71 protein-coding genes and 1 pseudogene are annotated in these 84664 nt (G+C 64.8%); 40 read left to right on the top strand and 32 right to left on the bottom strand.

Annotation, left to right across the window (positions count from 1 at the left end; translation table 11 throughout):
- Nucleotides 1-383 precede the first annotated feature (383 nt).
- From C515_RS0106765 to groES, 3 genes are all read right to left on the bottom strand, one after another.
- Complete coding sequence (locus C515_RS0106765; protein WP_028454911.1) at nucleotides 384-779, bottom strand: hypothetical protein; 396 nt, start codon at nucleotides 777-779, stop codon at nucleotides 384-386.
- A 207-nt stretch (nucleotides 780-986) separates the two neighbouring features.
- Complete coding sequence (groL, locus tag C515_RS0106770; protein ID WP_028454912.1) at nucleotides 987-2624, bottom strand: chaperonin GroEL; 1638 nt, start codon at nucleotides 2622-2624, stop codon at nucleotides 987-989.
- Nucleotides 2625-2677: 53 nt separating this feature from the next.
- Complete coding sequence (gene groES / locus C515_RS0106775; RefSeq protein WP_028452172.1) at nucleotides 2678-2965, bottom strand: co-chaperone GroES; 288 nt, start codon at nucleotides 2963-2965, stop codon at nucleotides 2678-2680.
- 200 nt (nucleotides 2966-3165) lie between these two features.
- Between groES and C515_RS19940 the strand changes: the two genes are divergently transcribed.
- Nucleotides 3166-3831, top strand: coding sequence for a histidine phosphatase family protein (locus tag C515_RS19940; RefSeq protein ID WP_081686802.1), 666 nt, complete (start codon nucleotides 3166-3168; stop codon nucleotides 3829-3831).
- On the opposite strand, the gene C515_RS0106785 is transcribed toward C515_RS19940, so the two are convergent.
- A complete protein-coding gene (locus tag C515_RS0106785) occupies nucleotides 3762-5147 on the bottom strand; it encodes an aminotransferase-like domain-containing protein (protein WP_043648499.1) in 1386 nt (461 codons plus the stop codon). The genes C515_RS19940 and C515_RS0106785 overlap by 70 nt on opposite strands.
- Nucleotides 5144-5716 (bottom strand): MarR family winged helix-turn-helix transcriptional regulator, encoded by a 573-nt coding sequence (locus C515_RS19945; protein ID WP_051304711.1) that lies wholly within the window; start codon nucleotides 5714-5716, stop codon nucleotides 5144-5146. The genes C515_RS0106785 and C515_RS19945 overlap by 4 nt, the downstream gene beginning before the upstream one ends.
- 77 nt (nucleotides 5717-5793) lie before the next feature.
- On the opposite strand from C515_RS19945, the gene C515_RS0106795 reads away from it, so the two are divergent.
- Nucleotides 5794-6669, top strand: a complete 876-nt coding sequence (locus C515_RS0106795; protein WP_028454914.1) for an EamA family transporter — start codon at nucleotides 5794-5796, stop codon at nucleotides 6667-6669.
- Nucleotides 6670-6736: 67 nt separating this feature from the next.
- Nucleotides 6737-7348: a nitroreductase family protein gene (locus C515_RS0106800; RefSeq protein ID WP_028454915.1), complete on the top strand. Its 612-nt coding sequence runs from the start codon at nucleotides 6737-6739 to the stop codon at nucleotides 7346-7348.
- Between the two features lie 30 nt (nucleotides 7349-7378).
- Here the strand turns inward: C515_RS0106800 and ccoG are convergent, their stop codons facing one another.
- From ccoG to C515_RS0106825, 5 genes are all read right to left on the bottom strand, one after another.
- Nucleotides 7379-8761 carry a cytochrome c oxidase accessory protein CcoG gene (ccoG, locus tag C515_RS0106805; RefSeq protein ID WP_051304712.1) on the bottom strand — a complete coding sequence of 461 codons (1383 nt, stop codon included), beginning with the start codon at nucleotides 8759-8761 and terminating at the stop codon, nucleotides 7379-7381.
- 90 nt (nucleotides 8762-8851) lie between these two features.
- Nucleotides 8852-10615: a SulP family inorganic anion transporter gene (locus C515_RS19950; protein ID WP_051304713.1), complete on the bottom strand. Its 1764-nt coding sequence runs from the start codon at nucleotides 10613-10615 to the stop codon at nucleotides 8852-8854.
- Nucleotides 10616-11034: 419 nt separating this feature from the next.
- Nucleotides 11035-12210, bottom strand: a complete 1176-nt coding sequence (locus tag C515_RS0106815; RefSeq protein ID WP_028454917.1) for a L,D-transpeptidase family protein — start codon at nucleotides 12208-12210, stop codon at nucleotides 11035-11037.
- Nucleotides 12204-13553, bottom strand: a complete 1350-nt coding sequence (locus C515_RS0106820) for an HD-GYP domain-containing protein (RefSeq protein WP_028454918.1) — start codon at nucleotides 13551-13553, stop codon at nucleotides 12204-12206. Before C515_RS0106820 ends, C515_RS0106815 begins: the two co-directional genes overlap by 7 nt.
- Before the next feature lie 166 nt (nucleotides 13554-13719).
- Nucleotides 13720-14898: a response regulator gene (locus C515_RS0106825; RefSeq protein ID WP_028454919.1), complete on the bottom strand. Its 1179-nt coding sequence runs from the start codon at nucleotides 14896-14898 to the stop codon at nucleotides 13720-13722.
- A 146-nt stretch (nucleotides 14899-15044) separates the two neighbouring features.
- On the opposite strand from C515_RS0106825, the gene bioA reads away from it, so the two are divergent.
- The 3 genes from bioA to hemF are packed head-to-tail and all read left to right on the top strand — an operon-like array spanning nucleotide 15045 to nucleotide 18962.
- Entirely contained in the window at nucleotides 15045-16361 is a 1317-nt protein-coding gene (bioA, locus tag C515_RS0106830) for an adenosylmethionine--8-amino-7-oxononanoate transaminase (protein ID WP_028454920.1), read from the top strand.
- A 16-nt stretch (nucleotides 16362-16377) separates the two neighbouring features.
- Nucleotides 16378-17934 (top strand): cyclic-di-GMP receptor FimW-related protein, encoded by a 1557-nt coding sequence (locus C515_RS19955; protein WP_043648500.1) that lies wholly within the window; start codon nucleotides 16378-16380, stop codon nucleotides 17932-17934.
- Nucleotides 17935-17993: 59 nt separating this feature from the next.
- Nucleotides 17994-18962, top strand: a complete 969-nt coding sequence (hemF, locus tag C515_RS0106840; RefSeq protein WP_028454921.1) for an oxygen-dependent coproporphyrinogen oxidase — start codon at nucleotides 17994-17996, stop codon at nucleotides 18960-18962.
- Here hemF and C515_RS0106845 read toward each other — a convergent pair.
- The 5 genes and pseudogenes from C515_RS0106845 to C515_RS19960 form a co-directional block, all read right to left on the bottom strand.
- Complete coding sequence (locus C515_RS0106845) at nucleotides 18954-19490, bottom strand: hypothetical protein (protein ID WP_028454922.1); 537 nt, start codon at nucleotides 19488-19490, stop codon at nucleotides 18954-18956. The genes hemF and C515_RS0106845 overlap by 9 nt on opposite strands.
- A 3-nt stretch (nucleotides 19491-19493) precedes the next feature.
- Nucleotides 19494-19760, bottom strand: a pseudogene (locus tag C515_RS24900) (methyl-accepting chemotaxis protein); the annotation flags it as partial.
- Nucleotides 19761-20310: 550 nt separating this feature from the next.
- Complete coding sequence (locus C515_RS0106855; RefSeq protein WP_028454924.1) at nucleotides 20311-20676, bottom strand: response regulator; 366 nt, start codon at nucleotides 20674-20676, stop codon at nucleotides 20311-20313.
- Nucleotides 20677-20712: 36 nt separating this feature from the next.
- Nucleotides 20713-21702, bottom strand: coding sequence for a chemotaxis protein CheX (locus C515_RS0106860; protein WP_028454925.1), 990 nt, complete (start codon nucleotides 21700-21702; stop codon nucleotides 20713-20715).
- The gene (locus C515_RS19960) at nucleotides 21699-24170 is read right to left on the bottom strand and encodes an ATP-binding protein (protein WP_081686803.1); all 2472 of its coding nucleotides are present in this window, start codon (nucleotides 24168-24170) and stop codon (nucleotides 21699-21701) included. Before C515_RS19960 ends, C515_RS0106860 begins: the two co-directional genes overlap by 4 nt.
- 219 nt (nucleotides 24171-24389) lie before the next feature.
- Here C515_RS19960 and C515_RS0106870 point away from each other — a divergent pair, with 219 nt between their 5' ends.
- The 3 genes from C515_RS0106870 to panD all read left to right on the top strand — a co-directional run bounded on the left by C515_RS0106870 (nucleotide 24390) and on the right by panD (nucleotide 27457).
- Nucleotides 24390-26237, top strand: a complete 1848-nt coding sequence (locus C515_RS0106870; RefSeq protein ID WP_028454926.1) for a ribonuclease catalytic domain-containing protein — start codon at nucleotides 24390-24392, stop codon at nucleotides 26235-26237.
- Between the two features lie 36 nt (nucleotides 26238-26273).
- On the top strand, nucleotides 26274-26837 hold the full coding sequence (locus C515_RS0106875) for a hypothetical protein (RefSeq protein ID WP_028454927.1): 564 nt from the start codon (nucleotides 26274-26276) through the stop codon (nucleotides 26835-26837).
- A 239-nt stretch (nucleotides 26838-27076) separates the two neighbouring features.
- Complete coding sequence (gene panD / locus C515_RS0106885; RefSeq protein ID WP_028454928.1) at nucleotides 27077-27457, top strand: aspartate 1-decarboxylase; 381 nt, start codon at nucleotides 27077-27079, stop codon at nucleotides 27455-27457.
- A gap of 199 nt (nucleotides 27458-27656) precedes the next feature.
- Here the strand turns inward: panD and C515_RS0106890 are convergent, their stop codons facing one another.
- Nucleotides 27657-28571 (bottom strand): PP2C family protein-serine/threonine phosphatase, encoded by a 915-nt coding sequence (locus C515_RS0106890; protein ID WP_028454929.1) that lies wholly within the window; start codon nucleotides 28569-28571, stop codon nucleotides 27657-27659.
- A 172-nt stretch (nucleotides 28572-28743) separates the two neighbouring features.
- Nucleotides 28744-29709, bottom strand: a complete 966-nt coding sequence (locus C515_RS0106895) for a serine/threonine protein kinase (protein ID WP_028454930.1) — start codon at nucleotides 29707-29709, stop codon at nucleotides 28744-28746.
- Nucleotides 29710-29873: 164 nt separating this feature from the next.
- On the opposite strand from C515_RS0106895, the gene C515_RS0106900 reads away from it, so the two are divergent.
- Nucleotides 29874-30743: a YicC/YloC family endoribonuclease gene (locus C515_RS0106900; RefSeq protein WP_028454931.1), complete on the top strand. Its 870-nt coding sequence runs from the start codon at nucleotides 29874-29876 to the stop codon at nucleotides 30741-30743.
- A 106-nt stretch (nucleotides 30744-30849) separates the two neighbouring features.
- Here C515_RS0106900 and C515_RS0106905 read toward each other — a convergent pair whose 3' ends face one another.
- Both C515_RS0106905 and C515_RS19965 read right to left on the bottom strand, forming a co-directional pair.
- Nucleotides 30850-35712: a PAS domain S-box protein gene (locus C515_RS0106905; RefSeq protein WP_051304715.1), complete on the bottom strand. Its 4863-nt coding sequence runs from the start codon at nucleotides 35710-35712 to the stop codon at nucleotides 30850-30852.
- A gap of 22 nt (nucleotides 35713-35734) precedes the next feature.
- Nucleotides 35735-38221, bottom strand: a complete 2487-nt coding sequence (locus tag C515_RS19965; protein ID WP_043648502.1) for a two-component system response regulator — start codon at nucleotides 38219-38221, stop codon at nucleotides 35735-35737.
- A gap of 337 nt (nucleotides 38222-38558) precedes the next feature.
- Between C515_RS19965 and C515_RS0106920 the strand changes: the two genes are divergently transcribed.
- Nucleotides 38559-39773, top strand: a complete 1215-nt coding sequence (locus C515_RS0106920; protein WP_028454934.1) for an MFS transporter — start codon at nucleotides 38559-38561, stop codon at nucleotides 39771-39773.
- A gap of 72 nt (nucleotides 39774-39845) precedes the next feature.
- A complete protein-coding gene (locus C515_RS22380; RefSeq protein ID WP_051304716.1) occupies nucleotides 39846-41384 on the top strand; it encodes a YiiX/YebB-like N1pC/P60 family cysteine hydrolase in 1539 nt (512 codons plus the stop codon).
- Nucleotides 41385-41444: 60 nt separating this feature from the next.
- Here the strand turns inward: C515_RS22380 and C515_RS0106930 are convergent, their stop codons facing one another.
- From C515_RS0106930 to C515_RS22385, 4 genes are all read right to left on the bottom strand, one after another.
- Nucleotides 41445-42914: an ATP-binding protein gene (locus tag C515_RS0106930; protein WP_245574999.1), complete on the bottom strand. Its 1470-nt coding sequence runs from the start codon at nucleotides 42912-42914 to the stop codon at nucleotides 41445-41447.
- On the bottom strand, nucleotides 42901-43611 hold the full coding sequence (locus C515_RS0106935) for a response regulator (RefSeq protein WP_028454936.1): 711 nt from the start codon (nucleotides 43609-43611) through the stop codon (nucleotides 42901-42903). Before C515_RS0106935 ends, C515_RS0106930 begins: the two co-directional genes overlap by 14 nt.
- Nucleotides 43589-44785 (bottom strand): ABC transporter substrate-binding protein, encoded by a 1197-nt coding sequence (locus tag C515_RS0106940; RefSeq protein ID WP_081686805.1) that lies wholly within the window; start codon nucleotides 44783-44785, stop codon nucleotides 43589-43591. The genes C515_RS0106935 and C515_RS0106940 overlap by 23 nt, the downstream gene beginning before the upstream one ends.
- 510 nt (nucleotides 44786-45295) lie before the next feature.
- Nucleotides 45296-48358: an EAL domain-containing protein gene (locus C515_RS22385; RefSeq protein WP_144290383.1), complete on the bottom strand. Its 3063-nt coding sequence runs from the start codon at nucleotides 48356-48358 to the stop codon at nucleotides 45296-45298.
- A 245-nt stretch (nucleotides 48359-48603) separates the two neighbouring features.
- Between C515_RS22385 and C515_RS0106950 the strand changes: the two genes are divergently transcribed.
- Entirely contained in the window at nucleotides 48604-49218 is a 615-nt protein-coding gene (locus C515_RS0106950) for a LysE family translocator (RefSeq protein WP_028454938.1), read from the top strand.
- A gap of 64 nt (nucleotides 49219-49282) precedes the next feature.
- Here the strand turns inward: C515_RS0106950 and panC are convergent, their stop codons facing one another.
- The 5 genes from panC to pcnB form a co-directional block, all read right to left on the bottom strand.
- Nucleotides 49283-50122 carry a pantoate--beta-alanine ligase gene (gene panC, locus C515_RS0106955; RefSeq protein ID WP_028454939.1) on the bottom strand — a complete coding sequence of 280 codons (840 nt, stop codon included), beginning with the start codon at nucleotides 50120-50122 and terminating at the stop codon, nucleotides 49283-49285.
- 12 nt (nucleotides 50123-50134) lie between these two features.
- The gene (locus C515_RS0106960) at nucleotides 50135-50746 is read right to left on the bottom strand and encodes a transglutaminase-like domain-containing protein (protein WP_028454940.1); all 612 of its coding nucleotides are present in this window, start codon (nucleotides 50744-50746) and stop codon (nucleotides 50135-50137) included.
- A gap of 14 nt (nucleotides 50747-50760) precedes the next feature.
- Nucleotides 50761-51549: a 3-methyl-2-oxobutanoate hydroxymethyltransferase gene (gene panB / locus C515_RS0106965; RefSeq protein ID WP_028454941.1), complete on the bottom strand. Its 789-nt coding sequence runs from the start codon at nucleotides 51547-51549 to the stop codon at nucleotides 50761-50763.
- A gap of 115 nt (nucleotides 51550-51664) precedes the next feature.
- Entirely contained in the window at nucleotides 51665-52162 is a 498-nt protein-coding gene (folK, locus tag C515_RS0106970; RefSeq protein ID WP_043648506.1) for a 2-amino-4-hydroxy-6-hydroxymethyldihydropteridine diphosphokinase, read from the bottom strand.
- 99 nt (nucleotides 52163-52261) lie between these two features.
- Entirely contained in the window at nucleotides 52262-53584 is a 1323-nt protein-coding gene (gene pcnB, locus C515_RS0106975) for a polynucleotide adenylyltransferase PcnB (RefSeq protein WP_028454943.1), read from the bottom strand.
- Between the two features lie 179 nt (nucleotides 53585-53763).
- On the opposite strand from pcnB, the gene C515_RS0106980 reads away from it, so the two are divergent.
- The 6 genes from C515_RS0106980 (at nucleotide 53764) to lipA (ending at nucleotide 59149) form a co-directional block, all read left to right on the top strand.
- Nucleotides 53764-54603, top strand: a complete 840-nt coding sequence (locus C515_RS0106980) for a PhzF family phenazine biosynthesis protein (protein WP_028454944.1) — start codon at nucleotides 53764-53766, stop codon at nucleotides 54601-54603.
- A gap of 139 nt (nucleotides 54604-54742) precedes the next feature.
- Nucleotides 54743-55882: a D-alanyl-D-alanine carboxypeptidase family protein gene (locus C515_RS0106985; protein WP_144290384.1), complete on the top strand. Its 1140-nt coding sequence runs from the start codon at nucleotides 54743-54745 to the stop codon at nucleotides 55880-55882.
- 227 nt (nucleotides 55883-56109) lie between these two features.
- Entirely contained in the window at nucleotides 56110-56991 is an 882-nt protein-coding gene (locus C515_RS0106990) for a D-amino acid aminotransferase (protein ID WP_028454946.1), read from the top strand.
- Nucleotides 56988-57287, top strand: coding sequence for a YbeD family protein (locus C515_RS19980; RefSeq protein ID WP_051304720.1), 300 nt, complete (start codon nucleotides 56988-56990; stop codon nucleotides 57285-57287). Before C515_RS0106990 ends, C515_RS19980 begins: the two co-directional genes overlap by 4 nt.
- Before the next feature lie 148 nt (nucleotides 57288-57435).
- Nucleotides 57436-58083, top strand: coding sequence for a lipoyl(octanoyl) transferase LipB (lipB, locus tag C515_RS0107000; protein ID WP_211234004.1), 648 nt, complete (start codon nucleotides 57436-57438; stop codon nucleotides 58081-58083).
- 94 nt (nucleotides 58084-58177) lie between these two features.
- On the top strand, nucleotides 58178-59149 hold the full coding sequence (gene lipA / locus C515_RS0107005) for a lipoyl synthase (RefSeq protein WP_028454948.1): 972 nt from the start codon (nucleotides 58178-58180) through the stop codon (nucleotides 59147-59149).
- A 179-nt stretch (nucleotides 59150-59328) separates the two neighbouring features.
- Here the strand turns inward: lipA and C515_RS0107010 are convergent, their stop codons facing one another.
- Entirely contained in the window at nucleotides 59329-60636 is a 1308-nt protein-coding gene (locus C515_RS0107010; protein ID WP_028454949.1) for an MFS transporter, read from the bottom strand.
- 311 nt (nucleotides 60637-60947) lie between these two features.
- Between C515_RS0107010 and C515_RS19985 the strand changes: the two genes are divergently transcribed.
- Nucleotides 60948-62252 (top strand): GGDEF domain-containing protein, encoded by a 1305-nt coding sequence (locus tag C515_RS19985; protein ID WP_051304721.1) that lies wholly within the window; start codon nucleotides 60948-60950, stop codon nucleotides 62250-62252.
- Between the two features lie 210 nt (nucleotides 62253-62462).
- Here the strand turns inward: C515_RS19985 and C515_RS0107020 are convergent, their stop codons facing one another.
- On the bottom strand, nucleotides 62463-63878 hold the full coding sequence (locus C515_RS0107020; RefSeq protein ID WP_028454950.1) for a cryptochrome/photolyase family protein: 1416 nt from the start codon (nucleotides 63876-63878) through the stop codon (nucleotides 62463-62465).
- A 93-nt stretch (nucleotides 63879-63971) separates the two neighbouring features.
- Here C515_RS0107020 and C515_RS0107025 point away from each other — a divergent pair, with 93 nt between their 5' ends.
- The 6 genes from C515_RS0107025 (at nucleotide 63972) to C515_RS0107050 (ending at nucleotide 68456) form a co-directional block, all read left to right on the top strand.
- The gene (locus C515_RS0107025) at nucleotides 63972-64541 is read left to right on the top strand and encodes a YqgE/AlgH family protein (RefSeq protein WP_211234001.1); all 570 of its coding nucleotides are present in this window, start codon (nucleotides 63972-63974) and stop codon (nucleotides 64539-64541) included.
- Between the two features lie 75 nt (nucleotides 64542-64616).
- On the top strand, nucleotides 64617-65084 hold the full coding sequence (gene ruvX / locus C515_RS19990; protein ID WP_043648508.1) for a Holliday junction resolvase RuvX: 468 nt from the start codon (nucleotides 64617-64619) through the stop codon (nucleotides 65082-65084).
- The gene (locus tag C515_RS0107035) at nucleotides 65077-66042 is read left to right on the top strand and encodes an aspartate carbamoyltransferase catalytic subunit (RefSeq protein ID WP_028454952.1); all 966 of its coding nucleotides are present in this window, start codon (nucleotides 65077-65079) and stop codon (nucleotides 66040-66042) included. The genes ruvX and C515_RS0107035 overlap by 8 nt, the downstream gene beginning before the upstream one ends.
- Entirely contained in the window at nucleotides 66039-67313 is a 1275-nt protein-coding gene (locus tag C515_RS0107040) for a dihydroorotase (RefSeq protein WP_028454953.1), read from the top strand. The genes C515_RS0107035 and C515_RS0107040 overlap by 4 nt, the downstream gene beginning before the upstream one ends.
- Nucleotides 67314-67375: 62 nt before the next feature.
- Nucleotides 67376-67612 carry a hypothetical protein gene (locus tag C515_RS0107045; protein ID WP_028454954.1) on the top strand — a complete coding sequence of 79 codons (237 nt, stop codon included), beginning with the start codon at nucleotides 67376-67378 and terminating at the stop codon, nucleotides 67610-67612.
- 226 nt (nucleotides 67613-67838) lie between these two features.
- Nucleotides 67839-68456 (top strand): 3'-5' exonuclease, encoded by a 618-nt coding sequence (locus C515_RS0107050; RefSeq protein WP_051304722.1) that lies wholly within the window; start codon nucleotides 67839-67841, stop codon nucleotides 68454-68456.
- A 187-nt stretch (nucleotides 68457-68643) separates the two neighbouring features.
- Here the strand turns inward: C515_RS0107050 and C515_RS0107055 are convergent, their stop codons facing one another.
- Nucleotides 68644-69414: a DUF2189 domain-containing protein gene (locus C515_RS0107055; RefSeq protein WP_028454956.1), complete on the bottom strand. Its 771-nt coding sequence runs from the start codon at nucleotides 69412-69414 to the stop codon at nucleotides 68644-68646.
- Between the two features lie 227 nt (nucleotides 69415-69641).
- Here C515_RS0107055 and coxB point away from each other — a divergent pair, with 227 nt between their 5' ends.
- From coxB to C515_RS0107085, 6 genes are read left to right on the top strand one after another with little or no spacing between them, the layout of a single operon-like run.
- Nucleotides 69642-70748 (top strand): cytochrome c oxidase subunit II, encoded by a 1107-nt coding sequence (coxB, locus tag C515_RS19995; RefSeq protein WP_081686806.1) that lies wholly within the window; start codon nucleotides 69642-69644, stop codon nucleotides 70746-70748.
- A gap of 11 nt (nucleotides 70749-70759) precedes the next feature.
- Nucleotides 70760-72379 (top strand): cytochrome c oxidase subunit I, encoded by a 1620-nt coding sequence (ctaD, locus tag C515_RS0107065; RefSeq protein ID WP_051304723.1) that lies wholly within the window; start codon nucleotides 70760-70762, stop codon nucleotides 72377-72379.
- Nucleotides 72372-72470: a cytochrome oxidase small assembly protein gene (locus C515_RS24350; protein ID WP_211234002.1), complete on the top strand. Its 99-nt coding sequence runs from the start codon at nucleotides 72372-72374 to the stop codon at nucleotides 72468-72470. Before ctaD ends, C515_RS24350 begins: the two co-directional genes overlap by 8 nt.
- 1 nt (nucleotide 72471) lies before the next feature.
- Nucleotides 72472-73002, top strand: coding sequence for a cytochrome c oxidase assembly protein (locus C515_RS22390; protein WP_028454958.1), 531 nt, complete (start codon nucleotides 72472-72474; stop codon nucleotides 73000-73002).
- Nucleotides 72999-73226 carry a DUF2970 domain-containing protein gene (locus C515_RS24005; RefSeq protein WP_028454959.1) on the top strand — a complete coding sequence of 76 codons (228 nt, stop codon included), beginning with the start codon at nucleotides 72999-73001 and terminating at the stop codon, nucleotides 73224-73226. Before C515_RS22390 ends, C515_RS24005 begins: the two co-directional genes overlap by 4 nt.
- A 4-nt stretch (nucleotides 73227-73230) precedes the next feature.
- Nucleotides 73231-74097, top strand: coding sequence for a cytochrome c oxidase subunit 3 (locus C515_RS0107085; RefSeq protein WP_028454960.1), 867 nt, complete (start codon nucleotides 73231-73233; stop codon nucleotides 74095-74097).
- A gap of 51 nt (nucleotides 74098-74148) precedes the next feature.
- On the opposite strand, the gene C515_RS24010 is transcribed toward C515_RS0107085, so the two are convergent.
- The gene (locus tag C515_RS24010; RefSeq protein WP_028454961.1) at nucleotides 74149-74337 is read right to left on the bottom strand and encodes a DUF2909 domain-containing protein; all 189 of its coding nucleotides are present in this window, start codon (nucleotides 74335-74337) and stop codon (nucleotides 74149-74151) included.
- On the opposite strand from C515_RS24010, the gene C515_RS0107095 reads away from it, so the two are divergent.
- The 8 genes from C515_RS0107095 to C515_RS24905 form a co-directional block, all read left to right on the top strand.
- Nucleotides 74336-75037 carry an SURF1 family cytochrome oxidase biogenesis protein gene (locus C515_RS0107095; RefSeq protein ID WP_043648510.1) on the top strand — a complete coding sequence of 234 codons (702 nt, stop codon included), beginning with the start codon at nucleotides 74336-74338 and terminating at the stop codon, nucleotides 75035-75037. The two genes, C515_RS24010 and C515_RS0107095, sit on opposite strands and share 2 nt — an antisense overlap.
- Nucleotides 75037-75489 (top strand): hypothetical protein, encoded by a 453-nt coding sequence (locus C515_RS0107100; protein WP_028454963.1) that lies wholly within the window; start codon nucleotides 75037-75039, stop codon nucleotides 75487-75489. The genes C515_RS0107095 and C515_RS0107100 overlap by 1 nt, the downstream gene beginning before the upstream one ends.
- Nucleotides 75486-76508, top strand: a complete 1023-nt coding sequence (locus C515_RS20005) for a COX15/CtaA family protein (RefSeq protein ID WP_081686808.1) — start codon at nucleotides 75486-75488, stop codon at nucleotides 76506-76508. Before C515_RS0107100 ends, C515_RS20005 begins: the two co-directional genes overlap by 4 nt.
- A gap of 213 nt (nucleotides 76509-76721) precedes the next feature.
- Complete coding sequence (cyoE, locus tag C515_RS0107110) at nucleotides 76722-77624, top strand: heme o synthase (protein WP_051304724.1); 903 nt, start codon at nucleotides 76722-76724, stop codon at nucleotides 77622-77624.
- 512 nt (nucleotides 77625-78136) lie between these two features.
- Nucleotides 78137-79294 (top strand): efflux RND transporter periplasmic adaptor subunit, encoded by a 1158-nt coding sequence (locus tag C515_RS20010; RefSeq protein ID WP_051304725.1) that lies wholly within the window; start codon nucleotides 78137-78139, stop codon nucleotides 79292-79294.
- Nucleotides 79295-79363: 69 nt separating this feature from the next.
- A complete protein-coding gene (locus C515_RS0107120) occupies nucleotides 79364-82471 on the top strand; it encodes an efflux RND transporter permease subunit (RefSeq protein ID WP_028454965.1) in 3108 nt (1035 codons plus the stop codon).
- 215 nt (nucleotides 82472-82686) lie between these two features.
- Nucleotides 82687-84306: a methyl-accepting chemotaxis protein gene (locus C515_RS0107125; protein WP_028454966.1), complete on the top strand. Its 1620-nt coding sequence runs from the start codon at nucleotides 82687-82689 to the stop codon at nucleotides 84304-84306.
- 140 nt (nucleotides 84307-84446) lie between these two features.
- On the top strand, nucleotides 84447-84664 hold a 218-nt coding region (locus C515_RS24905; RefSeq protein WP_211234003.1), incomplete at its 3' end, for a transposase domain-containing protein.

Raw genomic sequence — 84664 nt, forward strand, 5'->3', positions numbered from 1 at the left:
CGCCGGCGGCGGTATTGGGAAAGACCTTGGATTTGCAGGCGGTCTTGTGCGGATCACGCAGAAGGGCGCAATCCAGTTTGGCCTTGGCGACATCGATACCGAGATAGATCATGCTTGTTTCCAGTGATTGCGTTTGCCAACTTCACCCACTTGCCTTGTGCATGCAGGGTCTGGGCCCTTGGCTACCGTTCAGTGTTCAGGCTGGCGAAGAGGTGGGAGAAGGGCTTGATCTGCGATACAAGGTTTGGACCTTAAGGGCATCCACAAGCTGTCCTTCTCCCGATTGGCGGAAGCTAACCGCCAAGTACTGCGAGATACAAGGGAATCCCCGCGGGGCGCGGGAGTGACGACTCGTGCCTTGCTGAGCCAGCGGCCCAATCAGCTCAATTCTTGCGCATGCCCTGGCGCCCGCCGGGGCGCGACTCCCAGTCATTCAGCGCATGCCGCCAGGCCAGCAGCAGCGCCGCGCCAGCCAGGAAGAACGCCGTCTGCTGCAGGCCAACGGCAAAACTGCCCAGGCAGAACAGCAGAATGGCGCACAGCAGGCTATCGGCCACCAGCGTCAGCACCGTACCGCGCAAGGCCAGCCTGGGGCCATCCACGCGGTGCAGAGACTGGTAATCGTTGAGGCAGTGCCGGCCCGCCAGCAACAGCATGGACAGACTGAGCAGCAGCTCGGTGTGCTGTCCGCGGCGGGCAAACTCAAATGAACAGCCTGCCAGCAGCAGCAGGGCCAGAACATCAATCACGTAGGCACGTGGGCTGGCGCGCAGGTTCATGGCACTTCCTCCTTGGCAATGCGAACGAGACATAGTTATCACATAGCTCGCCTCCCTCAAGGCATTTGTCCGCAGCGGAATATCCAGCGATGGATGGTCAGCCGGCCGACCAGCGGCTGGCACCAAGAACAACGCCACCCGAAGGTGGCGTTGTCGTTGGCTGCGTGTACTACTACAGCAGGCGTTTCAGGTCGGTCTGACCGGCAATTACATCATGCCGCCCATGCCACCCATGCCACCCATGTCCGGCATGGCCGGCGCATCCTTCTTCGGCAGCTCGGCCACCATGCAATCGGTGGTCAGCAGCAGGCCGGCGATGGACGCAGCGTGTTGCAGCGCGGAGCGGGTCACCTTGGCCGGATCCAGCACGCCCTGCTCGACCATGTCACCGTATTCACCGGTAGCGGCGTTGTAGCCGTAGTTGCCCTTGCCGGCCAGGACGTTGTTGATGACCACGGACGGCTCGTCGCCGGCGTTGGCCACGATCTGGCGCAGCGGTGCTTCGATGGCCTTCAGGACGATCTTCACGCCCTGTTCCTGGTCGTGGTTGGAGGTAGCCACTTCACCGAGGTTGGCGCGGGCGCGCAGCAGGGCAACGCCACCACCGGCCACAATGCCTTCTTCCACGGCAGCGCGAGTCGCGTGCAGTGCATCTTCCACGCGGGCCTTCTTTTCCTTCATTTCAACTTCGGTCGCAGCGCCAACCTTGATCACGGCAACACCGCCGGCCAGCTTGGCCACGCGCTCTTGCAGCTTTTCACGGTCGTAGTCGCTGGTGGCTTCGTCGATCTGCTTGCGGATGGTGGCAACGCGGGACTTGATGGCATCTTCAGCGCCAGCGCCGTCGATGATGGTGGTGTTTTCCTTGCCCACTTCGATGCGCGCAGCGCGGCCCAGTTGGTCCAGGGTTGCCTTTTCCAGAGTCAGGCCGACTTCTTCGGCAATCACGGTACCGCCGGTCAGGATGGCGATGTCTTCCAGCATGGCCTTGCGACGGTCGCCAAAGCCCGGAGCCTTGACGGCAACAGTCTTCAGGATGCCACGGATGTTGTTCACCACCAGGGTAGCCAGCGCTTCGCCGTCCACGTCTTCGGCGATGATCAGCAGCGGGCGGCCAGCCTTGGCAACTTGTTCCAGTACCGGCAGCAGATCGCGGATGTTGCTGATCTTCTTGTCGAACAGCAGCACGAAGGGGTTTTCCAGCGCAGCAATCTGCTTGTCCGGATTGTTGATGAAGTACGGGGACAGGTAGCCGCGGTCGAACTGCATGCCTTCAACCACGTCCAGCTCGTTGTTCAGACTCTTGCCGTCTTCAACGGTGATCACGCCTTCCTTGCCAACCTTGTCCATCGCGTCGGCGATGATCTGGCCCACGTCAGCGTCGGAGTTGGCGGAAATGGAACCAACCTGGGCGATTTCCTTGGAGGTGGTGGTCGGCTTGGCGATGTTCTTCAGTTCGCCTACCAGGGCCACAACAGCCTTGTCGATACCGCGCTTCAGATCGGTCGGGTTGAAGCCGGCAGCAACGTACTTCATGCCTTCCTGAACGATGGCCTGAGCCAGAACAGTAGCGGTAGTGGTACCGTCACCGGCGATGTCGGAAGTCTTGGAAGCCACTTCCTTCACCAGCTGGGCGCCCATGTTTTCGAACTTGTCTTCCAGTTCGATTTCCTTGGCAACGGAAACGCCATCCTTGGTGATGGTCGGCGCGCCGAAGGAGCGATCCAGCACCACGTTACGGCCCTTCGGGCCCAGGGTTACCTTAACCGCGTTAGCCAGTACGTTAACGCCGTTGACCATCTTGGCACGGGCGTTGTCACCAAACAGAACTTCTTTTGCAGCCATTTTCAATTACTCCGTATTCGATAAAAAACGTGTTGAAGAGCGGATGCGCTCGATTATTCAACAACGGCGAAGATGTCTTCTTCGCGCAGGACGGTCAGTTCTTCGCCATCCAGCTTCACGGTCTGACCGCTGTACTTGCCGAGGATGACCTTGTCGCCAACCTTGACCGACAGGGCACGCACGGTGCCGTCATCCAGCAGCTTGCCAGTGCCCACGGCAACGACTTCGCCCATGTCCGGCTTTTCGGCAGCAGCGCCCGGCAGCACGATGCCGGAGGCGGTCTTTTCTTCTGCTTCAACGCGCTTGATCACGACGCGGTCATGCAAGGGACGAATTTTCATGGTCTTACTCTCCTGATGAATGAGGTGAGAATGGTAAAAGCTTGCAAATCAATGATTTGATTCGGGCAGTTAGCACTCTCGGCTAACGAGTGCCAATGATATGGGCGGGTTTTCCGCTTTTCAAGAGGCGAAAGCGCAAGTTTTGCGCAGAGGCCGTTCCCGTGCGGCGCTAAACTGGTCCTTTGCCGCCGGAGGTATGCATGTCCCACACGATTTATCTGCTGCGCCACGGCCAGACCGACTACAACCGCGAACGGCGGCTGCAGGGTCACTGCGATTCGCCGCTGACCGCTCTTGGCGAAAGCCAGGCCCGCGCCATGGGTGCGACGCTGCGCGCCGAAATCGGCGATCCCGCGCACTGGCGGGTGCTCGCCAGCCCGCTTGGGCGCGCCAGGCAAACCGCCGCGCTGGTCTGCGCCGAGCTTGGCTTGCCCGCAGGCAGCGTGCAAAGCGATGAGCGCCTGATCGAAGTCGCCTTCGGCGCTTGGGAAATGCTGGAGGTCGAGGCACTGCACAGCCGGCACCCGCAGCTGGCGCACCAGCCCGACTGGCATTTCCAGGCGCCGGGCTGCGAGCCTTATCCCGCCGTGCTTGCACGCATCAAGGCCTGGCTGGCCGACACCAGCCTGCCGCCCAAACTGATCGTCGTTGCGCACGGCCTGCTCGGGCGCATCCTGCGCGGTGTGTACGCCGACCTGGATCACCCGGCGATCTGGCAGCAGGACATGCCGCAGGATGCCTTCTTCCGCCTGCAGGGCGGCACCATCACGCGCATCGCCTGCCTGCCCGCCGCTGATTACGCGGCCAGTGCTTCCTGCAGCCAGATCCCGAGTTTTTGCAGCAGGGCTTCGGTTTCCGGGGTGTAAAAACTCGCATTGAGCCGCAGTGTGGCGCACGCGTCCGGCTGGCCATCGGGCAGGCACAGGCTGCCCGGGGCGAAATGCAGGCCGACGGCGCTGGCGCGCTGCAGCAGCGCCGTCTGATCGCAGACCGCCGGCAGCGTTATCCACAGCAGATAGCCACCGGCCGGCTCGCTGACCTGCGTGCCGGCCGGAAAATGCGCCAGCACGGCGTGGCGCAGCAGGCTGCAGCGTTGCTGCAGTGCACGGCGCAGAGGCTGCACCAGACGCGACGCCTGTTCACTGGCCAGCAAGGCGGCCAGCGCCAGCTGGCTGGGCAGTGGCGAACTGAGCGTCGAGCACAGCTTGAGCGCGCGCACGCGTTCGTGATAGCGGCCCGGCTCCAGCCAGCCGACACGGTAGCCCGGCGCCAGCGTCTTGCTGAATGAGCCACAGTGCAGCACCCGCCCGTCGCGGTCGCCGGCCTTGAGCGGCAGCGGCGCCTGCGTGCCGAAATGCAGGGCGCGATAGGTGTCGTCCTCGATGATGGGCACATCGAAGCGATCAGCCAGAGCAAGCAGCGCCTGTCTGGCGGCGTCGTCGAGGCACTGCCCGCTGGCATGGCGGAAATTCGGCATCAGCAGCAGCGCCGCCAGTGGCCGGCTGGTCAGCAGGGCCTCCTGCTCTGCCGGCGCCTCGGGCAGCGCGACGATGGCCACGCCCAGCTGGCGCAGCAGATTCAGCGCACCGGGAAACGCCGGCGTCATCACCGCGATGCAGGGCGGACGACCGTCCTGCAGCACGGCCTGGATGGCGAGCGCCAGTGCCTCCATGCCGCCGCAGGTAATCAGCAGGTTTTCCCAATGCAGCGACACGCCTTCGGCGAGGTACAAACGGCTGATCTGCCTTCGCAGGGTATCCAGCCCAAACACAGGAGAGTGATTGGCTGCAGAGGCATACCCCTTTATGGCACGCGCAAGTTCGCGATTGAGCACGCGCAGGTCGAAGAGCGCGGGATTCACGAAGGGCGAACCCAGCGGTGCGGGCAGACGACTATCCAGCAAGAGTTCGTCCAGCGAGCGCGCGGCCGCGCCATCCGCCCCGCAACCGGCCGGCCGGCTCAGCAGGCGAAAGCCGGCGCGCGGCACGGCAGCGATATAACCCAGGCGCTCCAGCTCGTGAAAGGCCTTCTGCGCGGTATTCATGCTGACCGCATGTGCGCGGCAGACGTCCCGCAGCGAGGGCAGGCGATCACCGGGCTGGTAGTCGCCCGCGGCAAAGGCGGCGACAAAGACATCGGCCAGCTGGCGAAACTTGTGCTGCGCGGCCGCGCCAGCGCTCATGGGGTCGCATCCGGTGCGTCCAGCGTCTGCAGCAGCGTGCGCAGGCCCTGGTCCAGTCCCGCCAGCGCGGCGGCAGGCAGGCCGGCCAGCAGGCGCGCTTCGGTAGCAACATGGGCCGCCACGGCCGCGTCGATCAGCGCCAGCCCGGCGGGGCTCAGCACGACCAGCTGGCTGCGCGCGTCGTCCGGATTGGCCTGGCGCGCGATCAGGCCGCTCGCCTCCAACTTTTGCAGGCGGTGGGTCATGGTGCCGGAGGTAATCATCATCGCCGAGAACAGCGCGGTCGGCGTCAGGCTGTAGGGTGCGCCGCTGCGCCGCAGCGTCGCCAGCACATCGAACTCCCAGCCCGTCATGCCAAAGCGGGCAAAGGTGGCGTCCAGCTCGCGGCGGATCAGCGCGGTGCAGCGCCCCAGACGGCCAAGAATGCCCATCGGGCTGGTATCGAGATCGGGACGCTCGCGCTGCCACTGGGCAAGGATGGCATCAACAGCGTCGGTGGGCTGCGGAGCGGACTGGAAATCAGCCTGGGGAGCGGCTTGGAAATCGGACAGCGCATTCGGATCGGGCATGAGGGGCTCGCATTTTATCTTGACATCAAGACAAATACGGTCGCACACTGAATTTGTCTTGATTTGAAGATAATACCATGACCACCTCCCCCCTGCGCCAGTTTGCCCTGCCCGTCCTGCTCACCGCCCTGGCCCCGCTGATCTGGGGCTCCACCTATCTGGTCACCACCGAGCTGCTGCCGGCCGACCGGCCACTGACCGCCGCGCTCTTGCGCACGCTGCCCGCCGGCCTGCTGCTGCTGTTGGCAAGCCGGCAGCGGGACATCGGCTGGCCGCGTCTGCTGCTGCTGGCCGCGCTGAACATCGGCGGCTTTCAGGCCCTGCTCTTTATTGCCGCCTATCGCCTGCCCGGCGGGCTGGCGGCCGTGCTTGGCGCCATCCAGCCCCTGCTGGTGCTGGGGCTGGCCTGGTCGATGGATGGCCAGCGCCCGCACTGGCAGGCCCTGCTGGCCTGCTGCACCGGGCTGGCCGGCATGGCGCTGATGCTGCTCACGCCGGACAGCCGCGCCGATCAGTACGGCATTGCCGCCGCGCTGGCCGGCGCCGCCTGCATGGCCACCGGCACCTTTCTCGCCCGCCGCTGGCAGGGCGCAACGCCGCTGCTGGCCTACACCGGCTGGCAACTCGTGCTGGGCGGCCTGCTGCTGCTGCCGGCGGCGCTGTGGCTGGAGCCGGCCCTGCCCAGGCTGGGCTGGCCGGCGCTGGCGGGCTACGCCTACCTCTGCCTCTGCGGTGCGGCGCTGGCCTATGTGCTGTGGTTTCGCGGCGTCGCCCTGCTGCCGCCGGTGGCGCTGTCGGTGCTGGGTCTGCTCAGCCCGCTGTGCGCCGTGCTGCTGGGCTGGCTGGTGCTAGGCCAGGCCCTGCGCGGCCAGGCACTGCTGGGCATGGCGCTGGTGCTGGCCAGCATCGTCGCCGTGCAGTTCGCCAGCGCCGGCTGGCGCAAGCCGCACTGATCCACTCTTCGCCCTCCCCCAATTCAGTTCAATTCAAATCCAAACCAAACCTGTCAGGAGAAAACCCATGTCCGTCGCCAACGCCATCGAATCGCGCCGTTCCTGCCACCTGTTCGACCCGGAGCAAGCGCTCGACGACGCCGTGATCGCTCGCCTGGCCACACTGGCCAGCCGCGCGCCCAGCGCCTACAACTGCCAGAACTGGCGCTTCATCGCCGTGCGCTCGGCCAGCGGCAAGGCCGCACTCGCCGCGGCCGCCTACGGGCAGCGCAAGGTCAGCGATGCGGCGGTCACCTTCATCATCTGCGGCACGCTGCCGCCGCAGCACGGCCTGGCCGCCGCGCTGCAGCCGGCCGTGCTGCGCGGCGATGTCAGCGCAGCGCTGGCCGCCAGCTGGGTCAGCCAGGCCAGCGACACCTTCCACGACCAGCCGCAGTTGCAGCGCGAGGAAGCCATCCGCTCCGCCTCGCTGGCGGCGATGACGCTGCTGCTGGCCGCCGAAGGCGAAGGGCTGGCCAGCTGCCCGCTCAGCGGCTTTGACGCCGCCGCAGTCCGCCAGGCCTTTGCCCTGCCGCCCGAACAACTGCCGGTACTGCTGGTGAGCATCGGCCACGCCGCCAGCGGCAACGCCCCGCAAAAACCGCGCAAGGCGCTGAGCGAGCTGCTGCAGCTGGCGTGATCACCGGGCAGCAAGCCATTATCAGAGACCTCAGCGTGGCGGCAGGCCGATGAAGCGGCTGGACGTTCGCACGCGCCAGTCCGGGTGGCTGCGGCTTTGTGCGATCAGCGTGATGGGGGAGCTGGGCTGGCCGGCGGGCGCCGTGAGTGTGAGCGCCCACTGCGCATTGCCGCCAGCGTCGATGCGCCTGACCGGCGGCGTGCCCAGCAGGCGGATGCCAGGCGGTGCCTGCAGCTGCAATTCCACGTCCTGCGGCACGCCGGCGCTGTTGCCCAGCTGCAGCAGGTAGCGGTTTTCCACCTGCCCGTCCGCCGTTTCGCGCGCCAGTTGCTGGCGGTCGCGCGCGACATCGAGCTTGAACGGCTGGCGCTGCATCAGTGCGATGCCGGTTGCCAGCGTGACGGTTAATAACAGGACGGCATAGAGGCTGGCGCGCGGGCGCAGCCAGTCGCGCAGCGTAAAGGCAGCCGAGCCAGGCTGCTGGCGGTGGGTATCGCTGCTGAAGCGGATGAGTCCGCGCGGCTGGCCAAGCTTGTCCATGACGATGTCGCAAGCATCGATGCAGGCCGCACAGCCTATGCACTCGTATTGCAGGCCCTGGCGGATGTCGATGCCGACCGGGCAGACCTGCACGCAGATGCCGCAATCGACGCAGGCGCCCTGCGCGCTGGCGGCCTTGCGCAATGCGCCGCGCGGCTCGCCACGGGCGCTGTCATAGTCGACCACCAGCGTGCGTGCGTCGAACATGCTGGCCTGAAAGCGCGCATAGGGGCACATGTGCTTGCACACCTGCTCGCGCAGATGGCCGGCCAGTACATAGGTAAAGCCGCCGTAACCGGCGATCCAGCCCCATTCGAGCGCAGTCAGCCCGGCCGGCAGCCGTGCCACCACCTCGCGCAGCGGCACGAACCAGCCCAGAAATGTGACGCCGATCCACGCGCACAGCAGCAGCATCAGCGCGTGCTTGACCCCCTTGCGCGCCAGCCATTCCGAGCTGCCACGCCGCGCCGCCAGTCTGGCGCGGGCGATGTGATTGCCCTCGACGAGCCGATCCAGCCACAGCATCAGCGTCGAATACACCGTCTGCGGACAGGCGTAGCCGCACCACACGCGCCCGGCCAGCGTGCTGGCCCAGAACAGCAGAAAGGCACAGGCCATCAGCAATGCGGCCAGATAAATGAAATCCTGCGGCCAGAAGTTCAGCCCGAACACGAAAAACTGCTGGCGCGCCACGTCGAACAGCACCGCCTGCCGGCCGTCCCAGTTCAGCCAGGGCAGGCCGAAAAACACCGCCTGCGTGACGACGATCAGCGCCACGCGCCAGTTGTTGAAGCGCCCGCGGGTCAGGCGCGGCTGAAGGGCGGTGGCAGAACCGGGGGCAGGATGGATGGGAATGGTGCGGGCGGCGGGCATAGCGGGGTTCGCAAGACAAAATCCACCTTATAGCGAGCCTTAGCGCTGGCGCACAGCAACAGGAACGGGTCAAAACAGGGGTACAGCGGCTCAATGCTCCTGCCGGCGCTCGATGCCGTCCCAGCCCAGCGTGGGCGCCAGCTCGGGCCCGACATCGGGATGGCGCTGGCGATATTCGTCGATGGCGTCGTGCACATGGGCAAAGAAACTGTCGGCACCAATGGCCGAGGTGACGCCGTAGCGGTCGAGCGCTTCGCGCAAGGGCCGGTTGCAGCGGGCAAACTTCAGGTCGATGCCGGCCTCTTCCAGCTGGCGGTTCAGCCGCAGCAGCTGCTCGGCGGCGGTCACATCGAGAAAGGTGATGGCCTGGGCATCGATCAGCACCCAGCGTGTGTCGCCGTCATCGGCCACCAGCTGGCTGATGCGCTCGCTGAAGTAGCCGCTGTTGGCAAACAGCAGCGGCGCATAAAAGCGGTAGACGAGCAGCCCCTGCAGATAGCGCGAATGGCCGCTGAGGCCTGGCGCCCCCGCATCGTGAAAGCCCTTGCGGCCCTCGACGTTGCTCAGCACCGCATCAAAGGGGCGTGACATGAATTGTATGAGGTATGCCAGCGAGAGCGATATTCCCACTATGATGCCGGGCAATACCCCAACCAGTAACACGCCGGCAGTGGTCACCAGCGAGAACAGCGCGGCGGTGCGGTCGACACGGTACATTTCCTGCCATTCGCGCACGTCGATCAGGCCAATGCCGGCAAAGATCAGCAGCGCCGCCAGCGTGGCCACCGGCAGGTAGCGCAGGGCGTCGGAAAGAAACAGCAGGAAGAGCAGCAGCAGCAAGGCGGCGAACAGGCCGGACAGCGCCGACTGCCCGCCGGCGGCATCGTTGATGGCCGTGCGCGACTGGCTGGAGCTCAGCGCGAAGCCCTGCCAGCAACTGGCGGCCACATTGGCCAGCCCCATCGCCGCCAGCTCGCGATTGGGCTGGATTTCATAGCCGTTCTTGCGGGCGAAGGCGCGCGCCAGCAGGATGCCCTCGGGCATGGCCAGCAGCGCGATGCCGGCGGCGGCGGGCAGCAGCTGGGTCAGCTCGGCCAGCGACAGCGCGGGCCAGTGCGGCGCCGGCAAGCCGGCCGGCAGGCTGCCCAGCAGCGCCACGCCGTGTTCGTCCAGCCGCAGCAGCCAGGCCAGCACGATGGCCAGCACAAACACCGGCAGCGCCGCCGGCCAGGCGGGTCGCCAGCGCCGCAGCGCAAACAGGCAGGCCAGCGACAGCAGGCCGGTCAGCAGCGGCGCAGCCGCCATGTCGCCGCTGCGGCGGGCGATTTCCCACAGGCGCGGGAAAAACTCGCCATGCTGCAGTGTCAGGCCGGTGAACTTGCCGAGCTGGCTGGCGATGAGGATCAGCGCGGCGCCATTCATGAAACCGAGCAGCACGGGCTTGGAGAGCAGGTCGGCCATCACGCCCAGCCGCGCCCGTGCGGCCAGCAGCATGAGCAAGCCCACGAGCAGCGCCAGCACGGCGGCCAAGACGGCATAGCGGGCGGGATCGCCGCCGGCCAGCGGCGTAACGGCGGCGGTGATCAGCAAGGCCACGGCGGCATCCGGCCCCACGATCAGCTGGCGCGAGCTGGTGACCAGGGCAAAGACCAGCATGCCGGCCAGCGCGGTGTAGAGGCCGGTTTGTGCCGGCATGCCGGCCAGATCGGCATAGGCGATGCAGGCGGGAATCGACACGATGCAGACGCTGAGCCCGGCGAGCAGGTCATGGCGCAGCTGCGCGGGGCTGCGCAGCGTCAGCGCACTGTCGCGCCAGAGTGTGGCCAGCTGCTCCCGCCCCGGAAATGACCGCATCGCGCCCTCCTCGTCCTGCTGCGACCGCTGCCCGCGCGGCCCCTGTTGCGAGTGTAGTCAGAATTGGCGCGCGCGGTGTTACAGCGCGCGCCAGGCTGCCTTGCGCTGCGGGTTTGCCTAGCGGCGTGCGGGGTTTCATCCACCAGGCGTCTGCCTGCGGTCGGGGTGGATCAGGCGAAAATGGCAACAGGATCGGGGATCGGCCAGCCGGCTCGGGAAGTCGTCATGTCGGTGTCCCATGGGAATGTCCTGTGGTCACAACCAGCATCCTGAGCGCCCCTCGAACAGGCGTTGGCGCTGGATTCCCGCTTGCGCGGGAATGACGCATGGTCTTTGCCAAGGGCGCCAGCCAATCACCTCAGGGTATGGCCGCCAAGCCCATTCCAGTAAAAGGCTGCATGGCAATAGGCACACATGTATCAAAGCCCGCCCGGCGCCTTGCGCGCCTGCCCTGCCAGCTGACGGGGCGGTGAGTGGCGGGCGATGGCGTTCACGCCCTCTTCGCGCAGATAGCGCCCGTAAATGTCGTCGCGCCAGCGCAGCTTGCCGTCCTCGACCTCGGCCGGCCAGTAAACCAGGTAGACCTTCACCGGCTCGGCCAGCGGCAGATAACGACTGCGCCCGGAAGCCACCCGCGCGCCGATCTCTTCCGGTGAGGTTTGCGCCACCCAGCCGGCGAGCGCCTGCCAGTGCTGCACGCGCACGCAGCCGGACGAGGCGGCGCGCGTTTCGCGCTCGAAGCCGCTTTTCTGCGGCGTGTCGTGCAGATAAATGCCGTTGCTGCCGGTCAGCACGAATTTCAGCCGCCCCAGCGCATTGCGCTCGCCGGGCTGCTGGTAGTAGCGGTAGGCCAGCAGATTGGCATCGGGATCGGCGGCGACCTGCTCGGGATCGACCACCGCGCCGTCCGCGTCCAGCATCTGCAGGCGTTTTTCGCGCAGCTTGCCGGTGTCGAGCCGGCCATCGCGCGTCAGGTCCTTGCGGATCACCGTCGGCGGCGCCGTCCACGAAGGATTGAATTGCAGGGCGACCAGCCGGGTGGCCAGCAGCGGCGTTTGCCGGTCGGGGCGGCCGATCACCACGCGCGAGCCCAGCACCGGCCGGCCCGCTTCATAGGCCGTCAGCATGAAGGCCGGGATATTGACGACCACGTGCCGCTCGCCCCCGGCGCTGGCGATGGCCTCCATCTGCGGCAGCTGCCATTGCAGCAGCGCCAGCTTGCGCGCCGTGTCGAGGTTGAGGTTGTAGCGCGTCTGGCGATCCACCACCCCATCCTCCTTGAGCCCCTGCTCGCGCTGGTAATCGCGCACGGCCAGCGTGATCGCGGCGTCGAATTCGTCGCCGGGCGCGGCCGGGTAGCCGAGTTCGCGCAGGCGCTTGCGCAGGCTGGCCACATCGGGGCCGCGCAGGCCCTCCTTCAGCGCCCGTTTGCCGTCCAGCTGCGTTTGCGCGGCGGGCGGCAGCGTCTGCAGGCGGGCAATTTCGGCGCGCACGCGCTCGATGGGTGTGGGCTCGGCGGAGGCCAGGGCGGCACGCGGGAGCAGGGTCAGCGCCAGCAACAGGGCGGCGCAAGGCAGGCGCAGAAGGGTCAGCATGGCAGGGTTGGCAGCTCGCGGTGAACAATGGCCTCCAGCGCGGCAAAGCAGGCAGGATCGATGGCCGGCCCCACATTGCCGCGCATGATGTCCAGCGTGGCCTGCGGGGAGTTGGGGGCGTGGTAGGGGCGCTCGGCGCTGATGGCGTCGAAAATGTCGGCGGTGGTGATGATGCGGGTTTCGAGGCTGATGGCGTCGCCTTGCAGGCCGCGCGGATAACCGCCGCCATCCAGGCGTTCATGATGCGCGCCGGCGATGCGCGCCAGCTCGCTGAAGTGCGCGATGCGGCCGAGGATTTCCTCGGTGTAGCGTGCGTGCAGCTGCACGGTCTGCCATTCGTCAAGCTCCAGCTTGCCGGGCTTGTCGAGGATGCTGTTGCTCACGCCGAGCTTGCCGACGTCGTGCAGCAGCGCAGCGCGCCTGAGCCAGCGGCGGCGTGGCGCGGGCATGCCCAGTCCGCTGGCGATCAGCTCGGTATAAAAGCCGACGCGCTCGCTGTGCCCGGCGGTGAACGGGCTTTTCGAATCGACCACCTGGCCGAAGGCGGCGGCAATTTCGTCCATATAGTCATCGTCCAGCGGCACGACATGATTCGCCGGTTCCAGATGCAGCACGGCATCAGTAATCGCCGGATCGGCCAGCATGGCCCAGAAGGCGTCGTCCGCCGCCACGGCGGCAAAGGCGTCCACCAGCGCCGGATCGAACCATTGCCCGGCGCGCAGCCGCGCCTCCGCCAGCGCCGCTGCGCGGCCGTGCGAGAACTGGAACACATCGATCACCTGCGCCAGCAGCGCGATGCGCGCGAACAGCGGAATCGCCTCGCCCTGCAGCCCTTCCGGGCGGCCGCTGCCGTTCCAGTGCTCGTCCAACGCATGAATGCCCTGTGCGACGGCTTCGGGAAAACGCAACTGCCTGGCAATCGCCGCGCCGCGGTCGCAGCGTGTCTGGATCAGTTCGGCGGCCAGCTCGTCGCCATTGCGCAGGATGTTGAGGATGGCGCTCAGGCGCTTGCTCCAGTTGCTGCTGCGCCCGGTGTGCGCGAACACGAAACCCAGCACCTGCGACAGATTGCTGCCGACCAGCTTGAAGTCGCGCTTGAATTCGCGGTCGTCGGTCAGATACAGCTCGCAGATGCGCGCGGCATTGCTGCTGCAGCCCAGGTCCTTGAGCAGCAGCGTGTAGTACAGCTGCCAGAGTTCGCCATCGGGCAGGCCGATCTGGCGGCCGATGTGGATGCCGATCCAGCAGCAGCGCACGCAATGGCCCTCGGGCTGCCCTTCGGTAATGTCGAGCGCATAACTGAGCGAGCCGATCAGTTCGGCCATTTTCAGGGTATCGGGCATGCGGCGAGGGTCTCGTGCGGGAAACATGCTTTATCGTAGGCGGGGAAACGCGGCAGCGCCGGCTGGGCGGCAAGGCCGCCAGCAAGCCTGTGGCGATCAGCAAATGAAACAAGTGTATTGGCCTGCAGCCATTCATTTGCAAGGGCTGCAGGCCAATACCCTTAAATCAGAACAGCAGAATGTCGCTGTCGTCGGTACTGTCGCTGGCTTGCGGGGCTGGTGCCTCGCTGGCCACCAGGGTCGAGAGCTCCGCCAGGATGCCGTCGAAGTGGTTGTCCAGCATCAGCCCGGCCTCATAGAGCGCACCGGCGTCCTGCACGGCCTGGTCGATCAGCTGCAGGATGGCCTGCTCCTGCTGCTCGGTCAGCCCGAGACTGGTCAGCAGCGGGTCGAGGCTGTAGCGCATCTGGTCGAAGAGCTGCATGGTGCTGGACTGCTGCTGCTTGTAATTCTGTTCCAGTATGCCGATCACATCGCGCAGATGGCGCAGCGACTGCTGGATCATCAGGCTTTGCTGGCGGTTCAGCGCCTCGATCTGGATGCCGTGCACGCGATGATCGGCCGCCTCGACCATGATGGCGAGGTGGTCGCGCAGGCGCCCGACATAGGCTTCGTCATCGGGCAGGTCCTTGACCTGCAGGATGCAGGTCGGGTAATTGATGATCAGGCGGTGGCCATACTGGAAAATGCGCCGCGTTTCCTGCGCATGATTGGCCAGCATTTCGGCTTCCAGCGGGCTGGAGCGTCCTTCGGTATTCAGCGTCTTTTGCTGGCCGTCCAGCCGCACCTGCGCCGAGGCCTTGAGGCCAAAGCGGCTCGACAGCGTCGAGAGCAGCGTCTTCAGCAGCATTTCGCCGTCATTGCAGCCCATGGCGCGCTTGATGAAATCGATGACACCGCCCATCTCGCTGGTATTGGTGATCGCCAGCATGGCGACCGAGTTGGCTTCCTGCAGCGAGGTTTGCAGGCGCTCGGCATCCTCGATCACGCGCAGCAGCAATTCGACCTTGCGCTGCAGCTCCTCGACGGGAAAGGGATATTCCAGAAAATCATCGGCGCCGGCCATATAGGCATCCATGCGCGCCGCCTCGTCCTCGCCCTGCGGGGCGACAAACAGGATGCGCGTATCGGGACGCGCCCGCCGCATGCTGCGGCACAGGCCATAAGGGTCGCTGCCGTCCTGCGTGACGCCGAGCAGCACGATGGCGGGCTGCAATTCCGCCAGATCACGCAGCGCGGCCGCGGCGCCGGAGCACATGGCCACTTCGGCCAGACCGGCAAGGCTGTCCTGCAAACGCTCGGCCGAGGCCCTGCCACTTTCCACGATCAGAATGCTGTGTGCCATCACAACCCCTAGCTTTCAACATTTCAGATTGATTACTTACCCATGGGTAAAGATAGAGCACGCGCAGAAATATGACAGCCATGGAACGCGCTATCAGGCTACCGACGGCTGATGCACAATGCGGGCTTTGATTGCGGAGTACGCCCATGAGCAATGCATCCCTGCTGGCGCGCAGTCTGGCCGCCGTGTGGCACCCGTGCACGCAGATGCAGCATCATGAACAGCTGCCGCTGCTGCCGATCACCGGCGGCGACGGCCCCTGGCTGATCGACGCCGACGGCCGCCGCTATCTGGACGCGGTATCGAGCTGGTGGGTCAATCTCTTTGGCCACAATGAGCCGCGCATCAAGGCGGCGATCACGGCACAACTGGAGCGCATCGAGCATGTGATGCTGGCCGGCTTCACCCACGAGCCGGTGGTCGAACTGTCCGAGCGCCTGGGCGCGCTCACCGGGCTCGGTCATGCCTTTTACGGCTCGGATGGCGCCTCGGCGACCGAAATCGCGCTGAAAATGGCCGCGCATTACTGGCGCAATCGCGGCCAGCCGCAGAAAAACCGCTTTGTCTATCTGCAGGACAGCTACCACGGCGAAACGCTGGGTGCGCTGTCGGTCACCGACGTGCCCATCTTCCGCGACGCCTACGCGCCGCTGATCCGCGCCAATTTCATGGTGATGAGCCCGGATGCGCGCCAGGCGCAGGAAGGCGAAACCGCCGCCGACGTCGCCGAGCGCGCCGCGCTGGCACTGGAAACGACGCTGGCCGCCCATCACGAGGAGATCGCTGCGCTGATTGTCGAGCCACTGGTGCAGGGCGCCGCCGGCATGGCGATGTACGACGCGCAGTATCTGCGGCGCGCGCGCGCGCTGTGCGAACGCTATGGCGTGCTGCTGATCGCCGACGAGATCGCCGTGGGCTTTGGCCGCACCGGCACGCTGTTCGCCTGCGAGCAGGCCGGCATCAAGCCTGACCTGCTTTGCCTCTCCAAGGGCATTACCGGGGGGTATCTGCCGCTGGCCGTTGTGCTGTCTAGCGATGAGATCTATACCGCCTTTTATGATCAGGATGTGCGACGCGGCTTCCTGCACTCGCATTCCTACACCGGCAACCCGCTGGCCTGCGCGGCGGCGCTGGCCACGCTGGACATCTTCGCCAGCGACGATGTGCTCACCACCAACCGCGCCAAGGCTGCGCGCTGGAATGCCGGACCATTTGCCGCGCTGGCCAGCCACCCGCGCATCCGTCACTGGCGCACCCAGGGCATGATCTGGGCCGGCGATGTCAGCACGGCACCGGCCGGCTTTGCCCGGCGGCTCTTTCTGGCGGGCCTGCAACAGGGCGTGCTGTTGCGCCCCATCGGCTCTACCCTCTATTTCATGCCGCCCTATATACTGCGGGATGCCGACGCCGACCGGCTTGCCCAATGCACGCTGGCGGCGCTGAACACCGTGCTGGCCGAATAAACCCGTTGACACCACTATGCCCCTGCAGCTGAACCTGCCCGACTATGACCCCGCGCTGTCCGGCGCGGTGGAAACCAATCCCAAGAAGGTCAAGGATTGGCTGATTGCGCTGCCGACCGGCAATGTGCAGGAAGCCGGTCGCCAGATTCACGATGCACTGGTCTCGCTGAACCGGGTCAAGCTCGACGCTGACGACCGTGCAAAACTGCTGGGCGAGTTTCAGACCGCCCTGGAACTGCTCTCGGGCAGTTTCGAGCTCTGCTACGCCGCCAGCGGCCTGCCGCTAAAGGATGCCGCCAAGGCCGCCGCCCAGCTGGTGCGCAATCTCTGGCAGGAGCTGGCCACGGGCTGGAAGCGCGCGCTGCTCGACCGCAGCGAAAAGCGTTTTGTCATGAACAATGGCAAGGTGCTGCCGGGCTTTGTACTCAATGTGCTGCATTGCTACTGGCGGCTGTATCAGGTGAGCTGCCGCCTCTACATGACGCTGCCGCCCGGCATCTGGAGCGAAGCACACCAGATGTTCCTGCTGGCCGTCGAAGGGCGTTACCTCGACGAGCCCAAGGAGAACGGCCCGGAGCGCTGCATCGGCGGCCTCTACAAGCGCCTGCTGGTGCTGTCGCTCGCCGACCCGCTGCGCTTTGCCGGACCGGAAGTCGAAAAGGTGCTGGAACTGACGGAAAACTACGCCCACCACGCGCATTTTCAGCCGGTCACCAAGCTGAGCAACGAGCCGGGCTTTTTCCTGATCGAGCTGGAAACCGACAAGCCGGCGCAATACATCGGCAACCGCAACATCGAATTGTCAGACGGCAAGCTCATCCTGCTGGACACCACCGACCTCGCCAAGAAAATCCGCCGCGTCGAGCAGGGCATCGAGGAAAAGGCGCCCACCGCCAGTGATCGCGCCAAGGTGCTGGCCTGGCTGGAACTGGTGCGCCGGGTGGGCCGGCAATGGACCATCACGCCACAGCGGCTCTACCAGCGCATTCCGGCCGAAGCCACCGTGCAGATTGCCGCCGGACTGCGTTCGGCCACGTTTACACTGAACCACAACGACGCCATCATCGCCGTGCTGGACGACGGCAGCATGCCGGACATCACGCTGCCCATGCCGGGCGACCTGCAGCACTCCACCTGGCAGGTGATCAACGAAAGTCCCGGCGGTTATGCCGTGCGCCTGGCGGCCTCGGCCAGCGAAAAACTGCGCGCCGGCGAAATCGTTGCGCTGCGCAGCGGCTCGGAAGCCGGCTGGCTGGTGTGCTCGGTGCGCTGGCTGCAGCAACACGAGGATGGCGCGATCGAAATGGGCCTGCAGGTACTGTCCGCGCGCGCCGTGCCGCTGCTGCTGCGCCCGAGCATCGGTGCCGAGCACCTGCCCTTCCTGCCCGCCCTGCTGTTGCCGGAGATTCCGGCGCTCAAGCAACCGGCCCGCATCGCCGCCAGCAAGGGCGTGTACACGCCCTTGCGCGAGCTGGTGCTGGTCAACAGCGATGGCGAGAAGCGCGTGCGCGGCAACAAGCTGTGCGAGCAGCAGATGGGCTACGACCTCTTTGAATTCCAGCCGTCCGAATAAGGCGGCACGCACACAAAGCAGGGTATAACCCTGCAAGCCATCACCAGATTGGATTTACAGTGAATACCCTGCAAGTCAAGGATTACCTGCTCACGCTGCAGCAGAACATCGTCGCCACGCTCGAACAGCTGGATGGCGGCTGTTTCCATACCGACAGCTGGGAGCGTCCCGAAGGTGGCGGCGGCATTACGCGCGTCATCGAGGGCGGCCAGCTTTTCGAGCGCGGTGGCGTCAATTTCTCGCACGTGATGGGCAAGAGCCTGCCACCGTCGGCCTCCGCCCACCGCCCTGAGCTGGCGGGGCGCGGCTTCGAGGCCATGGGGGTGTCGCTGGTGCTGCACCCGCGCAATCCCTATATCCCCACCGTGCACATGAATGTGCGGATGTTTGTCGCCAAGCCCGTTGCCGGTGAATCGGCAAAGAATGCGGGAACGAGCCAAGGCGGCCACGAAGACGCGACGCAGCCGATTTTCTGGTTTGGCGGCGGCATGGATCTCACCCCCTACTACGGCCACGAGGCCGACGCCGTGCATTTCCACCAGACCTGCAAGGACGCGCTCGACCCGTTCGGCGCGCGCTACTACTCGGATTTCAAGGCCTGGTGCGACCGCTACTTTTTCCTCAAGCACCGCCAGGAGCCCCGCGGCGTCGGCGGCATCTTTTTCGACGATTTCAGCGAACTGGGCTTTGATGGCAGCTTTGCCCTGATGCAGGCGGTCGGCAATGCCTTTCTGCCCGCCTACACGCCCATCGTCGCGCGCCGTCGCGAACTCGCATACGGCGCGCGCGAGCGCGACTGGCAGGCCTACCGGCGCGGTCGTTATGTCGAATTCAATCTGGTGTTCGATCGCGGCACGCTGTTCGGCCTGCAGTCGGGTGGGCGCACCGAATCCATCCTGATGTCGCTGCCGCCGGTGGTGAACTGGCGTTACGACTACCACCCGGAGCCCGGCACCCCGGAGGCGCGCCTGTACAGCGATTTTCTGTGCGAACGCGACTGGCTGGGCCGGCAAGCCGCCTCAGAATAACTCCAGCTCGCCGCTGCCGGCCGCCTGGGCCACGGGCGCCGCAGCAAGACGGAAGTCGATGGCCGAGTCCTTGGCGGCAAACAGGCAAATCAGGCAGGCAAACGCCTCGCCATCGCCCATCGCAACCTGCAGCCTGCGCTGCGCATCGGGGGCAATGGCTGCCACGTGTTCCAGGCAATTGCCGTCGATCAGGATGGGCGTCGACATGCCGACATGCGGAAAAGTCTGCCCCAAACCCCGCTTCGCCGAGCCGCAAATCATGTTGACCAGCTCGGCCCGGGCGTCAAGGCACGGCGCCGGCATGCCGCCGCGTCCCGCGGCGGGCTCGCGCCCCTGCGGTTTGCCGGCGTCTGCCGGAAAATCGAACAGCAGCACGATCTTGAACAGATACGACGAAATGCTGAGCACGATGGCATTGCGGGCGCTGGCCGCTACCGTCGTCACGGCGCTGTCGGGGCTGCCGCCATGCTCGCGGATTGCATTGCGGAACAGCGTTTCGATGGCGTCAATGCTGGCTGGCGTAAACATCGCTCACCCCGCCGTCTGCATGGTCTGCTGAACGCGCTCCGCCGTGGCGCGCAGGCTGAACACGGCCGTGCGGATCATGTTGCTGCTGGCCTGCATGTCCTGGAAAGTGGTCGTGGTAATCAGATCGTTGACCTCCAGATTGCGGCGGTAATCGTCGGCCACGCGGGCGGATTGCAGGGCCAGTTCGCGCACGCCGTCGGCGACCACGGCAAAGCCCCGGCCATGCTCGCCAGCCCGTGCGGCCTCGATGGCTGCGTTCAGCGCCAGCATCACCACGTTCTTGACGATTTTGGTGAATTCATCATTCTGCGCCTTGAGCAGCCGGTTGTTGCCGACGATGCGCTGCAGCTCCTCATGCCAGCGTTCGGCCGTCCGCACGATATCGTGCAGCGCATCGATGTCCTGCTTCAGATCGGCATACTCGGCGGCGAGCTCGTCATGCACCAGCCCCAGCTGCACCTCATGGTCGGCACGCTGGCGCGCCAGCGCGTCGCTCTCGGCACGACTGGCCTGTTCGCGCACGGCGGCGAGCTCGGCGGCGTGCTGGCGCGCGAGCTCGGTCAGGCGAGCCTCCAGCGCGGCAATGTCGGCGGCGTGGCGCTGCAGAGCCGTATCCAGTGCATCGCGGGTCGGCCGCTGCGCCAGCTCGGCGATGCGTGCCTCCCTCGCCTGCACGGCGTGGCGCAAACGCTCGCGCTGCACGCTGGCCCAGACCCCGAGCGGCAGCCCTGCCAGCAGCATGCCGCCCAGCACGGCCAGCCAGATCCAACCGTTCATATAAAGCCCCTGCCGTCAGCAGGCCGATCAGCTCGCACCGCCATCAGGCCAGCAGCTTCTTGAAGGTGGCGAGCACGGCAGGCCCGTTGAAGGGCTTGACGATCCAGCCCTTGATGCCGGCGGCCTTGCCGCGCTCCTTCATGGCAGGGCTGTTTTCGGTGGTCAGCATGATGATGTTCACCGCCGCGTTGTTCAGTTCGCCACGGATTTTCTCGGCCATGGTCAGGCCATCCATGTTCGGCATGTTGACATCGCTGACCACCAGCCTGATCGCGGCATCGGACTTGAGCTTGGCCAGACCGTCGCGGCCATCGACGGCAACGCTGACCGTCAGGCCGTTGCTTTTCAGAAATTCGCTGACTTCGTTGCGAACGGTACTCGAATCATCAACTACCAAGACTTGCGCCATGGGCATTCCTTTATTGCATGACAGGGGTAAAACGGATCAGAACAGTTCCAGCTCGCCCGACTCGACCAGCGCATCCACCGGATTCTGGCCGCGGTAGGCTTCCGGCTTCCAGGCCAGGTTGAAAACGAGGCGCAGCAGGACGGGGACCGGGCGCGCGAGCGGATTGTCGCGCTCGTTCAGGGTGAGCCTCAGGCACAGGTGGGCGTCATCCGCACCGAATGACACATAGCGGCGCTCGTGATTGATGACGATGGGAACCTGGCTTTGCAGGCTGGGCAGGCCGGGTTCGGTCTCCTGGGCGAAGCGGTTCTTGAAGCCGCCCCAGATCAGGTTGGTGGCCTCGGCCAGCACATTGTTCAGGCCACGGAAGTTGGCCTGTTCCGCCGGCAGGCTCGCGCAGCGGCTCGCCAGCGCCAGCAGCTCCTGCTCGGCGGTCTGCAGCAGCAGGTAGCCGCGGCACCAGCCGGCATCGACGCTGATCAGCGTCGAGATTTCCCCGTAGATCAGCTTGTCCTGGACCAGATAGGGTGGCTCCACCCCGATGTCGCAGCCGGCAAACAGCGCCTGCAGGGCTTGGCGGCTGATTTCGGCAAGCGCGCGCACCATTTCGGTCGGATAGATGCGGCTGAAAATCGAGCTTTCCAGCGAGGCGACAAAGGCTTCGGGGTCGGCCAGCGTGAACTGGCAGCGAAAGAGCGCGGCATCCTGCCCGGCCAGCGCCTCCACCGCCGCGTCGGCGCGCCGCAGGAACAGCGGTAACTCGGGTCGCAGCTTGCGGATGGTGCCGGCCAGCGCCAGCGCGCTGGCGAGTTCGCCGCCATACGCCTCAAACAGCAGGATGCCGCCAAGGTCGACATTGCTTTTCAGCAGGCTCATCACGCCGGCCAGATCCAGCCGCTGGGGGCGGATGCCGACCAGGCCGCACGCCTCGCACAGCTGGCGCAGGCGCTCGAAATCGGCATCGCTGTCATCGAGCACCAGTATCTTGCTGACGAGCTCGCCCGGCCACTCCCTCGTTGCATTCATGCCTTGAATCCTTGTTCGGAGCTTGATTCGATGGGCGCCTGCGGCGCGCGATCCGGCACGGCCTGCCCCGGCACGGGCAGTGGCACAGCAGGAGCAGGCGGCGGCGCGTCGCCGGCCAGCATCGCCGGCGCCAGCGCCAGGCCCTCCAGCTGCTCGGCGAGCATTGCCGGCAAGGTGATCTGCATGGCAAAGGGCCTGAATGCCGCGCCTTCGGACTGATCGGTGAAGACGATGCGGATGTGGCCGCCCTCGCGCTGCACGAACTCCTGCACCGCATCCATGCCGACGCCACGGCCCGACACTTCGGTAATCTTGCTGGCGGTGGAAAAGCCGGGGCAGAAAATCAGCTGGGCCAGCTCGGCGTCGTCCAGCCGGGCATCGGGCGCGATCAGCCCTTTGCGGACGGCAATCTCGCGGATGCGCACCAGGGCCAGCCCGCGGCCATCGTCGCCGAGGGTAAGGCGCAACTGCTCGTCACTCACCTCGACATCCAGCCTGATCTCGCCCGCGCTGCGCTTGCCGCAGGCAAGACGTTCGGCGGCAGGCTCGATGCCGTGATCGACGGCATTGCGGATCAGGTGCATGAAGACATTGCGCAGCATGCCGCCAGCCTGGGCATGCAGCACGTAACCGTTGTCGCGAATCTTCAGTTGCGGCGCATCCTTGTTCAGCTCCGCCGCCAGCGCCGGCAGGCCCTCGATCACGCTGCCGAGGATTTCTTCCATGCTTTCGGTGCCGAGCAGGCGCAGTGTGTGGCGCACCGCGTCGCGTGCGGCCACCAGCTCGTGCAGGCTGTTCGGATTGACGCTTTCGAGCTGCTGCAGCGTTGCGCGGATCTGGTTCTTGTCAACCAGCAGATAGCGTTCCACGCTGCCCTGGCGACCCGGGCCCTTGCGCCCCAGCAGCACCTCGTTGATGCGTGCATAGTTTTCGACAGCGGCGCGCACGGCAGCCAGCTCGCCCAGCAGCTGCTGCTGGTCCCAGACCAGGCCGGGGCGCGATTTGCGCAGCTCCTCGTAGGTCTGTTCGGCGGCATGGACGATGCTGGTCAGGCGCGTGAGGCCATAGGTGCGCGCATTGCCCTTGATGGTGTGCATGTTCCGGAACAGCTCGACCAGCGCCCCGGCATCGGGAAGCGGGTGCGAACGGATCAGGATCTCCGACTCGTCGATGAACTTGATGGCGCTCACGATGAATTCATGGAACTTGTCCTGATTCACGGCCAGGATTTGTCCGATCATTTCCAGCTCCTGCCGCTGCTCGCTGGCTTCGGCAGCCAGCTTGCGCAGTTCGGTCACATCACGCACGCACAGCATCAGCCGGGCGGTATTGCCGGCCCCATCGCCGATCGGCGACCAGTTGAGCTCCAGAATCTTCACGCGTCCGCCGGGCATGGTTTTCTGGATTTCGTCGACCAGCAGGTGCGCATTGAAATCGAAATTCATCTGGTCCTCGCCGATGCAGGAATCGGCCATGGCCTCGATTTGCGCCAGTTCGTCCGCGCCTAGGTTGCTGCCGGCAAACACCAGCTCGATGAAATTGCGCCCGGCGATGTGTTCGGTTTCCAGAATCGTGGCGAGGTAGGCCGAATATTCCGGATGCACCCGCTTGTCCGGCTCGACCGTCAGAACGCCTTGCGGCATGTTCAGCAGCATGGCCTCGATGTCGTTGGTTTTCTGGCGCAACAAGGCCGAGCTTTCCTCGATTTTCCCGATCATCACGTTGAAGGCGCGAATGGAGCGGCCGATTTCGTCGTCGCGCCGCACCGGCACCCGCCGCGAGAAATCCTGGCTGCCGGCGATGTCGCTCATCATCTGCTGCATGTCGCGCACGGGGTGGGTGATCTGCCGGTAGAGCACGGCGCCAAACAGGGCCAGCAGGCTGATCGCCAGGGCGGTGACCAGCAAAATGATGGTCAGCGTCTTGCTCATGCTCGCCTTCAGCGCGGCAATCGCGGAATCCTTGGTGCGGTTTTTCTCGACGCGCAGCGTGTCGATGATCTGCTCGAGCTCGCCCTGGTACTGCGCCACCGAGGCAAACAGCGCGGCAATCGCCACCTCCTGCTGCCCGGCCAGTTTCAGCTGCACCGTTTCATCGATGGCATGAAAGTAGTTGCCCAGCGTTTCCTTGGCCTGGGCGGCCAGCCCTTGCTGGGTCTGGCTGTTGGCGCCGGCCAGCTGCAGCTCGAGGCTTTCCCGCAGGCGCTCCTGCTGGGCGGCCAGCCGGTTGCGGGCCTGCAGGGTTTCATTCTCGTCCGGCGCGTACACCAGCGTTTGCGTCACCAGCTGGACATCCTTCAGCCGGGCGACCAGATCGGCCGAGGCCAGCGCGCTGGGCACCACCCCCTCGGTGACGATGCGGACATCGGCGGCATTGAGGCGGAACTGGTACCAGGCCACCCCGCCCAGCGTCGCAATCGCGAGAAAGGCCAGCACAACCAGCAGGGCAATACGTTGACCGATGGACATGGGAGACACCCGGGCAGAATGGAGGGAAATGGCAGCGGCGATAAATTAGGCTTGGCTGATACTAGCGTGGCCATATTTCGCCGGCGTGACATGTCCTCCGGCGCCGCCGACGTCCATCGGACAGCGTTCGCAGCACCGCGTCCGGGCGCTGCATTTGCAATCGGACGGCAAGGGGGCTCTGCTATAATTCCGCTCTTTTCCGCGCAGAAGCCCCATCTCATGAATGTGTTTTACGAAGAAGACGGCCATTTCCGGGTCGCCACGATCAAGGACGAGCAACAGGCCAGCCTGATGGTGGAAGATGCGCGCGGCAAGCGTTCGAAAATCAAGACCGCCAATGTGCTGCTGCGCTTCGAGCGCATGGGGCTGGATGAATTTCTGGGCGCGGCGCAGGCCGAGGCCGACGGCATCGACGTGGATTTCCTGTGGGAATGCTGCGGCAGCGACGAATTCGCCTTCCAGGACATCGCCGCGGAATACTTCGGCGCCAAGGCCACGCCCCAGCAGCAGGCCGCCGCGGCCATTCGCCTGCATGGCGCGCCGATGTACTTCTATCGCAAGGGGCGCGGCCGCTACAAGGCGGCGCCGGAAGAAAACCTGAAGGCCGCCAAGGCCGGCGCCGAGCGCAAGGCGCGCGAGGCCGAGCAGATGGCCATCTGGCAGGCCGAGCTGCAGGCCGGCACCCTGCCGGATGCCTTCCAGCCCATCATCAACAAGCTGCTGTTCCGCCCCGACAAGAACGGCATCGAATGGAAGGCGCTGGCCGCCGCCGCCGATGCCGCGCAACTGTCGCCGCTGCGCCTCTTGCAGAAGGTGGGCGCGATTCCCGATATCGAGCGCTATTTCTTCGACGAATTCCAGCACGAGAACTTCCCCAAGGGGCTGGACTTCCCCGAATTTCCGGAGCTGGGCCGTCCGGACGATCTGCCGGTCGCCGACGTGGCGGCCTTCAGCATCGACGACGCCACCACCACCGAAATCGACGACGCCTTCAGCCTGCAAAAGCTCGGCAATGGCAACTGGCAGGTCGGCATCCACATCGCCGCGCCGGTGCTGGGCATCGCGCCGGGCTCGCCGCTGGATCAGGTGATTGCCGAGCGGCTATCCACCGTGTACATGCCGGGCAACAAGATCACCATGCTGCCCGATGCCGCCGTCGAGGTCTTCACGCTTCAGGAAGGCGCGGCGCGCCCGGCGCTGTCGATGTATCTGGAAGTCAACGCCGGTTTCGAAATCCTCAGCCACCGCTCCTGCATCGAGCTGGTACCGATTGTCGCCAACCTGCGCCATGACCAGATCGAGCCGCTGTTCAACGAGGAAACCGCCGGCCGCGCGGATGCGCCCGACTTCCAGTGGAAGGACGAGCTGACCTGGCTGTGGCGCTTCGCCGGCGAGCTGGAAGGCCGCCGCGGCAAGGCGGAAAACCAGATCCAGCGTCTCGATTACAGTTTTTACATCGACCGCGACGCTGAGACTGCCCGCGTGCGCATCGTGCCGCGCAAGCGCGGCGCGCCGATGGACAAGCTCGTCGCCGAGCTGATGATTCTGGTCAACAGCCAGTGGGGCAAGGATCTGCGCGACGCGCAGGTGGCAGGCATCTACCGCGCACAGGTCGCCGGGCGCGTGCGCATGACCACGCAGCCGGGCCAGCACATCGGCCTGGGCGTGGAATGCTATGCCTGGTCGAGCTCGCCGCTGCGTCGCGCGGTCGATTTCGTCAACCAGACCCAGCTCGTCGCGCTGCTGAAGAATGAAAAGCCGCGCTTTGCGAAAAACGATGCCGAACTCTTCACCATCATTTCCAGCTTCGACACGGCTTACGCGGCCTACGCCGATTTCCAGGACAAGATGGAGCGCTACTGGTGCCTGCGCTATATCGCACAGGAAGGCCTGAAAGAGCTGTCGGCCAGCGTCATCAAGGAAAATCTGGTGCGCATCGACGGCATGCCGCTGGTCATCCGCGTGGGCGGACTGCCGGAGCTTCCGGCCGGCACCAACGTCAAACTGCAGGTGATGGCCATCGACTATCTGGACCTGCAGCTGGATACCCGTCTGGCTACCCTCTGATAACCCATACTGCAATTAGGCTACAGGCATATACCCATGCTTCCGAATCGCCCGCTCAACGAGTCCCTGCCGCTGAAATTCGCCAACGGTGAACAGGTGCGGCAATTCTCCAAGCCCTGCGTCTCCTGCGGCAGCATGCTGCACGCCCGCAATATGCACGGCGTGGCGCGGCTGGTGGAAGACCATATCGCCATTGCCGCCAAGGCGCATTGCCCGCAATGCCGCACCAGCTTCGGCGTCACCTGCGTGATCGACTGCAACAAGCAGGTGCGCCGCGTCATTCTGCCGCGCCTGCTGTTCAATCTGTATCTGCGCAATCTGCCGGTGCAGGACGGCGAACGCGGCCCGGAGCAGCGTCTTGACGAAGCGGCCATCACGCCCGCCAGCCCCGCCGCCGCGCCGCTGCCGGCGGGTGGCGAACTGGTGGCGCGCGCCGAGGAAAACGTCGGCCGTTACCAGGATCGCCCGATTCCGGCCTGGATCGAAGTCGGCGGCGCCCGCCTGGCCTTTGACCGCGTGGCCCCGGATGCCCGCATCGAGCGGGGCGAATACCTGCTGGACGGCTGCCTGGTGTACCGCTCCGACAGTCATCCGGCGTGAATAGTCCTTATCCCGAATGCTTGGCTTTTGGGCCAAGCGTTTTATAATCGCAGCCTTTCCGTATTCATCAGCGCGACGGCGAAGACGGCGTCTTCCCGTAGCCGAGCGGTTCCGGGCCTGGCCCGGTACAAGCCGATCAGCCAAAGGCTTTTCATCTTTTTCATGCGGTTTCCCCGGCCGACCGGAAAACCGCAATGCCGACCGGCGTTTCCCCGGCCGGCACACGGCAGGAGTCAACCATGCAACGCTCGATGCTCAAATCCAAGATTCACCGTGTCACGGCCACGCACGCCGAACTGCACTATGAAGGTTCCTGCGCGATTGACGAGGACCTGCTGGAAGCCGCCAATATCCGCGAGTACGAAGAAATCCACATCTGGAACATCAACAACGGCGCACGCTTCTCGACCTACGCGATCAAGGGCGCACGCGGTTCGGGCATCATCTCGGTCAACGGCTCGGCCGCCCGCCACGCCCAGGTTGGCGACCTGCTGATCATCGCCACTTTCGCCCAGTACAACGAGGCCGAACTGGGCGAGCACCACCCGACCCTGGTCTACGTCGACAGCGCCAACCGCATGACGAATGTGAAGAATGCAATTCCGGTGCAGAAAGCGTGAGGTGTGAGGTGTGAGGTGTGAGGTGTGAGGTGTGAGGTGTGAGGTGTGAGGTGTGACCAGAGCATACCCATGAACCCATTTCGCCAGAGCCCAACACCTTAAAGGGCCACAAGCACATACCCAAAGAAGCCGTCATTCACATGACGGCTTTTTCACATTCTGGTGTCAAGGCAGCGCCCCCCTCCGCACGCCTCACCCGCTACGGCTTCGAGTACTTCTGGATGGCGTTCTGGATTTCCTGGATCGCGCGCTCGATGTCGTCGTCGGTAATGTCGGCGGCCTGCTTGATCGTCAGCGGGTCGACGTGGGTGCTGATGGTGTGGTGGTCGAGCTTTTGCGTGGAGATGAAGGCCGGGTCGTCGGATTCGGCGCTGATGTCGTCATGCCAGTTGATGGCCAGCGCGGTCAGATTGTCACCATGCCGGCCACCGCGCAGTTCGGCGCGGTCCATCAGTTGCGGAATGGCGAACAGCACCGGGAAGGACGAGAGGAAATGCGTCATTTCCGCTTCGACCGAGGGCCCCCAGAAGCCGTCGGTGCACAGCAGGATGCAGTCGCTGTCCTGCAGCGGGATTTTGCCGCCCAGCTCGATTTCCGGCGTGAGGTTGCCGCCCAGGCAGTTGTAGATCTTGTTGCGCTCGGGATGCACCATGGCCTCGGCCGGCGTGATCATGCCGGCGTCGACCAGTTTGCGCACCTTGGAGTGGTCGCGCGTCTGCGCAACGACAGTGGAGCGGCGAATCAGGTAGAGCCGCGAATCACCGACATGTGCCCAGTAGGCCATGCCGTCCTGCACGATGCAGGCCACGGCGGTCGTGCGCGGCACTTCCAGCAGATGATGGTTGCCCGCGTAGTTGTAGATGGCGTCGTGGCTTTTCAGCAGCGCGGCTTCCAGAAACTCCAGCGGGCGATGGATGATGGGGTCCGCCTTTTGCTGGAACTGGTCGGACAACAGCTGCACGACGATCTGCGCGGCCACCTCGCCATGCAGATGCCCGCCCATGCCATCAGCCACCACCAGCAGCAGCGAATCGCGGCTGTAGGAATAACCGACCCGGTCCTGATTGTATTTGCGGCCACCCTGGCGGCTATCCTGATAGACGGTAAATTTCATTGCGACTCTCACTCGCAGGCTGTTGCACAACAGCCTGCGCTTCGTTTTTCCCGGCCGTGCCGGGAAAAAGGCATCAAAAGCAACAATCCGCCCCTGATGGCCAAGGAAATGATTGGTGTCGGGCTTTGCCCGAGGCCTGCCAGCCCTGGAAAAGCCATTCCTTCCATACCGGCTACGCGCGCCCGCGCGGTGCGGTCAGATTGATCCAGGCCCGTTTCAGCGTGGTCACCAGCGAGCTGCGTCTGGCGGGCGGCGAGGCCGGCTCCAGCAGCATTTTCTGGATTTGCGGCACGCTTTGCGGGCGCAGCGTTTCATCGAGTTGCAGGCACTGGTGAATCAGGTCGAGCAGCTCGGGCGAATACTGGTCGCCATATTTTTGCGACAGGTGTTCGAGCTTGTCTTCTTTCTCGCGCGCATCGGCGGCTTGCGGCGCGGTACCGGCGATGCAGGCATACATCGAGGCCCCGACGCCGTAGATGTCGGTCCAGGGCCCCAGCTGTTCTTTCTTGCGGTATTGCTCGGGAGCGGCAAAGCCCGGCGTGTACATGGGCGTGAGGCGGCTGTGCTCGGCGGTGAGCGTCTGGCGGGCCGAGCCGAAGTCCAGCAGCACCGGCGAGCCATCCTTGCGGATGTAGATATTGGCCGGCTTGATGTCCAGGTGCAGCAGCTTGTTGAGGTGCACTTCGCGCAGGCCGTTGAGCAGATGGAAAAAGACGTGGCGGATCAGGTTCTCGTCCACGCCCTCGCGGCCGAACTTGAGCTGGATTTCCTTTTGCAGCGTGCGGCCGCGCTCGTATTCCATCACCATGTAGACGGTGTCGTTGGCGCGAAAGAAATTGATCACGCGCACGATGTTGGGATGCTGGATGCGCGCCAGCGTCTTGCCTTCCTCGAAGAAACACTTCAGGCCATGACGGAACAGCGCCAGGTTTTCCTCGCTGGTCGCCTGCACGACCGCAATGCCTTCGCGGCGCAGCGCCAGCGAATTGGGCAGGTATTCCTTGATCGCCACCGGATAGTCGTTTTCATCATGCGCCAGATAGACGATGCTGAACCCGCCGGCCGACAGCAGCTTGGCGATGGTGTAATTCTGAAGCTGGAAACCGCGCGCGAGCGGTTGATTGCTAGGGGTGGCCATCCTCTGCTTTCGTTATACTTGTGGAGCCTGATTGGAATTGTGATTGCTGCACTGCCCAAATGTAAAGGAGAGTCTGAGCGCCTCCCGCCCGGCAGTACAGGCTGGCAGCCTGCCGGCGGCAATTCCATCCCCCGTTTCCCTTACCGCATTACTGGAATCACACCATGATCTATAGCATGACTGGCTACGCCAGTGCCCAGCGCGAACTGGCCCAGGGCGTCCTCGCGGTCGAGCTGCGCGCGGTCAACCACCGTTTTCTCGATGCCACCTTGCGCCTGCCGGAAGAATTCCGTGCCCTGGAAGGCGCCATCCGCGAAAAACTGGCCGGCAAACTGCAACGCGGCAAGGTCGAATGCCGGGTCAATTTCAATGCACGCGCCGGCGCCGGTGGCAGCCTGCGCCTGAACGCCGGCCTGCTGGCCGAACTGTTGCGTTTATCCGACGAGCTGCGCGAGCACCAGCCCGGCGCCGGTGAACTGAAAACCGGCGAGCTGCTGCGCTGGCCCGGCGTGATCGAGTCGGATGCCCTGCCCATCGAGGCGCTGCAGGCCACGGCACTGGAGCTGCTGGATGCGGCGCTCGACGATTTTCTGGCCAGCCGCGGCCGCGAGGGCGAAAAGCTGGCAACGATCCTGCTGGAACGCGCCTGCGCCATGGAAGAACTGGTCACGGGCGTGACACCGCTGATTCCGCAGATCGTCGCCGACTATGAGGCGCGGCTGACCCAGCGACTCACCGAGGCGCTGGGTGGTGGCGCCGATGACGAACGCATCCGCCAGGAAGTCGTCGTCTTCGCCCAGAAGGTGGACATCCAGGAAGAGATCGACCGCCTGCACACACACATTGCCGAGCTGCGCCGCATCCTCAAGAAGGGTGGCTCGGCCGGCAAGCGCCTGGATTTCCTGATGCAGGAACTGAACCGCGAAGCCAATACGCTGGGCTCGAAATCCGTGTCCAGCGAGACCAGCAAGGTATCGATGGAACTGAAGGTGCTGATCGAGCAGATGCGCGAACAGGTGCAGAACATCGAGTAAGCCGGCCACCCGCGCCACATACCCAGCCACCTACTTGCCGCCAGCCAAATTTGGAAAATGGCTGCAGCCACATACCCAAAGGACTGCCAGCATTCACTGGCCGCGTTCAGCGGCGGGCCAGCAGGTCCAGCACCGTCTGGCGCGCCGCGGCAAAGTCCAGCGCCTGCAGCTGCGTGCCCAGGCGCTGCAGCGCGGCATCCCCGCTGGCGGCCGGCTCGGGGTGCCAGCCCTCCCAGAGATCGAGCGCCTGCATGCTGCTGGCGGCCAGCAGCGGCAGGAGGCTGTCGAGGCGCTCGCGCCATAGCGCATCATCCGGCATGCCTGCGACAGCGGCCGGGCCAGCACCGGCCTCGGCCGGCAAGGCGGCCTGCAGCTGCGCGCACGCGGTCTGCAGCAGACGCTCCAGTTCCTGCCGCTGCGCGTCGTCCAGATAGGCCGCCAGCGCGGTCCGGTCAGCATGGCGCAGCTGCTGCTCCAGTTCGGCCGCGCATTGCGCCAGCGCACGTGCGCCCAGTGTGCCGGCATTGCCCTTGATGGTGTGCAGCGCATGCAGTGCAGCCTCTGCACTGCCGCCGGACACGGCCTCTGCCAGCTCGCGCAGCAATTGCTGCTGCTCCGGATAAAAGCGCTGCAGCGCTGAACGATACAGCGCGAGATTGCCGCCAAAGCGCCCGAGAATCGATGCCAGTGCTTCGATCTCCGCATCGGCATGCCCGCCGGCTTCGGGCACAGCGCCAGCAGTCACCGGCGGGCCGGCATGCCGCCTGAGGGCGGCAATCAGCTGCGGCAGGTCGATGGGCTTGCCGACATGATCGTTCATGCCGGCGGCCAGACAGGCGATGCGGTCGCTATTGGCGGCATTGGCCGTCATGGCGATGATGGGCAGTGCCGCAAAACGGGCATCGGCACGAATGCGCCGGCAAGCCTCCAGCCCGTCGATGTCCGGCATCTGCACGTCCATCAGCACGGCATCGAAGGGCCGGTCGCCATCCAGCACCAGCGCAACGCCGGCAATGCCGCCTTCCGCCAGGGTGACATCGGCGCCCTCGCCAACCAGCAGTTCGCCGGCGATCTGGCGATTGAGCGCATTGTCTTCCACCACCAGCAGGCGCATTCCGGCCAGCGGCAGCGGTTTGCGGCCTTGCTCCCCGGGCGCGTCGCCGGCCAGTCCGGCGACCGCACGGCTGATGGCCTGCAGAAGCTGCTGTGGTGTCACCGGCTTGGTCAGCGTATCGACAAAGGGGTGTATCTCGTCCTGCAGCGCGGCGGCGAGCATTTCCTGATCGTAGGCGGTCACCATGATGATCAGTGGCGCGGTCTCTCCGGTGCTGTTCTCACGGATGATCCGCGCCGCCTGCAGGCCATCCAGATCGGGCATCTTCCAGTCCATCAGGATCACGTCGAAGCGCCGGTTTGCGCGGCGCGCCTGCTCGACGGCCGCGACAGCGGCCAGCCCGCCGGGCGCATGCACGGCCTCCCAGCCCAGCGCCGCCAGCGTGCGCACCAGCTGCTCGGCCACCATGGCATTGTCTTCGGCCACCAGGATATAGAGAGGGTGATCCGGGGCTGCCGGCAGGCTCAACTGCGAGGCCGGGTCGGCCACCGGCAGGCGCAATTCGAACCAGAAGCAGCTGCCCTCGCCCGGCGCGCTTTCCAGCTCCAGCTCGCCCCCCATCAGCGCCACCAGCCGACGGCTGATGACCAGCCCCAGGCCGGTACCGCCGTAACGCCGGCTGGTGGATGCCTCGGCCTGGGTGAACCCGTCAAAGATGCGCGCCTGCTGCTCGGCGCTGATGCCGATGCCATTGTCGCGCACGCTGAAGCGCAGACAGGCTTCGCCGGCCTCGGCCGGCAGGCGCTGCACCTGGATCTGCACCAGCCCCCTGGGGGTGAATTTCAGCGCATTGCCGGCCAGATTGGTCAGCACCTGCTGCAGGCGCAGGCTGTCGCCCAGCAGAAGCCGCGGCAAATCGGGATCAATGTCGAACACCAGCTCGACATCCCGCTCGCCCTGGCTGCCGGCCAGCACGGCCGCCAGATTGCGCAGCAGGTTTTCCAGCTCGAAGGGGTGCGGGTCGATCTGCAGCTTGCCGGCCTCGATCTTTGAATAATCCAGAATGTCGTTGAGCAGGCCCAGCAGCACCGAGCCGGCGCCCTGCGCCTTGCTGATGTAATCGCGCTGTCGCGCGCTCAGCTCGGTTTGCCCGACCAGCTGCAGCATGCCCAGCACCGCATTCATCGGCGTACGGATTTCGTGGCTCATATTCGCCAGAAAGGAGGACTTGGCCGCGCTGGCGGCATCGGCCAGCGCCTTGGCCTGCTGCAGGCCGGCCTCGAACTCGCGCTGGGCGGTAATGTCGCGATTGATGCCCGTCACCCGGATGGCATTTCCTGCCGCGTCACGCTCGATCTGGGCGCCGGCCTGGATGTAGCGCACGCTGCCATCCGGACGCACGATGCGGAAAATCGGCTCGTAGCGGCACTCCCCCCGCACGGCGCCATGCAGGCTGGCTTCGGTGGCCTCGACATCCTCGGGATGCACGCGCTCGCGCCAGTGCTCATAGCGGACTCCCGTTTCCTGCAGGCTCTCCGCTTGGGCGTACAACTCGAACATCCGGGCATTCCAGTGCAGGGTGTTGTCGGCCAGATCCCAGCTCCAGACGCCCAGCTCGGCGACATCCGCAGCCAGCTGCAGCTGGTCGCGCGCCGCGATCAGCGCGGCGCGCTGCGCCTCCTGCTGGCTCAGGTCGGTCAGCACGGCCACCCGCAGCGGCTCGGCATCCGTGCGCATCTGGCCGAGGCTTATCTGTACCGGGAACACGCGGCCATCGGCGGCGCGGGCCTGCACCTCCAGCCCCTGCCCGCCGCCCTGCGTATCGTCCGCCGCCAGCAGGCGGCACAGGGGGGGGCCGGCCTGCGCGGCCTGCGGCAACAGGCGGGCAATCGCTTCGCCCTGCATCTGGGCCGCGGTACTGCCGAAAATGCGCTCGGCAGCCGGATTGACGGAGCGCACGCGGCCCGCCTGATCAAGGGTGAGAATGGGGTTGGGCGCGGTATCGAGAATGGCCTGCGTGGTCTGCAGGCTGGCCGCCAGCAGCGCTTCGGCTTTGCGCCGCTCGCTGATGTCGATGCCCACGCCCAGGTAACCGGTCACGACACCGTCATGGTCGCGCATTGCGGTGACCGCAAGACGGACGGGAACCGCCGAGCCATCCTTGCGCAGATAAGTCCACTCGCGGGTTTCCGCGCCTTCCGCAGCCAGCCTGTGGACAAACACATCGATGCCCTCGACCGGATGACCGCAGGCCTCGCTCAGCTCGCGTCCGCGCGCGGCGACTTCGGCCGGGTCATGCAGGACATCGGGGCCGCAGCGCCCCAGCAACTCCTCGGCGCGGTAGCCCAGCATGCGCTCGGCGCCGCGATTGAACACGGTGATCAGCCCCCGGGGGTCGGCGGCGATGATGGACACCTCGGTGGCGGCCTGCAGGACATTGCCCAGCAGCAGGTTGACCCGGCTCAGCTCGGCGGTCCTGAGCTGCACCTCGTTTTCCAGATTGGCATTAAGCAGCTGGATGCGCGCCTCGGCGTCCTTTTGCCGCGTGATGTCGCGCACCGTGATCGACGCCCCCGCCACCTGCCCCTGCGGCGAGAAAATCGGCGACACCGTCAGCGAAACATCCAGCAAGCGGCCGTCGCGGCAGCGCCGGCGGGTTTCGAAATGCGGCACGGACTGGCCTTGCCGCACGCGCTGCAGGATGTCCGCGTCTTCCGCGCGCAACTCAGGCGGCGCCAGCACATCGACGCGCCAGTGGCCGATCACCTCGTCCGCGCGATAGCCGAACAGCTGCTCCGCTGCGGGATTCCAGTCGGTGATCTCGCCATCCTGATTGACGCCGATGATGCCATCGGCCGAGCTGGCCACAATGTCGGCCAGACGCTGCTGGCCGGCATGCAGCTCCTTGCGGCGCTGCCGGCTGATCGTCATGACGCCGGCCAGACAGGCCAGGATCAGGCTGCACAGGGCGCCGGCCATGAAGTAAGCCAGCGGCGCGGGCTGATGCAGGCGGGCCACAAACCCTGGCTGGGCACTGAGCGCCACCTGCCAGCGCCGCCCGTAGATTTCGACATCCCGGCTGACGGTCAGCACATCGGCCGTAGTCGCTCCGGGCGGGACGGACTGGTAGAACATCACCTGACTGCCGCGCGTTTCATCGGTCAGCCGCAATACGAACAGGCCGGGGTCAAGACGCAGGCCGGCCAGCATTTCTTCGGTCAGCAAAGGGGCGAAGGTCCAGCCCACGCCTTGCCGGTAGCGTTCCTGCGCATTGCCGGGAACGCTGCCGCTGCGGTACACCGGCAGGAGGATCAGGAAGGACTGCTCGGGCTTGCCGGTAGCCTGAACGAGGGTAATCGGCGCCGTCAGCCGGACTTCGCCGCTTTCCAGCGCGGCCAGCGCGGCATTGCGACGGTTAGGCTCGGAGGCGATGTCGAGGCCGATGGCCTGCATATTGCTGGCGACCGGCTCCAGATACTGGATCACGAAGCGCTCGCCGGGATGCTGCACCAGCTGTTGCAGCGTGAACTCCGGCCAGCCATCGGCGCGCGCCTCGGCCAGGAAGCGGCTTTCGTCGGCGACCGGCACACGCCGGATGAAGCCGAAACCGCGCGCGCCCGGAAATTCCTGCTGCGGATCGCGCGTGCGACTGTAGGCCTGTACCACTTCACGATCCAGATTGTCGCCTGCGGTGATGATCGCGCCGCGCAATCCGCGCAGACCATACTGATAGAGGCGGAACTGCTCCAGCACGCGGGCGGCCAGCTCGTCCGCCTCGGCACCGAGGCTTTCCTGCAGGTGGACGTGATTGCTGCGGGCTAGTTGCCAGGCAAGCAGCACGCTGACGATCAGCCCCAGTACGAGCACCAGTCCCGCATGCAGGTAAGCCTTGTGCAGGTGTTTGCGCAGCAGCATGCCCTCTCCCGGTAAGCGTGATTCAGCCCGTCCGCCGGCCCTGCTGGGCAGGCAGGCCGGTCTGCAGGAAGTCGCTCATGTCCGGCCCGGTCAGCGGCCGGCAATAGTAAAAGCCCTGGATGATGTCGCACCCCATCGCCAGCAGCGTAAGCATCTGCGCCTCGGTCTCGACGCCTTCGGCGACCAGCTGCAGATTCAGCGTCGAACCCAGCTTGACGATGGCCTCGACAATCGCCATTTCGCGGGAACTGTGCAGCATTTCCCGCACGAAACTCTGGTCGATCTTCAGCACATCGACCGGCAGGCTCTTGAGGTAGGACAGACTGGAATAGCCGGTGCCGAAATCATCGATTGCCATGCGCACGCCCAGCTCGCGCAGATCCTGCAGCAACTCCTGGGCGACCCGGATGTCCTGCGCCAGCACGCCCTCGGTGATCTCCAGCTCCAGCAATTTGGGCCGGATGCCGGAATCCTGCAGCGCCTGCTGCACCATGGCCAGAAAACCCGCCTCCCGGAACTGCACGGCGGAAATATTGACGCTGACGGCAACCTCGAAGCCCCGGGCATGCCAGGCCACGGCATCTTCGCAGGCCTGCTGCAGCACATACTTGCCAATGGGCACGATCAGCCCGGTTTCCTCCGCCAGCGGGATGAATTCGGCGGGTGAAACCAGGCTGCCATCGGCCTTGCACCAGCGGATCAGCGCCTCGACCCCGGTGATGCGCTGCTGGCGGGCATCGACCTTGGCCTGGTAGTAAACCCGGAAGATGCCTTCTTCCAGGGCATGGCGCATGTGCTGCTCCATCAGATGGCGTGCACGCATCGAATGCTCGATGTCCGCCGAGAAAAAGCGCACGCGCTGGCGGCCTTCCTGCTTGGCGCGATGCATGGCGGAATCGGCGTGGCGGTAGAGTTCCTCGGCATCCGCGCTGTCGTCCGGATACAGGCTGATGCCGATGCAGCCCGATAGATCATAGCGGTGCTGGCCCAGCCAGAACGGCTCGGCCACCCGCTCCAGCAGCAGCTGGGAGAAATCCCCCACCGCTTCCAGGCTGGTGACTTCGGGCAGCAAGAGGATGAATTCATCGCCGCCCTGCCGGCTGACCGTATCGCCCGGGCTGCAGGCGGCCAGCAGGCGCTGGGCAAGCTGCTGCAGCAGGGTGTCGCCGGTAGCGTGGCCGATCGAGTCGTTGATGCTCTTGAAGCTGTCCAGATCCAGCAGCAGCATGGCCACGCGGGTTTCGTTGCGGATGGCCTGCTGCAGGGCCTGCAGGATGCGATCCTGCAGCAGCAGGCGATTGGGCAGATTGGTCAGGGCGTCGTGATAGGCCAGATGCGTCATCTTCACGGCCATTGCGCGCGCTTCGCTGACATCGTGAAAGACGATGATGGTACCGATCAGCCGGCCTTGCTGGTTGCGGATGGGCGCGGCCGAATCTTCGACATCGAAAAGCTCGCCATCGCGGCGGCGCAGCTTGCAGTTGAGCGCCATGCCCACCACGCGCCCTTCCTGCAGGGCCAGGCGGATGGGGTTCTGCAGGTCGTAATCATCGCTGCCGTCGCGCAGCGGCATGATGGCTTCAATCGGCGCGCCGATGGCCTCGCACTCCTGCCAGCCCGTCAGCGCCTCGGCGATCGGATTGACGAAGGTCACGCGCCCCTGCGTGTCGGTGGCGATGACGGCATCACCAATCGAATGCAGCATGACGCGCATGCGCTCCTTTTCCTCGAACAGTGCGGCTTCCGCCCTTTTGCGCTCCGAAATGTCCACCAGCAGCAACAGGAAGCCGCAGCAGACGTCCGCGCTGAAGCGGGCCAGCAGCGTGGCATGCGCGTGCCGGGCCTCACCCTGCGGGGACGCGAGCGCGATGTCGAAACTGCAGGGTTGGCCGGCCAGCACGGCCGGCAGGTTCGCGTCGATCAGCGCGGCCATCTCCGTGCCGAGCAAGGCCGCCAGCGCCTGTCCGGCCATGGCCGGCGCGGGAATGCCGAACCATTCGCCGTGGCGGTCATTGCTGAACAGGCAGCGCAGCCCGGCATCCCAATAGGCAATGAAAGCGGGCAGGTGGTTGATCAGGTCTTCCAGATTGTGCCTGGCCAGCGCCAGCTGCTTGCCCTGCTGGCGCAAGGCGAGATGCGTCCTGATCCGGGCCCGGGCTACCGGCAGATTGAGCGGCTTGTGCAGGAAATCCTGGGCCCCGGCCTCCAGTGCCTGGATTTCGTCGGCCACGCTGGTGTGCGCGGTCACGAAGATGATGGCGACACCGGCCAGCCGCGCCTCGTCCTTGATCGCCCTGCACACGGCAAAGCCATCCATGCCCGGCAGCCCGATGTCCAGCAGGATGACATCGGGCAACACTTGCCGTGCGACGTGCAGGGCGGCCTCGCCGTCCATGGCGAAATACACCTCGCCCAGATCGCGCACCGCCTCGCGCAACAGATGCACATTGCTGGCCTGATCATCCACCACCAGGATGACGGGCGTTGGCGGCAACACGGCGTCCAGCATCGCTCCTCCGCAGACTCGTAATTCAAAAGAAGGATAACAGTCAGAAATGAAAAGCAAACAGTAATCAGTCGATTGTAGGAAGCACCGGGCCGCAGGCAAAGCCTGCTGGCACCGCCGAGCGCCCGACGGGCGGAAGCCTTACAGGAACGGCCACATACCCATACACCCTTCAAGCCAAAGCCAAACGCCAAAAAAGGCTGCAAGGATATACCCTGCAAACATCGACTTGCCGACACACCTGAACCACCCCGGCCTTGTCAGCTGCGCAATTTCGGAAAGGAATTCGCACATGCGGCGACTTACCATGACTGCAGTCGCTTCACTCTTCAGGTCTTGCATGCCGCGCCTTCCCGCCCTCTTCCATAACCGCAACTTCCTGCTGCTCTGGCTGGCCAGCGTCATCGGCAACTTCACGCTGGCGGTCGCCATGCTGGCCGAGACCTGGTATGTGGTAAAAACGCTGGGCGCCAAGGAGCAGCTCGGTTACGTGATGATCGCCGGTTCGGTGCCGCGCATCCTGCTGATGGCGGTCGGCGGCGTGCTGGCGGACCGGATCAAGCGCAGCCACATCATTCTGGTTTCGCTGGCGGTGCGTGTCGTGCTGCTGTTTGCCCTGGTTGGCCTCTTGCACATCGGCCAGCTGGGCATTGTCGCGATGACGGTCTTCGCCTTTCTGTATGGCGCGCTGGATGCCTTTTTCTGGCCGGCACAGGGCGCCATCATCCCCAGCATCGTGCCGGAGCAGGAGCTGGGACGCGCCAACTCCATCATGCTGACAACCAACCAGATCGGCCTGGTGTTCGGCCCGGTGCTGGGCGGCATGATGCTGGCCTGGCTCAGTTACGAATGGGTTTTCGGTCTTTCCGGCCTGGGCCTGCTGGCCGGCGCGCTGTGCATGCTGTTCCTGCGCGAACCGCCGGTGAATCCGCACAAGACGCACAGTCCGCTGTTCGTCGAACTGAAGGAAGGCATCAGCTACACCGTCGCCACGCCGGAACTGCGCGCGATGATGATCATTTATGCCTTTGCCAACCTGCTGTTCATGGGCCCGCTGGCGCTGGGCATTCCGCTGGTCGTCACCGAACACCTGGATGCGCAGGCCGGCACGCTGTCGTGGCTGCAAAGCGCCGGGGCGGCGGGCATGGTGGCCGGCGGCCTGCTGCTGACCCTGTACCCGCCCGTGCGCAAACGGCTGCTGATGATTGCCGCAGTCATCGCCGTCGAGGGCGTGCTGCTGGCCTTGCAGGGGCATACCTACTGGGTCTGGGTCGCGGTGCTGGTGCAGTTTCTGATCGGGCTGGGCATCGCCAGCAACAATGTGCCGATGATGTCGGTGATCCAGCAGTACTCGGACAAGAACAAGATCGGCCGCGTGATGAGCCTGAACACCATGGCCTCGATGGGACTGTCGCCGATTTCCTACGCCATGGTGACCGGCCTGCTCTCGATGAAGGTCAGCATTGCCTGGATCATGCCGCTCTTCGGCCTGACCATGTCGGCGGCGATGATCTGGTGCATCCTGGCCATGCCGGTGGTGCGCCGGGCCGATTGAGGATGGCGGGCAACGGCGCTTCTTTACACGAGCGGTCAGTGCGGGCAGGATGCCGGCTTGTGGAGGAATCTCATGTTGCGCGCCGTCCTGTTTGCCCTGTCCTGCCTTGTCCCGCTGGCGGCGCTTGCCGCGCCGGATCCTGCCCGCTTCCAGCAGCAGGTCGGCGAGCTGATCGAGCTGCGCTCCAGCGCCTACCGGCTGGCGCAGGAGAGCGGGATCATCGGCAACCCCAAGCCCAAACTGACGCGCGCGCAGAGCAATCAGCTGCGCGACATGGCGCAGCGCTACATCGACCTGCGGGCAGGCCTGCTGCCCAATGCCACGCGCATGGCGCCCTATTTCGAGCCGGGTGCGCGACTCACGCTGGTCGGCGACCGGCCGACGCTGGAAGAAAGCCGGGCCTTCACGATGAGCAGCTCGCGCGGCGCGCTGCAGCGCCAGGTGTGGATCAACCCGCGTGACGCACAGGGCCGCCAGCTGCTGCTCGACATCCAGTACGGGCTGACCACCGCTCTGGTGCTGATGGACAGCTACCAGATCGCCGTCGAACCGTATGCCCGCAACCCCAGCACGGCCTACGTGCTCAATTACGACGTGGGCAATGCCACCCGGCTGCGCGAGCTGGCCGACAACTACCATTCCACCGGCTTTCGCTACCAGCTCAGCAATGCCACGCGCTTTGTCGACGACTACATGGGCTGGCTGCGCGCCAACCAGCTGACGCCCAGCGCCGAGGAGAGCCACCTCTACGCGCTGGCGCAAAGCACGGTCTGGTATGTGAGCCTGCATCAGAAGAAAGGCAGCGATCTGGGCGAGAAGCTGAACTACCTCGCGCGCGATCTGGAAATCCGCAACCGCAGCATCAGTGACACGCTCAGCCATGGCGTCAGCATGGGCTTCGGCAATATGGTCGGGCTGGTGCAGACGCGCAAGGGCAAGCTGGCGCAATTGAGCGCACAGCAGCAGGCCGCGCTGGCCGGCGAGCTCAAGCCGCTCGATATCCTGCTGGAAAAAACCCCTTTCCGGCTCACCGACAAGATGATTCCCGGCCATTACGGCCATGTTGCGGTCTGGCTGGGCAGCGAAGAGGAGCTGCGCGCACTGGGCGTGTGGGAGCGCATCGCCCCGCACTACCAGCAGCAGATTCGCAAGGGTGGCCGCATCGTCGAAGCGCTGCGCGGCGGCGTGACGATCAGCACGCTCGAACATTTCCTCAACATCGATGACCTGCTGGTGCTGCGCGACCGCCGCACGCTCAGCCCGCAATACCGTCGCGATGCCGTGCTGACGGCGCTGGAGCAGGTTGGCAAGGAGTACGATTTCAACTTCGACGTGATGACGCACGAACGCATCGTCTGCTCGGAGCTGGCCTATGTCGTTTTCCCCGACATCGCCTGGCCGCTGGATCGCACGCTGGGCCGCTACACGATCAGCCCGGACAATGTCGCGCAGCTCGCCGTCAGCAACCAGCCGGTGTTCGACCCGGTCATCGTCTATCGCGACGGCAAGCGCCTGGACAGCCAGCTGCGCGAAACGCTGCAGGCGCTCCTGAGTCGTGAAAAACCGCCGGGCCTGCTCAGCGGCGTGTTCGGCGAAACGGCCAGACGCTGATACCCACCACCCCATAAGCCAGCAGCCATTATTCTAATTAGGCCAGCAAGCAATACCTCATCAGGATGGCAACATGATCTGCACCAGCAAGCCGCCCTGCGGGTGATTGCTCAGCTCCAGCGTGCCGCCGTGCGCCTGGATGATGCTGCGCGCGATACCCAGCCCCAGGCCCATGCCGCCCTGATTGCTCTGCCGGCCGTGGTCCAGGCGCACATAGGGCTGAAACAGCCGCTCGATCTGCTCTTCGGGAACACCGGGGCCATGATCGCGCAGGCTGATCACCACCTTGCCCACGCCTTCATCGACACGGATTTCCACCTGCCCGCCATACTTCAGGCCGTTGTCGAGCAGATTGGACAGCGCGCGCTTCAAGGCCAGCGGTTTGGCCTGCACGGTCAGCAGGCAGGGCGTGTAGCTGGCGGCCAGGCCGGCCAGCTGGGCATCGCGCACCAGCCGCCCCAGCAGTGCGTCGAGGCTGACGCGCGTGCGGTTCTCGTGGATGTCGCTGTCCTTCACCGTTTGCAGCGCGCCCTTGACCATCACGTCCAGCTCGTCGAGGTCTTCGTGAAACTCACGGCGCACTTCGTCGTCATCGAGCATTTCGGCGCGCAGCTTGAGCCGCGTGATTGGCGTGCGCAGATCGTGCGAAATGGCGGCAAACAGCTTCTCGCGGTCGTCCAGATAGCGCTGGATGCGCTCCTGCATCGCGCCAAAGGCGCGCGCGGTGCGCACGTATTCGCGGCTGCCGGTCGCCGGCAGCACCGGTGCATCACCCTTGCCGAAGGCCTCGGCCGCATCGGCCAGCGCCGCCAGCGGCCGGGTCAGCCAGCGCACCACCAGCAGCGACAGCAGCAGCACCGAGGCCAGCGTCAGCCCCTGCAGCACGATGCGATCCAGCGTCAGGGCATTGTTGTTGTCGAGGAAATACGGATCGGGCATCAGCGTGGCCAGATACAGCCAGTTGCCCGGCTCGATTTCGGCCTGGATGACCAGTACCGGCGCCGGGCGGGGGCGCACGACCAGCGTATGCTGCACCCAGCTGTCGGGCAGGTCCTGCACGGTAACGCGATCATCCGATACGGGCAGGCTTTCCAGCGGCGCGAAGGCAATTTGGAATTGCGTGTTGGGCGGCAGCTCGCGCCGCAGACTGGCGGCGACTTCGCTGGTCACCAGCGTCGCCAGCGGCTGCTCGATGCGAAACGGCAGAAACACCGGCTCGCGATTCACATTGATGAAAAAGCGCGTGCCGCCCATCTCGTGCAGCTGCTCGAGCATCAGCGAGCGATAGTTGGCGGGCAGGCTGCGAAAAAAACGCAGCGCACTCGCCGCGCTGAAGCCGATATGCTGGGCGGCGGCACGGTTTTCGGTTTCCGCCGTCAGCCGTACCTGCTTGGCCCACAGGGCGCTGACCAGCAGCTGCGTGCCCAGTACGCCGGCCAGCATCACCAGCACCAGCCGGCCATAGAGTGAATCGGGCCAGAAGCGGCCCAGCCAGCCCAGCCCCCGCGGCAAGCGGTCAGGCGTGGGCAACGCTGACCTCGGCCGAGAACACGTAACCGGCGCCGCGCACGGTCTTGATCAGCGCGGGCTGCTTGCCATCGTCATTCAGGCGCTGGCGCAGGCGGCTGACCTGCACGTCGAGCGAGCGGTCGAGCGGGCCGGCATCGCGCCCGCGCGTTTCTTCGGCCAGCTGGTTGCGGTCAAGAATTTCGCCCGGATGCTCAAGGAAGAATTTCAGCAGCTGGAAATCCAGCCCGGTCAGCTTCACCGATTCACCGGCCGGGTCGGTCAGGGTGCGCTCGACCACGTCGAGCTGAAAGCCGAGAAAACGGAAATAGCGCGGCGGCGCGGCGCTGTCGCCGCCGGTGCGGCGGTGGATGGCCTTGATGCGCGCCAGCAGTTCGCGCGGGTTGTAGGGCTTGGCGATGTAATCGTCGGCGCCCATTTCCAGCCCGACGATGCGGTCGGTCTCGTCCGAACTGGCGGTGAGCATGATGATGGGGACGCTGCTGCGCTTTCTGACCATCTGGCACAGCGCAAAGCCGTCGGTGTCGGGCAGCATCACATCGAGAATCACCAGCGAGAGTTCGTCGCGATAGCGTTCGAATTCGGCGGTGAAGCTTTCACCGTCGTGGGCGAGCCGCACCTCGTACTGGTTTTTCTCCAGATAGGTTTTCAGCAGGGCCCGGGTTTTCTGGTCGTCATCAACGATCAGGATTTTGCGCATGCTTGCCTCCTCCTTCAGTGCCCAGCGCGCGCGCCAGCGCGGCGAGCCGTCGCTGCACTTCGGCAGCGTTGACTTGGTCATCGATAAAATAGCGGTGGATCTGCGCCACCACCGCGTCCTTGAAGGCCTCCTCGCTGGCCATGCGGTGCACGAGGCTGGGCGCCTGCATGCCGGGGCCGCGGGCAAAGGCCTGCCAGGATGCGCGCGCGCAGACATCCAGCGCGGCCGGATCCAGATCGCGCCGCACCGGCACCGAGCCTTTCAGGCGGTTATAGCCCAGCTGTACGGCCGGCTGCACCAGCAGGCGGGCCAGTTTCTCCTGAGCGGACTGCCGGCTGCCGTCACCGCGAAACATCACCAGTGTATCGATGCTGTACAGGTGGTAATCGTGCGTTCCCGGCACCGGCACGCAGCTGAAGCCCTCGCCGGTGACCAGGCCCAGGCTGTTGAGCTCGGCCTTGGCCCAGTCGCCCATGACCAGCATGCCGGCTTCGCGCCGCGCCACTTGCTGGGCCAGCTCGGGCCACGGCCGCTCCTGCGGGTTCATCCAGCGTTTGAGCTGGCGCAAGCGCAGCAAGGCCCTGGCCATACGCTCATCTGTATAGGCCCGTGGGCTGCGCTGCACAAAGGCTTCACGGTAATACTCCGGGCCGCCCTCACCCAGCACCAGGGTTTCAAAGAGGGTGGCCACCTGCCAGGGCTCGCTGCTCTGGGCCAGCGGGACGATGCCGCGCGCCTGCAGCTGACGGGCCACCTGCTCGAATTCGCCCCAGTTGCGCGGCACTGGCAGCGCGAGTTCTTCAAACAGCCGCCGGTTGTAAAAAAGGGTATTGATGCGGTGGATGCCCAGCGGCACGCCCAGCGTATGCCGGCGATACTGCACCAGCCGCCAGGCTGTCGGAAACAGCTGTTCGCGCCAGGCTTCGCCGCGCGCTACGGTGTCGAGTTCCAGCAAGAGCCCGAGGCGTCCCCATTCATTGATGGCCGGGCCGATCAGCTGCGCCACCGCCGGCGGCTTGCCGGCCAGCGTGCGGCTTTTCAGCACCTTGACCGCGCCGGTGCCCGCCCCGCCGGGTATCGCGGCATCCTGCCACTCCAGGCCTTCGGCGGCCAGCTGCTGGGCGAGGTAATCGGCAGCGCGCCGCTCGCTGCCGGAAGTCCACCAGTGCAGCACGTCCAGCGTCTGGGCCAGTGCGGCTGTAGTCAGCAGGCAGGCTGATACGCAGAGCGCGCCTCCGCGCCGCCCCCATCGCCATCGCTTGCTGCATGCTGCCCTGTTGTGCACCCAGACCTCCCCACGGTAAGCGCAAGACTATAGCGTAAGCAATTCCTAGACAACGTAAAAAAACATCTGCTTATCTTGCAAATCGCCTGACAGACCATCCCCGGGCCGGCCGGGCAAGACCGCCGGCACGTGCACCACGTAACAAAACCTTGCGAAAGCTGGCGTCACGCAATTTTCACCATGAAAATCAAGGAGATGCACAGAAACCGCAGCAGAACGCCGCAGCTTGCCGCTCGTTCGCGAAGGCAGTAGGCTGCCAGCATGTAGTCGGGCAATCGGGTGATACACGGATGCACATCCGGCATGACCTGCCGGCCCGACCGCATGCGTATCTCTACCCTCGATTCGATGTGTTGCGGCCGGAGCCTTCCGGCCGTTTTTTTTGCCGCCGCGGCCGGCTCAGTCTTCGAGCGGCAGGCGGGCCTGCTGCCGGACCAGCGCGACAAAATCGCGCTCGGGCAAGGGCCGGCTGAACAGATAGCCCTGAATCGAATCGGTATTGGCCTGGCGCAGGAAGGCCAGCTGCGCGCGGGTTTCCACCCCTTCGGCCAGCACGGCCATGCCCAGCGTTTTCCCCAGGCCGATGATGGCCAGCACGATGGCGGTATCGTTGGGGTCGTCGGACAGGTCGCGCACGAAGCTCTGATCCACCTTGAGCTTGTCGAAGGCAAAGCGCTTGAGATAGGAAAGACTGGAGTAGCCGGTGCCAAAATCATCGATGGACAGCTTCACGCCCAGCGCATTGAAGGCATCCAGTGTCGCGGCTACCTGCTCGACGTCCTGCATCACCACCGACTCGGTCACTTCCAGTTCCAGCTGCTGCGCCGGCAGGCCGGTGCTCTCCAGGCAATCCTTGACCTGCTGGACGAGATTGGGCTGGCCGAACTGCACCGGCGACAGATTCACCGCCACGGTGAGCGCCGGCATGCCCTGCTCGCGCCAGGCGGCCGCCAGCTCGCAGGCGCGGCGCAGCACCCAGCTGCCCAGCGGCACGATCAGCCGGCTTTCCTCGGCGACCGGAATGAACTTGCCCGGCGGGATCATGCCCTGCTCGGGGTGATTCCAGCGGATCAGCGCTTCGGCGCCGACAATCGCGCCGTCAGTCAGGCTGACCTGGGGCTGGAAGTACAGCTCGAATTCGCCATGCTCAAGCCCCCTGCGCATGCTGCTCTCCAGCACCAGGCGCTCGGAGGCGCGTGCATTCATGTCGGCGGTGAAAAACTGGTAGTTGCCGCGCCCGTTGGCCTTGGCCTGGTACATCGCGACATCGGCATTGCGGATCAGCTCGTCCGGGTCAGCACCGTCGTCGGGGAAAATGCTGATGCCGATGGAGGTCGACGAGGCAAAGCCGCCGGCCTCCAGCTCGAAGGGTTCGGCAAACGATGCCAGGATGCGGTCGGCGATGGTGCCGGCCGCCAGCGGGCCGCTGATGTCGTTGAGGACGACCACGAATTCGTCGCCGCCCTGGCGCGCCAGGATGTCGGTCTTGCCCACCACCGAGCGCAGGCGCTGCGCCACCTGCGAGAGCACCATGTCGCCGGCGGTATGGCCCAGCGAATCGTTGATGGTCTTGAAGCGGTCCAGATCCAGAAAGAGTACGGCCAGCTGGCGGCCAAAGCGCTCGGCCGCAGCCAGCGCCAGGCGCAACTCGTCGCGCAGCAGGTTGCGGTTGGCAAGGCCCGTCACCGCGTCGAAATTGGCCAGCTCGACAATGCGATCCTGCGCTTCCTTGCGCTCGGTGATGTCGGTCATCGTGCCGATCAGCCGCGTCGGCTTGCCGCGATAATCGAACTCGACAAAACGCCCGCGCGAGAGAAACCAGCGGAACTCGCCATTTTTCAGGCGGCGGCGATACTCGACGGCAAACTGGGTGGAATTGCCGACGAAATAATCGCGCAGCGCGGAAATCGTCTGCTCGCGATCCTGCGGGTGGACCTGATCTTTCCACTTGTCGAAGGTCTCGCCCAGCTCGCCGGGTTCGTAACCCAGCAGGCGGTCGTACTCGGGGCTGGTCACCGCATTGCGGCGGCCTTCCAGCGGCATGTCGAAGAGGCCGGTGTTCGAGGCCTCGAGCGCCAGACGCAGTTGCTGCTCGCTCTTGACCACCGCCTGCTCGGCCAGCCGGCGCTCGGAAATGTCGCGCACCACTGCGCAGTTGTATTCCTCGCCCTTGAACTGCACGTAATTCGAATAGGCCTCCACCGGAAATACCTCGCCAGCGCGCGTGCACAGCTCCAGCTCGTCGAACAGGTGCTTCTTGCCGCGCAAGCCCTGCCAGAAGCGCGGCCAGGCATCGGGGTGGAAATCCGGATTGATGTCCTTGAAACGCATGTTGAGCAGTTCCTGCTCGCTGTAGCCGAGCCGGCTGCAGGCCGTGGCATTCACATAGCGGATATGCCCCTGCGGGTCGAGCCAGATCGCCATGTCGGCGCCACGCTCGACGGCGACCTTGGTCAGGTAGAGATCGGCCTCGGTGCGCTCCATGCGCCGCAGCTGCGTCAGCAGATAAAGCAGCAGCGCCAGCGAGCCGGCGCACAACAGCACGGCGACGCCGGCATTCACCGCGATTTCCTGATACCAGGACTGCAGAGCTGCGTCGGTGTTCTGCGTCAGCAGCACGCCGACCGGCCAGCCATCGATGCGGCGCCAGGCCAGCAGACGATTCACCTCGTCGATGCGGCTGGTTTCGTAATCGATGCCGGAATTGCGTTCGCGGAAAGGGCCGGAGAAAAAACCCATATGGGCAATGCTGCGCCCGATGTCGGCATCCAGCGGCGGGTAGCGCAACAGCGTCACGCCATCCTCGCGGAACAGGCGGGCAATCACGGGACGGTCGGCCACCAGGCTGGCCAGATAATCCTGCAGCGGCTGGGCATTGACGCCGGCCACCAGCACGCCGACAAACTCGCCCTGGCGATTCAGCAGCGGCACGCCCAGCTGGATGCCGTCGCGCATATTGGCCGGGTCGGGCATGAACTCGCCCAGTACGAAGGGGCGTTCGGGGCGTGCGCGTGCGGCACGGAAATACGGATACTGGCTGAGGTTATAGGCCGGAATCGGATACTGCCCGCTGCTGGCGAGCAGATTGCCCTCGATGTCGACAACCGCCAGCGAATTCAGCGCCGGCAGCGTATTGAGCCGGGAATTGAGGTAGGCATGCAGACAGGCCTGATCGGCGTTTTCACGGCACAGGCGAAACACGTCGTCGCTGCGCATGGCCTGCAGGCCATGCAGGCTGAACTCCAGCGTGCGCGCCACATGTTCCTGCACGGTCAGGCTGAGGATATCGAGCTGGGCTTCGGTGGAGGCCAGCGTATCGCGATAATCGCGCAGGCTCGACCAGGTCACGACCGACAGCGCGGCCAGCAGCACGGCGATGGACAGCCCGGCCAGCAGGCGGCGCATGCGCGAAAACGAGCGCGCATGTTCTTCGCTGTTCTGCATGGAAGGTGTTCGCGTCAAGATGCATTCCCTGGATTTATTGTGCGCGGGGTCGGGTTCTGTTGATCCACACGCCGCTTTATGGACTCTCCATGTTCAGAAATTGCAGCGGGCAATGCAAGCGGAAACTGGCAGGACGCCGCAATAAGCCGCAGAAAGCGGCGCCGAGTCGGGCTGGCAACTGCGGCCTGAGACGGCAATGAATGCTACCTGACAGCGTGGCGAATTCTGGCGCATACTGGACGACCGTTTTCCGGAATACGCCGATGACCCTGGAACTCTTCCTGGCCTATCTGGCCACCACACTGTTCATTTCCGCCACACCCGGCCCGAACATGCTGCTGATGCTCAGCCATGGCGCGCGCTATGGCTGGCGCGCGACGCTGGCGACGATGGCCGGCGCGCTGTCCGGCCTGGCCCTGCTGATCGGTCTGTCCGCGCTGGGGCTGGCAACGATTCTGGCGACCTCGGCCGAGCTGTTTGTCGCGCTCAAGCTGATCGGCGCCGCCTATCTGGTTTACCTGGGCTGGCAATGCTGGAAGGCCGGCGTCGAGCTGAAGCTGCCGGCGGCGCTGGGCGAAACGGCGCTGGCGCGCTATCGCACCGGGCTGGCGGTGGCGCTGTCCAACCCCAAGGCCATCCTGTTCGCCGGCGCCTTCCTGCCGCAATTCATCAACCCGCAGCTGCCGCAGGGGCCACAATGGACGGTGGTGCTGCTGACTTTCTTCATCGTCGAATCGAGCTGGCAGCTGGCCTACGCCATTGGCGGCGTCGGCCTGGCGCGCTGGCTCAGCAAGCCGGCGCGGGTGCGCTTTTTCAACCGCGGCTGTGGCGTGGCGTTCTGGGCGGTGGGCGGCATGCTGGCGCTCGCCAGGAAATAAGGGTAAACACCACCACGTATTGACCTGCAGCCCTTCAATCAAAAAGGCCACAGGCCAATACCCATCAAACAACAAAATCCAGATTGTCGATCAGCCGCGTCTTGCCCAGCCGCGCGGCGACAAGGATCACCAGCTCGTGATCGGTGTGCGTGGCGGGTTTCAGCGTCCTGCTGTTGCGCACCTCGATGTAATCGACCTCGCCCCAGCCGCGCGCCTTCAGGTCGGCAATCGCTGCGTCGGCCAGCTGCGCATAGTCGCGCTCGCCGCCTGCGATGGCCGCTTTCATGCGCGCCAGGTGGTAATGGATGCGCGGCGCCTCGGCGCGCTCGGCCTCACTCAGATAACCGTTGCGACTCGACAGCGCCAGCCCGTCGGCGGCGCGGCCGGTATCCACCGGCACGATACGCACCGGCATGTTGAGATCCTCGACCATGCTCTGGATGACGAAGAGCTGCTGGAAATCCTTCTTGCCGAAGCAGGCGACATCCGGCTGCACGATGTTGAAGAGCTTGGTGACAACGGTGGCCACGCCGCGGAAATGCCCGGGACGAAAGGCGCCGCACAGCTCGTCCTGGATTGCCGGCGGCTCGACCTTGTATTGCTGGATCACGTGCGGATACAGCTCCTTTTCGTCCGGCGCGAAGATCACTGCGTTATCACAGTGCGTCGCCACCAGCGCGGCGTCCTGCTGCAGCGTGCGCGGATAGCGGTCGAAATCCTCGCCCTGGCCGAACTGCAGGCGGTTGACAAAAATGCTGACAACCACCGCGTCCGCATGTTTTTTCGCCTCGTCTACCAGCGCCATATGGCCGGCGTGCAGATTGCCCATGGTCGGCACAAAGGCCACGCGGGATTGCTGTTGGCGCCAGGCGCGCAGCTCGGCGATGGTATGGATGATTTGCATGGTGGAGATCACTCAGAGTTCGGTAGACAGGGTCAGTCCCTGCGGGACCAGATCAATCGGGTACTGGCGAAAGGTACTGGCCGCCGGCAGCGCGCGCAGCGCGGCGAGCAGTTCGGCGGGCGGCTCGACCCACAGGCCGGGATACGTGCATTCGCCGGGGTGCTCGACCGGATAGGCCAGATGCTCGTGGCCGGGGGTGAATTCGCAGTGAATGCCCGGCTTGCTGTTGCCGCGTGCATCGCAGCGATACCAGCCAAATCCGTCCAGCCACACGGCGGCAAAGCCGTGCACACAGTACGGCGGCCTCGGGCCATCGAGCGTCAGGCGCTGATAGCCCAGCGCCGCCGGCAGGCCGTTGGCGCGCCACAGCGCGACGAGCAGATGGCTCTTGGCATAGCAGAAACCGGTGCCCGCCCGCAGCGTTTCCGAGGCGCTGACCGGCACCTCGTCGCGCTGGAAGTCGAGGCAATGCTCGATGGAATCGCGCACCCATTCGAAACAGCGGCGGGCTGTCGCGCCGGCATCGTCAGCTCGCAATTCCTGCGCCAGCCCGGCAATCCTCCAATGGTCACAGTCGATGACCTCGCTCGCGGCCAGGCATTCGGCCGGATCGGGGCAAGCCATCGAAAGCGCTTCCATCAAAAGCTGTGCTCTTCGGCCGGGAAGGCCATGGACTTCACCGCCTGGACATAGTTTTCCACCGCGCCCTGGATGCTGGCGGCGCCCATCATGAAGTTCTTCACAAAGCGCGCTTTCTTGCCCGGATACACGCCCAGCATGTCGTGCAGCACCAGTACCTGACCATCGGTATGCACGCCGGCGCCAATGCCGATGGTCGGCACACCCACCGCTTCGGTGACCGCGCGGCCCACGCTGGCCGGCACCATTTCCATCAGGATCATGCCGGCGCCAGCGGCTTCCAGCGCCTTCGCGTCAGCGATCAGCTCGGCACCGCCGTCGTCCTTGCCCTGCACCTTGTAGCCGCCATAGGCATGCACCGACTGCGGTTGCAGGCCGATATGCGCACAGACAGGTATACCCCTGGAAGCCAAGAAATCCACAGTCTCCAGCATGATACCCCCACCCTCGATTTTGACCATCTCGGCCCCGGCGGCCATCAGCTCGGCCGCATTGGCAAAGGTCGCCTGCGGGCTGACCTGCGAAGTGCCAAAACTCATGTCGGTCAGCACCAGCGCCTTGCTGTTGCCGCGCGCCACGCAGGCAGTGTGATAGACCATGTCGCGCTGCGTGACCGGCAAGGTAGAGCCGTGCCCCTGGATCACATTGCCCAGCGAGTCGCCAACCAGCAGGATATCGACACCGCAGCCATCAAGCAGCGCGGCAAAGCTGGCGTCGTAACAGGTGAGCATGGCGATTTTCTGGCCGTCCTGCTTCATCTTGGCCAGCGAGGTGAGCGTGGTTTTCATGGGTGATGGTCCATTTTTGCGGAGGTGGCGGCCGGCTTGTGGCCGGCGATACCGGAGTTCGTCAATGGTGCAGCGCCGGATGCTGCGCTGCGCAAGGCATGCAGTGTACCCAGCCTCAGTCCAGCCGCGTCAAGTTCTGGTCAGCAACCGCAGGTAAAAAGGCCGCAGCGGCACCCAGACCCGGAATCTGCAGGCCGGGGGCGATTTCCAGCAGCGGCAGCAGCACAAAGGCGCGCTCGTGCATGCGCGGGTGCGGCAGCGTCAGCGTTTCGGAAACCAGCACGCTGTCGTCATACAGCAGCACGTCCAGATCCAGCGTGCGCGGCGCATTGCGGAAGGTGCGCACGCGGCCGAGCTGCTGCTCGATCTGCAGCAGCGCCGCCAGCAGGCCGGGCGCGCTCAGGCTGGTCGCCACCCGCGCCACGGCATTCACGAAATCGGGCTGGTCGGCATACCCGACGGGCGCGCTGGCATAAAGGCTGGATGCCGCCTGCAGTTCGATCTGCGGGTGCGCGGCAATGGCCGCCAGCGCAGCGCGCAACTGGGCCTGCGGATCGCCCAGATTGGCGCCCAGCGCGATGTAGGCAATGGATAATTGAGGAGATGTCAGCATAAAAACCCAACGCAGCGGCGCAAAATGCAGAGGAGAACAAGGGCAAGGCCCGCCTATCAGCTGCTTTCTCTGCGCCTCTGCGTCTGTGCGTTGAGCGTTTTATTCGCCGGCCGGCTTGCGGCGGCGCGGTTTGCGGCGCTTGCCGGCGGGTGCGCTCTGCTCGTCGCGCGGCGCGCTGGCGATCAGGCTGGAGCGCGTGGCGTCGTCGGCGAACTGGAATTTTTTCCACCAGTCGGCCAGTTCTTGGTCGGCCAGGCCGCATTCGGCGCGCAGCTCGAGAAAATCATAGGCGGCGCGGAAGCGCTGCTGCTCCATCAGGCGGAACGGCCGCTGGCCGACGCGCTGCTCGAAGCGTGGCTGCAAGAGCCAGATTTCCTTCATCGCCGCACCGTAGCGGTTGGGGATGGCCAGCCGGCGCGTCACCTTGGCCTCGACGTCGTTCATGGCGTCGACCAGCGCCGGCACATTGTGCTCGCCGGCGGCTTTTTTCTTCTGCCACAGCGCTTCGACCTCGTGCCACAGCAGCGTCGCGAACATGAAGCCGGCGGAAACCGGCTTGTCATCGCGGATGCGCGCGTCGGTATTGTCGAGCGCCTTCTTCAGGAAGGCGGCCGTTTCGTTCTGCGACACCAGCTTGTCCAAGAGCGGGAACAGCGGCTTGTGCAGGCCGTTGGCACGCAGGGCCGTGAGGCAATCCCAGGCGCGGCCGGACAGCAGCAGCTTCATCATTTCGTCGAACAGCCGCGCCGACGGGATGTTTTCCAGCAGGCGGGCATGCTGGGCAATCGGCGTTTGCGTGGCAGGCGCAATCTTCAGATCGAGCTTGGTCGCCAGGCGCACGGCGCGCAGCATGCGCACCGGGTCTTCGTGATAGCGCTTGACCGGGTCGCCGATCATGGCCAGTTTCTTCGCTTCCAGATCGGCCACGCCGTGGTGGAAGTCGATGATGATTTCCTTGTTCGGATCGTAATACAGCGCATTGACCGTGAAATCACGGCGCGAGGCGTCTTCTTCGATGCTGCCGTAGACATTGTCGCGCAGGATGCGGCCGGCATCGTCGGTCGGCGCGTCGCTGGCGCCGCGAAAGGTGGTGACCTCGATGATTTCCTCGCCGCCGCGTTCGAAAAAGGGCACGTGGACGATGCGGAAACGCTTGCCGATGATGCGCGAGCGGTGAAAGACATGGCGCACCTGCTCGGGCGTGGCATTGGTCGCCACGTCAAAATCCTTGGGCGACTTGCCCAGCAGCAGATCACGCACGGCGCCGCCGACGATGTAGGCGTCAAAGCCGGCATCCTGCAGCCGGTCACAGACTTTCAGGGCGGCGGAATGCAATTGCTCGCGGCGGATGCCGTAATGCTTGGCATGCAGCACCTGCTTGCCGGGACGGCGCAACACCTTGCCGATCAGTTTGCGGATCATGGGCGACTCGAAGAAGAACAAGCGATAAAACCCGACATTATACCGTGTGTGCACGACAGCACGCGGATTCTCGCGTGCGACTGTTCCGCCCTGCCGACGGGTGTGCTGTTGCTTGCCGCGCTCCGCGCTCTCGCCCATGCTGGATTGCCCCTCCCCTTATCCATTCTGGAGCCTAGCCCATGCCGGCCTGCTCATACCACCTGCTCAATGTCTTTGCCCCCAGCCACTTCAGCGGCAATCCGCTTGCAGTCTTCCCCGACGCGCGGGGGCTGGATGACGGCACCATGCAGGCCATCGCCCGTCAGCTGAACCTGTCGGAAACCACCTTCGTCACGCCATCAGCCAGCGCCACGGCCAGGGTGCGCATCTTCACCCCCGAATACGAAATGCCCTTTGCCGGCCACCCGACGCTGGGCACGGCCTGGCTCGTCAACCGGCTCAAGCACTGCAATGGCCGCGTCACGCTCGAATTGCCGGCCGGCATCATTCCGGTGACGCTGGACGACGCTGGCGCCACGCTGACCGCAAACCCGCCATCCTGGCGCCCCGGCCCCGCGCGCGCCGACTTTGCCGCTGCGCTGGGACTGAGCAGCGCCGATCTTGCCGGCGACCCGCTGTTCGTCGACACCGGCACCGAGCAGCTGATCGTGCCGCTCGCCGATGCCGGCCTGCTGGCGCGACTCAAACCCGACCTGCCGCGTTTTGCCGAGCTGAGCCGCAATCGCCAGGGCCACAACCAGGCCTTCTGCTGGGCGCCGGCCGAACCAGCCTGGCTGGCGCGCTTTCTGTGGGTGCAGCAGGGCCAGCTTGCCGAGGATTTCGGCACCGGCTCGGCCTGCGCCAATCTGGGCGGGTGGCTGCTGCAAGCAGGACAAAGTCTGCCCTTTGCCACGAACATCATCCAGGGGCATCTGACGGACAGGCAGGCGCTGATCGGGCTCGCCATCGACGCCGGGCAGCGCATCCAGGTCAGCGGCCAGGTCAGGCAGGTCGGCAGCGGCGAACTGCTGCTGCCCTGAACGGCTGCGACCCTGAAGCCGACGCGCGGCGCCAGCACATCGCCGCGCCCGCAGCAAGGGAACCGTTTGGCGTGGGCAGGGTCGGTTGCTGCACGTATAATCCGCGCCTTTCCCTTGCACCCTGCCCGAGTTGTTGCCAATGATGCCGCGTCGCCTGCTTCTTACCGCCTCCCTCCTGCTCGCCGGTCTCGCCCAGGCCTTCACGCCCCCTCCGCCCGACATTGCCGGCCGCGCCTGGCTGCTGGTTGACGCGCAAAGCGGGCAAACGCTGACCGCGAAGGACGAAAACACCCGCATCGAGCCGGCCTCGCTGACCAAGCTGATGACGGCCTATGTGACCTTCAAGGCGATCAAGGAAGGCAAGCTGAAACTCGACCAGCAGCTCACCGTATCGGAAAAGGGCTGGAAGACCGAAGGTTCGCGCATGTTCCTCGACCCCAAGGTGCCCGCCACGGTGGACGACCTGATCAAGGGCATGATCGTGCAAAGCGGCAACGACGCCTGCGTGACGCTGGCCGAAGCCATCGCCGGCAGCGAGGAAGTCTTTGCCCAGGTGATGAACAAGGAAGCCAAGCGGCTGGGGCTCACCGGCTCGAACTTTGAAAACAGCACGGGCCTGCCCGGCGCCAACCACTACATGACCGTGCGTGATCTGGAAATCCTCGCGCAGGCCATCATCAAGGACTTCCCCGAGTTCTACCCGATCTACTCGATCAAGGAATTCCGCTACAACAACATCAACCAGCCCAATCGCAACCTGCTGCTCTACCGCGACCCCAATGTCGACGGCATGAAGACCGGACACACGGAAGCCGCCGGCTACAATCTGGTCGCCTCCAGCAAGCGCGACGGCCGCCGGCTGATTTCGGTCGTGGTCGGCACCAGCGGTCCGGAAGTGCGCGCCACCGAGTCATCCAAGCTCCTGAACTGGGGTGCGCAATTCTTCGAAACGCCGAAGATCTACACGGCCAGGCAGGCCATTAGCCAGATCGAAGTCTGGAAAGGCGCCGAGGATCACATCGGCATCGGCTTTCTTGCCGACCAGTATGTGACCGTTCCCAAGGGCGACACGCAAAAGCTCAAGATGGAACTGCACACCCAGCAGCCGCTGATCGCGCCCTTGCGCGCCGGCCAGCAGATCGGCACCGTCAAGGTGTCGCTGGATGGCAAGCCACTGGCCGAACTGCCCGCCGTGGCCCTGAACGATGTGCCCGAAGCCGGTTTCTTCGGCCGCGCCTGGGATGCCATCCGCCTGTGGTTCAAGTCGCTGTTCAACTGAGGTGTGAGGTGTGAGGTGTGAGGTGTGAGGTGCAGCATACCCACCAAGCCATATCACCCAAGCCCTTTAAAAGCATTGGCTTCAACCCGATACCCAACAAAAGCCGTCAACTCACGACGGCTTTTTGTTGGGCAGCCATTTCACACGAACCAAGCCGCCATCCCATGCGCCCCCCTCTCGCCTTACTCTCCTACACTGAAAGCAGTCCACCCTGCCCGGAGCCCGCCATGACGCTGCCTGCCTTCAATGCCTACCTGAACGGCCGTTTTGCCCCGCTGGATTCGCTGACCGTGTCGGTGATGGATCGCGGTTTCCTGTTCGGCGACGGTGTGTACGAGATGATTCCGGTGTACAACCGCCACGTGTTCCGCCTCGACGCGCATCTGGACCGGCTCACGGCCAATCTCGCCGCCATTGGCATCACCGATCCGCACGAGCGGCACGAATGGCACAAGATCATCAACCGGCTGGTCGACGAGGAAATTTTCCCCGACCAGCAGATTTACCTGCAGGTGACGCGCGGGCCGGCCTGGCCGCGCAATCACGCCTTCCCGGCCGAAGTCAGCCCCACCGTGCTGCTGTTTGCCGACGAATTGCCGGCGCCGGCGCGCGAGCAGGTTGAAAATGGCGTTTCCGCCATCACCATTCCCGATCTGCGCTGGCAGCGCTGCAACATCAAGGCGATTTCGCTGCTGGCCAATGTGCTGGCCAAGCAGGCCGCCGTCGAGGCCGGCGTCACCGAGGCGGTGCTGATCCGCGACGGCCAGCTGATGGAAGGCGCGGCCAGCAATATTTTCATCGTGAAGGATGGTGTGCTGCGTGCCCCGCCGCCGTCGACGCAGATGCTGACGGGAATTACCTACGACGTGGTGATCGAGCTGGCGCAGTCCCACGGCATCGCCGTCGAGCTGGCCCCCGTCAGCGAAGCGGCATTGCGCGGCGCCGACGAAGTCTGGCTGACCTCGTCGACCAAGGAGGTGCTGGCCATCACCCGACTGGACGACGCGCCAATCGGATCGGGCCTGCCGGGCTCGCTCTACCGGCGCATTTTCCAGTATTATCAGGACTTTAAAACCGGCGTAATGCGTGCCGGCAAGGATTTTGCATGACCAAGACCACCGTGCCGGAATCGGCAAGACTCGAAGACCTGCTCGACTTTCCGGCGCTGATCCCGGCCAAGGCCGTCAGCCACAAGGGCGTCAGCCGCGAGGAATTCCACAGCGCGTTGCTGGAGCTGACCATCGTTCATGTGCCCGGCTTTCACGCCGAGCTGATTACGATACGCGAATCGAGTTCGGGCAATTACTACTCGGCCACGCTGTCGGTCACCGTCGACACCGCCGACCAGTTCCGCCAGCTCGACGCCGCGCTGCGCGCACACCCGCTGGTCAAGCTGGTGCTGTAAGCTCTCCAAAATCCTTTCACCACAGAGGCACAGAGGGGCACAGAGAGAATGAAATCGGGCACTACATACACGCTGTAAATCCCGTTTCACCCTCTGTGATCCCTGTGCCTCTGTGGTGCAAACAGGCTTTCTGCATCGTTATATGCCCCTGCTAATCAAACACCTCGGCCTCGTCGAATACCCGGCAACCCTTGCCGCCATGACCGAATTCACGCTTGGGCGCCAGGCGGATACCCCCGATGAAATCTGGACACTCGAACACCCGCCGGTGTTCACGCAGGGCCAGGCCGGCAAGGCCGAGCACATCCTGATACCCAGCGACATTCCCGTGGTGCAGATCGACCGCGGCGGGCAGGTGACCTATCACGGCCCCGGCCAGCTGGTCGTCTACACGCTGCTGGACCTCAAGCGCCTGGGGCTGGGCGTGCGCGAGTACGTGCGCATGCTGGAAAACGCCGTCATCGGCCTGCTGGCCGACTACAACATCGAAGCCTACGGCAAGGTTGATGCGCCGGGCGTGTATGTGCAACTGGCCCGCGATGAAGGCCTGACGGAGGAAGCCAAGATCGCCTCGCTGGGCCTGCGCATCCGCAACGGCCGCTGCTATCACGGCCTGGCGCTCAACGTCGACCTCGACCTCACGCCCTTTCACTACATCAACCCCTGCGGCTACCAGGGGCTGGCGGTCACGCAGATGGCCGATTTCGGCGTAGCCGAGACACCGGCGTCGCTTGCCGCTAAAATGGCCGACAAAATTACTCAACAAATCGCCACGCGCACCGCAGTGACGATTTGACCTTTTTTCAACGCAGAGACGCAGAGCCGCAGAGCACACCCAGCTCTGCTTTTCCTCCGCGTCTCTGCGCCTCTGCGTTGAGGTTTTCAAAAGCATGAGCAACGACAGCAAAACCCCATCGAATGCCGCCGGCGTCAAGCACAAGGGCGAGGCGAAAACCGCGCGCATTCCGATCAAGATCGTTCCGCTGGACGAAAAGCTGAAAAAGCCGGACTGGATCCGCGTGCAGGCGCCCACTTCCGGCAGCCGCTTCTACGAGATCAAGGAAATCCTGCGCTCGCAAAAGCTGCACACCGTCTGCGAGGAAGCCACCTGTCCCAATATCGGCGAGTGCTTCGGCAAGGGCACGGCGACCTTCATGATCATGGGCGACATCTGCACGCGCCGCTGCCCCTTCTGCGATGTCGGCCACGGCCGCCCCAACCCACTGGATGAAAACGAGCCGCAGAACCTCGGCGAGACGGTTGCCGCGCTCAAGCTCAATTACGTCGTGGTGACCTCGGTCGACCGTGACGACCTGCGCGACGGCGGCGCCCAGCACTTTGTCGAGTGCATTACGAAAATCCGCGAGCTGTCGCCCAAGACCCAGATCGAAGTGCTGGTGCCGGACTTCCGCGGCCGCCTGGAGATCGCGCTGGAGCTCTTTGGCAACGCGCTGCCCGACGTGATGAACCACAATCTGGAAACCGCGCCGCGCCTGTACCTGCAGGCCCGCCCGGGTTCCGATTACCTGCATTCGCTGAAGCTGCTGAAAGACTTCAAGGCCATGTACCCGCACGTGAAGACCAAGTCCGGCATCATGGTAGGCCTTGGCGAAACCGACGAGGAAGTCGTGCAGGTCATGCGCGACATGCGCGAGCACGACATCGACATGCTGACCATCGGCCAGTACCTGCAGCCGTCCAACGGCCACCTGCCGGTGCTGCGCTACGTGCATCCGGACAAATTCAAGGAATGGGAAACCCTGGCCTATGAAATGGGCTTCCTGCACGCGGCCGTGGGCGCGATGGTGCGCTCGAGCTATTTCGCCGACCAGCAGGCGCATGGTGCGGGCGTGACGATCTGATCCTCAACGTCTGATCCTCACCGTTTATGCAGCACGACAAAGGGCGCCCGAAGGCGCCCTTTGTTTTTACATGTATTGCGGTACGGCCCAGGCAATGTCGAACAAGAGTCCGACAGCACCACGGGCCACCAGCCCGGCCCGGCTACGCATAAGTTACGACCTTCGCCGGGCTTGGCGCCTTACGCCGCTTGCAGCGCGTGCACCGGGCGCGGGCGCAGCTTCAAGAGCCAGATTCCCAGCAGCACGCCCAGCACGCTCAGCGCCATCACGTAATGCGCCGGCGCGAGCGGGTTGTCCTTCAGCCAGCCCGTGACCAGCACCGGGGTCAGCCCGCCGGTGATGGCGTAGGCGACGTTGTAAGAGAAGGACAGCCCCGAAAAGCGCACGGCCGGTGGAAAGGCGCAGATCATCACATAGGGCACGGCGCCGACAATGCCGACACTGAAACCGGCCAGCGCGTACAGCAAATACAACTGTGAGGCGTCGGCGGCCACGCCGGTGTAGAACAGGTAGGTGCACACGCCCAGCAGGAAGGAGCCGGTAATGAAGGTGAGCCCGGCGCCGATGCGATCGATGGTCCAGCCGGCCAGCACGCAGGCGATGGTCAGCGCGACGATGGCCAGACTGTTGGCCTGCAGCGTCACCGCCGGCGCCAGCCCGTACTGTTTTTGCAGCAGCGAGGGCGTCATCAGGATGACAACCACAATCGCCGCCGACAGCAGCCAGGTCATCAGCATCGACAGCACGATGCCCTGCTTGTGGCCGCGCAGCACGCTCTTGAGCGGCATTTCGGCAGCCAGCGCCTTTCTGGCCTGCATTTCGGCGAAGACTGGCGTTTCGTGCAACCAGCGCCGCAGCAGCATGGCAACAAAGCCAAAGACGCCGCCGATCAGGAAGGGCACGCGCCAGCCCCAGTCGGCCAGCACCGCCGGCTCGAAGCCGCGATTGATCGCGGTGGCCACCAGCGAGCCCAGCAGGATGCCGGCGGTCAGCCCGGCGGTCAGCGTGCCGCAGGCCAGGCCAACATGGCGCTGCGGCACATGCTCGGACACGAACACCCAGGCGCCCGGCACTTCGCCGCCGATGGCCGCCCCCTGCAGCACGCGCATCAGCAAGAGCAGCAGCGGCGCCCAGATGCCGATCTGCGCATAGGTGGGCAAGAGGCCCATGGCCAGCGTCGGCACGGCCATCAGGAAAATGCTCAGCGTGAACATGCGCTTGCGGCCGAACAGGTCGCCCAGGTGCGCCATGATGATGCCGCCCAGCGGGCGGGCAAGATAGCCCGCGGCGAAAATGCCGAAGGTCTGCACCTGGCGCAGCCAGTCCGGCATGTCGGGCGGGAAGAAGAGTTTGCCAAGCAGGGCGGCAAAGAACACGAAGATGATGAAGTCGTAGAACTCCAGCGCGCCGCCAAGGGCGGAAAGCCCCAGCGTGCGGTAGTCCTGGCGGTTGAGCGGGCGATGCGCGTCGATCTCGGAATGGGCCATGGCTGCCTCTTGTGGAATGTGGGAAAGCACCTGCTCACGATCGTTTCGCGCCAGCAGCAGCGCCAGCCGGTAAAGCGCTCAGGCTCACGGTCTGGCCGCGAACGCTGGGGCGAAACACGCATGAACAGCTTGTAAAACAAGGGCCACACTGTACCGTGCCGCTTGCCCGGGCCGCCTATGCTCCGCTGGTCGGCCGGCAGAAAAACAACACCGGGCACGGCTTGTCCAAGCCTGGGTGGGCGGCAACGGCAACTGGCGTCTGCGCCGAATCGCTGCCACACTGCGACCTCTACTCTTACCCACTGCTTTCAATGACTGCTCTGTTTTCTGCCCAGCAATTGCCGGCGCTGATTCTCTTCGGCGCGGTCGCCCATCTCGCCATTGGCGGCATGCTCTGGTATGTCTGGCGCAGCCGTCAGACCGGACCGGGCTTTGGCTTCTGGGTGGCCACCGAGCTGGTGATCGCCGGCGGCTATATCCTGCTGGTGCTGCGCGGCAGCGTGCCGGCCCTGCAAGCGCCGCTGGTGCTGCTGGGCAATGCACTCTTCCTGAGCAATCCGCTGCTTTACGAACTTGGCCTGCGTCGCTTCTTTCCGCGCGAACAGCTTGGCCCGGCCTGGGTCGCCCCCCTGCTGGCCGGCAGCTTTGTGCTGGCCAATCTGGTGGCCCTGCTGGCCGAGGCGCCACCCCACCTGCGCTTTGCCCTGATGGCCTCCGCCTCGGTCTGCCAGCTGCTGTGGCTGCTGCCGCAGCTGCTGCGCGTGGCCGGCAGCTCGCCCTATTGCCGGCCGCTGCGCATCATGGCGCTGTTGCTGGTGATCATCCTTGTCGTGCAGGTGCTGCGCACCGCGCAGCACCTGCCGCTGGCCAGTCAGCCCGGCCAGATTTTCGAGGACCCGCTGCTTGGCCTGATCCTGCTGCTGACCGTGCTGGCCAGCATTGTGCGCGGCAATACCGACCTGATCCTGATCCACTCGCGCGCCGAACTGGCCTTGCGCAACGCCCAAGCCGAGCTGGAAGTGCGCGCCAATATCGACAGCCTCAGCGGCTTGCTGAACCGGCATTGTTTCGAAGCCCGCCTGCAGGCCAGGCTGGCCAGCAGCGCCCGGCAACCCTTCACCCTGCTGCTTTTCGATGTCGACCGATTCAAGCTGATCAACGACCAGTGCGGCCACCCGGCCGGCGACGCGGTGATCCGTGCGCTGGGCGAAGGCGTGCGCGCCGTGCTGCGCGAAGCAGATCTGGCCGGGCGGCTGGGCGGCGACGAAATCGCCATCCTCCTGCCGGCTTGCAGCCTCGCGCAACTGCCGCCCGTGCTGGCGCGGCTGCGCGCCAGCGTGGCGAACTGCACGGCGCGCGTGCACGGGCCGGGCATCACGCTGAGCATCGGCGCCACCGATTGCAAGGCTGGCGAAGACTTCGCACAGCTCTACCACCGCGCCGACCTGGCGATGTATGCCGCCAAGGAAGGCGGGCGCAACTGCGCCTGCAGCCTGGCTGGCGGCAGCGAAGCCGCGCTGCGCATTGCCGAGACACACAACGAGGCATCAGGCCAGAACCATTCAGCAGAAAAGGCTGCAGGGCAATACCGCGCAGCCGACTCGATCCCAGGCTAGGTTTTCTAGGCTATGTACCAAAACCGTGTTGTGGTCTTGAATTCGTCATTCCGGCGCAGGCCGGAATCAAGTGGTTCCGGTTAAAAATGCACTCTGGATACCGGCTTTCGCCGGTATGACGAAGTGGTTTCTCATGTTTCTGTGACACAACATGGTTCTGAGACAGAACCTTTTTCCAAGGCAGTCCGCTGCCGGCGGCGGCCGCAGCACTCAGCCAGCCGAACGCTTGAACAGCGCCAGCGCCGCCTCGCGTTGCACCGCGTGATCGACGATGGGCAGCGGATAATCGACACCCAGCGTGATGCCCGCGGCCTGCAGTTCCAGCGGCTTCGCCAGCCAGGGCGCGTGGATGACTTTCGCCGGCAGCATGGCCAGCTCGGGGCAATAGCGCTTGATGAACTTGCCCTCGCCGTCGAATTTCTCCGACTGGCTCACCGGATTGAAGATGCGGAAATACGGTTGCGCATCGCAGCCGGTCGAGGCCGCCCACTGCCAGCCGCCGTTGTTTGCCGCCAGATCGAAGTCGATCAGCTTTTCCGCAAAATAACGCTCGCCCCAGCGCCAGTCGATCAGCAGGTCTTTCACCAGAAAGCTGGCGACGATCATGCGCAGGCGGTTGTGCATGTAGCCGGTCTGGTTCAGCTGGCGCATCGCCGCGTCGACAATCGGAAACCCTGTCCTTCCCTCACACCAGGCGGCAAACCAGTCCTCGCGGTTCGGAAACGGCAGCGCGTCGTATTCGGGCTTGAAGGCATGCCCGACCACCTCGGGGCGGTGCCAGAGGATCTGCATGTAGAACTCGCGCCAGATCAGCTCGGACAGCCAGGTTTCCGCGCCCGCGCCGCCGTGGCGATAGGCATAGGCCGCCAGCTCGCGCACGCTGACCGTGCCAAAGCGCAGGTGCACCGACAAATACGACGGCCCCTTCACCGCCGGAAAGTCGCGCGCTTCGTGGTAGCGATCGATGCGCTGGCAGAAGTCGGCAAACAGTTGCTCGCCGCCCTTGAGCCCCACCGGCATGTTCAGCCCGGCCAGATTGCTGCGCGCAAAGCCCAGCTCCTTGAGACTGGGGAAATACTGCGCCGGCAGCCGCGCCAGCTGCTGCAGGTAGCGCGCCACCGGATAGGGCCTGAGGTAGAAATCGTTCAGTTGCGCCAGCCAGGCGCGCTTGTAGGGCGTGAACACCGAGTACATGCCGCCGGTTTTGGTCAGCACCTCGGCGCGCTCGAACACCACCTGATCCTTGAAGGTATGCAGCTGTAGCCCTTTTTCTGCAAGGGCTTTGGTCACACACTGGTCACGGTATATCGCGGATGGTTCGTAATCGTGGTTGGTGTAGACGGCGCTGGCGCCAAATTCGGCGGCCAGTTGCGGAATCAGCTCGCAGGCGCGGCCATGGCGCACCACCAGATCGCCACCGTGTTTCAGCAGCTCCGCTTTGAGCTGCTTCAGGCTTTCCCAGATGAACTCGACGCGGCGGTCATCCTTAGGCAAGCCGGCAAGGATGTCGGTATCGAACACGAATACCGGAATCACCGGCTGACCGGATTTCAGCGCGTGGTAGAGCGCCGCGTGATCATGCAGCCGCAGATCGCGGCGCAGCCAGACAAGAACGGGGGCAGGCATAGGGTTTCAGCGCAGGCTAACATCGACGGGCAAGTATGCCATGGGCGCCCCGGGAATCGCAGCGCGTGCCCGCTCTGTGCCATAATCCCGCGCATGGAAAAAGCACAGACTCTGGACCTCACCCACCACTTCCTGATCGCGATGCCCAGCCTTGCCGACCCGATTTTCTCGGGTGCGCTGGCCTTCATCTGCGAGCACAGCGAAAAGGGGGCGATGGGCATCATCGTGAACAAGCCGCTGGACATGACGCTAGCGCAGCTCTTCGAGCAGATCGATGTCGAGCTGCACCGCCCGGATGTGGCCAATCTGCCCGTGCATTTCGGCGGGCCGGTGCAGACCGAGCGCGGCTTCGTGCTGCATTCGCCGCTGGGCGAATGGCAGTCGATGCTCACCGTCTCGGACGAGCTGGGCCTCTCGACGTCCAAGGACATCCTGCTCGCGGTCGGCGAAGGCGACGGGCCCGAGCATCTGCTGGTGACGCTCGGCTATGCCGGCTGGGAAGCCGGGCAGCTGGAAAACGAAATCGTGCAGAACTCCTGGCTGACCGTGAAAGCCGATCTGGGCATCATCTTCGGCAAGCCGGCCGCCGAGCGCTACGATGCCGCGCTGGCGCTGCTGGGCGTGGATTATTCGATGCTCTCGCAGGAAGCCGGCCATGCCTGAGCAACATCAAGGGTATATGGCTACAGCCAAACACCTTAAAAGGCTGCAAGCCTATACACCAGCGGGTACTCCCGCATGAGCACGGTACTGGCTTTTGATTTCGGCGCCAGCCGCATCGGCGTGGCGACCGGCAGCACCGAGCTTGGCATTGCCCACCCGCTGGAAACCATTGCCGCCATCGACAATGACACGCGCTTTGCGCGCATCGCCGCGCTGCTGAAGGAATGGCAGCCCGGGCTGCTGATCGTCGGCCTCTCGACGCATGTGGATGGCACCGCGACGGCCATGACGCAGCAAACGACGCGTTTTGCGCGCCGACTGCAGGGCCGCTTCGGGATACGCACGCTGCTGGTTGACGAACGCCTGTCGTCGGCCGCTGCGACCGAGCACCTCAACGAGATCGGCGTGCGCGGCCGCAGGCAAAAACCCGCGCTCGACCAGGTCGCCGCGATGCAGATCCTGCAAACCTATTTTGATACCCCCGAGAGCGCGCTCGACCCGGCCAGCCGGAGCGACGATGCGCCAGGAGACTCCGATGATTAACCCGCAACTGAATGCGCAGGGCGAGCTGATCCACCTGCTGACCACCGAAGGTCTGTCGCGCAAGATCCTCACGCAGATTCTCGACCGTGCCGCCGATTTCGTGAAAGACGGCGAGCTGGTGAACCAGAAGTTCACCGATCTGGCCGGCACCTCGGTCTTCAACCTGTTTTTCGAGAACTCGACGCGCACCCGCACCACCTTCGAGATCGCCGCCAAGCGCCTGTCGGCCGACGTGTCGAGCCTGAACATCCAGGCCTCCAGCACCGCCAAGGGCGAAACGCTGCTCGACACCATCCACAACCTCGAAGCGATGGGCGCCAACCTGTTTGTCGTGCGCCATTCCGAATCGGGCGCGGCGCACCTGATCGCCCGCCACGTGAAGCCGGGCGTGTCGGTGGTGAATGCCGGCGACGGCCGGCACGCCCACCCGACGCAGGCCATGCTCGACATGTTCACCATCCGCCACTACAAGCAGGACTTCACCAAGCTGCGCGTGGCGATTGTCGGCGACATCCTGCACTCGCGCGTGGCGCGCTCGCAGATTCACGCCCTCTCGACGCTGGGCTGCCCGGAAATCCGCGTGATTGCGCCGAAAACCCTGCTGCCGACCGCCGTCGAGCAACTGGGCGTGCACGTCTACCACGACATGGCGGAAGGTCTCAAGGATGTGGACGTCGTCGCGATGCTGCGCCTGCAGAACGAGCGCATGAGCGGCGCCTACCTGCCCAGCACGCAGGAGTTCTTCAAGTACTACGGCCTTACCGAGGAAAAACTGGCGCTGGCCAAACCCGATGCCATCGTGATGCACCCGGGTCCGATGAACCGCGGCGTGGAAATCGATTCGGTCGTCGCTGACGGCAAACAAGCCGTGATCCTGCCACAGGTGACCTTTGGCATCGCCGTGCGCATGGCGGTGCTTTCCATCGTGACAGCCAACCAGCGGAGTGCGAAACAATGAAAAACATCCACATCCAGAACGGCCGCCTGGTTGATCCGCTGGCCGGCACCGAGCAACAGGCCGACCTCTTCATTGCCTATGGCAAGATCGTCGGCGTCGGCAGCGCGCCGCAGGGCTTTGTGGCCGAAGAAAGCATCGACGCCAGCGGCCTCATCGTCGCCCCTGGCCTCGTCGATTTTGCTGCGCGCCTGCGCGAACCGGGCAATGAATACAAGGCCACGCTGGCGTCCGAGATGGCCGCGGCGGTGGCCGGTGGCGTGACCAGCGTGGTCTGCCCGCCGGATACCGACCCGGTGCTTGATGAGGTAGGCCTGGTGACCATGCTGCGCCAGCGCTCCAAGACGCTGAACCTCGCCCGCGTCTACCCGGTGGGCGCGCTGACCGTGGGGCTCAAGGGCAAGCAGATCACCGAAATGGCGCTGCTGAAAGACGCCGGCTGCGTGGCGTTCTCGCAGGGTGATGTGCCGATCGCCGACCTGCAGGTGCTCTACCGCGCCATGCAGTACGCCGCCAACTACGGCTTCGAACTGCGCCTGCGCCCGGAAGAAGCCAGCCTGGTGAACGACGGCGTGGCGCACGATGGCCCCTACGCCTCGCGCCTGGGCCTGACCGGCATTCCGGTCATTGCGGAAACCATCGCCATCGCGCAGATCCTGCAGCTGGTCAAGGCCACGGGCTGCCGTGTGCATCTGGCGCGCATTTCCAGTGCGGCCGGCCTCGCGATGATCCGCGCGGCCAAGCAGGAAGGCCTGCCGCTGACCTGCGACGTGGACATCAACCACATCCATCTGGCGGATGTGGACATCGGCTTCTTCGACACGCAATTCCGCTTCGACCCGCCGCTGCGCGCGGTTGCCGACCGTGATGCCATCGTTGCGGCACTGAACGATGGCACCATCGACATCATCTGCTCGGATCACGCACCGGTCGACGATGACGGCAAACTGGTGCCCTTCGCACAGGCCGAACGCGGCGCGACCGGCCTGGAGTTGCTGCTGCCGCTGACGCTGGCCTGGGCGCGCCGCAACGGCATCAGCCTGCCGGCTGCGCTGGCGCGCATCAGCACGGCCCCGGCCAGGGCGCTGGGCTTCGAGGCGGGCCTGGCCATCGGCCAGCGCGCCGACCTGGTGATCTTCAATGCCGATGAGGCCTGGCAGGTCACGCCGGCGGCGCTCAAGAGCAGCGGCAAGAACACGCCCTTCCTCAACCACGAAGTGGTCGGCCGCGTGCGCCACACGCTGGTCAAGGGCAAGGTCGTCTATCGCGCCTGATCGCCCCCTGGTCAAGGCCCGGCCGCGTGCCGGGCTTTTTTCTCCCGATCTGGAAAATCCGCATGCAGAAGCAGAACATCTCTGATTCCGAAGTCCGCAAAAACTCCTCACTCATTCTCTTCATCGCTGCGCTGTTTGGTCTGGCCGCAGGAGTTGGCGCCATGTTTCAGCTGTTTGCCAGCCCAAATTTCAATATTGGCGCATTGCTCATGGGCGGCTTTTGTTTTGTTCTGTTTTTCAAATGCAGCAAAGAAATCGTGCGTAGAGTAAAAACGAAGAAGAATCCTTCGACCCTATAAACAGGCCCCGCATTAGTATCAGCTCGGCAGCTTGTCGTGCCGGCACAAGCTGGTATCCAGAGCGCGGCCCGAACAGACATTTCTGCTGCATTCCGGCTTTTGCCGAAATGACAAGTGAGGTTTTGCTGGGGCCGCTACCTAACCAGGAAAAGGTTTCGCAGCATGCAGAAACTTCGCCTGCCTCATACCCTTCTCATCACACTGACTGGGTATATCTATAGAAGCCATGACCAGCAATAATCCCAAGCCTATACCCAAGCACCACTCCCGCCAGATTCCGCGCGAGGAGCTGAAAACCTATCCGGTTTATCCCGGCCTGCCGCTGGCGCAGATCACACTGGTCGAAAACGCCGAACAACTTGCCGCTGCGCTGGCCGACCTGCAGAGCAATACCATCATCGGCTTCGACACCGAATCGCGCCCGACTTTCCAGCCCGGCCAGCAGAGCGACGGCCCGCATCTGCTGCAACTCGCCAGTCCGACGCACGCCTGGCTGTTTCCAGTGCAGCAGTACAGCCTGCCCGAAGCGCTGAAAGCACTGCTGGAATCGGGGCAAATCACACTGGTGGGTTTTGAGACCGGGGAAGATGTACGGCGGCTGCGCGAGCGCCTGGGGGTGTGCTGCGCCAGCGTGCTCGACGCCGGGACGCTGTTTGCCAGCGAGAAGCGCATTACCGTCGGCGCCGTACAGGCCGTAGCGCGTGTGTTCGGCCAGTATCTGCGCAAGTCGAAAAAGGTGACGACGTCGAACTGGGCGAAGTTACCGTATAGCGATGCGCAACTCAGCTACGCCGGCAACGACGCCTGGGTGCCGCTGCAGGTTTACCAAGCCTTGCGGGCCTGAAGCAGCTTTGGCACGAGCGGGCAGGGAAAACCCAACGCAGAGACGCAGAGACGCAGAGACGCAGAGACGCAGAATAAAACCGGTTCAGTGCCTGCCATGCAATACCCCGGTTTTCTCCGCGCCCTCTGCGTCTCTGCGTTGAAGGTTTTGGATTTAGGCGTGACGTTATCAGTTTCGCCGCACCGGCTTACTTCTCGACCAGATCCTTGTAGGCATACCAGGTGGCATGCCCCAGCCACGGAAAGATCACGATCAGCCCGATCATGAAGGTGGCAAAGCCGATGGCGGTCAGCGCCACCAGCAAGACCGCCCAGAAGGCCATGGGCGCGAGGTTGTCGCCCACCGCGCGCAGGCTGGTCATCATGGCGGTGACCGCATCAACCCCGCGGTCGGCCAGCATCGGGATGGACACGGCGGTCAGCGCGAACACCACGCAGGCCAGAACGAAGCCCGCGCCGGCCCACACCAGCGTGAAGACCAGATACTCCCCGGTGAAGGTGGCAAGCAGGCCATCCAGACTGATGCCCGCGCCGCCATAGAACAGCGCGAACAGGATGGCGGACGTGCGCTCCCAGGCAATGGCGATCAGCCCCAGCAAGAGACCGAAAAAGGCCAGCTGGCCGAAGTTGCGCGCCAGATCGCGCAGTGATTGCATGAAGGAGGTTTCCCGCCCCTCGTCGCGCTCGCTGGTCAGCTCGTAAATGCCGGCTGCAGCCAGCGGCGCCAGCAGGAGGAAACCGGTTATGAAGGTTGTCAGCAGGTAGGGATAGCCGGCGGCCAGCGCCAGCAGGCCAAAGCCCGCCAGGGTCACCAGTGCGCCATAGCTGAGGCTGGCGTCAGGGTGGCGCATCATGTCCTGCCAGCCCAACTTCAGCCATTGCAGCGGCCTGCCGCCGTCGACCTTGCGGATGACCGGCAGCGTGAAGTGCCGGTCCAGATTGTCCATGTGCATGTCCATGCTGTCCTCCTTGTATCGGCCACGGATTGGGAACCGTTATCAGTAGCTTTAGACCATGCTGGCGACTTGTTCCGTCCGCAATCCGACCAGCGGCATTGCTGCGCCGCAGCAAAATCATCAGGCAGATCAAGGCCTTGCGATTGCCCGATTCCTTTCCTAGCGTGTAACAACGCTGTTGCCGGCCGCAAGCCAGCACGACACGGAACCATCAGGGCGGGAGGGCAAGGATGAAGCACACAGGGCCGGGCTGGATGATCGCACTGTTGGCCAGCATGCCGGCGCACGCTGCCGAATGGACTTTCCAGCCACCGGTCACCGCGATTGCCCGCGATGTTGGCGCACTGCATGCGTGGATCATGTGGATCATCCTGGCGATCTTTGTGCTCGTGTTTGGCGTGATGTTCTACGCCATCCTGCGCCACCGCCGCTCGCTCGGGCACGAAGCGCGGCATTTCCACGAAAACACCACCGTCGAAATCCTCTGGACGCTGATTCCACTGCTGATCCTGATCGGCATGGCCTGGCCGGTTGCCAAGGTCGTGCTGGCCCAGAAGGACACCCGCAATCCCGGGCTGACGATCAAGGTCACCGGCCAGCAATGGCTGTGGCAATACGATTACCTTGATCACCGCGTCGGCTTCAAGAGCCGGCTGGCCACGCCACGCACGCAGATCAACAACTACGATGGCCTGCCCATCCAGCGCTCACCCAGGTATCTACTGGAAGTCGATGAACCGCTTGTGGTTCCGGTCGATACGAAGGTACGTATCCTGACCACCAGCAACGATGTCATCCACTCCTGGGGGGTGCCGGCCTTTGCCGTCAAGCAGGATGCCATTCCCGGTTATATCCGCGACACCTGGTTCACCGCCACGCAGACCGGCACCTTTCGCGGCCAGTGCGTCGAGTTGTGCGGGCGTGACCATGCCTTCATGCCAGTGGTGGTCAAGGTGGTCAGCAAGGACGAATTCAGCCGCTGGATCACGCAGAAGCAGGCCGAACAGCAAAAGGTGGCCAGCGACCCGAATCGCGTCTGGACGCGGGCCGAGCTGATGCAGCATGGCGAGAAGGTCTACAAGGACAATTGCGCAAGCTGCCATCAGGAAAACGGCAAAGGCCTGGGCCCCTTCCCCGCTCTGACCGGCTCGAAAATCGCCACCGGCCCGATCACCGGCCATCTGGCCATCGTGCTCAAGGGCAAGAACGCCATGCCGGCCTGGCCCAGCCTTTCGAACGAAGACATCGCCGCGGTCGTGACCTACGAGCGCAACGCGCTGGGCAACAAGGTCGGTGACGAACTGCAGCCCAAGGCCGTCGCGGCCGCCCGCCAATGACAGGAGAAGGCATGACGCACGAACATCCACACGGCGACCACGATACCGTGCGCGGCTGGCGGCGCTGGCTGTACGCCACCAACCACAAGGACATCGGCACGCTCTACCTGTGCTTTGCCGGGCTGATGTTCTTTACCGGCGGCATCATGGCGCTGGGCATCCGCCTTGAACTGTTCCAGCCCGGCCTGCAGTACTGGCAGCCCGAGTTCTACAACCAGCTGGTCACGCTGCATGGCGTGATCATGGTATTTGGCGCCATCATGCCGGCCTTCACCGGGCTGGCGAACTGGATGCTGCCGCTGATGATCGGCGCGCCGGACATGGCCTTTGCCCGCATGAACAACTGGAGCTTCTGGCTCTTGCCGCCGGCGGCGCTGCTGCTGGTGATTTCGCTGTTCGTGCCAGGCGGCGCAGCGGCGGCCGGCTGGACCTTCTACCCACCGCTGTCGCTGCAGGACGGCATGGGCATGGATTTCGCCATTTTCGCCATCCACCTGCTGGGCATCAGCTCGATCATGGGCTCGATCAACATCGTCGTTACCGTGCTCAACATGCGCGCGCCGGGCATGACGCTGCTGAAAATGCCGCTGTTTGCCTGGACCTCGCTGATCACCGCCTACCTGCTGATCGCCGTGGCGCCCGTACTCGCCGGGGCCGTGACCATGCTCTTGACCGACCGCCACTTCGACACGCATTTCTTCAAGGCGGCCGGCGGCGGCGACCCGGTGCTGTTCCAGCACATCTTCTGGTTCTTCGGCCATCCCGAGGTCTACATCATGGCGCTGCCGGCCTTCGGCATCGTCAGCCAGATCATCCCGACCTTCACGCGCAAGCCGCTGTTCGGCTATGTGTCGATGGTCTACGCGACCTGCGCCATCGGCATCATGTCCTTCACCGTCTGGGCGCACCACATGTTTTCGGTCGGCATGCCCGCCACCGCGCAGCTCTTCTTCATGTTCATGACCATGCTGATCGCCGTGCCGACCGGGGTAAAGGTATTCAACTGGATCGCCACGATGTGGGAGGGCAGCATGAGCTTTGAAACCCCCATGCTGTTTGCCATCGGTTTTGTCTGCCTGTTCACCGTTGGCGGCTTTTCGGGCCTGGTGCTGTCGATCGCGCCGATCGACACGCAAATGCACGACACCTACTACGTCGTTGCCCACTTCCATTACGTGCTGGTGGCGGGTGCGCTGTTCAGCCTGTTTGGCGCGGTCTATTACTGGCTGCCGAAATGGACGGGCTACATGTACAGCGAGAAGCTCGGCAAGCTGCATTTCTGGTGGTCGATGATCGCCTTCAACATCACCTTCTTCCCCATGCACTTCCTGGGCCTGGCCGGCATGCCGCGCCGCATCCCCGATTACGCGCTGCAGTTTACCGACTTCAATGCGCTGGCCACCGTGGGCTCCATGCTGTTCGGGCTGGCCCAGCTGCTGTTCGTGTACAACATCGTGCATTGCGTGCGCGGCGGTGTTGGCAAGGCGTCGGCCTGCCCCTGGGATGGCGCGAATACCCTGGAATGGCAAGTCGCCAGCCCGGCGCCGCACCATACCTGGCATGAGCCGCCTTCCGAGGCCATCGTGCGGCGCGGGCTGGTCGCACAGGCACTGGAGAACCGCCATGAATAGGAATCTGCGCACCGCGCTGTGGCTGGGACTGGTCGCCTTGCTGTTTTTCTGCGCCATCATCCTGCGGCAAATGCTGACGGGGGCAGGCTGAGATGATTGAGAAAGCCGCCGCACTGACGCTGCAGGAGCGCAACCGCCGGCTGGCCTGGTGGCTGGGTGGCGTGGCGCTGCTGATGACGGGCTTTGGCTATCTGCTGGCCGCCAATTACGACCGGCTGTGTCAGGCGCTGGGGCTGGACAGGGCCAGCAGCAGTCTGAGCGGCAGCGGCCAGCCACTGCGCGTCGAGTTCGACAGCAGTGTGGCGCCGGGACTGAATGTGCGCTTCAGCACGGCAACGCCCGTGGTCATCACGCGCGCCGGCGAACTGCTCAAGGGCCACTTCGTGCTGGAAAACTTCGGCAGCGAAGCCGTGGATGTCGTCGCCATTCCCAGCTACGCCCCGGTACGCGCTGCCGGCGTGCTGCAAAAAACCGAATGTTTCTGCTTCAACGGCATGCGCCTTGCTGCCGGCGAGCGCAAGGAAGTCACCGTCGCCCTGCTGGTGAGTCGCGAGCTGCCGGAAGAACTGGGCGTGGCCACACTCGCCTATCAGCTGCGTCCGGCCACGGGAGTCACGCCATGAAAGCGGACTGGCTGCGCGCCCTGCAGATTCCGCTGGCTGCGCTCTTTGGCGTGCAAAGCCGCAAGGCGGCGCAGCAGCCCGTGTCGCCGCTGCGAATGGCGCTGCTGGCGCTGGCCTGTCTGGCTGCACTGATCATTGGCCTGCTGGCGCTGGCGAGCCGGCTGGTGCAGGAACAGCAGCAAGCCGCCATCGCCAGCAACCCGGCAGTTTCGCAGCAGGAGTAAAGCGATGAATGTTGAACATGGCGTCCATGACGCTCCCTATTTCGTGCCCTCGCCGTCCCGCTGGCCCATCGTCGGCGCCGTCGCCTTGTTCTTCTTTGCCCTTGGCGCGGCGCTTACGGTGAACAAGGTCGCGGCCGGCTGGTACAGCCTGGCCGGCGGGCTGGCCATCCTGTTCTGGATGCTGTTTGGCTGGTTTGGCGATGTGATCCGCGAAAGCCAGCAGCAGCAATACGGCCAGCAGGTTGACTGGTCGCTGCGCTGGGGAATGAGCTGGTTCATCTTTTCGGAGGTGATGTTCTTCGCGGCCTTTTTCGGCGCGCTGTTTTATGCGCGCAGCATCGCAATCCCCGAACTGGGCGGCGACACGCTGACCCGCCAGCTGCTCTGGCCGGATTCACAGGCGGCCTGGCCGGGCAACAGCGCGCCGACCAGCACCAGCTACACACCGATGGGCGCGCTGGGCATCCCCGCCATCAATACCGCCATCCTGCTCACCTCGGGTGCAACGCTGACCTGGGCGCACTGGGGGCTGGTGCGCGGACGCCGCCTGCAACTGATCTGCGGGCTGGTCGCCACGATCTACCTTGCCGCGCTGTTTCTGGCGCTGCAGGCCTACGAATACCACCACGGCTTTCTGGACCTGAACCTGACGCTGGCCTCCGGCGCCTACGGCGCGACCTTCTACCTGCTGACCGGCTTTCACGGCCTGCATGTGTTCGTGGGAACGCTGATGCTCTGCGTGATGCTGGCGCGCGCCAGCCAGGGCCATTTCAGCGAGAAACAGCATTTTGGCTTCGAGGCGGCCGCCTGGTACTGGCATTTTGTCGACGTGGTGTGGCTGCTGCTGTTTGTCGTGGTGTACTGGTTGTGAGGAAAACGGCGATGCAGGCGAGTTCGCGAGGATCAGCCGGCCAGCCGACGCTCAGCCGGGCCACCAGCCCAGCAGTCGCGCGCAGACCAGCATGGCAAAAAGCCCGCATGACAAGCCCACGCGCAAGGTCAGCGCGCGAGCCAGTTTCTGCGGTTCGGCGCCACCGCGTACCAGCAGCAGCATGGCGTGCGCCAGAACCAGCACAATGGCGATCAGCACAATGACCAGCAGCAGTTTCATGGCAAATCCTCCTGCACCTGATGCTAGCAGCCGCTGGCAGCGTCCGCTGCGCCGTCGCTGCGCCTTGCTCGCCATGGCGCTGCTCATCCTGCTGACGCTGCTGCTCGGCGTCTGGCAAAGCTGGCGCGGCCTTGGCAAATACCAGTTGGGTATGGATGGGCAGGCCAATCCTGTCAAATGGTCCAGAGGCATACCCCTTGAACACCAGCAACTGCAGCTGTCTGGCCGCTGGCTGGACACGGCCTGCCTCGAGCTGGGGCCGCGCAGCCGGCACGGCCAGGCCGGCCATGAAATGCTGTGCCCGCTGCAACTGGCCGACGGCGTCATTGTGCTCGTCAATCTGGGCTGGCAGGCCGACGCCCGGGCGCAGCCCGCCCTGCCCGCCCTGCCCGTCTTGACCGCGCCTGCGCTGCTGGCGGTCAGCCAGCCCTGGCCACGCTTTGTCGAACTGGGGCCGACCCCGCTGCAAGGGCGACGCCTGCAGAATCCCGACCCGGCCCGCCACGCAGAATGGCCAGGCTGGCAGACGCTGCCGGCACCGGCGGCCTATGCCGTCGCGCTCGCCCCCGCCGGCCGGGAAGAGGCATTCTGGCGCAGCCCCCTCTCCGCCTGGCGGCACTGGGGTTACGCCTTGTCATGGTGGCTGATGAGCGCCTGCGGCATTGTGCTGTGGCGCAAACTGGCAAGGGAGAACTGGTGATGACGCTGAACCGATCCCGCTTGGCGCTACTCGCCATGTTTGGACTGACCGCGCTGCCCTTCGCACTGGCGCAATGGAGCTACCAGCAGCTGCGCCAGGCGCCACCCGGCGCCCATACCGTGGGCACCCTGCAGGTTGCACCGGCCCTGCCGGCCACCGGCCAATGGCGCCTGCTGGCGCTGAGCGCTGATTGCCGGGCTCTGGCCGGCCTGAGCATCCAGGCCGACCGCATCCGCCGCGCCCAGCCGCCGCAGGCCAGCCGGCTGCAGCTGGAGCAGGCCTGCGCCAGCCGGCTCGACACCGGCCTGCAACTGGTCGACCCGCACGGCAATGCGGTGCTGTTCTACGCGCAGGCACAGCTGGATGACGCCACCGTACGCGGCCGGGTAATCCGCGAAATCGGCCAGGTGCTGCGGCGCAATCCCGCACTGGGCGCAAGGAGGCCGACATGATGCTGCGCAAGCTCTTGCTGGGGCTGATCCTCTTGTGCGGCCTGCTGATCATGGTAGGCGCCTGGGTAAGATTGTCGGATGCCGGCCTGGGTTGCCCGGATTGGCCAGGCTGTTATGGTCACCTGACCTTCCCCAGGGCAGAGCATGAAATCAGCCGTGCCGAAGCGCATTTTGGCCAGCCGGTCGATCCGGAACGCGCCTTCAAGGAAATGCTGCACCGCTATATCGCCGGCGTGCTGGGCCTGGGCATCCTCGCGCTGACCCTGCTGGGCTGGCGGCAATGGCCAGACCAGCGCGCGGCGCTCTGTGCACCGCTGGTGCTGGTCATCGTCCAGGCACTCTTCGGCATGTGGACCGTGACAGAAAAACTGATGCCCGCCGTGGTCACGCTGCACCTGCTGGGCGGCATGGGCCTGCTGGCCCTGCTGGTCTGGCTGGCGCTGCGGCTGGCCGCACTGCCGCCATCGCCACGCCCCGCCATGCTGCGTGGCGGCCGACTGCTGCTGGTGGCGCTGGTGCTGCAGATTGCCCTGGGAGGCTGGGTATCCAGCAATTACGCCGGCCCGGCCTGCACCGACTTTCCGCTGTGCGCCGGCCAGCTGCTGCCACCGGACGGGCTGGCCGCCGCGCTGCGCCCGGATCGCCCGCTGGGGCTGAATGCCGATGGCAGCCCGATTTCGCTGGCACAGCTGATGGGCATCCAGATCCTGCACCGCGCCGGCGCCTTGCTGGTACTGCTGCTCTCCTTCTGGCAATGCCGGCAGTGGTGGGCCGGCGGGCAGCGCCGCCATGCCCTGCTGCTGGCCGGCCTGCTGCTGGCGCAGCTTGCACTGGGTGTCGCCAATGCCGTACTGGGCCTGCCGCTGACACTGGCCGTGCTGCATAACGGCATGGCGGCGCTGCTGCTGGCCTACGTCACCTGGCTGGTTTTGGCAGCGGCGCCCTTGCCGCAGGCCACGCGGCATCGTCGGCTACCGGCCCGCCATGATTCGGGCAAACCGCTTACCGAGCAGGCCTAGCAGGCTGTTGAAAAACAGCCTGCGGCCCGTTTTTTACGGCTTCGCCGTAAAAAATGTATGAAAAACAAATAAGTCATTGATTTCGAAGGCAGTGATTTGCGCCGGGCTTTGCCCGGTGCTTGCTGTCGGTCGAAGAAGCCACTATTTCAACACCCTGCTAGGCTCTGTTGATGTTTGATTGCTTGTAAAGCAGCCCCGCCAAGGAGATTCGCCATGCACAGTCCAACCCGCCTGCTTGCCCCACCGGCCACGGCGCTGTGGCGTGAACTCTGGCAGCTCGGCAAGCCCCGCGTCGTGCTGCTGATCGTGTTCTGCGCGCTCGCGGGCATGCTGCTCGCCCCCGGCCCCAAGCCCCTTGTCCTGCTGCTGCAGGCCTGCGCCGGCATTGCACTGCTGGCCACGGCCGCCGCGGCGGCCAATTGCCTGTTCGAGCGCCAGCGTGACGGCGTCATGCTGCGTACCCGCTCCCGGCCGCTGCCCGCCGGGCGGCTCAACCCGGCCATCGCGGGCGTGCACGCCCTGGCCTGTGCGCTGCTGGGCTGCGTGCTGCTGTGGCAAGTGCGCCCGCTGCTGGCGCTGCTGACTCTGGCGACCGCTTTTGCCTATGCGGTGGTCTACACGCGCTGGCTGAAACCCGCCACCCCGCAGAACATCGTGATTGGCGGCGCGGCCGGCGCCATGCCGCCGCTGCTGGGCTGGGTAGCCGTCACCGGCCAGCTCGACCCGGAAGCGCTGAGCCTGTTCCTGGTGATTTACGCCTGGACACCGCCGCATTTCTGGGCGCTGGCACTGTACCGGCTGGAGGATTACCGCAAGGCCGGGCTGCCGATGCTGCCGGTTACCCACGGCCCGGACTTCACCCGGCTGGCGATCGTGCTCTACAGTCTGCTGCTGGCCGGCTGCAGCCTGCTGCCGTTCGGGCTGGGACTGGGTAGCGGGTTCTATCTGGCGGTGGTGGCGCTGCTGAATCTGCGCTTTATCGGCCTGGCGCTGAAACTGCAGCGCAGCGCCAGCGACGATGATGCCCGGCGCCTGTTCCGCTTCTCGATCAATTACCTGGCCCTGCTGTTCGGCGCCCTGGCCATCGAGCATCTGATCAAGGGTATCCAGCTGTAACCAATACCTGAAAAGGGCCATGAGCATATAGCCCATGCCGTATTCATTCCCGTTGGCAAGCAGTTGCTGACCGGGCCCGCCAGACCGCTTTTCCGTTCTCCAGCAAACCCGCCAGCACTGCGCCACTGCCGCACGCCTGCATGGGCGGGGCTTCGCCGCGAAGCCAGCCCAATACCCTGCCACGTACACCACCACAGGCCATTTTCAAAAATGGCTGCATCGGCATACCCAAGCCATTACCAGGCCAAGCCCATCCAAACCGGGGGAAGCGCAAGCGTGGAACAGCCCGGCCGGGTGACTTGCGCTAATTTAGCTCGCCTGGTTTGCGCGAGCCACTGCCGCCGCCCCTGCTCATGCGCCGCCCAGCCCGGCAAACACTCATCCGGGCAGGCAGGCGACTTGGCTGTGCTTGCCCGGTGCGCACGGCGCCAGCAAACCCCGCCGCTTCGGCGGTGACCGAACTGCTACACCGGCGGCCCGGACCGCCAGCGATCCCCACAGGATGAACTCGCATGAAACTTGCCCTGCCCTCACGGCGTCTGGCCGTCCCGCTGCTGATCGTGCTCGTGGTCGCCGCCGGCGGCCTGCTGCTGACCGATGAACAGAGCGCGCCGCAGGCCGGCGCCAGCGCCAGCGCGCCTCTGGAGCTGGCCGCCGCCGATGTCGGACGCATCACGCGCGGGCCCTTTGCCCGCCAGCTGGAGCTTGCCGGCGAGCTGCGCCCGGTACGGCAAACCACGCTGACGGCACAGGTCGAAGGCGAGCTGCAAACGGTAGCCGTGCGCGCCGGCGAAGCCGTCAGCGCCGGGCAACTGCTGGCGCGCTTTTCACCGCGCGATCTGGCGCAGCGCGTGGCGGTCCAGGAGGCGCAACTCGCCAAGAGCCGTGAGCAGTTGCAGCAGCAGCAAAAGGTCGAGGCACGCAATCGCCAGCTGCTGGCGCAGCGCTTCATTTCGCAGAACGCCTATGACGCCACGCAAAGCGAAACGGCCGTGCTGGCGGCCGCGCTGCAGGCCAGCCAGGCCGAACTGGCGCTCGCCAGACAGGCACTGGGCAACGCCACCATCAGCGCGCCGTTTGCCGGCGTCATTGCCGAGCGGGCGGTGGAGCCGGGCCAGCATGTCGGCAGCAATACCCTGCTGTTCACGCTGGTCGATCTCTCCGAGCTGGAGCTGACGCTGCAGGTACCGGTGCGCGCGCTGGCCGGCATCACCCCCGGGCAAACCGTGCATTTCCGCGTCGAGGGCTACGCCCAGGAATTCAGCGGCAGCGTCGCGCGCATCGCCCCGCAGGCCGACGCCAGCCGCAGCGTGCCGGTGTATGTGCGCGTGGACAACCGCAACGGCCCCCTGCGCGGCGGCATGTATGCGCAGGCGCGGCTCGATCTGGCCGCGCTGCCCGATACGCTGAGCGTGCCGCAAGCCGCCGTGCGCGAGGAACAGGGGGCCAGCTTCATTCATCTGGTGGAGAACGGTGTGCTGCGCAAGCGCACGGTACGCATCAGCGAGCGCAATCCGGCCAGCGGCATGCTGGCCATTGCGCCGGCGGATTCCGGCGCGCTGGCGGCCAACAGTCTGGTGCTGCTGATTGCCGCACCGGGGCGTGGCGACGGCCAGGCCGTCCGGCTGGCGGCCAGCCCGCCCGATACCCGCCCACCAGATACCCGCTAAGGCATTAACCCCGAAGCATTCACTGCAATGGCCTTCAGCGCCATACCCATAGCAACCCCGGAGCCCCCCATGTGGTTCACCCGTGTCAGCCTGAACAATCCGGTCTTCGCGACCATGATGATGCTGTCGCTGTTCGTGCTTGGCCTGTTTTCGCTGCAAAGGCTGGCCGTCGAAGAGTTTCCCGATGTGAAATTTCCGGTGGTCTTCGTGCAGACCGAGTACCCCGGGGCCGGCCCCGAAGTCGTCGAAGCCGCGGTGACGCGCCAGGTCGAGGAAGCGATGAACACCGTCAGCGGGCTCAAGCAGCTGTATTCCTACAGCTATGAGGGTGTTTCGGTGGTGATTGCCGAATTCGACCTCAGCGTCGATCCGGAAAAAGCCGTGCAGGATGTGCGCGAAAAAATGGCCGGCGTCACGCCACTGCTGCGCAAGGAAGTCGAAGCGCCGGTCATCCGCCGCTTCAATCCGGCCGACCGCCCGATTGTCTCGCTGACCATCACCAGCAGCCGGCTGGCGCCGCGCGAACTGAGCACGCGCAGCGAGCAGCTGATCAAAAAACGCTTTGAAACGGTCAGCGGCGTGGGGCGCGTCGAGCTGATCGGCGCGCGCAAGCGGGCAGTGGAAATCCGCCTCAAGCCGGCCGAACTCGCCGCGCGCCAGCTTGGCGTGGCCGAGCTGATCAGCACACTGAAACAGGAAAATGCCGAGTTGCCGGTGGGCACGCTGGAATACCGCCAGCAGGAGCGCCTGGTGCAGATCCGCGGGCGGCTGGCCACACCGGAGGATTTCGCCGGGCTGGTCATCGCCCAGCGCAACGGCGCACCGGTGTATCTGCGCGATGTCGCCAGCGTGCATGACGGCGAAACGCCGCTGGATTCGCTGGCGCTGGTGAACGGCCAGCCGGCGCTGGCGCTGGACATTACCAAGATCGACGGCGCCAACACGGTGCGCGTCAGCGACGACATTCAGGCCATGGTGGCAGAGCTGAACCGCGAGCTGGCCGGCGAAGGGATCGCGCTGTCGGTGCTCAACGACAGCTCCACCGGCATCCGCAACTCGCTGGCCGACGTGCGCACCACGCTGCTGGAAGGCGCAGCGCTCACCGTACTGATCGTCTTTCTGTTTCTCGGCTCCTGGCGCTCGACGGTGATCACCGGCCTGACGCTGCCAGTGGCGCTGATCGGCAGTTTCTGGATCCTGAGCCTGGCGGGGTTTTCCATCAATGTGATGACGATGATGGCGCTGTCGCTGTGCGTGGGTCTCTTGATCGACGACGCCATCGTCGTACGCGAGAACATCGTGCGCCACGCCGCCATGGGCAAGGGGCATTTCCAGGCGGCGATGGACGGCACGCGCGAAATCGGCCTGGCGGTGCTCGCCACGACGTCGACGATTGTGGCCGTGTTTTTGCCGGTGGGCTTCATGGGCGGCATCATCGGGCGCTTTTTCCATCAGTTCGGCCTCACCGTCTGCGCGGCAGTGCTGATCTCGATGTTCGTGTCGTTCACGCTCGACCCGATGCTCTCCTCGGTCTGGCCCGACCCGCACGTGCATGGCGGCAAGCGCCCGCTGGGCAGGCTGCTCGATGCCTTCGAGAATGCGCTCGAACGGCTGGGCCAGCTGTACGGCAAGGTGATCGGCTGGAGCCTGGGGCACCGCAAAAGCGTGCTGGCCATCGGCCTTGGCAGCCTCGTTGCCGCCTTCATGCTGGCGCGCTTTATCGGCAGCGAATTCGTCCCGCAGTCGGACCTCTCGCGCATTGGCGTCAGCTACAGCGTGCCGGTGGGCTCCGCCATCGATTACACGGCGGCCAAGACGCGCCAGCTGGATGCCGCGCTGCGCGAATTCCCCGAGGTGGTGCAGACCTATGCCACGCTGAATGCCGGCGAAGGCGGCAGCAAGCACGATGGCCATCTGACGCTGATCCTCAAGCCGCGCAAGGAACGCGAGCGCTCGCAGGACGAGCTGATTCCGCTGCTGCGGGCACGCCTGGCGCAGATTGCCGGGGTCACGATCAACAATGTTGCCGGCGAGGGCGGCGGCGAAGGACCGGACGGCAAGCCGATTGCCATCTCGCTGCAGGGCAGCAGCCTGCAGGAGCTGGACCGGCTCAGCCGGGACTTTGCCGCGCAACTGGCCCAAATCCCCGGCGTAGTCGATGTCGAATCATCGCAAAAAGCCGGCAAGCCGGCGCTGAATGTCGAAATCGACCGGCCGCTCGCTGCCAACCTGGGCCTGTCCCTCGCCAGCATCGGCGCCACCCTGCGCCCGCTGGTGGCGGGAGAAAAGGCCGGCAGCTGGCAGGCGCCGGATGGCGAAAACTACGACGTGATCGTGCGCCTGCCGGCCGAAGCCCGGCAAACCGGCAGTCAGCTGGAAAGCCTGTATCTGCCCGGCAGCCAGCTCGATGCCGATGGCCAGCCCCTGCTGGTACCACTCTCCAGCGTGGCCGAGCTGAAGGAAAGCGTGAGCCCGGTGCAGGTCAACCGCCGGGCAATGATGCGCGAGGTCTGGATCACCGCGAATGTGAACGGCCGCAGCAGCGGCGAAGTCCAGGCCGACATCGCCAGACTGAAGGAACGCTTCGCGCTGCCGGCCGGTTACCGCTTCGATGAGCAGGGCGACGCCAAGGACATGGCCGAATCGGCCGGCTACGCGGTAGCCGCACTGGCGCTGGGGGTGATCTTCATCTACATGATTCTCGCCAGCCAGTTCGGCAGCTTCCTGCAGCCGCTGGCGATCATGACCTCGCTGCCGCTGTCGATTGTTGGCGTGCTGCTGGCGCTACTGATGTGGCGCAGCACGCTGAACATCTTCTCGGTGATCGGCATCATCATGCTGATGGGGCTGGTGACGAAAAATGCCATTCTGCTGGTCGACTTCGTCAACCACCTGCGCGGGCAAGGACTGGAACGCGCGGCAGCGATTGCCGAAGCCGGCCGCGTACGGCTGCGCCCGATTCTGATGACCACGGCGGCCATGGTGGTCGGCATGCTGCCGCTGGCACTGGCCATCGGTGAAGGCGCCGAGGCGCGCGCGCCGATGGCGCACGCCATCATCGGCGGGCTGATCACCTCCACCGTGCTGACGCTGGTGGTGGTGCCGGTGGTGTTTACCTACCTGGATGACCTGGGCGCGGCCTGCCTGCGCCGGCTGCGCGGCAAGGCGAACATATAGCCAGTAATGTATATGCACAGAGGCATTTGTTTACAAAGCTTAGCAATGCATACATTGCATATGTAATTGAATGCTAATAAAGTCAAAACCCTTGTCCAACCATTCCAGCGGGCGTGTGCGCGGCCGTCTGGCGGGGTTCGGCCCAGGCTGATGCCCCTTGAAAAGCGGCTATGCTGTAGAAGAACAGCCGCCCCTACACAACAAGGAGTTTCGACATGACATTGCGTCAAAAGGCGTGGGCACTATCCATACTGGTGCTGGTTGCGCTGATCGGCCAGATGCTGATCGGTCTGTGGGTAATGCGCGACGCCAGCGACCAGGACAACCGGGCCCGGATCAAGCAGCTGATGACCAGCACCTACCAGACCATCGTGCAGCTGGAAAATCTGGCTGCCGCCGGCAAACTGCCCGAAGACCAGGCCAAGGCGATTGCCACGCAGATCCTGCGCGAGAACAAATATCACAAGAGCGAGTACGTTTATGTGGTCGACGAGAAGCTGAATTTCGTCGCCGCGCCGCTCGACCCGCAAATCCACGGCACCAGCTTCAACGATTTCAAGGACGCCCAAGGCAAGAGCGTGGGCGCCATCGCAACGGCCGCGCTGGAAAAATCCGGCGGCCAGCTGACCGAGTATTACTGGAACTCCAAACGCGATGACAAAATCGTCGACCTGATTTCCGTCGCGCAGAAAACACCGCGCTGGGGCTGGATTGTCGGCAACGGCATCAGCATGGCCGAGGCCGATGCGCGTTTCTGGGGCAATGCCCAGTGGCAGGTGCTGATCTGTCTGGCCGTGGCGGCCATTGTCGGCGCACTGCTGGTCGGCTCGGTACGCCGCATCCTGAAAGACCTGGGCGGTGAGCCTGCCGATGTGCGCCAGCTGGTCCAGTTTGTCGCCGACGGCAATCTGCAGGGCAGCGACAGCGGCAAGGCCGCAGACCCGAACAGCATCTACGGCTCGGTGCTGCGCATGCGCGAATCGCTGCGCACCGTGCTGACCCAGCTCTCGAACGCGGTACAGACGCTGCACAACACCAGCAACGACATCGTCAACAGCGCACAGAGCAGCAATCAGCTGATCGAAGCACAAAGCGACGCCGCTAACCGCATTGCCCGCACCGCCGAACACTTCGCCGAGCAGACCCAGGTGGGCGCCGATCAGGCGCAAACCGCCCGCTCGCAAAGCGAATCGGCCACCGGCATTTCCGCACAGGGCCAGACGGTGATCACCGCTGCCGTGAAACGCCTGACCGAAACCGAGCAGGCCGTGGGTGAAACACAGAACGGCATCGACGAGCTGGCGCAAAGGGTAACCAGCATTTCCGCCGTCATCGCGGTGATCCGCGATGTGGCCGACCAGACCAATCTGCTGGCGCTGAATGCCGCCATCGAAGCCGCACGCGCGGGCGAACAGGGTCGCGGCTTTGCCGTGGTGGCCGACGAAGTACGCAAACTGGCCGAACGCACCAGCACGGCCACGCAGGAAATCGGCCAGACCATCAATGCCGTGCAGAACAGCAGCCAGAACGCCAAGTCACGCATGGATGAAATGGTGACCCAGCTGAAGGAAGCCATCCGCCAGGCCAAGGAAGGCGGCGAAGCGGTAAAGGCCATCCGCCATGAAACCGAAGCGACCGCGCATGTGGTCGGCGAAATCGGCCAGGCGCTGATGGCCCAGGTGGATGCAGCCCATACCATCCGCAACGATGTGGATGAAGTGGCCCGCTCATCCAGCGGCACGCTGGCCGCAGCCCAGGGCACCGTCAACGCTGCGCGCTCGATCAAGGGGGTTTCCGAGCAGCTGGAAGGGCTGGTGAAACGCTTCCGCATCTGACCCCGGATAGCCGGCCATACAACAAAAGCCCCGCGATTGCGGCAATGCCGCTCAGTTAAGCAAAAAGCTCCGTCAGGAGCTTTTTGCTTTTGTAACTGAACGAAACTCACCACTACGCCACGCCCGAACAGTGGAGCACGGTGCAAGCACATCTGCCCCAGCAGTGGATTGAACAAGCCTTGCAACACACCGGTGTTGCGACACTGCGCAAGCGCCGCTTACCCATGGAACAGGTGGTCTGGTTGGTGCTCGGCATCGCCTTGCTGCGCGATCGCTCCATCCTCAATGTCGCCGATGCGCTGGATCTGGCCTTGCCGGCCGACAGCGCCATTTGTTCCAGTGCGCTCAGTCAGGCGCG

Origin of the sequence: Chitinilyticum litopenaei DSM 21440 (genome assembly GCF_000428145.1) — a bacterium.
GTDB lineage: Bacteria > Pseudomonadota > Gammaproteobacteria > Burkholderiales > Chitinibacteraceae > Chitinilyticum > Chitinilyticum litopenaei.

Bases quoted from the DNA above. Each gene is read 5' to 3' on its own strand.
- C515_RS0106765 (WP_028454911.1), bottom strand. From the start codon at position 779: ATGAACCTGCGCGCCAGCCCACGTGCCTACGTGATTGATGTTCTGGCC.
- groL (WP_028454912.1), bottom strand. From the start codon at position 2,624: ATGGCTGCAAAAGAAGTTCTGTTTGGTGACAACGCCCGTGCCAAGATG.
- groES (WP_028452172.1), bottom strand. From the start codon at position 2,965: ATGAAAATTCGTCCCTTGCATGACCGCGTCGTGATCAAGCGCGTTGAA.
- C515_RS19940 (WP_081686802.1), top strand. From the start codon at position 3,166: ATGTCCCACACGATTTATCTGCTGCGCCACGGCCAGACCGACTACAAC.
- C515_RS0106785 (WP_043648499.1), bottom strand. From the start codon at position 5,147: ATGAGCGCTGGCGCGGCCGCGCAGCACAAGTTTCGCCAGCTGGCCGAT.
- C515_RS19945 (WP_051304711.1), bottom strand. From the start codon at position 5,716: ATGCCCGATCCGAATGCGCTGTCCGATTTCCAAGCCGCTCCCCAGGCT.
- C515_RS0106795 (WP_028454914.1), top strand. From the start codon at position 5,794: ATGACCACCTCCCCCCTGCGCCAGTTTGCCCTGCCCGTCCTGCTCACC.
- C515_RS0106800 (WP_028454915.1), top strand. From the start codon at position 6,737: ATGTCCGTCGCCAACGCCATCGAATCGCGCCGTTCCTGCCACCTGTTC.
- ccoG (WP_051304712.1), bottom strand. From the start codon at position 8,761: ATGCCCGCCGCCCGCACCATTCCCATCCATCCTGCCCCCGGTTCTGCC.
- C515_RS19950 (WP_051304713.1), bottom strand. From the start codon at position 10,615: ATGCGGTCATTTCCGGGGCGGGAGCAGCTGGCCACACTCTGGCGCGAC.
- C515_RS0106815 (WP_028454917.1), bottom strand. From the start codon at position 12,210: ATGCTGACCCTTCTGCGCCTGCCTTGCGCCGCCCTGTTGCTGGCGCTG.
- C515_RS0106820 (WP_028454918.1), bottom strand. From the start codon at position 13,553: ATGCCCGATACCCTGAAAATGGCCGAACTGATCGGCTCGCTCAGTTAT.
- C515_RS0106825 (WP_028454919.1), bottom strand. From the start codon at position 14,898: ATGGCACACAGCATTCTGATCGTGGAAAGTGGCAGGGCCTCGGCCGAG.
- bioA (WP_028454920.1), top strand. From the start codon at position 15,045: ATGAGCAATGCATCCCTGCTGGCGCGCAGTCTGGCCGCCGTGTGGCAC.
- C515_RS19955 (WP_043648500.1), top strand. From the start codon at position 16,378: ATGCCCCTGCAGCTGAACCTGCCCGACTATGACCCCGCGCTGTCCGGC.
- C515_RS0106845 (WP_028454922.1), bottom strand. From the start codon at position 19,490: ATGTTTACGCCAGCCAGCATTGACGCCATCGAAACGCTGTTCCGCAAT.
- C515_RS0106855 (WP_028454924.1), bottom strand. From the start codon at position 20,676: ATGGCGCAAGTCTTGGTAGTTGATGATTCGAGTACCGTTCGCAACGAA.
- C515_RS0106860 (WP_028454925.1), bottom strand. From the start codon at position 21,702: ATGAATGCAACGAGGGAGTGGCCGGGCGAGCTCGTCAGCAAGATACTG.
- C515_RS19960 (WP_081686803.1), bottom strand. From the start codon at position 24,170: ATGTCCATCGGTCAACGTATTGCCCTGCTGGTTGTGCTGGCCTTTCTC.
- C515_RS0106870 (WP_028454926.1), top strand. From the start codon at position 24,390: ATGAATGTGTTTTACGAAGAAGACGGCCATTTCCGGGTCGCCACGATC.
- C515_RS0106875 (WP_028454927.1), top strand. From the start codon at position 26,274: ATGCTTCCGAATCGCCCGCTCAACGAGTCCCTGCCGCTGAAATTCGCC.
- panD (WP_028454928.1), top strand. From the start codon at position 27,077: ATGCAACGCTCGATGCTCAAATCCAAGATTCACCGTGTCACGGCCACG.
- C515_RS0106890 (WP_028454929.1), bottom strand. From the start codon at position 28,571: ATGAAATTTACCGTCTATCAGGATAGCCGCCAGGGTGGCCGCAAATAC.
- C515_RS0106895 (WP_028454930.1), bottom strand. From the start codon at position 29,709: ATGGCCACCCCTAGCAATCAACCGCTCGCGCGCGGTTTCCAGCTTCAG.
- C515_RS0106900 (WP_028454931.1), top strand. From the start codon at position 29,874: ATGATCTATAGCATGACTGGCTACGCCAGTGCCCAGCGCGAACTGGCC.
- C515_RS0106905 (WP_051304715.1), bottom strand. From the start codon at position 35,712: ATGCTGCTGCGCAAACACCTGCACAAGGCTTACCTGCATGCGGGACTG.
- C515_RS19965 (WP_043648502.1), bottom strand. From the start codon at position 38,221: ATGCTGGACGCCGTGTTGCCGCCAACGCCCGTCATCCTGGTGGTGGAT.
- C515_RS0106920 (WP_028454934.1), top strand. From the start codon at position 38,559: ATGCCGCGCCTTCCCGCCCTCTTCCATAACCGCAACTTCCTGCTGCTC.
- C515_RS22380 (WP_051304716.1), top strand. From the start codon at position 39,846: ATGTTGCGCGCCGTCCTGTTTGCCCTGTCCTGCCTTGTCCCGCTGGCG.
- C515_RS0106935 (WP_028454936.1), bottom strand. From the start codon at position 43,611: ATGCGCAAAATCCTGATCGTTGATGACGACCAGAAAACCCGGGCCCTG.
- C515_RS0106950 (WP_028454938.1), top strand. From the start codon at position 48,604: ATGACCCTGGAACTCTTCCTGGCCTATCTGGCCACCACACTGTTCATT.
- panC (WP_028454939.1), bottom strand. From the start codon at position 50,122: ATGCAAATCATCCATACCATCGCCGAGCTGCGCGCCTGGCGCCAACAG.
- C515_RS0106960 (WP_028454940.1), bottom strand. From the start codon at position 50,746: ATGGCTTGCCCCGATCCGGCCGAATGCCTGGCCGCGAGCGAGGTCATC.
- panB (WP_028454941.1), bottom strand. From the start codon at position 51,549: ATGAAAACCACGCTCACCTCGCTGGCCAAGATGAAGCAGGACGGCCAG.
- folK (WP_043648506.1), bottom strand. From the start codon at position 52,162: ATGCTGACATCTCCTCAATTATCCATTGCCTACATCGCGCTGGGCGCC.
- pcnB (WP_028454943.1), bottom strand. From the start codon at position 53,584: ATGATCCGCAAACTGATCGGCAAGGTGTTGCGCCGTCCCGGCAAGCAG.
- C515_RS0106980 (WP_028454944.1), top strand. From the start codon at position 53,764: ATGCCGGCCTGCTCATACCACCTGCTCAATGTCTTTGCCCCCAGCCAC.
- C515_RS0106985 (WP_144290384.1), top strand. From the start codon at position 54,743: ATGATGCCGCGTCGCCTGCTTCTTACCGCCTCCCTCCTGCTCGCCGGT.
- C515_RS0106990 (WP_028454946.1), top strand. From the start codon at position 56,110: ATGACGCTGCCTGCCTTCAATGCCTACCTGAACGGCCGTTTTGCCCCG.
- C515_RS19980 (WP_051304720.1), top strand. From the start codon at position 56,988: ATGACCAAGACCACCGTGCCGGAATCGGCAAGACTCGAAGACCTGCTC.
- lipA (WP_028454948.1), top strand. From the start codon at position 58,178: ATGAGCAACGACAGCAAAACCCCATCGAATGCCGCCGGCGTCAAGCAC.
- C515_RS0107010 (WP_028454949.1), bottom strand. From the start codon at position 60,636: ATGGCCCATTCCGAGATCGACGCGCATCGCCCGCTCAACCGCCAGGAC.
- C515_RS19985 (WP_051304721.1), top strand. From the start codon at position 60,948: ATGACTGCTCTGTTTTCTGCCCAGCAATTGCCGGCGCTGATTCTCTTC.
- C515_RS0107020 (WP_028454950.1), bottom strand. From the start codon at position 63,878: ATGCCTGCCCCCGTTCTTGTCTGGCTGCGCCGCGATCTGCGGCTGCAT.
- C515_RS0107025 (WP_211234001.1), top strand. From the start codon at position 63,972: ATGGAAAAAGCACAGACTCTGGACCTCACCCACCACTTCCTGATCGCG.
- ruvX (WP_043648508.1), top strand. From the start codon at position 64,617: ATGAGCACGGTACTGGCTTTTGATTTCGGCGCCAGCCGCATCGGCGTG.
- C515_RS0107035 (WP_028454952.1), top strand. From the start codon at position 65,077: ATGATTAACCCGCAACTGAATGCGCAGGGCGAGCTGATCCACCTGCTG.
- C515_RS0107040 (WP_028454953.1), top strand. From the start codon at position 66,039: ATGAAAAACATCCACATCCAGAACGGCCGCCTGGTTGATCCGCTGGCC.
- C515_RS0107045 (WP_028454954.1), top strand. From the start codon at position 67,376: ATGCAGAAGCAGAACATCTCTGATTCCGAAGTCCGCAAAAACTCCTCA.
- C515_RS0107050 (WP_051304722.1), top strand. From the start codon at position 67,839: ATGACCAGCAATAATCCCAAGCCTATACCCAAGCACCACTCCCGCCAG.
- C515_RS0107055 (WP_028454956.1), bottom strand. From the start codon at position 69,414: ATGGACATGCACATGGACAATCTGGACCGGCACTTCACGCTGCCGGTC.
- coxB (WP_081686806.1), top strand. From the start codon at position 69,642: ATGAAGCACACAGGGCCGGGCTGGATGATCGCACTGTTGGCCAGCATG.
- ctaD (WP_051304723.1), top strand. From the start codon at position 70,760: ATGACGCACGAACATCCACACGGCGACCACGATACCGTGCGCGGCTGG.
- C515_RS24350 (WP_211234002.1), top strand. From the start codon at position 72,372: ATGAATAGGAATCTGCGCACCGCGCTGTGGCTGGGACTGGTCGCCTTG.
- C515_RS22390 (WP_028454958.1), top strand. From the start codon at position 72,472: ATGATTGAGAAAGCCGCCGCACTGACGCTGCAGGAGCGCAACCGCCGG.
- C515_RS24005 (WP_028454959.1), top strand. From the start codon at position 72,999: ATGAAAGCGGACTGGCTGCGCGCCCTGCAGATTCCGCTGGCTGCGCTC.
- C515_RS0107085 (WP_028454960.1), top strand. From the start codon at position 73,231: ATGAATGTTGAACATGGCGTCCATGACGCTCCCTATTTCGTGCCCTCG.
- C515_RS0107095 (WP_043648510.1), top strand. From the start codon at position 74,336: ATGGCAAATCCTCCTGCACCTGATGCTAGCAGCCGCTGGCAGCGTCCG.
- C515_RS24010 (WP_028454961.1), bottom strand. From the start codon at position 74,337: ATGAAACTGCTGCTGGTCATTGTGCTGATCGCCATTGTGCTGGTTCTG.
- C515_RS0107100 (WP_028454963.1), top strand. From the start codon at position 75,037: ATGACGCTGAACCGATCCCGCTTGGCGCTACTCGCCATGTTTGGACTG.
- C515_RS20005 (WP_081686808.1), top strand. From the start codon at position 75,486: ATGATGCTGCGCAAGCTCTTGCTGGGGCTGATCCTCTTGTGCGGCCTG.
- cyoE (WP_051304724.1), top strand. From the start codon at position 76,722: ATGCACAGTCCAACCCGCCTGCTTGCCCCACCGGCCACGGCGCTGTGG.
- C515_RS20010 (WP_051304725.1), top strand. From the start codon at position 78,137: ATGAAACTTGCCCTGCCCTCACGGCGTCTGGCCGTCCCGCTGCTGATC.
- C515_RS0107120 (WP_028454965.1), top strand. From the start codon at position 79,364: ATGTGGTTCACCCGTGTCAGCCTGAACAATCCGGTCTTCGCGACCATG.
- C515_RS0107125 (WP_028454966.1), top strand. From the start codon at position 82,687: ATGACATTGCGTCAAAAGGCGTGGGCACTATCCATACTGGTGCTGGTT.